The sequence below is a fragment of the Bacillus sp. NTK034 genome, assembly GCF_017303275.1.
Taxonomy (GTDB): Bacteria; Bacillota; Bacilli; order Bacillales; family Cytobacillaceae; genus Cytobacillus.
In genome coordinates this window covers 57,345-171,907 of record NZ_JAFKOJ010000001.1, presented here as the reverse complement: position 1 = coordinate 171,907, position 114,563 = coordinate 57,345, and the positions used below count along the sequence as shown (strand labels likewise).

Here is a 114,563-nt window from a genome sequence, read left to right as displayed (position 1 = left end):
ATTGCCGCTTTGTTCGCCTCTTTATCTATGCCTAAAACAGCAGCACCATTAATTCTCTGATTTTCAAATGTTCCATCAACAGGAACACGAAGAGTCTCTACATCCCTGTTATCCTTAGATAAGAAATCTTTCCCAATATACAGAATATCGCCGGTATTCATATTGGTATTAACAAAAGGAGTTACCACCCCGATGAGTTTTGGAAGCTTTGTAATGGTCTGAAGGCTTGTAAACTGGCTTGCTACTTCTTTCATTACTTTCTGCTGGCGCTCAACCCTTCCAAAATCACCTACCGCATCCTGCCTGAACCTGACATACCCGAGGAGATGCTCACCATCAAGCCGCTGCAGACCCGGTTCCAGAGTAACACCGATATTGGCAGACATTCTTTTTTCCACATCAATTTCTACCCCTCTTGGAAAAGCTTCATCTATTAAATGAACAAAGCCTTCAAAGTCAACAATAGAGTAATATTTTATATCAATATCAAAGTTTTCCTTAAGCGTCTGCCTTAATAACTCAGGACCACCATAAGCAAGTGCTGAATTTATTCTGTTTTGTCCATGGCCCGGTATATCCACGTACATATCTCTCATAAAAGAAATAAGCTTATATGTTCCCTTTTCAGGATGGTATTGGGCAACCATGATGGTATCTGCCCGTGATTTCTCTTTTCCCCTTGCGTCACTTCCAAGAATCAGGATATTCGTTCCTCCATATTTATCTTTTTCACCGTTAAATTCAAACTCTTCTGTCTGTATATTTGCCTCTCCCTCCGTCTGGGAAACACCTTGCTTGAACTGAAAATACGAATAGCCAAGGGTTCCTGCAATCATAAGAAACAAAACCAGGAGAACGGACTTCCATTTTTTTTTCTTTTTCTTCTTTTCATATCTATCTGATCTCATTAGAATAAGTCCTTTCTTTGCAGTTAAATTATATTTCGGCCGCGGGTATGGAAATACCTTCACCTATATTCGACTGCAGTTTCCATAAAAAAGTTTCGATATCACTGCTGGTATATCCTGTATACCCTTATATTCTGCAGATGAATTGGATTCTTTGCAATTTATTTTAAACAGTTTCTTTACGCTATATGAAAACTGATTTCATTGATATATCGGGTTATTTTGATGTTACTTTACAGCTTTAATCAAAAAACCGCAAACCCGGAGGCCTGCGGCAACTTTTTTATAGATATTCATCAAACCAGCCGGCAATGTAATTCAGGCGGCTGATTCTTAAATTCGGTTTTCCGCTTCTGGAAAGCTCATGGTTGGCTTCAGGGAACCGCACAAATTTTGCTGTTTTCTTCCGATGCTTTAAGGCTATGAATAATTGCTCTGCCTGCTCAATTGGACAGCGATAATCTTTTTCGCTGTGCAGAATCAGCAGCGGTGTATTCATATCATTCACATTAGCAAGCGGCGAATGTTTCCAAAGCTTTTCTATATCATTCAAATCACTCTTGATCTGCCAATCAGTAAAATAGTAGCCGATATCACTTACTCCATAGAAACTGATCCAGTTGGAGATGGATCGCTGTGTGACTGCAGCCTTGAAGCGGCTGGTGTGTCCAATAATCCAGTTGGTCATAAACCCGCCATAGCTTCCACCCGTTACGCCAAGCCGGTCTTTATCGATAAAATCGAAGTTTTCCAGAGCATAATCGACTGCATCCATAATATCCTCATAATCCTTGCCCCCATAATCTCCTCTTACAGCGTCTACAAAATGCTGTCCATATCCATGGCTTCCCCGTGGATTGATAAATAAGACCGCATAGCCTTTTGCTGCAAGACATTGGAATTCGTGGAAATATGAATTGGCATACATGGCATGAGGGCCGCCATGGATTTCGAGCACAAGCGGTGCTTTTTCTCCTTCTTTCAGATAGGCTGGTTTCATGATCCAGCCATGCAGGTCCCAATTATCCGAAGATTTAAACTGAATTGGCTCCGCATCTGCCAGCTCAACTTCGTTCAGGAACTCTTCATTCACTTTTGTCAGCTGCTTTAATTCCCCTGATGGGACATCAAGCAAAAATAAATCTCCTGGATATGAAGGCTTGCTAATGGCCACAACAGCTTTATTGATGCTTCCTCCTGTTGTCAATCCATATACATGCTGCTGATCCAGCAGCGCAGGATATAATTCCCCATCTAAAGTGCCATAATAAACAACTGTATTGCCATGATCAGTTGCCAGGAAATAAAAGCTGCTGCTGTCCTTTGCCCAAAGAATTCCCGGTGTAACTGCACCCTGCTGGAAATCTCCGATGGCATAATCACCAGCCAATATATCTGATTCTGCAGTCAGGCACTGCAGATTGCCCAATTCGAGATTATACACCCAGACCTTAGTATGCGTAGCATTTTCGTATTCCCTTTCATGCCCGAACATTCCTATGTATTTTCCATCCGGCGACCATGTGGCGCTTCCAAAATAACCTTTTCCATTTGTAATCCTTTTCATGTCTTTTGTTTCAAGATGGATAATATAGACATCGCTTAGAAAAGAGAAATCTTTGTCTTCACTTAAATCTGCTGTAACAGCAATCCATTTTCCATCAGGTGACCAGTTCTGCAGCTGGTAGTCATGTTCCCCGGATGTCAGCTGCTCCATCCCCCCAGTTTCAATATCTATTAATGCAACCTGGCTGTACCTTCCGCTCCAAAAACCCTGGGCGTCTGATTTGTGCTTCATTTTTTCAATTTCAAGCGGAACGGGCTTGTCTGCCTTTTTTTCCTGATTTTCCTTTGTTTCTGCATCTTCACCAGGTTTTATTGAAAGATTGAAACCAATTTTCTTCCCATCCGGTGACCAAACAGGATTTGAAACGCCATTTGCACAGTGTGTCAGCTGCCTGGCTTCTCCGCCTGCTTTGCTCATCACATAAATTTGTGATTTTCCGTCCCTGTCGGATACAAATGCGATTGACTCCCCGTCTGGAGACCAGCGGGGTGAATGATTACGGTGCTTGCCGTAAGTCCACTGAACCGGGATATTACTTTCAATGGTATTTAAGTAAAAAATATTTGAACTATATGTATTTTCCGCATCAAGCATTCCGGTCTCAACAAAAGCTAAGTCATTTCCATTCAAGGATAGCTGCGGATCAGCTACAGATTTTAACCGATAAAGATCTTCCGGTTTAATTGTTCTTTTTTGCGTCATTTACTCCATCCTTCCTAACTGTGCTGTTCTATTTATTTCGACATCAGAAATAAAATCCCTTCTCAATAAGCTGCTGGCTGAAATTTTTTTTAATTATTGGAAATGATGAAGAATAACAGCGTTTCGACAAATATAGGCTCTTGCAAGAAAAAACATTCCTTTGTAAAATTAAATAAGAACACTTGTTCTGTGTCACTAACAGGATACTATTGATTAAGGGAGCAGAAAAAATATGACCAGAATTCCTGAGGAAGACCGTAATATCATGGAGCAGGCTATATATTTGCCAATGGTGCTAACCATTCTAAATCGGGACTCCATCGTCATTAATAAAAGCCCATTTAAACTAAAACAGCCTTATATTGATTTGGTTGAAGAAACAATGAAGGTCATTCAAAGTGAACTCTCTGAGGTAAAACGCTATATGAATAAACACCAGCTAAAGGTACAGGAAATAAAGAGAGATGAGGCATTTACTATGTTCATGTTCCTTTACAAAGGATATGAGGAGCACCATAATTACTTTAACCCCCGCATCCGAAATAAAGTCCAGGAGCTGATGACCTATTATCTTATTAAAAAACCTAGGCATGGTCCAGGAAAAAATCTGAAGGCAAATTAATATTTGTAATAAGAAAAGCCTGCAGCTAATAAGGTAATACACACACGGAAAACAGAAGCATGAAATTCCGCATGCTTCTTAGTTATCCTTTCCCTTCTCTATTGGTAGGCTCCAGTTCTCTCCGAAGCATTCATTATTTTGGAACCATTCACAAAGTACAGTGCTTTTCTCTCTGAATCTTCTATCCTTCTTATCAATGTTGTTTTTAGTAAAGCTGTTCTGAGCACCTGATTATTAAGAGTAGTATAAGATACTGGAATGATGAAGCTTTGCTTATTCTTAAAAACCACTTGAGTATGTGCGTTTTCCGCTCGCTTGAAATAATTGATGTGATCCAATGCAATCCAGATGCATTCAAGATTGTTAGGAGAGGCCGTCGGGAAAAAATAAATGAAATTTGTGGGGTCGATCGTTATCGGAGCTTTATGGGTAATGCCGGTTAATTGGCGTGTACCCTCTTTTCTGCCTTCATAGCTTGATCCAAAATATCTGCAGCTGCTTTTTATTATATCGACCGGCTTAAAAGGGGAAGTTACCTCATCATCAAGCTCCCAGATTTGCGAATAAACTTTTAGCCCATAAGAGAGGGGTTTGATAATCATTGTATTTGGATTGACTTCATACTCTTCGATCATTTGGGTATTATGGTTCATTATGTTTTCATCTCCTTTTTTATTTCGCTCTCACTTTTCCATATTAACACCAATTTATCTAAAAATTACTAATTTATTCAATAGTTTCTAAATTGTTCACAATTTAGACATTCCGAAAATATTTTCTAAAAATTTAAAAAACTTAGTTGAATATTCAGCGGCAATTCCATATAATATTAAAAAGCTCAGGGGTGATTTCCATGAAGGAAAAATCATACACCGAATTAATGAAAACCAGTGCGATGAAGCGGAAAAACCATAAGGATTCTTTTGTTCTTGACCTTTATATTGATATGCTAATTTCCGAAATTCTGCTGAATACTGAGAAAGAAAAGCTGATGAATAAAATAAACGCAGCAATTGATGAAGGAAATAAACCGTCATTTATGAATTTATCAAAGCAGTACAAAGAACTTTCCAAACGTTTTGGCACTTAGAAAAACAGTTTGCCCCCGCCAATCAGCGGGGTATTTTATTTTAATAAGGCAGGAGAAAATTAATGGACAGCAGGCATTTATTTTTAATGGGCGGAAGCCCTCCATTCGGGCAAAGGCTTGGAAAAAAGTTTGCAGAACTGGCTTCCGGAGCGGCTGGCAAAATAGCTATACTCTTTTTGGAAAGGGAAGGCTGGGAAGGCTATATGAATAAGTATACTGCTGGCTTAATTCAAAATGGGGCCAGGAATTTCTGTTATCTGCCGCTTTCCCCTGCACCTTCAGAATCTTTTCTTCAAGAATTGGCGTCCTGTTCCGGCATCATCATTGGAGGCGGTGAAACGGAAAAATACAGAAGTTTTATTGTGGATACTGAAGTGGGAGAACACATTGGCAAAATGTACATGAACGGTATTCCTGTAGCAGGTTTTTCTGCAGGTGCCCTAATCATCCCGGAGCATTGCATAATTCCCCCTATTGATACGCCTAGAGAACAGCATCTCTTTCTGAAGGGAATCGGGTTAATCAGGGATTGTGTCATAAGTGTCCATTTCACTAAATGGAATGAAGGGGAAAATTTAAAGAGGGCAGTTTGGAAAGCCAATGTCACGACTGGTTATGGAATTGATGATGATGCAGGCATTTATTTTTATAATGAAATTCAGACTGATATTGAAGGCAGCATACATATTTATAAGAATGAAACGTAAAAAAGCAAGCCACATGGCCTGCTTTTTCTCATGTTATTGTCAAATCAGTCTGCCGCCTGCTCCCGTTCTTTTTGCCTCTGTTCCATTTCATATTCTTCAAGCATGGAAATACGCTCAAGCATGGTTGGATGTCCATACCGGAATATTTTTACGAGAAGCGGCGGATTAACCTGGCTTAGACCCGCACGTGTCAGTTCCTGAAATGTTCCTATTGCTGCTTTTGAATCCTTCGTCATTTCGATGGCATAATGGTCTGCCCTTGTTTCCTGATACCGTGAAACAAGATTGGATAGGGGGCTTGAAATAAAGAGCAGCATCGAAAGAATCATCAAAAACAGCGGCAGGGACCGAATATCATTTACCGCAGGAATTTTTAGCGCCCTTCCCCATTTATCGACTGCTTTCTCCATTAATTTGGCTGTCATATAAAGCCCCAGCAGGGAAAGCAGCAAGTAACCGCCAATTCCGATGTATATATGCTTTTCCACGTAGTGGGCCATTTCATGTGCCATTATAAACAGGATCTGATCATCAGTTAATTTATTCAGTGTTGTATCCCATAGAACAATTCTTGAATTTGATCCGATGCCTGTCACATATGCATTCAGCGCATTTGTTTTCTCTGCCATATCGACTTCAAAGACATGTTCCGCCGGTATTTTAGCCTGGCTGGCCAAATCAAGAATTTTTGTTTCAAGTTCCTTGTTTTTCAAAGGATAGAAATCATTATAAAGAGGGTCAATGACAACCGGCTGCAGGAACATCATAAATAAGGTAAATGGAACAGACAAAAGCCAGGCATAAAGCCACCATCTTTTCCTGCTCTTATTAATCAGCCAGTACAGTACAGACACAATAAGAACCATCATTCCATAATTAACCCAAAAATCTATGAGCTCATCCTTCATCCACCCGCTAAAGCTCTGAGTTGAGATATTATACGTTTTTGAAAGTGAAAAGCTGATATAGCTTAATGGCATTGTGGCCATAAACGCGAAAAAAGAAAGCCAAATTAAATATATCGCCGTTTGCAGAAATTTATAAGGCGCAGTCTGCTCAGCCCACTTCTTAAAAGCCTTCGATAATCCAAATAAAAGAATGAATAAATAGAAAATCCATTCAAAAGGTGTAGAAATAAAAAACAGCAGGTTTCTTATTTTAGAATATTCCTCACTGAGCATCAGTTCCCTGCCGTTCAGGAAAGTTGCCGGATCTGCACGTGAGCCTTCATACTCAAACGGCAGACTGCTGTCAGCAAAATAGAATAAATACCAATAAAAAAATAAACCGTATACAAAAAAGGCGAGCGCCCCGTAAAAGCCTAATTTCCGCGCCATCTGATCCCCCCTTATGGTACAACCTTTCTATATTTAGTTTAGTATAAAAATCTGTAATTAGAACTATTTTGATGGGACAATCATTACTTAAAAGATAATAGCCTATTCCAGCAGTTCTATTGAAAAAGCCGGTTCTCGAAGGAACCGGCTAAAGAACATCAATAATAATCTTTTCTAAAATAAGAAAGAATATACAGATAACACAGCAATTGATCCTAATACGACAACAATCACATTTGCACCTAAAAAGGCAGCTAGAAAGGCAGCAGCTGCCCCGAGCAGCCCAAACCAAAGATCTTCATTTATAAACAGAATGCCTGGAAAAATGAGTGCCCCTAAAGTCGCATACGGCACATTCTTTAATATCCCCTGAACAAACCCGGGAAGCTCCTTCCCCTTAAAAAGCACAAAAGGCAGAAGCCTTGGGATATAAGTAACTGCTGCCATTCCAATAATCATCCACACGACTTGGCTACTCATGCCCCTGACCCCTTTGCCTGTTTTTTATACTTTCAATCCATTCTACTATTACAGCCGATAAAAGCGTGGCCAGTACAATTGCCCATCCTGTCGATAACATATTAGTCAAAGTAAAAATCATGTTAAAACATGCTGCCAGCGCCGCAAGAAATACAACTTTTGCACTCTTTTTCATAGACGGAACAAGAAGGCCGACAAACATGGCATAAAGTGCAACAGACATGCTTTCCTGCAAGGTTTGCGGAAGGCTCGCACCAATTAGGTGCCCAAGCCCAGAGCAAATGACCCAGCTTGCATAGGAAACCGAAATAAGCCCAAGCATATAACCGCTTGTTACCTTATCTTCACGTACTGCTGCAACTGAGAAAGTTTCGTCCGTAATCCCAAAAGACAAAATTACCTTGTTAGCATCCTGTTCATCATCCCACTTTTCGTTAAGAGAGGTTGACATTAAGAAGTGCCTGATATTCACAATAAATGTTGTCAAAACAATTTCAAATATACCCGTTCCCAATGAAAGAAGGCTCAGGGATATGTACTGTGCTGCCCCCGCAAATACGAGCAAACTCATTAAAGCTGTTTCACCAATTGAAAGACCAGTTGTTTTGGCGAGCAGCCCAAATGTTAAAGCGATTGGTGCATATCCTATCGCGATGCTGATTCCCGACTGCACCCCTTTCCTATACTCTCCGGAAGGCTTGCCGACTGCAAGTTCTGCCATAATGCTCACCGCCTTAAAAAATATAATACTAAACCTGAAAAATATACTATAATAGACTTAATATTAAAGAATGATGCATTGATATAGTATATTATACATTCGTGCGTTATATTACACAATAAGTTTGGAGGATATAATGGAGAATATTCAAAAAAGTATTGGGGAAAACCTGAGGAATATTCGAAAAACAAGAGGTTACAGCCTGGATGCAACGGCAGAAATAACCGGGGTCAGCAAGGCGATGCTGGGGCAGATTGAGCGGGGGGAATCCAACCCGACTGTCACCACCCTATGGAAAATCGCGAGCGGCCTTCAGGTTTCATTTTCCTCACTTATTCATGAGGAACCATCAGATATCCAACTCATAGAATTGAAAACTCTAACTCCAATAATGGAGAGCATGGGCAGATACAGGGTTTATCCCGTGTTCCCTTTTGATCCCCGCAAGAAATTCGAGATCTTCACAGTCGAAATTGAACCGGGCTGTCAGCATACATCTGATAAACATAATGAGGGTGTTGAAGAATATATCACTGTCATGTCCGGAACGCTTGAAATAGAGATCGGAGACCAGCGAATCACTGTCCGCCCCGGAAATTCAATAAAATTCTCAGCAAATAAAGTGCATACGTATAAAAATATCGGAGACGAACTGATTCGCTACCAGGCAGTCATGTATTATCCATGAAAAAGTAGGCATATCGCTGCGCTCGGTATGCTTTTTACTGGAATATCTCCAAGAACAAACAAGCCGGACAAAGCGAAAAGCCTTTTGTCCGGTCTCCTTTTAGATTAATACAGCCTTGTCGCTGCTCATTTTCTCTCCGCGGATTTTTTGGAATTCTTCAAGCAGTTTTTCGACAGTCAAATCTTTCTTTTGGTCTTCATTTGTTTCAAAAATGATCTGGCCTTTGTCCATCATGATCAGCCTATTTCCCAGGTCAAGTGCCTGCTGCATATTGTGAGTCACCATTAACGTGGTAAGTTTATATGTTTCCACAATCTCTTTCGTAAGGCTGGTAATCAATTCTGCACGAGCAGGGTCCAAGGCAGCGGTATGTTCGTCCAAAAGCAGTATTTTAGGCTCTGTGAAAGTCGCCATCAAAAGGGATAATGCCTGCCTTTCTCCCCCTGACAGCAGTCCGACTTTTGCTGAAAGCCTGTTTTCCAATCCAAGATGCAGCATTTCCAGCTTTTCCTGAAAAAAGTCGCGGCGTTTCTTGGAAACACCTTTGCGAAGGCCTCGCACCATAGTTCTCGAATAAGCAATGGCCAGATTTTCCTCTATCGTCATGGAGGGTGCTGTTCCTGCCATCGGATCCTGGAAAACGCGTCCAATCAGCCTGGATCTTTTATGTTCCTTCACAAGAGTGACATCAGTGCCATCAACCAGCACTTCTCCTATATCAGGAATCAATTTGCCGGAAATCATATTCATAAGAGTAGATTTTCCCGCTCCATTACTGCCGATAACCGTCATGAAGTCGCCTGGCTTTAAATGAAGATCGATTCTGTGAAGCGCTGTTTTTTCGTCTGGAGTTCCCTCATTAAATACTTTATGAATCTGATTTAATTGCAGCAAGATGTTCACCACTTTTCCCGTAAGCATTAGTTTTTTTCGCTTCCGCTAATCTCCGCCGCTTTCTCTGCTTTTCTTTTTGCTGCTGAATAAGCTTTGGCAGAATCAGCGCGCCAATCACGATTACTGCTGTGATTAGCTTCATATCTCCTGTTTCAAGGAATTCAACCCTTAATGCAAGAGTGACTATAATACGATATAAGATGGCTCCTCCGATGACAGCGAGTGTTGCCCGGACAATAGTTTTTGCACCAAAGATTGCTTCTCCAATGATCACGGATGCAAGTCCGATGATAATCATCCCGATTCCCATTCCGACGTCACTGAATCCGTTATACTGTGCCACTAATGCTCCAGAAAAAGCAACCAGTGCATTTGAAATGCCCAAGCCAGCTATCTTCAAAAGATCTGTATCAGCAGAAAAGCTGCGGATCATCGTCTCATTGTCGCCTGTTGCGCGTATGGCCAGGCCAATATCTGTCTTTAAGAAAAGATCAATCAATACTTTCACAGCAAAGGCTAAAATTAGCATTAAAATGAGAATACCCCAGGTCTTTGGGATGAAACTCATTCCCAATGCCCCAAACAGGCTTTGAATAGCCTGATCAATCCCAAGCCCCTGCCAGAATGCTGTAAGCTTTGTGATAGCCGTTTCCTCAGACAGCAGAGGAACATTTGACTTGCCCATAATCCGGAGATTGATAGAGTACAATGCGATCATCATTAATATTCCGGACAAGAGGGCATTAATTTTTCCTTTTGTATGAAGAAGGCCTGTAAGGCAGCCTGCTGCAAAACCCGCAAGCAAAGCTGTCATTGTTGCCAAAAATGGATTGTATCCCCCTACTATCATGACAGCTGCTACAGATGCGCCCGTTACAAAGCTTCCATCCACCGTCAGATCGGGAAAATCCAGTATTCTGAATGATAGGTAAACTCCCAATGCCATTAAGGCATAAATTGCTCCTGCCTCAATGGAACCAAAGATCGCTGTTGGCATAGTAATCTCCCTTTCTATTAGAAAGCGTAAGCGCCTTGCCCACTCCCGACAAGCACAAGACAAGCCTCACGGAAAGGCGTTCGTTGCCTTTTTTGGGAGGATTGGCTTGTGACCTCGAAGGGGTAGGCTGCTTGCGCTAGACAGTTATCGAGGTGAAAAGCGTAAGCGCTGGTGGTTATTGCTGGTATTACTCCACAAACTCAGCAAGTTCGCTCCATTCCTCTTTTAAGTCAATTCCCATTTCTTCTGCAGCCTTTTTATTGATTACCAGCTTTAGATTCTGCGGATATTGGACAGGTAGTTCGGATGGCTTCTTGCCGTCTTTTAAAATTTTTGCAGCCATTTCCCCAGCTTCATATCCGATATCTTCATAGTCAAATCCATAAGCAGCAAAGCCCCCGCGTTTAACAGAATCCAGCTCTCCTACAAATAGCGGGATGTCATTATCGTTTGAAACCTGAATGACAGATTCCAAAGCAGAAACGACAGTATTATCCGTAATAATATAGATGGCATCTGCTTTTCCGACAAGTGATTCTGCAGCCTGTTTCACTTCAGAAGAATTGGATACGGTAGCTTCGGCCAATTTCATATCTGTACCTGAAAGAGCTTCCTTCACCTTTTCAATCTGCACCTCTGAGTTTTGTTCTCCAGAATTGTAAATAACACCCACAGTTCCAGCCTCAAATTGTTCATCTATAAATTTAACCATATTGGGTATCGCATCAGGATGTGTATCTGTTGTACCAGTTATATTTCCTTCAGGTGTATCCATTGATTTTACTAATTGCGCACCCACTGGATCTGTTACTGAAGTAAATACAATTGGTATATCCTTCGTCGCATTAAGTGCACTTAATGCACTTGGGGTAGAGTTGGCAAAGATCAGGTCTACTCCATCTCCGGCAAAATTATTGGCAATGGATTGATTATTATTCTGGTCCCCCTGAGCAATCTGGACATCATAGCTTGCTTCAATACCAGAATCCTCTAAAGCCTTTTTAAATCCCTCCAGTGCCGCATCTAACGAAGGATGCTCGACAATCTGCGTAACTCCTATATTAAATGATTCTTCCTTTTCTTTATCAGAAGACCCTGCATCTCCATTTGTGCTTTCACTGCCGCAGCCGCTTAGCAGCAATGTTCCCATAAGACCTGCTGCAGCTACTGCTTTAAATAATTTTATTCTCTCTAACATACTAGTTGATCCCCCTTTTATCTCTATCTTTCCACTTCATCACTTTTATGCTTTTATGCTTTTATTCACTAAATTATATAGTTAACAGTCTTACTATTCAAGATGTTTTTTAATAATTTTCTAAAAATTATTATTTTAATAGAAAAGACACAGCACAATTCTGCCGTGTCCCATTACTTGCTTATTCATTTTATTTCCCTTTAAATTCTGGTTTTCTTTTTTCAGCAAAGGCTGCAAGAGCTTCAACTCTATCTTCTGTTGGGATAATGACTTCATATGCCTTCCTTTCAATCTGAAGTCCAGTCTGCAAATCGACGCCCATGCCATGCTTTACAGCAAATTTAGCCTGCTGAAGGGCAAGAGGGCCATTATTAAGCATTTGTCCGGCAAATTCAAAACAATCATTTAAGAGATTTTCTTTTTCAGTCACTTTGGTAAGGATGCCGTATTCAAGCGCTTCTTCAGAAGTAAGCCTTTTAGCCGTCAAAATTAATTCCAGGGCTTTGGCCTGGCCAATCAATCTTGGAAGTCTTTGAGTGCCGCCTGCACCTGGTATTATGGCTAAACTTGTTTCTGTAAGTCCCATGGCAGTGCCTGAAACGGCGATGCGGAAATCGCAGGATAGTGCCAGTTCCATCCCGCCTCCGAAGGCAAAACCGTTTATAGCAGCGATAGTAGGCTGCGGGAGCTGATCAACCAGTGAGAATACTTCACCTATTTTATATATATTCCTGCGGACTTGCTCTTCAGATAATGTCCTGCGCTCTTTTAAATCTGCACCGACACTGAATGCCTTTTCTCCAGCCCCTGTAAAAATCACTGCACGAACATCAGGGCTGGTTCGCAGTTTCTCAACTGTTTCCTGAAGCTCCGATAAAGTCTCAAAATTAAATGCATTCAATGCATCAGGACGGTTAATCGTTACGACCGCAATATGACCTTTTGTTTCAACTGCAATAGAACTCATTTGTATCTCTCCTCTTTCCAGTGCTATCTAATAATTCGATGAATTTTGCGAAAACCCTTTCAAGTTTAGTCAATTTGAAGTGGAATAGAAAAGGACAGACACATCCATTGCCTGTCCATAAAAACCTATTTAGTCTGCAGTACCTGATTCTTCAACGCTCTCCGCAAAATTTTACCAGTTGCGTTCTTTGGCAGCTCCTCTAAGAATTCAATCGTTGACGGCACTTTATATTTAGCCAGATGCTCAGCACAGTATGCAAGCAGCAATTCTTCTGTCTGCTGAGGGTTTTTAGATACAACATAGCACCTTACCGCTTCTCCCAGATTTGGATCAGGCACACCCAATACAGCAACTTCAACTACATCCTCATGATTATAGAGCACCTCTTCTACTTCCCGAGGGTACACGTTATATCCGCCGACTAAAATAAGGTCCTTTTTACGGTCAACGATATAAAAATAGCCTTCCTCATCCTTTTTTGCGAGGTCTCCTGTATAAAGCCAGCCATCACGAATAGTGGCCGCTGTTTCTTCAGGCATCTTGTAGTATCCCTTCATCACATTAGGCCCGCGAACAATCAGTTCTCCAACTTCGCCAACGGAAACTTCTTCTCCCAGTTCATTTACAACCTTATTCTCAACGTTCATAATGGATTGCCCGATTGAGCCTGCTTTGCGCGGCTTATCCAGCGGATTAAAGCAGGTAACCGGAGAAGCTTCTGAAAGACCATATCCTTCTGAGACAATGACATTGAACTTTTTTTCAAAGCCATGGAGAAGTGCAACAGGCATGGCAGCACCGCCCGAAATGCAAAGCCTTAACGATTTCAGATCTTCTGGATTGCCATCATCAAACTGAAGAAGGAAATTGTACATGGTCGGAACGCCGGCAAAAACAGTAGGTTCAAATTTTTTTGCGAGTCTAAAAATTTCTTTAGGGCTGAATTTTGGATCTATTAAAATAGTAGCCCCATTCATCAGCGGTGCATTGAGAGCAACCGTTAAACAGAAAACATGAAACATCGGCAAAGTAGTGATAACCCGGTCATTTTCGTTCATGTGCAAATAATCGCTGACATCCTTTGCATTGCTGTAGAGGTTTTTATGTGTCAGCATGGCACCTTTCGGCTTGCCTGTCGTACCGGATGTATATAGGATAACGGCCGTTTCCTCTTCTTCGAGTTCAGGGCCTTTAAAATCCAAATCTCCTGAACCCATCACCTGTGTAAACGATTTCATTTTTTCAAAAGCTGTTAATGCAGACGGGTCCGCTTTTGTAAACTGTCCCTGCGGGGTTTCGCAAATAATAAAGTTCTCCACCTTTGGAAGAGCCTGATGCATCTTCTCAATCAAAGGCACTAAGAGATCGAGCGTAACAACAGCTTTTACATCACCATTATTAACAATGTAGCCAATTTCATCAGGTGTATAAATTGGGTTGATCGGTATAACAGTTGCTCCAAGACGCAGTGCGCCATGCAGGCCAATGACAAATTGCGGTGAATTCCCCAGTAAAAGAGCAATATGATCTCCTTTTTTTACTCCCAGCTTTGAAAGCCCATCCGCAAATTTGGTCACAGCACCATCAAGCTCCGCATATGTACTGGACTGGTCCATAAAATAATAGGCAGTCTTATTGCCCATCTTGATCGCCGTTTCATGCAGCTGCTCTGTTAAATTCATTTACACTCCCCCTATAATGAATGAATAGTCATTCATTTTTATTAAATAAATTTTCTAAATATATTATATTGAAAGAAATTTTTGTATTCAAGTAGGAAAGCGAATTGTTCACAATTTCTTTTTTACAGCGGACTGACTTTCGCAAGACTTTATATAAATATAAGAAAAGCCGGCAATATGCCAGCTTTCCAATAAATGACCGCATTAATAAATCAGGTTGATAAATTCGGTCTTTGTCACATTTCCAAAGTAATGCTTAATGTCCACTCCCCCAAGGGCACTTTCAACCTCTGACTTTTCATAGCGAATTCCTGTAAGCTTGTTTTCAATTTCGCTTACATCGCCAACCCCAAAGAAGTCTCCGTAAATTTTACATTCCACAATTTGCCCTTTTGTGACATTAAGTCTAATATCAATTTGCCCCACTGGGAAACGATGCGAGTGCTGCAGATCAAATTTGGGGGATTTTCCATAATTCCAATCCCAGTTTTGATAGCGCTCCCTGGACAGCTGGTGAATTTTTTCCCAATCATCATTCGTGAGCTTGTACTCTGGAATTTCATCTAAATCACCAAAAATATTCTTAAGCAGCAAAGTGCGAAATTCTTGAATTGTGATTTTTTTATCCAGGAACTCTGATATATTAGCAACCCGGCTCCGAATAGATTTAATGCCTTTCGATTCAATTTTATCCTTCTTTACCTTTAGTGCCGAAACGACACTTTCTATTTCTGAATCAAATAAGAGGGTGCCATGGCTAAACATTCTGCCTTTGGTTGAAAACTGGGCATTCCCGGATATCTTTCTCCCTTCCGCCATCAGATCATTTCGGCCGCTCAATTCAGCATTAACACCAAGCTTCCGCAAAGCCTCTACAACTGGTTCGGTAAACTTTTGGAAGTTATGAAAGCTTTCTCCATCATCTTTTGTGATAAAGCTGAAGTTGAGATTGCCTAAATCATGATAAACGGCCCCGCCGCCAGAAAGCCTTCTGACTACATGGATGCTATTGTTCTCGACATATTCAGTATTGATCTCTTCAACGGTATTCTGATTTTTTCCAATAATAATGGAAGGTTCATTAATATAAAAAAGCAAATAGGTTTCTTCAATATCAAGATTTTTCAGTGCATATTCTTCAATAGCAAGGTTAATTCTGGGATCTGTGATTCCCTGGTTGTCAATAAAAAGCATCTGTTTTCCTCCTCAAAAAGTATGGGACCATTGATAATCCGCAAGCGAAATAGGACCGGGATATTTTGTTGAAGCCTCTTCCTTCAGCTTTCTCAGTTCACCATAATGAGGCAAATGAGTCAGCAGCAAATTCTTCACCTTTGCTTTTCTGGCCAATGTTCCAGCATCCAGGCTTGTCATATGCCCTGCATTCTTTCCATTTTGATGACCATAAAAATTGCATTCGCAAACTAATAAATCAGCATTCTCGCTAAATGCTTCCAGCTCTTCTTTATATGAGGTATCAGCCGTATAAATAAGCGTTTTGCCGTCTGCTTCAATTCTCATTGCATAGCATGGCACTGGGTGATTAGTCTTTAAAAAGCGGATTTGAAACGGTCCTGCAGAGAGAGTGCCATCAGGATCATAGCAGACTCCCTTTGTTATATCCTTGTATGTAAATTTAGCAAATTCAAGCTGATCAAGGGAATGGCCATAAATCGGGAGTGTATCTGTTTTCCTGCCTAAAAAACCCTGAATGAGCCTGGCATGCTGCAGTACCCCTATATCTGCAATGTGATCTGGATGGTAATGCGAGATAATCACTGCATCCAATTCTTCTGGCTGAAAAATGTTCTGCATTTTTGAAAGGACGCCGCTTCCGCAGTCGATCAGCAAATGAAAACCATCATGCTCCAGCAAATACCCTGAACTGGCTCCATCAGCTTTAGGATAACCGCCCCAGCTGCCGATTACAGTTAACTTCATCACGTTTCCTCCTTATTAAAAAGTTCAAGCTCCTACGCTATGACTTGGTAACCAAAATCTCAAGAAAAGACCAAGCTTTGCTATGTTCAATATACTCGATTATGCCTATTTTTTCACTTTTTTAAAATTGTATTGAAACAGAAGTTGACATATGAATTCTGTTATAATACAATTAACTTAAATAATCAAACTATTTAGAACAAAATCACAAATCAGGAGGCTTCAACATGATTCAAAACATTATGGAGTTTTTCAGAAACCTGCCGGCTAAACAATGTTCAGAATGCGGGAAGTCGATCGAAGAGCAGCATGAATGTTACGGAAACAAGTGTGATAATTGCATGGGAATTACAGATTTATAGAATTATATATTTAAAGCCAGCCCTGTGGGCTGGCTTTGTTTTTTGCTAATAATCAATCAGCCTGCCCTGCAGCTGCTGCAAATCTTTTCTTGTGCATTGCAGTAAAGTAAACAAAAGTTCCTGCAATAAATAGGGCGGCGAAACTCAATAGAATTACTGCATTCTCCCACATAAAATCAAAATTTCCGCTTGAAATGACAGCCTTTAGTCCGGAAACAGAATAGGTCATAGGCAAGTATGAACTGATTGGCTGAAGTGCATTAGGAATCAGCTCAAGCGGGAAAGTACCTGCACTTGTTGTCAGCTGGAGAATTAATATAATTATGGCAGCAAACCGGCCAGGATCACCCATGACGGTGACAAAAAATTGAATCAGAGCTATGAAAGTAAGGCTGGTTATGATTGTAAACAGCAGAAACAAAGGTACACTCTGCACTTCCAGGCCAAGTCCCAGCAATAATATCATGGCAGCAATGAGACCCTGAATAATGCCTACTCCAGCAAGAATCCCAAACTTGCTTGCAAACCAGCTAAATCCTGACCGCGGAACGCCAGCCGGCTCCCGAAGCGGAAATACAATTGAAAGAAGCAGAGCACCCACGAAAAGGCCAAGCGACAGAAAATATGGCGCGAACCCTGTACCATAGTTAGGTACTTCTGTAATCTTCTCATTATCTATTTCTACCGGATTTGCCATCATATTATAAGTTTTATCGCTGGCATTTACGGCTGATGCATTTTCAGCGCCATCCGCTAATTTATTTGCTAACTCAGAAGAACCTTCAAAAATTTGTGTATTACCTTCAGCTACTTTGCCTGCGCCATCTTCAAGCTGCTTTGTGCCGTCTGCCAATGCATCTGAACCTTGGGTCAGTTTTCCAAGCCCTCCTGACAAATCTGCTGCACCGCCTGCTAGCCTGTCTGCTCCGGCTTGTGCTTCACCAAATTTCTGAGCAAATGTTTCCATTCCAGCACCGAAATCTTTATGGCCCTGTACTAGCTGCTGAGAACCAATTTCCAGCTCTGATGCCCCCTGGGCAAGCTGATTTATTCCCTGCTGCAGCTGCAGCTGTCCTTCATTTAGCTGTCCCATTTTTTGGGACAATTCGGCTCCTCCCGCTGATAATTTGCCAGCTGACTCAGCAAGCTGGGCTGTTCCAGCCTTCAGCTGGGCAAGCACACTCTGAAGCTCAGCTTTTTCAGGAGATCCTTCAGGAAGCTGCGAAATAAAGCCCTGCAGCTTTTGCTCTAAAAGAGCAGTGCCTCCGCTGAGTTTTTGTGCCTCCGTTTGCCATTGCTCCAGAGATGAAGATAAGGTTTTCGCTCCATTTTCAAGCTGCTCAGTTCCATCAATCATAACAGGCAGCTTTTCCTTTACTGTATCAATCCCTGCCTTTGATTGTGTAACACCTGCAGAAAGCTTTTCACTCCCAGATTTCAGCTGATAGGATGCTTTACTTAATTCTGATTGGCCTTCAGCCAGTTTGCCTAATCCTTCTGAAAGGGTTTTAGCTCCTTCTGCCATTTCCTCTGAACCTTTGCTTGCTGAGCTTACACCGTTATTGAACTCAATGGATTTATCGGCCAAAAGCGCCAGCTTCTCATGCAGCGTTTTAGAACCATCTTTTAAACCTGCAGCTCCTTCACTGATTTGAAGGGCCCCGTCACTTGCCTGTCCAATGCCATCTGCCAGTTCCCCTACTTTATCGAACATCGTTTCAGCATATGTTTCAGTCACTTTTTCTGAGAGAGACATTTTAATTTTTTCTACAGCTGTTCCTCCAATTTGAGCTGATAAAAAATTGTAGCTCTCATTGGGAACGTAAATCAGGTTCATTTTCTGCGGATTGTCCTTAAGGAGTGTGGTTGCATTCTTGGAAAAATCCTTAGGGATTTCAACAAGCATATAGTAATGCTGATCATTTAGATCTTTATATGCCTCCTCTTTATCAACAAATTGAAAATTAAAGTCCTTGCTTTCCTTTAATTTATCAACAAGATCATCGCCAAGATGCAAGTCATTACCTTCAAATGCAGCACCGGCATCCTCATTAACGATAGCAACAGGCAGATCATCTAAATGATCATATGGATCCCAAAATGCCCAAAGAAACATTCCGCTGTATAAAATAGGAATAAACATTACTGCGATAATAGGAATCAGCAATTTTTTGTTTTTTAAGATTGCTGAAAACTCCTTCAAGAAAAGTTTGTTTTTCACCGTAAATCCCTCCACAATAACTTAGTGACTATTTTCCTCATTTGGTCATTTTGCTGAAAAAATAGAGGACTATCTAGTTCGATAATCCTTTCATAATATATTGTTCAAACAGCATAGCTATTTTTTCTTTTTCCAAAGGTTCATGACGCTGCTCCCAATCAAATATAAGAGCAATATAAAGCTTCAGCATCACAAAAGATGTCAGTTCAGGATCGCATTCCCGGATTTCTCCTTTTTCAATCGCTTGTGCAACTTTGTCTTTTACATAATTTAATATCGCATCCTCTACTTTCCCAATTACATCTGTAACAGCAGGAGTTCCCATTTCCTTTGCTTCCTGGAAAAGCTTGATTGTTAACTGATGCTTCATGCGGAATTCAAGTATTTTATACAATCCCCGATGAACATTTTTATGAAAGGGCAAAGAGGGATCAAGCGCTTCATCAGCTGCGCTTTTCATTTCCACGATGAGCGTATGGATAATTTCATCAAACAGCTCTTCTTTATTTTTAAAGAAATTATAAATAGTGCCTTTTCCTACATTTGCAAGCTTCGCAACCTGATCCATAGTGGTTGCTTTATATCCAAACAGAGAAAATGATTTAGTGGCCGCCTCAATAATTTGCTGTTTGCGATCTGCTGACATGAACTCACCTCATATAAAATGACTAAATGAACATTTTGGTCATTAGTACAAAAAGTAATTTATCATACTCCAAATGAAAAAGCAACCTGAAATGATGCCAATATAAAAAGCTGTCACAAACGGACAGCTTTTTGCTTGTTGCTTTGCAAGTATTCAACTGCATTTCGAACTGCCTCTTCTGCCTGATCTATGCAATCAGGAACGCCAAGACCTTCAAATGAACTTCCTGCCAGAAAAATGCCGGGCAGCTTTGCCTGTGCCTGTTTCTTTGCCAGATCGACGCGTTCTTTATGTCCTACAGTATACTGCGGCATAGAATCCTTCCATCTTGTTACATAAACAAAGTCCGGATTCATTTTAATATTCATTGTTTTATTTAAATCATCAAGTACAACTTTAATAATTTGATCATCTGACAGATCCACCACAGTTTCATCACCAGCTTTGCCAACATAACAGCGCAGAAGCACTTTTCCTTTTGGAGTCGAATGGGGCCATTTCTTATGTGTCCACGTGCATGCAGTAATGGTGTAATCACTATGGCGTGAAACAACAAAACCGGTTCCGTCAATATCCCTTTCAATCGCTTCTTCAGGGAATGCCAGCGCTACAGTTGCCACAGAAGTGGACGGCATGTCTTTGAACTGCTCAAATATTCCCCACCCGGAGAAAATGATGCACAGTGCACGATGGGGAACAGCCATGACCATGCAGTCTGCCTGAAGGTTTTCTCCGCCATTCCATTCAACTGTATAGCTTCTGCCAGTCTTCTTGATAGATTCAATTCGATGGCCTTTCAGTACAGTTCCAGGATCAAGCTTGCTCTCCAGGGCATCGACAAGTGATTGAAGCCCCGATTTCAAAGTAAGGAACATCCCTTCTTTGCTCTTGCGGCTTGAGGCTTGTTTCTGCTGAGTGCCTGTAGACTTTTTCATTCCCAGAATTAAACTTCTATACTTCTGCTCAACCTGATAAAACTGCGGGAATGTGGCCATAAGGCTTAATTGATCAATATCGCCAGCATATATGCCAGAGAGAAGCGGTTCAATCAAATTATCGACAACCTCGTCACCAAGCCTTCTTCTAAAAAAGGCACCCAGTGACTGATCATTGGAAGGATTGGAGCGCGGCAGCACAAAATCTGCAGCAGCTCTTGCCTTCCCTGCGGGAGTGAATAATCCGGTTGTAATAAAGGGAGCAATTTGTGTTGGAATCCCCATGATGGATCCGCCCGGCATTGGAAATAGACGCTGCCTTACAAGCACATAGGACTTACCGGATGTATTTCTCACAAGCTCTTTTTCCAGGCCAGCTTCCTTGGCAAGCCGGGACGCACTTTGTTTACGTGCCAAAAAGGAATCTGGCCCTCTTTCGATCACAAAACCGTCTCGTGTTATCGTTTGAATTTTGCCGCCAAGACGATGTGAGGCTTCTATAAGCTTTACATCCAGGGCCATTCCTTTTTCTTTGGCTTCCTTCTGCAGATAGTAAGCTGCAGCAAGACCAGTAATTCCTCCTCCGGCAACCACAACTTTCTGTCGCTCTCCCTGCACGGTAAATCGCCTTCTTTTCTAATTTTTTGCTTATCTATTCAGCAACTTAAAAATGGCATCAGACATCGCATCAATAAACTCTGGCTGTGAATTTGGCATTTCTGGACGGTAATAGCTTGCACCCAGCTCATCAGTGACAACTTTGCATTCATAGTCATTGTCGTACAGCACTTCAAGATGATCTGAAACAAAGCCGACAGGAGTATACACAAATGCCCTGTAGCTCTTGTTTTCATAAAGGTCTCTTGTCAAATCCTGCACATCAGGACCTAGCCAAGGCTCAGGTGTGTTTCCTGCACTTTGCCAGCCAACGGCATAATCTTTGACTCCAGCCTGTTCGGCAATGAGATCAGCTGTTTCCTGCAGCTGATGCGGATATGGATCCCCTGATTGCAGAATCTTTTCCGGCAAACTGTGTGCAGAAACAATTAACACTGCAGAATCTTTTTCTTCAGCAGGCATTTTATCGAATGTTTCCTTTACACGATCGGCCCAATATTTGATAAACTTAGGTTCTTTATACCAGCTTTCAACTGATTTTATTACAGGACCGCCAAGCTTTTCAGCCTCTTCTTTGGCTCTGCCATTATATGATTTTACGCTAAAGGTTGAGAAATGCGGTGCAAGAACAATGCTGACAGCCTCTTCAATCCCATCCTCATGCATTTGTTTAACCGCATCTTCTACAAAAGGTTCAATATGCTTTAACCCTAAATACATTCTGAATTCATAATCGTCCTGAACTTCATTTAAATGCTGTTCAAGTTTTTCAGCCTGAACTTTGGTGATTTCTGCAAGCGGTGATATTCCGCCAATCGCTTCATATCTGCTTCTTAAATCTTCAAGCATTTCCTCAGAAGGCTTTCTTCCTCTGCGGATATGTGTATAGTAACGCTCAATGTCTTCTTCCTTATAGGGAGTTCCATAAGCCATTACAAGTAAACCCATTGTCTTTTTACCCATGTCATCCACCTCAAATTCTATCTGTCTCCAGTTTTTATTGTGCCAAAAAACAAATCGATTACCAAAACTAATGCTCATAGCAATATGCAAATGCTGCATGCTATCGCTTAAAGAAAACCGGAGGCTACTTGCTTAATTTTGAAGCAGAGTATTCATGAATAAAAGTTGTTAATTTTCTTAATGTGTCCGGATTAACCTCAGGAAAAACACCATGCCCAAGATTGAATATATAACCCGGCTGAGCCATTCCCTGATCCAGAATACCTTTTGCTTTTTCCTCAATTACTTCCCAAGGGGCAAGCAGGATAGCTGGATCAAGATTGCCTTGAACCGTTTTTGTAATTCCTTTTGCTCTTGCTTCCTGAATTGGAAGTCTCCAGTCCAGCCCAACTACATCAAGCGGCAGATCATGCCACTCCATAGCCAGGTGGCTAGCACCAACTCCGAACATGATCAGCGGGACATTCTCTTCTTTTAAGGCAGAGAAAATGCGATTCATTACTGGCTTAATAAAATAGCGGTAATCCTCCACATTTAATGCGCCAACCCATGAATCGAAAATCTGGATGGCTTTTGCACCTGCTTTGACCTGGGATTTCACATATGTAATAGTCATTTCACCAAGCTTATCCATTAAAGCGAACCAGGCTTTAGGCTCTGCATACATGAATGCTTTCGTTTTGTTGTAGTTCTTTGATGGTCCGCCTTCAATCATATAACTGGCAAGAGTAAATGGAGCCCCGGCAAAACCGATTAGAGGCACAGTCAATTGCTCTTGAGTAAGAAGCTTAATAGTATCCAGGACATATGGAACATCCTCTTCAGGATTTATTTCCCCAAGCTTCTCTACATCCGCTATGGAACGGATTGGATTTGAAATAACAGGGCCGATTCCTGATTTTATTTCCACATCAACCCCAATGGCTGGAAGCGGTGACATAATATCTTTATAAAGAATGGCAGCATCATTGTTATATTGCTCTACTGGCAGCCTTGTAACATAAGCACAAAGCTCAGGCTGGTGTGTTATTTCGAAAAGGGAGTATTTTTCTTTTATCGCTCTATATTCCGGCTGCGAGCGGCCAGCCTGCCGCATATACCAAACAGGAACATAATCTGTCTGTTCCCCCCTTGCGGCCTTCAGAAATGTATCATTAAATGAGTTTTTCATTAAATTTTACCACCTTTCAAGACTTGTCTGCGTATTATTGTAATATATATATACCAAAATTAGAAATCGCCAGTATCTACCTTTATGACTATATCCTTTTTTCTCTGTTTTTGTATAGATTTGAAGGCTAAATGTCAAAAATTTGACGTTTTTAACTGTCTAAATAAGGGAAAATTAAAGATTGTAAGGATATTAGCACAGTAAAAATTCAAATTTTTTAATGAAGTGTTTTAAATGAAGATTCTATTAATAGCATGATGCATTCACTAATTGACCTTCAAAGAACACTATAAATCTTTTCCAGGTGGAGTGAGAAAAAATGAAGATATATATGGCAAGAGGAACTTACGATTTTTTGAAAAAAATTGAGGAAAAGCACTCCGATGAAACTATGGTTGCAATGCAGAATACTGAGAGTGCCTTATTAATCCATGAAACGGCAGGCGCCTCGATTTTTAAAGAACCCAGATCCTATGAAGTAATTGATTCTTCCGGGGCATTTACGGATGCAGGGTTTGCCGTGCTGAATAATATTCCAGTTACAGATGAAGGCAGGCCGCTTTTTGAACACCGGTTTAAAAACAGGGCAGGACTTATCGAAAATGAACCGGGTTTTGCAGCCATTCGGGTTCTGCGGCCTCTTGAATCAAACACATATATCATTCTAACTCTATGGCGGGATGAAAAATCCTTTAAGAACTGGCAGAATTCCAAAGCATATGATAAAGTACATGAAAAACGCGGGACGGAAAGCGGCATCGATAAGACACCGAATATATTCTCCAGCCCTTCATATGTAACCCAATATTATATCCCTGAAGAAGAGTAATAAGAAAAGCGTAAGCGCCTTGCCCACGAAGGAACGCAGACTAAGAACGCCACGTCCTGTGGCAACGTCTGCATGACCCCCATCCTGGGGGCCCCAAGCACAAGACAAGCCTTACGGAAAGGCGTCCTTTGCCTTTTTGGGAGGATTGGCTTGTGACCTCGAGGGGGTAGACGCTGGAGCTAGACAATTACCTAACTTAAGAATTCAAACATTATTATAATTTAAAAAAGGATGAGCTGCATCAGCTCATCCTTCTCTATGCCTGCTTTTTAATTATGCCATTTCGATTGGCATAAACCGCTGCCTGTGTACGGTCAGTAACGCCCAGTTTACTGAGGATATTGCTTACATGTGTTTTGACTGTTTTGATGCCAATGAACAATTCTTCACTTATTTCCTGATTTGTCATCCCTTCTCCAATGCAGAGCAGGACATCAAACTCCCTTTCAGTTAAATCATCATGAGGCTTTTTTTCTTTTTCTCTGAAACGGCTTACCATTTTCCCCGCAACCTTTGATTCAATAACAGGCTCTCCTTTCGCAGCTTTCTTAATTGCATTCACAACCTCAGCAGCATTTGCCGTCTTAAGCATATAGCTGAACGCCCCCGCTTCAATTGCCGGGAAAACTTGTTCATCATCGTAATAGCTGGTTATGATTATAATTTTGCATCCAGGATAGCTTTTTAAAATCTCCCTAGTCGCTTCAATTCCATTCCCATTCTCCATCAGCAGATCCATCAGAACGATTTCCGGCCGTTCTTTGAGTACAAGCTTTACAGCTTCATTTCCGCTCTCTGCTTCCCCAATCACCTCTATGCCAGCTTCAGTTGCCAAATAAGAAATGATTCCTTTTCTTACCATTTCATGATCATCCACTACAGCAACCCTGATCATTTCAGCCTCTCCCCTTTTGCCGGAATTTTAATATCTATATAGGTTCCTTCGTTTTCCTTAGAACGTATTTTGAATATTCCGCCAACTTCCTCGCAGCGTTCCCTCATTGTCTTCAGCCCATAGGAGGTTATCCTCTCTTTATGAGGATTAAACCCTTTTCCATTATCTGCAATAAAAAGATAAATGTAATCTTCTTCTTCCGTTAAGGTTATTTTTATATTCCCTGCATCAGCATGGCGGAGCACATTGGATAGCGCTTCCTGCACAATTCTAAACAAATGCTCTTCCGCTGCTTTCGAAAGATTTTCGATCTCATCAATGCTTGCGTGAAAATCGATGTTTGTCTTTGCCTTTAACTCCTGTATAAGTTTAATAATTCCATTGCAAAGCCTGTCATCACTCAGCTGCACAGGCCTCAAATGGAGAAGAAGTGCCCTCATTTCCCCCTGTGCTTTTGAAGCGATTTCAGAGATTTCATTTAACTGCTCCCTTGCTTTATCACTATCCAAATCAAAAACTCTTAGGGCAGCTGAAGACATCATACTCAAAGCGAAAAGCTGCTGGCTCACTACATCATGCAGATCCCTTGCCAGACGCTGTCGTTCTTCCATCACGGCAGCTGAATGGGCTGTTTGTGCCAGGATGGACTTTTCATCAGCAAGGCGCTGCATGGAAAAAACCTGCTCCTGGATATTTTCCGCCAGCTGATTCAGTTCATCTGAAATTAACCCTATCTCATCTTTTTCATAAGATTCCATCCGATCAGCATACTTGCCGCTCCTTAATGTTGAAACAAATAATAAAATATCACCGAGTCTGCCTTTAATTAAGTAGCTGCCCTTTAGCCCAAAGTAGGCTCCCGTAAGCAGTAAAATGGTTAAAGCATACAAAAAAAGCCAGAAGGTGCCCTTTATCGTCATTGGCGATTCAGGATTATAAAATAGATACACCTGTAATCCGACAAAAAAGATTAATGAACTTATAACGGCCATCATAATGAAACTCTGTATAAACCAATACCTGATTCCGGTTTTTCTCATCACATACCCCTATACTTTATCGATCCGGATGGATCCAATTTTTACTTGTACAGCAATTTTCAGCTTTCTTGATGCTTCATCGTAACCGGGTGACTTATATTGAAGACTGCGGTTAACGTCACCTGTCTTTTGATCAAAAATGCGGATATCTCCTATATTAATATTTGACTGGATCATCACCGGAATGTTTTCAGGGATGATCATTTTTACATCCCCAATCCAGCCTCTTACAATAACAGGTGTCTCTTTCTCCGGGATGAAAGCCTTGCTGAAATCAATAAAGTAATCACCGATCATTGTATATAAATCCATTGGCTCCAGAGACCAATTTGGCTGTTTAAAATCCACATCGCCAATCGAAAAACCTCTTATATTTTTAAGCGGCTGCGGGCTTTCGTATTTAGAGATATTAATAACCTTCTTCTCAGCTGCACCTTTGTTTTTTTCATATATATCTGCCGGAAAATCCTGTTCAAAATGAATCTTTAAACGATCTCGTTTCAATAAAATACTAATGCCGAAAAAAATAAGAAACAGGGGCCAGAGTTTCCATATTTCCATAAACCTGAATTCAATTACTTCGAAACGATCAAGGATTAATAGAAATGAAAATACCATTAGAAATAACCCGGGAAACACTCCGCTCCGGCTTTTTTTCAACATGTATGACAGCAGATAATGGCATCCTGCAGCCAATAGAATAAATGGGTAAATTACGACAAATACCTCTTTTATTTCCAAGGAAATGACACCTATGTTCATAAGCAGAAGCAAAACTCCAACTGCTGATAAAGTTACCGCGAAGATTATCTGATTAACTGACCTGTATCTCATAGGCGTTCCCATCCTTCTTTTCTCCTAATCTTGTATTCGATAAAATAGAAAACTTTTCCTCCAATATAATCATTTTATCACTCAGCTATTTTATGGAAACATTCCGCAGAGTGGTTCAGCCTCCGCCTCCGGACGGATACAATCCATATCACCATTTATTTCTTTCCGTCATATTCTGTACTACATTCCAATTTGGGTGATTAGCCTAAATCGCTTCTTCACTTATGGAATTATGAAAGGGGGAAACTTTAGATGGGAGTTGAACTGACAGCCATCCATTGGATATATGTTCTATTTATTCTGTTTATCATTGGTTTCATGATTATGAGGAGAGATACAACTCTTGTCTGTATTGCAGGCATCTTTTTAATTGCCATAACGGCTACCGGCTCCTTAAGCAGTTCAGTCAGCAGTATTTTTACCAGTTTTATATTTGCCATTACAGAACTCCTTTCCACAATACTGGTCATTTCGATAATCGTCGCTATGAGCCGGACACTGACCATAACTGGAATTAATGATGTCATGATCTCTCCTTTTACCAAATTAATCAGAACACCAGCACTTGCCTACTGGACAATTGGGATTTTGATGATGGTCATCTCATGGTTTTTTTGGCCATCTCCTGCAGTTGCATTAATGGGGGCAGTACTTCTTCCAGTGGCCATTCGGGTTGGATTGCCTGCTTTGGGCGTGGCAATGGCCATGAACCTATTCGGGCACGGTATTGCACTATCTGGGGATTTTATAATCCAGGCTGCACCGAAGTTAACTGCCGATGCAGCAGGGCTTCCTGTCGGGGAAGTCATATCAGCCAGTATTCCGCTTGTTATTATTATGGGGGCAGTGACAACTATTACAGCTTTTTATCTTATTAAGAGAGACATGAAAAGTGGAAAGCTCACTGCAGCAACAGGACTCACCGTGGATACCCCTGCTGAACTTCAATCTGACGCCAGTCAACAACATCTGCTAACACTTCATCAAAAGCGTTTTTTCGCCGTATTCATTCCTGTTTTATTTGCTGCTGATGTAGCTGCCATGTTTGCACTGGACCTCCAGGGCGGTGATGCAACTGCTTTAGTAGGCGGGACATCGATTTTCATCCTTCTGATGATTACGCTAACTGCCCATCGCAATAAAGGCCTTGAAAAAACAACTGGCTATTTAGTTGAAGGCTTCCAGTTTGGTTTTAGGGTATTTGGACCTGTAATTCCAATTGCAGCTTTCTTTTATCTGGGGGATGCTGGATTTACCCAAATGATAGGAGACTTTCTGCCAAAAGACTCTCACGGAATCGTTAATGATCTTGGAGTTGGCCTTGCTTCAGCTGTACCTTTAAGCAAGGAAGTAGGCGCCATTACATTAACAGTGGTTGGCGCCATTACCGGCCTGGACGGATCTGGTTTTTCCGGCATATCGCTGGCCGGCTCGATTGCAAGCCTTTTCGCAGCTGCCATAGGCACAGGTGCAGCAACCCTAACAGCTCTAGGTCAGGTAGCCGGAATCTGGGTAGGCGGCGGTACGCTTGTTCCTTGGGCCCTCATCCCTGCAGCTGCCATCTGTAATGTAGACGCTTTTGAACTGGCTCGCAGGAATTTGCTTCCGGTGACAATTGGGTTAATTGTGACAACTATTGCAGCCATGTTCCTCATTTAAAAAGCAGCAAAGAGACTATCTGGCGATAGCCTCTTTGCTTTTATGCCGATTCTCTTTTGGGTGAATTTCTACTGAACATTAACTTTAGTGCCGCGTAAAGGGAAATTGAAATGAATACCCAAATATATCCGGCTGCAAATCCGGCTGCAATATCTGACGGATAATGTACACCCATCACAATCCGGCTGATTCCCATTAGGAAAATCCAAATGCCAGCTATAATTGCCGTCAGCCATTTCGCAGACCTGGATTTTAGTTCTATAATTATGAAATAGGCAATAGATGTATACAGAATCATCCCAATCATAGCGTGTCCGCTCGGGAAGCTTAGACTCGCAACATTAACCAGATGTTCCTGTTCAGGGCGCGGCCTTCCAATAGCCTCTTTAAGCCACTTATTTACTTCATTTCCCGCTGCCACAGCAAAAACAACTGCTGCCATCGCTTCATAATTCCTATATTTAAGCCAAAGCCACAATAAGAATGCTAATGTGATGATTCCAACACCGGCTTTATCACCCAAACTGTCCATGACTTCAAAAAATGGATGGGTGTTTTCTGAAAACAAACCTGTAAAATATTTCGAAAAATAACGATCAAAATCCAGTGATGTTCCGTTATTAACAGCAGCCAAAAAATATAGAAAAACTGCTGATGATACAGCCAGGAAAAAGTATGCCCATTTAGATTTATGCATTTCCAACCTTACTAATACCTCCCATATTGCACTTTAATTTATAGTAACATCTCTTCTTCACTTTTATTATGTTAAGTTTGGAAAAAAAAGATTTTTTCCTTTAACCTATTAAAGAATGTTATAATAATGAAAAAATTATGCAGACAGGAGAGGGAATCATGTCCGAAACATTATTTAAAAATCTGGAAGGCTATTACGATGAAATGGTCTCCATCCGCCGCTATCTTCATCAAAACCCTGAAGTATCCTTTAAGGAAGAAAAAACTGCTCACTATATAAAAACCTATTATGAAAATCTGGGTATTGAAGTCCGTGGACATGTAGGAGGAAATGGAGTAGTTGCTACGATCCATGGAAGCAAACCAGGAAAAACCATCGCTTTAAGAGCAGATTTTGATGCACTGCCTATCCAGGATGAAAAGGATGTCCCATATAAATCATTGGTACCGGGTGTTATGCATGCTTGTGGACACGATGGACACACAGCAACTTTGCTTGTGCTGGCAAAGGCACTCAATGAACTTCGCGATGAATTAGAGGGTACATATGTCATGATTCACCAGCACGCTGAGGAATATGCCCCAGGCGGAGCAAAATCGATGATCGAAGATGGCTGCCTTGAGGGAGTCGATGCCATTTTTGGAACTCACCTGTGGGCATCCGAACCAACAGGGAAAATTCAATATAGAGTGGGTCCAATTATGGCAGCAGCAGACAGATTTGAAGTTTCCATCCAAGGAAAAGGCGGGCATGGAGCACAGCCTCACAAAACAAAAGATGCGATTGTAACAGCGTCTCAGCTGGTCGTCAATCTTCAGCAAATCGTCAGCAGAAAAGTAAATCCAATTGATTCTGCAGTTGTAACAGTTGGATCATTTGTAGCTGATAACGCATTTAATGTAATTGCCGATAGAGCAAAATTGATCGGCACCGTCCGCACATTTAACGAAGAAGTCCGCAATAATATCGAAGAGGAAATCGGGCGCATAGTAAAAGGAACATGCTACACAGCAGACAGCGCTTATGAGTATCAATTCCATAGAGGCTACCCTGCTGTTGTGAATCATAAAAAAGAAACCGAATACCTGGCTGATATAGCAGGGAAAATTAATGGAGTCAAATGGGTGGAAGAGACAGACCCTGAGATGGGCGGAGAAGATTTCGCTTATTACCTGCAGCATGTGAAAGGCACCTTCTTCTTTACAGGTGCAAGACCGGAAAGCACAGTTGAAAATTACCCGCACCATCATCCAAAGTTTGATATCGATGAAAAAGCCATGCTGATCGCAGCTAAAACATTGGGAGCAGCAGCTTTAAACTATCATAGCTTTCAGGAAAACAAGGATTCTGTTGAGGTAGGATAGCAAGGAGAAAGTCCGAGAAGACAGCCCCAAGCCTAATCAGGTCTTGGGGCTGTCTTTAATATCCGAAGACGATAAGCATTTTTAGCGGTTTCACCTAAATGATCAAGCAAATTATAGTTTGCATACGCTCCAACAGCAGCACCTATACCGGGCACAAGCTGGAGCATCTTAACGAAGTCGATATAATCACGGTATTCCTGCTGAAATACCTTCCAGTCCATGTCTCCTAATGCTTCCTTACGGTCATCCCATTCTTCAATCAGCTTCAAGGTTTCTTTCCTTTTTTCATCACTGGAAAATGCGAGCTGAAAGACGTGCAGGAGAAACAAGCGCTCTTCATAATCATTTGTATCAAATCCATATACGGCGGCAGCTTCAAAAAGAAATTTCATCTTTATGCTCAGCAGTAAAGGAAAGTCTGCCAGGCCAAGGAGAATTCCCCCTGCCCCAGTCCCGGCACCTTCGACCGCAGCTGTTTTGCGGTAGGTCGAAACCTTCTCTTCAAGCATGTGATCCATCGCATCAAGGCCGCGGCTGGCAGATGGTTTTTTTCTGGTGGTGGCATTTGATCCAATCAGGGTTGCCTTCACCATATTCTTTATGCTGTCTGTAATAATTTGATGAGCTTTTTCAGGTATTATACTATTTACCTTTGTTTGAGCTTTTTTCGAAAGGCGATTCAGCATACTGGAGCGCTTGTTAATTCGTCTCTTCCACTCTTCAATTTCGTGATACGCTTTTAATTCATACTCCCTCATTTTCATACCTGCCTTCATTCAGGATGACTATACATACGTATGCCAGACAGAAATGGTTTCATTTTATACCCGGCTGCCCGCCAGCCGTTTCTGAATATAGAAATGAGTATATACATATGCAAATAAAATCCCTAATGCCAAAGACAGCAGTGATGCCATCCAGCCGCCATTGGCTAGGACAGCCAGCGATAAGAGAAGTGCCTGAACATATAGGATGCCTGTAAGCAGCTGTTTAAAGGAATTCTCCTTTATGTCCCCTTTAACCGGGTATAAATTCACCCACAGCTTATCCTGATGATGATTCCATAGAGGCAGGAGCTGAAAGCCTGTTAAGTACATGAAGAGCGGTACAAGCAGTATTTGTCCCATTCCATACGAAATTAAATAAATCGCTCCAGCACCAATGAACGTTAAACGAATGAATAGACCGAAGTAATCACCAGAACGGAGAAACGTTCGGACAAAAAGGTTTTTAAACGTTGCATCTTGTTTGAAAGGAATGCCAGATAGCAGCCAATCAAGCCATCTCCGCCTTTTTACACGATCTTTAAGCTTTGGAACATCTGTAAACATATTGGCAAGCCTGTAAAAAGACGTCATTCTCCGCTCTTCCTGGTCAATCAAAAACTCCCATTTTAGTCCTTTATCCCTGGATTTCACACTAAAGAACAAATACAGCAGAAGGAGGAGCACGCCTGCCGCCAGCATAAAAATGGGGGAGGCACCGCTAAAAAGAAAATATAGGAACACAGTGTTTATTGCATAACGCACACATGCATCCAGAATAAGCACGCTTGTTTCGATGTAATATTGTATCTTCCAGCGGATCAGCAAATTGACAATTTTTAACGACAGCAAAATAAGCAGAAAAGGTAAAAACGTTTTAAAATTGCCATCATTCACTCTGGCATACAAGGGCATAAAAATCCCCAGCCCCAATACCAGGATGTATGCATGCACTAAAAAGCTGACTGCCAGGGAACGTCTAAAATAACCTGAAAGCCTATCTTCAAGCGGCAGAAGAAAAATTTTGTCCGCCTCAGAAAAAAATGTATAAATCGGGCTGTATGTAACCAGAAGAGCTAAAATAATTGCCATTACCGCTGCAGCAGGAAAATGACTGGGTAGTGCCTTTATCCACTCCTGATAATAAAAAGCGGCAGTGCCCAGAAGGAACACCATGACAATGACAATATGGCCATTAAAAATATAGCGGAGATAGCGGGAAAGCTCTTTGACTGTCCTCCCGAATCTCTCCTTCCATAATTGTTTTTCATCAAACATAATCTTCTTCCTTTGTGAGCTGGATATATAAATCATCAAGGGTTGCTCCCGGCATAGCAAATTGCTGCTGCAGCTCTGCTAAAGTTCCCTTCGCCCTCACTTTTCCTTCATGCAAAATCACAAAACGATCACAATATCTTTCAGCAGTTGCCAGTATATGGGTGGACATAAGGATGCCTGAACCGCTTTCTTTCATTTTTTTCATCAAATCAAGAAGTGATTGAATGCCCAGCGGGTCAAGACCTACAAACGGTTCATCAACAATGTATAATGAAGGCTGCACCAGAAAGGCGCACATAATCATTACCTTTTGTTTCATCCCTTTAGAAAAATGGGCAGGAAACCACTTCAGTCTTTTTTCCATTCTGAATTCCTTTAGGAGTGTCGCCACTCTTGATTTATAGTCTGCTTCAGGCAGGCCGTATGCCATGGCTGTTAGACGCAAATGTTCTTCCAGTGTTAATTCATCATATAAAATCGGCGTTTCCGGAACAAAGGTGAATTGCTTGCGATACCCTTCCTTATCCTTAAGGAATAGCGTGCCATTGATCGTTATTTCGCCTTCCTTTGGTTCCATTAAACCAATTACATGTTTGATGGTCGTACTTTTTCCGGCTCCGTTAAGACCAATCAGGCCGACAATTTCTTTTTCTGCCACATCAAAGGAGACATCCTTCAAAACCGGGTTTCTTGTATAGCCGCCGGTAACGTTTTTAATTTCGAGCAGCGCCATTTTTCAACGTCCTTCCTACTATATATGTAAGACCATTGTAAAAAAAGCCAGAGGATATTGTCCAGTTTGGGGAAAATCCCTGCATATAAATCCCGAATCCGGACATTCTAATCTATGAAGGGGAAACAAATCATTTGAACAACATTCAGATGATCAAAACTTGAAATGAGGTGTCTGTCGCAGACAGTTTCCTTTCAGTATAAGCTTCAAACGTTCCTAATAAGGGGATGGTTGCATTGCACATGAAACCTGATGATCTTAAACACTTGATCGCTTCACCCGAAAGTGGTCACTAAGTCATTTTATAAATGAGGTGTTTGTTAAAGACTATCATCCATGCTTTATACGCCCGTGAATGCATATAAAGAAATAAGGGGATGGTCCGATTGAACAAAGATCGATTTTCTCTAGAGATAAACACAATTCATTCATAAATGAGGTGTTTGTTAAAGAGAATTTACCTGAATCAGAAACGTTCCAATAGAAGCTTCCCCTTCACCGAAGACAGGATTCCAAGTGAATCCTGTCTTTTTATTTTATGAATAGGACAATGCAATAATCCTTTCCCCAGTAATATGTTTCACTTTTTTGTTTTTTGGCGAATATGGTAGAATTGTGTAAAAGAATATTTGGTTAGGAGCTGACATAATGAACGATTGTATTTTCTGTAAAATAATCAATGGCGAGATTCCTTCAGCCAAAGTTTTCGAAAACGAGCATGTGATGGCGTTTCTGGACATAAGCCAGGTCACTAAAGGGCATACGCTCGTCATTCCGAAAGTACATAAAGAAAATTTATATGAAATGGATGCGGAAACAGCCCGAAGCTATTTCGAAGCTGTTCCGGAAATTGCAAGAGCCATCAAAGATGAATTTGATCCCATTGGTTTGAATTTAATTAATAACAACGGTGAACATGCCGGGCAGACCGTTTTCCACTTTCACTCCCACCTTATTCCCCGCTACGGCGAAGGTGATGGCTTAGGAGTTGTATGGAAATCACATCAATCGGAATATTCAGCGTCCGACCTTCTGGAAATTTCTGAAGCTATAAAAAAACATTTATAAATTCCTCTTCCTCCTGTTTCTTCAGGAGGAATTTTTTTGCTTCTTTCATCCCCTAATTTTCAAAATGTTCATTTTTTTCTCTGTACAAATCAGTAAATTTTGTTAACATATTAAATATCTTTATTTCTTTACAGCGTTATAGTACATTGATTTTATATTTTTGGAGGGAGAAAAATGTACCGTGCTCTAAATTTTAATGCAGGTCCCGCGGCCCTGCCGGAAGAGGTATTAAAAAAAGCGGAAAAGAATTTACTGAATTTCAGCAATACCGGGATGGGCATAATGGAACTAAGCCATAGAAGCAAAGAGTATCAGGCAGTACATGATCAGGCAATAGCACTATTGAGAAAACTGCTGGCCATTCCGAATAATTATGAGGTGCTATTTATCCAGGGAGGTGCAAGTCTCCAGTTTTCAATGGTTCCGATGAACCTGCTGGGAAAAGATCAAGAAGCCCATTATATCCTCAGTGGCTCCTGGTCGGAGAAAGCCTTAAAAGAAGCAGATAAAATTGGCGACACCGTTATTTCTGCCTCCAGCAAGGATCAAAAATACCGTTTCATCCCAGCATACAATCAGGATAATATTCCTGACAATGCCGCGTATCTTCATATTACCAGCAACAATACAATTTACGGTACCCAATGGAAAGAATTTCCTTCTAATGAAAAAACACCACTTGTAGCAGATATGTCCAGCGATATTTTAAGCCGTCCATTGGAAGTGGAACAATTTGATATGATCTATGCAGGCGCCCAGAAAAATCTCGGCCCTTCCGGTGTAACAGTAGTCATTATCCGAAAAGAACTATTACAAAGATCATCAGAAAAGCTCCCTGCAATGCTGAATTATAATACGTTTGCCAATAATAACTCTTTATATAACACACCTCCAACTCTGGCTATTTATTTACTGTCCCTGGTGCTTGAATGGGCAGATAAGATAGGCGGCCTGCAGCAGATAGAAAAGACAAATGAAAAGAAGGCAAAAATCCTATATGATGTTATAGATGAAAGCGAAGGCTTTTACATAGGACATGCTCATAAAGACAGCAGATCCCTCATGAATGTCACTTTTAACCTTCATAAAGAGGACCTCTCAAGGGAATTTCTGCACCAGGCAAATGAAGCAGGGTTTGTTGGACTCGGTGGACACCGTTCCATAGGCGGCTGCCGCGCTTCCATTTACAATGCTGTGCCAGAACAGCATGTTGAAAAACTGGCCGCATTTATGAAAGCCTTTAAGAATAAAAATTAAAAATATAACACCTTTTTATCCCGGGTATATGTGTTATAATGAGTTAAAGTTTTTCGCTGCAGGCAAAGAGTGCACTGCAGGAGAGACGAACAGAGCTTAGTCAGAGAATAGCAGAGGAGAGATTAGAAATGAATACAAAAAATTTAGTAGCCTTATCCCTATTAGTCGGGATGGGCGCAGTGCTACATGCCGTTGTTCCAGGCTTCTTTCTTGGGATGAAACCCGACATGATGCTTACCATGATGTTTTTGGGCATAATCCTTTATCCAGACAGCAAAAGCGTTTTGCTTTTAGGTTTGGTTACAGGCGTGATATCCGGGCTTACCACAACTTTTCCTGGAGGATTAATCCCGAATATTATTGATAAGCCTGTTACTGCATTCACCTTTTTCGCAATGTTCCTGATCTTACAGAAATTCCGGAAGAATATCGCCAGTGCAGCTGTCTTAACAGCAGCAGGAACAATTGTATCCGGAATTGTGTTTTTAACTTCCGCATACCTAATTGTCGGACTGCCAGGGCCATTCGCTGCATTATTTGCAGCAGTTGTACTGCCCGCAGCTGCAGTTAACACGGTGGCAATGATTATCCTTTATCCAGTAGCAAAATCAATTGCAAACAGAACGAAGCTGACTCAGCAGACGATCAGCCAGTAATAGACAAAGCCCGCGAAATAAGCGGGCTTTTTATATTTTCATTATTGGAAACTCCCTACAATCATTCCCAGCAGGAACAACAGTGCACCGCCTGCTGCTAGAGCAGCTGCCCTTTTTTTCAGAACATACTTCGGAGGATAGACTCCGGGTTTCTTTATAGAAAGAAAAAAATGAATACCTCCTAAAAACAGCACCACACTCAATGCAAAAATCCCAGCCGCCGCTCCGGACAACCTCTCTCCCCCTTTCGCTTTATATCCCTCTACTGAATTGTATGCCTGTATCCCGGTAGCTATGAGGATATGGTTTACCCTTCTATATTTTGTGATATAGATATAGGAACGGGCACTTTTCATTTTCTGCTTTATAAAAATGAGTAATGCAGTAAAATAGACATATAAACAAGATTTTGAGGTGATCATTATGAAAGCCAAATCGCTATTGCTTGGATTATTAGCAGGCGGCGCTGCAGCCGGCATATCTACCCTATTGACCGCACCTGCTTCAGGAAGGGATACAAGACAGCAGTTAAAAGAAACCACAGACACCCTGAAGGAGCAGCTGAGCGAATTAAAATCCGAATTGCTGGCCATAAAGAACTCAGCATCATTTGCTTCGAAGGAAGGAAAAACCGCATTTAAGGAATTCTCAAACGACATTAAATATTCAATCAGCAACTGGAAAAACGAAATCCTTCCCCATCAGCACAAGCTGCAGAGAGAATTGCAGGAAATTGAAGCAGCCATCCATGAGCTTGAAACAAATTTAAATAAAAAGTAATAAAAAAATCCTTCTTTTTTCTTTAGTTAAAAAGAAGGATTTTTTTATTTTTGAACGAAAACCAATATATTATGAAAATGCTTCAAAATTTTATAGATCTTTGAACAAGCTCTCATCCCTTGTCCTTAAGCCTTTTATAGAAATATATAATTATATTTCTAAAAATTTTGTAAATTTATATCTTTATTAATTTTTGTTTTATTGGCATAATGATACTATGAAAAGAAAAATGAACTTCTGGCTGTTTGACCAGAAATAATTAATTTTACAAAGTAGGTGAATTTTTGAATGTCGGATAAACCAGTTTCTATGAAGGAAGCAATGATCTTCAGCCAGCGAGTGGCACAGCTGAGTAAAGCCCTGTGGAAGTCTATAGAAAAAGATTGGCAGCAATGGATAAAACCCTACGATTTAAATATTAATGAACACCATATTTTATGGATTGCCTATCATTTAAACGGTGCATCGATTTCCGATGTTGCCAAATTTGGTGTAATGCATGTTTCAACTGCATTCAATTTCTCAAAAAAGCTCGAAGAACGAGGTTTTCTTCAGTTTTCAAAGAAAGAAAGCGATAAAAGAAATACCTATATTAAATTGACTGAGGATGGAGAAAAGGTATTGCTAAGTCTTATGGAAACCTATTCACCTGAGAAAAATGCCGTGTTCTCAGGTGCGATGCCATTAAGGGAACTGTATGGGAAATTTCCAGATATCATTGAAATTATGGCGATAGTCCGCAATATATATGGTGATGATTTCATGGAGATTTTTGAAAAGTCCTTTGCTAATCTTGAAAATCAATTTGATGAAGATGAGGGGAAATTAAAGAAAAAACCAACAGCACAAAAGGAACTTGTTTAAATAAGTTAAGTTCCTTTCTTCATTATGTAAACCCTTACAAAGCGAATGCATAATATTCGCTTTGTATTTATAAATTCAGTTGCTCACAGTTTCACATTATATTAAAATTTTATTCGACAAAATGTGTTAGTATTCCCTATTGATTTTTTTATTTATTCATCGTAAAGTATCTTAAGTGAGTTTGAAAGATTACTATTTTACTCCTTTTGGAGGTATTTTTATGATGAATTGCTGGAAGACGATTAACTTCACGAAGCAATACGGATCGCAAAGACTTTTTATACTGTCTTCCTTAACCATGCTGGCTACTTTCATAATTACATATGTTCCTGCAACATATGTATTTGTGCCAGGTTCCTTTTACGATAATTATTTCATTTTCTTGGCAGCCGGTTTATGGCTGATGTATCCTGTGCATAAGCTGATTCACTTTCTGCCTATTGCACACCTTGGAAGTATCGTTAAAAAACAGCTGACAATTAAATATGGCTTTATGCCAATTATATATATTCGAATAACGGAGCCTATTTCAAAACGGCTTTTCCTGACTGCAACTCTGGCCCCTATGCTTATTATAAACAGCATGCTTCTGGCTGCTTGCTTTATTTTTCCGCACTATGTTCATTATTTAATAATCCTGTTTGCTTTCCATGCAGGCTTATCTTTTTCTGACATTGTGTGCGCCAAAAATGTGCTGAATGCCCCAAATCAATCTTATGTTGAAGAAAACGAAGATGGGTTTGAGATATTGCTTCATTCGAACCAGTAGCATAAGCATAAATCCCGGGTATCCTGACAAAGGATACCTTTTACTTACCGGACAGGCAATCTTTATTACTATCTTTTTTTTGTGAACTTTGATATTGTAAATAACAGACAAAACATGTAAAAGCAATAATATGACTGCCCAAGGAGGGAATCTTGGATGATCTCCATCTTTATTATTTTTGCCGTTTTTAATTTATTTTATATCAACAAGATGACAAATTCGCTTTGTCTCCAAAAAGAGATTCCTGAGGAACGGCAGCCCAAAGTATTCAGAACCATTAACATTCTTATTACCATATTGCTAATCTCTTCTTTTGTAGAAATCTTGTATGCTTAGGATATCCTGAGAGCTCTTAAAAATGAGCAAAAGCGGCGGATATATTCCGCCGCTTTTATATATACATCAAAAGCTTAGCAAAAACAAGAAGCTCCAATGATGATTAACAAAATGAACAGCACGACAACTAACGCAAAACCTCCGCCGCATCCATGTCCTCCAGACATATGGTTGCCTCCTCTCAAATTCCGGCACAGGGCCCTTTCAATAGACCCTATGCCCACCATAGATTTACAGCCACGCACAGCCTACAATAATTAATAAAATAAACAATACAACGATTAACGCGAAACCTCCGCCGTATCCAGCACCCATGGATAACACCTCCCCTTCAGGTTGCTACCATATCCTATTCATTTGCCTCTGTGGTCGGATAGGCTTCTATCCCGGCTATCCTAACTTTTTTAGGCTGCTTTGAAACCTCCCATCAGAGGGTTCCATGTATCATATGTACAATTGTCCTGAATGGGATGGGCGAATACCCAAATTTTTTAAAAAACACTGTGTTATAGACCAAGCATTACTTTCTTCTTTTGTTATTTTTTACATTTATGGTATAGTAGGGATTGTGATAAATGCAGGCTCAGTGAAGACAATTGCTGTTATTTATATGTATAAAAATTCCAGCCCCAGCTCTCCAGAGCCGAATTGAAAATTAATATAGGAGTGTTCAACATGAAAAAATGGATGCTATCCCTCTCCATTGCAGCCGGAGTAATTGGATTAAGCGCATGCAGCAGCAACGGCGGCGAATCAGGAGATGTAGTCGTTGAAACAAAGAGCGGAAACATTACGAAGGACGAGCTTTATGAAGCAATGAAGGAAAAATACGGCGAACAGGCGCTCCAGGAGCTCATTTATGAAAAAGTTCTTTCTGATAAATACGAAGTAACAGACCAAGAGCTTAATGAGAAAATCGACGAACTAAAACAGCAGCTTGGCGCAAACTTTGAGATGGCGCTTATGCAATATGGCTATAAGGATGAAGAAGATCTAAAGAAAACTTTCAAAACAGGATTGCTTCAGGAAAAAGCAGCTATTAAAGATATTGAAGCAACAGAAAAAGAAGTTAAAGAATACTATGATAACTACAAGCCGGAAATTAAAGCACGCCATATCCTTGTAGAGGATGAAAAAACTGCAAACGAAGTAAAGAAAAAACTGGACGAAGGCGGAAAATTTGAAGACCTGGCCAAAGAATACTCAAAAGACCCAGGGTCTGCTGCAAATGGCGGAGATTTAGGCTGGTTCGGCCCAGGTAAAATGGTGCCTGAATTCGAGGAGGCTGCTTATGCCCTTGATGTGAACGAAATCAGCGCTCCTGTTAAATCTGAGCATGGTTTCCACATCATCCAAGTAACAGAGAAAAAAGAGAAGAAATCATTTGATGAAATGAAGAAGGAAATGGAATATCAAGTGAAAGTGTCCAAGCTTGACGGCGATAAAATTCAGCAGGCAATGGATCGTGAATTAAAGGCTGCTGATGTTGATATTAAAGATAAGGAACTAAAAGGAGTTCTTGATGAACCGAAAGCAGGCGCAGAAGGTGAAGCTGGAACTGAAGAAAAATAATGAATAACGGGGCTCCATGCTGGAGTCCCGTTATTTATGTGTTTTTTATACTGATTCAAATCAGCCTGCAGATTGCTGAGCGGATTTCCGGTCTTCTTTTTCCCTTTCAAGACGCTTCATATAAATTTCACCCTCGCGTTCAATGCTGTCCTGCTCCACCTTTTTCTCTTCCCTGCCCGTCGTTACCGCCATATATGCACTTACAACGATTCCGGCTGCAACAAAATATACCCAAATTGGAATCATCATTTTCCCCTCTTTCTTTTCATAATGGTTGTCCATTTATTAAAAATGTATGCTAAACCAGGAAAAATATGATAGACAAGAATAAGAAAAGCGCTGGAGCTAGACAGTTACCCCGCTTCAAAATTTATATGAATATCTATAAAAAGGCCATCCGTTCCCATTAGGAAGGATGGCAATAATTATTTATGAAAACTGGGCTTATAGAATGAACGGTTATCCAGAGCAAATACCCGCTCGGAAAATTCTCCCGGTTTCACCCTCTCAAGGGCTCTATCGAGCATATTCATTTTCGCATCAATATTATCAATGTAATGGAGAATTTCTGCTTCCTTAATAAGCGGAGGTTTTGGACTGCCCCATTCCGCTTTGCCGTGATGGGATAAAACCATATGCTGAAGAATCATGATCTCTTCACTGCTGATTCCCAGTTCCTCAGCAGCTTTTCCAATTTCATTGATCATGATGGTAATATGTCCAAGCAAGTTTCCTTCTATTGTGTAAGATGTTGAAATCGGTCCAGACAGTTCTGTAATCTTTCCTAAATCGTGCAAAATGACTCCAGCGTACAATAAGTCCTTATCCAGGCTTGGATACAAACCGGAAATTGCCTTTGCCAAATCCAGCATGGAAACTACATGATAGGCAAGACCTGATACGAACTCATGATGATTCTTCGTAGCTGCCGGATATTCAAGGAAGTCCTTTTGGTGCTTCTTCAATAAATGGCGAGTAATCCTTTGGATATTCGGATTTTTCATTTCAAATATATATTGAGTAATTTTACTCATCATTTCATCTGTACTTAAGGGCGCTGTTTCGAGAAAGTCTGCCAGTTTGACCGGGTCTGTTGGGGACGCCGGCCGAATTTGGCGGATTCTTAGCTGATTGCGTCCACGGTAATTTAAAATATCCCCAGCCACTTTTACAATGGTTTCAGGGCTGTAGTTTTTCGCATCATCATCAGACACATCCCAAAGCTTTGCTTCAATTTCTCCGCTTTGGTCCTGGAAAATTAGGGTCAAGAACGGCTTTCCATTACTTGCAATCCCTTTAGCTGCACTTTTGATTAGCAGAAAAAGCTCGATTTGTTCTCCTACTTCGTAATAAACAATTCCTTTTGACATACGCGCACCGACGCTCCCTTCACGAGGTTGTTTAAAAAGGGCACTAAGAAACCGACAGATCCGTGGCAGCCTCATTAAACATGCAATTCTATTAACCTAGTATACCACACAGGTCCTGCTCTCTCCTAAATTAATCATGTCTTTTGTCCGCCATAAAAACCCATTCACTTTTTCATGAATGGGTTTTTTGATAATTGCGGGTTACAGCAAAAGCAGCAATATTGGAATGAATAACGAAATGATAATTGCAGAAGTTGTCATGGCTATACACCCCATGGCACCTTCTTCCTCTCCCCACATGAGTGAACGGCTGGCTCCCAGCATCTGTGCTGAAGTGCCCATTGCCAATCCTTTGGCAGCTTTACTATTTATTCCAAGCCACTTCAATAGGTTTGGTCCCATTGTAACGGAAAAAAGACCAGAAAATAGCACAAAGAAAACAGTAAAGGCCGTGGTTCCTCCCAGGCCATCCGAGACCGTTAAGGCTACCGGGAGTGTTACCGAACGCGGAATAAGAGATGCCATGACCTCCTGATTAAAGTGAAAAACCTGTGACATAATGTAAACCGAAAATATGCCTAAGGAGGTCCCGGCAAAGACTCCTGAGAATATTTTCTTAAGATGTCTTTTCATTAAGGGCCACTCCTTATATAAAGGAACCGCAAACGAGACAACCGAAAGCTGGAGGAGCAGTTCAAACAGACTGCTTCCTTTCTGATATACTGATAGAGGGATGTTGCCCAATAGAAGAAGGATAATCAAGAGCGCAGTTCCGGTGTATAAAGGATTTAGCCAGCTCTTCTTAAACTTCCTGAAAACTTGCAGGCTTGCGATATAACTGGCAAGAGTCATCAAGATGCACCCTATACTATTGAATAAAACAGAACTCATTTTTGGCGCCTCCTTCTTATGTTCTCATACAATTGAACAGAATACGCTGTGCCCAATAAACAGCAAAAGCTGCTTAGAATCAGCACCAAAAGGAAATGAAAATTTAATAGAGGAATAAAATTGGGAGATAAAAATAATCCAATGACAAAGGGGATAAACAGCAGGGTCATGTGTTTAATTTGAAAAGATGCTGCTTTCTCTATCCATTCTAATTTAATTAAATTAGTTACCAATAAGAGTAATAACATAAGCATCCCCATGACACTTCCAGGAAGCGGAATATGAAAAAACGCTGCCGCAAAATTCCCTGCAATCAGAAAAATAGCGAGTAACAATATTTGAATCAGCCAGGGCAAATGATTTTCTCCTTCCTAACCGCTTTTTATCATCTTACTGGATTAAACAAGAAAAAACTTGATATTTGTAAGGTTTCTTTACACACTTTTTATAATACTTGTGACTTTTTGTAAGATTTGCTTACCATACATATAAAAAAGCTGCCAGTAATATTAGACAGACAGCTTTTCCTTTGCAACCGAATATATTTGTTCTTCCTGAAAATGCGGCAGAAGATGCTTATGACAGGTGAAAAATAAAATTTGCCTCCCTTTAAGTTTCTTTAAAAGGTTAATCATTCTTTCAGTTCGGACTTGATCAAAATTCACGAAGCTGTCATCTATAATAATGGGGAAGGGATACTTGCCATAAATCGTCATGGCGAGTGCCAGCCTAAAGGATACATATATCTGCTCAGCAGTCGCCTGACTCAGTTCTTTTGCTTCAAAAACCGCTCCTGTCTTGCTTTCTATAAGAAACCCGCTTCCTTCTTCTTTAGGAAAAATCCGTACATAGCCGCCATTGGTTAAAAAAGAAAGAAATTGCTCTGCTTTTCCCAGAATTTTGGGCAAACGTTCATTTTTAAAACTGTTTATCGTTCTATCTAATATATCCTTGGCAGCAGCATATTTTGCCCACTCCCTTGCTTCTTCTTCAAACTCAGATTTCAGCAAGGCGAACCTATGAAGGAGTTCTGCATAGGTTCCGCCCTCTTCAAGGATTTGAATTTCATATTTGACCTCTGCAAGTTTGCTCTGTAAGCCAGGAATGCTTTCCTGAAGCAGAACAGCTTCTTCGCTGACAGCCTGGATCTCTGCTTCTGGATTTATCACATTGGAATATTTATTAATTTCTTTCTGTGAAAAAGAGTTAAGATTAATTTGCTTGCGGACCTGTTTAATCTGTTCTTCCAGTTCTGCTAATTTCTGTGCTTCAGCAGCTTTTTCCCTGTACTCTTCGGCTGCATCGGTTCCGGCAAGGGAAATCTGATGTTCGTAGTCTTTTTGAAAGTGGCTAAGTTCTGCCAGCACTGTGCTGTGTTCTAGCTTTAACTCATGAAGAGCGGCTTCCCTTTCACCCTGCTTAATATGTTTTTCCGTTTCTTCCTTTAGTCTTTTTTTCAATTGATAGCCGATTTCCTGTACACTTCCCGGCTCGCTATCCAATAAGACTTCTAGCTTATGAAAAGCATGGAGCTTCTCATTGATTCCCTTTTCTGCTGATGCCTTTCTTTCAGCAATGTATTTCTTTTCCCTGTAGAGGGCTTTTAGCTGTTCAATCAGATTAAAAGCTTCACTCAAAAAGGTTTTGGAGATTTCATGAGGGAGAAATAGCTGTTTACCCAGCTGCAGCAGTTCATTTTCAAGTTCGGCACATTCATTCTCCCATTTTTCAAAAGAAGCAATGACCTTTTCGTATTTTTCATTTGCCTGTTCAAGCTGAAACTGTAATTGGATAAGCTGATTTTGCCGGTCGCTGTCTTTCTTCAGCTGTGCCTCCAGGCTGGCTGCATGCTGAATGTCAGTCTGCTTTAATTTATCAAGCAGTGAGCGTTCCTTTTCACTCAGAGCTTTTATCTCATTTTTAATGAAGCTGTCTTGCCCCTCAGGCTCTTTTTTATTTGCAATGGCAAAACAAAAGGCTGCACCTATAAATCCTGCACCTGCAATCACCCATGATTGGCTAAAAATTCCCCAGACGGACAAAGCGGCAAAAAGAACTCCCAAAAACAAAAGCTGCCTTTTCTCCTGGTATTTTTTCTTCCGTCTTTTTTCCTGCTCCTTTTTTTCTGCTATCTGAAGGAACTGAAGTCTCTCCTGTGTATCCTTCAGTTCTTTTTCGATATTATGCCTATCTGCAGTGTGGTTTAATGTTTCCTTAATGGCTGAACGTTCCTCTTCCTTAAGAAGCTGTTCTTTCAATTCGCCAATTTTTCGTTCCGTGTTTTCCAGCACTGACTTTTCATCGATAAATCGATCATCCAATTCCTGTTTCATTGCTTGAAGACGGTTTCGGCGAATGTGCGCATTATTAACCTTTTCCTTCATAAAAACACTCGTGTCAGCCTGTTCAAGCTGCTGTTCATCAATTCGGAGATGAAGTCTTTCCTGAAGATTTAAAATTTCTTCTGTGATATTATCCAGCTTAATTGATAATTCTTTTTCTTCCTGGTTTAACTTCTCTAAAAACGGCAGCCCTTCAACAGCTGCATTGATGTGATGCTCATGCTTAAGGAGCAAATAATCCGGCTGATTATTCTCCAGCTCCTGTTCCAGGATAATTATTCTGGATTCCAGACTAGCTCTGCGCCCTTCGAGGGGCTGGATCATACTTTCGAGTTTCTCCAAAAGAGCAAGCCCATTTGCGGGGAAGGAAAGGTCTGTAAATTTTTCCCGTTCTTTAAACAGCTCTTGCTCCTCTGCTATTAATGGATATAGGTCCTGCCATTCTTTTAAACGGAGCAGCTCCTGCTGAGCTTGGTCCAGTCTCTGATGCAATCTGTTTAAATCGTTTTCAAGATTTTCTTTTTCACGAAGCAATGCCCAATACTGCTCATTATTTTGCTCCGCTTTTTTCAACTCCTGATGCAGCTGCTTCATTTCTTTTAGCTTTACATTCAGGGATGGCTTTTTTCCGTTTGGCTTAAAGCGGCTTTCCAATTCCTTTTGCAGTATGTTTTCCGCAGAAACCAGATGGTCCGTTCCCAGTGAACCTGCTGAAAACAAATACCTCCCCAAATCTTCACCCTTCATTTGATTTATATTTTGCAGCCCATGGATATTAAAGGAGAAGATAGATTGATACAGCCCTTTATCAATATGGTGAAGGAGATCGTGTAAAAGCTCATCCCCTCCCCTTGTTCCATCCTGAAGCAAGACACTGACATCTCCGGATGCTTTTCCTTTAACACGCTCTATGACCGCCTTCCCTCTATCAGGAAAAATGGCGGTAAGCCTGCCGCCGTATTTTGCTCCTTCCTTGGGCTCATACCTTAATTCCGATTGGATCTTTGCTGGAAAGCCAAAAAGGATACTATGGATAAAAGACATGATGGTAGATTTGCCTGCCTCATTTTCTCCGTAGATCACCTGCAACGATTGAATATCATTTAGTATAAAATCAGTAAGCTTTCCATATCCGTAAATATGTATATCTGTAATTCTCAAAGGTACACCTCCATTCAATATCCTTCAGTTTTGTATAGAAGATCCACAAGCAGTGCTTCGGCTTCCTCCGCGATTCTCTGTTTTTCATCCTTAGTAAGCTCTCCTATAAATCTTCTTGCCAGTGGATGTGCATACAAGATCAGAGGACTTTCGCTGCCCTCTGCAAAATGACCTGCAGTTTTAAAAAGCTCACTGAAAAAATCCGATTCATGTGCCAGCTTTTCTTTATTCCACAATCTTTTTTCGTTCACTTCTATACCGGAAATCCATACAAAGGATTCCTCTTCTGCCTCTTCCTCCTGCAAAGATTCGAGCAGCTCACCGCTCGTTATGCTTCTTAATTCATGATCAGACAAGCCTACATTTTTGAGTGTCAGATTTATGATTGTCCCCATCCTGTTTTGGCGCTTTTCTTCAATCAAACTTAAGCAAAGTTCATAAATCTCCTGATAGCTTTCCGATTTTGAAGCATCTATTTCTGCATTCTCCCATATAACAGGAGCAGCCTCCAGAAACTCCTTCTTTGCACCAGAACTATCCAGCTCAACTAAATAGCATCCTTTGGGACCAGTTTCTTTCCGGTTCCTTCCCTGTATATTACCTGGGTAAATGACGGGTGGCAGGGAGATTAAGATTTCTCGTTTATGTATATGGCCGAGAGCCCAGTAATCAAAGTCCTTTTCAAGCAAATCATTTATTCGGAATGGGGCATATTGAGCGTGATCACTGCTGCCTTCAAAAGAACCGTGAAGGATTCCAATGTGCAGGTCAGCTCCATTTTCCCTGCTATATTGATCGATCATCCGTTCCGCCACATGTCTTTTAGGATAGCTGAAACCATAAAGGTGAACGGATGTACCATTTTTAGCAATATGCTTCGCCACTTCAACTTCATGGGAAAAGATATGGACATTTTCCGGCATAGGCAGGTGAGCCCATCTCCCATCCATATGATCATGATTTCCATGGACTGCATAAACAGCAATCCCTGATTCAGCCATCCGCTCCATCTCTTTCCGAAAACGTGTTTGTGCCCTTATACTTCTGTCTTCACCATCAAACAAATCTCCGGCTAAAATGATAAAGTCCACTGTGTGGAAAATGGCTAAATCAACTATTTTCGTAAATGCTTCAAATGTACTTTCCTGGAGCTTTTTGAAAATGGATGGAGGCAAATGCTTCAAACCGGACATTGGACTATCCAGGTGCAGATCAGCTGCATGAATAAACGTAACCCTTTTCATGTAAACTTCCTTTCATTCCTTTTCTCTCATTTTACCTCATCCAAAAAGCGAATGCACGTTCCTATCATAAATTAATTAACTATATGTGCCCGTCTGAAAATTTTCCTGAAGTTTGTTTTAGACTGGAAAGCTTGTGCATAAAAATGTACAAGTACTCTTTCCTCAAGGGCAAGTTTGCGGCTTCAGGGGAAATTTAAGGGCGGAGTGGTATTTTGGGAATTGGAATTTATTTAAGTTATGTGTTTCTCGGACTATCCCTGGCAGCTCCAATCGGGCCGGTAAATGCTGTAAGGCTTGAAAAGGGGATTAAAAATGGATTTTGGCATGCGTGGATTGTTGGAGTGGGCTCCATGTTTGCTGATGCCTTTTATATGCTGGTTGTATACCTTGGTCTTGTCCATTTTTTGGACACCCCTGTCGTACAGATATTCCTGTGGCTTTTTGGAGGATTTATACTCTTATATACAGGGATTGAGAGCATTGCAAATGCCAATAAAATATCCTTAAGCTATGTGCGAAGCCGCGATTCATTGTTTAAATGTTTTTTTTCCGGATTTATTATGTCCATATCCAGTCCTCTTTCCATTCTGTTCTGGCTGGGCATCTACGGATCAGTTCTTGCAAAAACAGCAGCAGCCTATGGAAAAACAGAGCTCTTTTTATACAGTACAATGATTTTTCTGGGTCTCATGCTCTGGGATTTGTTTGTGGCTGGACTGACCACAGGGTTTCGCCGATTCCTTACTTCAAAAGGGATTATCATCATCTCGATTCTTTCAGGAATATCACTGATTGGATTTGGGCTTTATTTTGCATTCGAAGGGTTAAAGGCATTGTTTATTTAATGAAACCCCATTGAAAAAAGCTCCGTCACAAAAAGACGGAGCTTTTTTCGTATTATTCATTTTTAGTAAGCTGTAAGGCTTTTTTAATATCCTTAAATGAATTCGACTTTCCATACATCAATACTCCGCCCCTGTAAACTCTCGCTCCAAAGACGGCCAGTAATATAATGGCAGCCAGAAGGATTACGATTCCAAGAATTGGCTCCCATACAGGCAGTGACAGCATCCCCACTCTCATGAACATGAGCATTGGAGTGAAGAATGGAATATAAGAGGTGATTGTAACAAAAGATGCTTCCGGCTGGCTTAAGCCAAACATAGCAATCATAAAGCCTGCCACAACCATCATGGTCATTGGAGTAATCATCTGCTGAATATCTTCAATCCTGCTTACCAGCGAACCAAGAAAAGCAGCCAGTGTGGCATAAAGGAAATATCCAAGAATGAAAAAGATGAGTGCATAAGCGATGGTCGAAGCCGGAATGTTTCCAAAGCCAAAGAATTCAAAAAAGCCGCCTTCCATCGTATCAAGGTTTTGTTTGACTGAAAAATAGCCTACTAATAGAATAAGTGCCATCTGTGTCAGGCTAAGCAGCCCGATTCCCAATATTTTTGCGAACATCTGCTTGATTGGAGAAACACTGGATATTAAGATTTCCATGACACGGGAAGATTTTTCAGTTGCTACTTCCATGGCAATCATATTGGCATATAAGATTACTGCAAAATAAATGATGAATAATAGAACATACACAAGCCCTCTTGCCTGATTCAGTTCTTCTTCTGTTTTGGCGTTTTCTTCAAGAGCAGTCTTATCAAAAGGCACCGGCTCATATAGCTTGCTTAATTGCTCTGGACTAAGATTAATTTGGGTGGCAGCCATTTGTGTTTTCAGCTGCTGCAGCCCGCCCTGCAATTCGGATGGGATGGCTGAATCGGCTATGCTTCTGGCTTTATAGGCCGCTTCAGGGAGCTCATCGGTGCTAAAGGATAACAGTAAAAGCCCCTTATAATCTCCATCTTTAACAGCAGTTTCCCCTTCTGCCTCAGACCCTTTGTATGCAATTAAAGTTATCTTGTTATTTAGAGCATCCATTTGCTCCTGAAGAGGAGTTAACAGCACACCAGTCTCATCGATCACTGCAACTCTTTCTACATCATCTTTATTAAAATAATCAATAATGCTTGATAAGTTGGCAAGCCCTGCAACAATCAACACAGTTATGAGAGTTGTTGCAATAAATGACTTGGTCTTCAGCTTGCTTAAATAAGTATGAAGAAGGATAGTCATAAAATTACTCATAGGAAGCACCAGCCTTTTCTATAAAAATATCATTCAGGGATGGCTCTTCCAGTACAAACTTACGGACAAAAACCTTCTCAGCAACCTCCCTGAAAATGCCTTCAGCTGCTTCTTCTCCGGAAATCTGCAGCTGAATCCCCTCAGCTGTCTGTCTGGCTTTCACCACTCCCCTGCTATCTGCCAAAAAGCTTAAATTATAGTCTGCATGGATAACAAGATTCTTCCTGCCAAAGGAGCGTTTAATTTCTTTTAGAGACCCGTGCACAACTGGCCGGCCTTTTTGCATGATGCATAAATGCTCACAAAGTTCTTCTACATGCTCCATCCTATGGGAGGAAAAAACAATCGTTGTGCCGCTATCCTTCAAATCCTGTACAGCATCCTTCAGCTGTTCTACATTCACCGGATCCAGCCCGCTGAATGGTTCATCCAATATCAAAAGCTTAGGCTTATGTATAACTGCAGTAATAAACTGTATTTTTTGCTGGTTGCCTTTTGATAGTTCTTCAATTTTTTTATTGGCATATTCGGGAACCTTAAAGCGCTCAAGCCAATATGTTAATTCCTTTAAACAGTCCTGCTTTGCCATCCCCCTCAGCTTAGCTAAATATACTACCTGATCCTTGACCTTCAGCTTTGGATATAGGCCTCTTTCTTCGGGAAGATAGCCTATCAGCGGACTGGTTGAATAATCGATTGGATTTCCATTCCACGTAATCTTTCCCCCGCTGGGATCCAATAGCCCCAGTATCATCCGGAAGGTAGTCGTTTTACCGGCGCCATTCGCCCCCAGAAACCCAAACATCTCGCTCTCGGGAATAGATAGAGATAAATCATCAACTGCAGTAAACTTACCAAAACGCTTTGTTACATGTTCAAGCTCTAATGCCATATCGAACTCCTCCTTTGCCTAATTGGTAATACGGACATAACATAAAAAAGGTTCACTATTTTTTAAAATTTAGCATTTTAATTTACGGCATTTCTTTTAAAAATATTTTGCACATTTATAAAAACTATGCAAGAATAATAGTAACTATCTGAATTTTATAATAAAGGGGTATCTTATTATGAAAACGTACAAGCTAACTGCATTTGAACAGGACGGAGAAAAGATTTTGGATGAATCCTTCCAGGCAGCTACAGATGACGCTGCAAAGAGTATGGGAGAAAACCTTCTTAAGGAAAAAGGATTGGATGAAAAAACGCACCGCTGCACCTCTCCGGCCGGCAAGCTGATTTTGTTTCATAGATAGCAAAAAAGCAAAGGGCTCAGCTCTTTGCTTTTTCTTCTTGCCGTCATTATTTCCCCTTAAACACAGGCTTTCTTTTTTCAATGAAGGCCCGGATTCCTTCTTTGTGATCCTCTGTTTGCCTCATTTTATGCTGGCCGAGCTTTTCAAGTTCAAGCACTTTCAGCAGGAGCGGCCGGTTTTTATCTGCAAGAATTTTTTTTGTCTTAATCATTGCTTCAGTTGGGCTGTTAAGCCATTTGCTCAATTTTTCATCAACAGCGGTATTTAATTCAGCTTCGGCTATTTCGTGAATCAGCCCCATTCGTAAAGCCTCATTTGCAGTCAGCACTTTTCCTTCCCAGATTAAATGCTTAGCTTTATCCTCGCCAATGCGCTGCTGCAGGAAGAAGTGCGACCCTCCATCAGGAATTAATCCAATTCCAATAAAATTCATGGCAAGCTTGCTGCCCTTATCTGCCAAAACATAATCAGTGGCCAATGCCAGGCTTAAGCCCAGACCAGCAGCTGCCCCTGTTACAGCACTTATTGTCAGCTTCGGCATGCTATAAAGAGTTACAACCAGCTCGTTGATGCAATCCATCACCACCGGGAAATCGCTTTCATTTGTTTCCAAAAGCATTGTTTTAATATCCCCGCCTGAGGAAAATGCGCGGCCCTTTCCTTTTAATACAACGATATCCACATCATCCATTTGGCTTATATCCTTCATAGCAGTCAAGAGCCCCTTAATCATTTCCACATTCAATGCATTCAATGATTCCGGCCTGTTCATCTCAACTGTGGCAACTCGGCCATCAAGCTGTACGCTGACAGTATCAGTTACAAAGTCTGTTGTCAAAATCCTTTCCCTCCTTTTTGTGCTTCTTTTATTATAAAGAGTATTATTATATTTAAAAAGTGTTTTATCTAAAAATTTTTAATTTTGTCACTTATTCAAGTTTTTGCTGTAAATCCAAACTATAGCAGAAATTAAGTAAGTTTTAACGTTCCAAAACCTGCACTAAAAAACAGCATCCGCAGAAGGATGCTGTACTTGGTCCTTATTACTTTGCATTACCTGTATATTCTTTTTGGACCTGATCTCTTAATGCCATTTTCAGGAATTTACCTACAGATGTTTTTGGTATTTCTTCAAAGAAAAGAATTTCATCCGGAAGCCACCATTTTGCAAATTGCGGCTTCAGGAATTCATAAAGTTCTTCTTTTGTTGTCTGCCCTTTAAATGGCTCTTTCAGCACAACGCATGCCACCGGTCGTTCCTGCCATTGCTCATGCGGTACAGCAACAACCGCTGCCTCAAATACCGATTCATGAGCCATCAAGGCATTTTCGATATCAACAGAAGAAATCCATTCCCCTCCGCTCTTAATTAAATCTTTTGTCCGGTCAACAATCTTCATAAATCCTTCTTCATCAATGGTTACGACATCACCCGTGTAGAGCCAGCCATCACGGAACGCCTCATCTGTCCGCTCATCCTTGAAATATTCAGAAGCAATCCACGGACCTCTTATAGCCAGTTCCCCCATTTCCTTTCCGTCCCATGCTGCTTCCCCATCCTTGCCGGCAATCTTCATTTCCAATCCGGGTACAAGTATGCCCTGCCTGGCTTTTATGTCCAGCTTCTCTTCTGCTGACAACTCTTCCTGATAGCTTTTTAAAGTCGAAATAACAACAAGAGGGCTTGTTTCGGTCATTCCGTAAGCATGCATGAATGGAATTTTGTGCTTTTGCTCGAAAGCTTTAATCATGCCTTTTGGTGCCGCCGATCCTCCGCAAAGAACCGATCGGAGTGAACTCATGTCATATTTATTTTCATCAAGTTCTTTTAATAGTCCGAGCCAGATTGTCGGCACTCCGGCCGTTATGGTGACTTTTTCTGATTGGATAAGTTCAGCCAGGAGCTTAGGTGTAAAATATGGTCCCGGCAACACAAGAGTCGTTCCAAACCAGACAGCAGCAAAAGGCAGCCCCCATGCATTTACTTGGGACATCGGCACTACTGGAAGGGCGATATCTTTCTCGCTTACCGCTGCACTATCTGCCATTCCAAGTGCCATACTGTGAAGGACAATGCCCCTGTGGGAATAGACGACACCTTTTGGGTTGCCTGTGGTTGCAGAGGTATAGCACATTCCAGCTGCCGAATTTTCATCCAGATCATCTGGATATTCATATGCACCGCTTGCTTCATTGATAAGCGTCTCATAATGATAAACCGGCGAAAGAGAAGTCTCCGTCAATTCATCTTCATCAGTCATAATAATGAACGCCTTGACCGTCTTCAGTTCATCCTTAACCTTCTCAATTAGGGGTACAATATCAGAATCAATCAGAAGTACCTTATCCTCTGCATGGTTAATTATATAAGTAATATGCTGAGGTGACAGACGTATATTAATCGTATGGAGGACGGCTCCGCTGCATGGAATGGCAAAATAAGCCTCCAGGTGGCGATGATGGTTCCACGCAAGTGTCCCGACCTTGTCCCCTCTTTCCACTCCTATGTTTTGCAGGCTTTCTGCCAGCTTCCTTGTACGTTCTGCAATCTGCTTATATGTAAATCTCTGAATTCCTCCGGCTGTTCTTGAAACAACTGTCTTCCTTGGAAAATACTTTTCAGCACGCTTTATCATTTGCGTCATAGTCAAAGGTGTTTGCATCATCATTACAATTCCCCCTCTTTAGAAAACGCTTACATTTGGATTCAAAGAATTCTATGATCTTTATTACCTATTTCATTCTCTTTATTTTCAGGAATTCCTTTAATATTTTTCTAAATTTTCTAAAATATTTACTTTAAAAAAATCCCCGCCTATTCGGCCAGGGATTCGTGTTTATTAAAAAGTTCTTTTAATATTTTCAATTTCTCGTTTGCATAATGCTCAAAACTGTCATTATACGATTTAGGATCTTTCGGGTTTGCAAAATGAGTGATTTTCCCAGTCTGAGGATCAATGAATTTACTGGAGGCCCCGCATCCAAGCCCGATGATTGTCTGCTGTTCTTCCATAATCATGATATTATAGATGCTTTCCTGATTCGGAAGGGCATAGCCGACATTTTCAAGATTGCCGAGAATATTTTTCTGACGGTAAAGATAATAAGGATGGTAATTATGCCCTCTTGTCCAATCCTCAGCCATGTCCATCATTTTTTCAATTTCTTCCCGCCCGGCAACTTTATATTTTTGCTTGTTCTTCGTCATTTCCGAAGCTCGTTTAAAGGATAAAGTATGAACAGTCAGGGATTCCGGCATTAATTTCTCAGTTTCATCCAAAGTATGCGAAAATTCCGGCACACCTTCTCCAGGAAGTCCGATAATCAGATCCATATTGATGTTATTCATTCCCATATTGCGAGCCAAATGGAACTTATCCACGGTTTCTTCCACTGTATGGTGGCGGCCAATGGCTTTCAGGGTCTCCTGAATATAGGACTGAGGATTGATGCTGATTCGGTCAATATTCCATTTTTTCAGCACCTCAAGCTTTTCAGGTGTGATTGTATCCGGACGGCCAGCTTCCACAGTGACCTCCCGTATGTTTTCTACATCTGGAAAAGAGTCATACATTTCCTCATAAAGCATATCCATCTCTTCCGCCGTAATGCTTGTCGGAGTCCCTCCTCCATAGTAGACAGTAGTAATTTTCACATCATTTTCTTTCAGCCACTCGCCAATTTTGCGCATTTCAAAATGCAGGCCGCCAAGGAACGAGTTGACAGAACCCTGCCTGCCATTAATCGCATATGCAGGAAAAGTGCAGTACGCACATTTTGTCGGGCAGAATGGAATGCCAATATATATACTGACTTCATTTTTTAAGTCATAAAGATCCGGTACGACAGCAAGCTGCCTTTTTACAATATTCTGCATAAGCTGGATTTTTTCATCTGTAATCAAATACTCTTCCTTCAGCTGCTGATGGGCTTCATGGAGAGGTGTCTGATGCTGTATAGCACGGTGAAGCAATTTTGTGGGACGTACCCCAGTCAGAATTCCCCACTTCTGGGTAATGCCTGTCCAGTCCTGCAAAACAGTCAGATATACATGGGATACTGCATTTTTTATTTGTTTGAAATTCTCTTTTTCTGACTCAGCCGGAACGAATTCCTTCTCAAAATTCGCTGAAAGATTCTTTCCATCTTTATCAGAAAGCTCTGCAATGGCCTTAATGTGCTTTCCATGTTCAAGCTGAAAATTAATTGTCAGATCAGCTGCAGCATTCTCACCCAGCAACACTGCACATTCTTCAAAAAAGAGGTTCCCGATCAGCCGGAGCGGCCGATGGAACCGTTCATCCTGTATACCTAAAATTGAAATGTTCAAATCGATCACCTTTTTTAGTAAATATATTAAATGTGCCGATGTCTTTTTTTGACGGCAGCTGTAAAGTGTCTATTTTTCATGTTGACAAACTTCTTTTAGTGTACAGAAATGGGGAAACAAGGTCAATATAGGCGGAATGATTCCTAATGGATTGCTTATATTATTTATGGTTCTTCTTCCTTTCTCCTTTGGCAATTTCACAAAGCAAAAAAAGAGCCGATTACCTAATCGAACTCTCTTTCATTGATTTTATTTTAATAGATTCATTTTCTTCAGAAAATCAATTGGATGCTGCTTCCGGAAATGTTCTTTAACCATGTAGCTTACCCCGTTCTGGTTATTGGATCGGGTCAGCCAGTCGGCTGCTTTTTTTACTTCTGCAGGGGCATTTCCCATAGCCACACCGAGACCGGCGGCTTCAATCATTTCCAGGTCATCTGCCGAATCGCCTATAACGACCATTTGGTTTCGGGATATTCCGAGATGTTCACATAAATAAAGCAAACCATTCAGCTTTGAAACTCCGGCAGGAACGATATCCATCCGCAGATCACCCAGCTTAATGACTTCTACATTTTCAAACATGCCCCTAATGGCTGCCTTGGCATCCTCAAGGTCTCCTTTATCTTCAAAATACACTTCAATTTTTGGCGGCGTGACCGGCTCATCTAGAATGGTGTCACTTAATAAATCCACAAATTGCTGCGAGTAAAAAATGGGATCCCCGGTTGTAAAAACCGTTTTAGCAAGCATATTGGTATTTAGCTTGGTTTTGTTGGCAAGGGAATATTTTTCGTGCACCAGCCTGATTTGACAGGTAAAGCCTTCAAGCAGGCGCACGATTTCATACGTTTCATCTTCCTGTATCCTTTTTACATATATCGGCTTTTCCTGAGAAGCTGCAATATAAGCCCCCCTGTGTGTGACCAGTAAAGAATTGATTTTCAATGCTTTGGCCGCTTTTTTCGCGGATGGAAAACTTCTGGATGTGACAAGTGTTACATAAATTCCTTTTTGCTGCACATATTCAATGGCTTCTTTTGTTGATTTATGAAGTCTTCCATTTGATTGGAGTAGTGTTCCGTCAATATTTAAAGCAAGCATTCTGTATATCATCCAATTTGCCCCCCTCTTCTCGGTGTAAAATTGTCCTATTACACTTTTATGAAGGGAAGGATTGGAATAGAACATGACATGGACAATGCAGAAATTTTTTATAGCTTTTCTGTGTTAGTGAAGGCGTTTGTCTGTTTTCATAGATCAAATGATTTAAAGAATTATAAATTAGTCATTTACAATTTGGATGCTCCGTATTAAGATGGAGTCAATAAAAACTGCATATCTTATTTTGCACTAGGGGAGCTTTTTGGCTGAGAAGAACAATCCGTTCTGACTCTTATCACCCGATCTGGATAATACCAGCGTGGGGAAGTGCAGGTGAACGGCTATCATTTCTAGTGTATTGATATCATTCAACTGCATTTCCTTATGGGAATGCAGTTTTTTATTTTCATTAGGCTCTTTTCGTGTAAATTGTTGTTTTTCGCTTATTAATATTGTCCGTTGATTTCCGCTCCAGGCTGCTCGCTTTCCGCGGGGCGGGCGGTGAGCCTCCTCGACGCTGCGCGTCTGCGGGGTCTCACCTGTCCCGCTACTCCCGCAGGAGTCTCGCACCTTCCGCTACAATCAACTCAGTAAATCATATACAAAAAGCAACAAACCTTGCGAAAATAGCCTTTCATGAAAACTAAACTAGGAGGATGGAAAGATGCAGGAAAATTTTCTATGCGGAACAAGTGAGATTACAGGGTGCAGGTTTTCGATTTATCCAATGACTGACAGGTTTGTGGATGTTATTTTATCTGCTCTAAAAGAAGTGGATACAAGCAAGGTATGGATGGAAACAGATGATGTGAGCACTTGTGTGCGCGGCAGATCCATTCATGTTTTTGATGTGGTCAAAGCTATTTATCTTGAAGCTGCTAAGCATGGTGATCATGTGGTATTTAACGGCACATTTTCAAATGGCTGCCCTGGGGATACTGCCGGAGATGCTTATCTTGCTGAAAATGAAGAGAAGGCGAATGAAAATAAATCTGCTGGAATCAGCCAGGAAGTCGCTGTACAGTTCGCACTGTATCCGATGGGGATTCCTTCATACATGAACGTCATTATGGAACAGGTCGAGCTCGCAAAGGATCAGGGAACATTTACTGAAGGTGTCCATTATGCTTCAAGATTAGATGGAGATGCACATGCTGTTTTTAAAACGCTGGAAGATGCATTCCAAAGCTGTAAGAAAAGCGATTCTACTCATATTGTCATGACAGTGAATATGTCTGCGAACAGTCCTTCCAAGAAGGGGGCTGTGTAATATGCTCGAAAAATGGAAACTTCGTGAGGTCATTGTCCTGTCTGTACTCGCTGTTGTGTTTGCAGTTGTATACCTGGTGTTCATGCAATTTGGGAACGTGTTATATGGGATGTTTGGCTTAATCGGCTATGATCTGATTTTTGGCATTTGGTTTATTGTTTCAATCATCGCAGCGTACATAATCAGAAAACCCGGAGCCGCCTTTTTATCGGAAACCGTCGCTGCAGCCATTGAGGTCATGATTGGCAATGCAGTAGGCCCTCGCCTGATTCTTTCAGGCATGATACAGGGGATTGGAGCAGAGGCGGTGTTTGCGGCAACAAAATGGAACAACTACCGGACATGGGTTTTAATTGCTGCCGGCATGGGCTCTTCTGTTACAAGCTTTATTTGGGGCTATTTCATTTCAGGCTATGCAGCCCTCTCACCCGGTTATGTAGCTGCCATGTTTTTCGTGAGACTGATTAGCGGCGCTTTGCTTGCCGGATTGCTGGGGAAATGGCTCAGTGAGAGTCTTGCAAAAACTGGTGCATTAAACAGCTTTCCTATAGGAAAAGAGCTGAAAAGGGGAAAATCGGAAAATGGCATTACAGTATAGCCAGCCTCTATTAATAACAGAACAGCTGTCCTTCCGTCATGAAGATGAGAAGAATCCTGTTTTTAAGAATTTGAATTTTAGTCTTTATCCAGGGGAAGCTGTTCTATTATTGGGCCCCAGCGGCTGCGGAAAAAGTACGCTTGCTTTCTGCTTAAATAAATTGTATCCGGAAGCCATTGATGGAGAACTGGAAGGCACCATTTCTTTCAAGGGAAAAATGCTGGAGGAATTCCGGCCTGGTGAAATTAATCGGCACATCGGCATTGTGTTTCAGGATCCAGAAAGCCAGTTTTGCATGACAACAGTTGAAGAAGAGCTGGCATTCGGACTTGAGAATATGAAAACACCTCCTGAAGAAATTGAGAACAAGATTGATGAAGCACTGGAACTTGTTCATCTTCTGCCATTTAAGCATGCCTTAATCCACACCCTTTCGGGGGGACAAAAGCAAAAACTTGCACTCGCATGTGTATTGTCATTAAAACCGGATATCCTGATTTTGGATGAACCGACAGCAAACCTTGACCCGGCTTCAAGCTATGAACTTACCCGCATCATCAAAGAGCTTAAAGAGGAGCAATCCTTATCCCTTCTAATAATTGAGCACAAGCTGGATGATTGGATTGATTTGACCGACCGCTGCTTGGTGCTAAACCGGGATGGCGAAATTTTATTTAATGGAAGCACTGCCGACTGCTTTGATAAGTATGCAGAAGAACTTCTGCTTGAGGGTATCTGGCTGCCAAGCCCGGTAAGAGCCGGCCTATTAGGAAAAAAAGCAGGGATTTACAAAGGGGAAAAACTTCCGTTAACTGATCGGGAATTAATTGCTGGATTTGTAAATCCCTATGCTTCACTTCATATTTTAGATAAAAGGAAGACTATTCATCAAGGCTTTGAAGAACAGGTCATCCTAACCGCAGAGAATCTTTCTTTTTATAAAGATGGGAAGGATCTGCTTAAAAATATTAGTTTTTCGGTTAAAAAAGGTGAATTTGTGGCAATAGCCGGTTCAAATGGATCAGGAAAAACAACGCTTTCCAGACTGCTGGCAGGATTATATGCTCCATCCAAAGGCAATATTCTTTTTAATGACCGCTCCCTTTCCCATTGGAAGGAACAAGAGTTAAGGCTAAAATTAGGTTACGTTTTTCAGAATCCCGAGCACCAATTTATTGCAGATTCTGTCTATAATGAAATTGCCTTCAGTTTAAAAATTCAGCGCATACCAGATGCCGATATACAAAAAATGGTTCTAGCTGTTCTGGACCAAGTGAACCTGCTTCAGCATGCTGACATACATCCTTTTTCCTTAAGCCAGGGACAAAAGCGGCGGCTTAGTGTTGCATCAATGCTTGTGAATGAACAGGATTTGCTGCTCCTTGATGAACCGACATTTGGACAGGATGCCAGGACTTCTGCGGAGCTTATGGGGCTTTTGGAAACAAAGATTCAGAGCGGAGGCTCCGTGTTGATGATCACTCATGACATGGAAATCCTGCATTCCTATGCTGATAAAGTGATTATCCTTTCAGATGGAGAGAAAATTTACGAGGGGTTGCCTGATTCATTGTGGAAGGAACATGAGATTATGAAGGTTGCTTCTCTAAAGGCTCCTTACTCAGAAAAACTCAGGAACGAAATAGGGGCTGTGGAAGGGAGGAAAAAGCTTGCTCTTACATGAATTTAACCCAAGCATAAAAGCCCTGACGGTGGTAGTCTGCGTATTGATTTTATCAATTTTCTTTGACCCGGTAACTCCTTTTCTGACCTTAGTGGTGACTGCAGGAGCTACCTTCATTTTCGGTAAGGTTTCTTTCAAAAGATGGATTTTGCTTTTCTCGCCATTTATCTTCATGGCTATAATATATATTTGGTCAGCTCTGATTTTTTCAAAAACTATTGAAGGAGAAACTATCCTATGGACATGGGGAATCTTCACATTGACTGAGGAGGGCTTTCAGCGTGCCCTTTCACTTGGAATGAGGGTTTTAAGTTTTACCTCGCTGTCCCTTCTGTTCATTTTAACCACTAAGCCGACAGAATTCCTGCTCAGTCTCATGCAGCAATGCCGGCTCCCTCCGAAGCTTGCATATGGAATCATGGCAGGCTATCGGTTTCTTCCATTAATGAAAGAAGAGTTTGAAATTATCAGAAGCGCCCACCGGATCAGGGGAGTACCCAAAGCCCGGACACTTTCGGAAAAAATGGCAGAACTTAAGAGGTATTCAGTTCCTCTTCTTGCCGGAGCAATCCGTAAAGCTGAAAGAACGGCAATGGCGATGGAATCTAAAGGGTTTACCGGAGATAGAAACCGGGATTTCTATCATAAAATCACTGTTTCCTGGAAGGATTGGGCATATTTCGCCTTTTTTATAATAGCAGTGCTGGCAAGTGCCTATATTTCGTGGCTATTCGGGTTTCTTCAGCTTTATAATGGCGAACTTTAATAGTTGAGTGTTGTCTATGTGCGCATATTTTTTTTCTGTGCACATAGAGCCAATTTATGTGCGTAAAACTTTTTCAAGCCTATTCACAACGCAAAAAATACCTTAATTTACCATGCACCCCTATGAATAAATCTTATTTTCTCTCCTAAAGCTATGAGTGTAACAATCAAGAAAACTACACCAAAGGAGATGATTTACATGGCAAGAAACAGCAATTCTAATCAGCTTTTAGTATCAGGAGTCAGCCAGGCAATTGATCAAATGAAGTATGAAATCGCAACAGAATTCGGTGTGAACCTTGGCCCGGAAACATCTTCAAGAGCAAATGGATCAGTAGGCGGAGAAATCACAAAGCGCCTGGTGCAAATGGCTGAGCAGCAGCTTGGCGGAGCACGCTAGTCCTTCCAGGCAATCATAGTTAAATAAAATGCCGCTTCCAGCCAATCCCGGAAGCGGTTTTTTACTCTCCTATTTAAGCATTTCCAAAATATCTTCCACTGCCTCAAAAAGTGATGAAGCCTGGATATCTGCACTAGTTGGATCAGAGCCGATAAAAACAGTTTTACAGCCAGCCTTCTTGCCAGCCTCAATATCCCGCTCGTGATCGCCTACCATAATGCTCTCAGACAGATCAAGATTGTGCCTTTCCGCCAAATCCACCAGCATCCCTGCATTTGGCTTGCGGCATTGGCACCCTGCTTTCGGTTTATGAGGACAATAGGCCACCTCTTTAATATTACCGCCTATTTCTGCAACAAGCTCCTGCAGCCTTTCATGGATTCTCCTTAGCTCTCTTTCTTTTAAAAAACCAAGCCCCACGCCTCCCTGATTGGTTACAACAAAGATTTCATATCCTGCTTTGGTCAGCTCTGCCACAGCTTCTGCCGCCCCTTCAAGTAAATATAACTGCTCAGGCTTGTTAACGAATTTTACCCTGTCAGATAAAACCTCGTTCAAAACGCCGTCGCGGTCAAGAAAAATGGCTTTTTTCAAATTGCAGCCCCCTTACTGAAAAATCAACATCTATCATAAAGGTACCCAAACCTCGTCAAGTTTAATATGGATAATGCTTGTTCTTATAAAAAAACCCCCGAATCAATTCCGGGAGTCTTCCAATGCTAATTATTCAATTGCACCATAAAGCTCTTCAAGAGGCTTCATGATAATTTTGTTCATTTCTGCAATCATCATGCTCATGCGCTGCTCTGCTTCCATAAGCTTTGAGATTTGGGCGTGCTGCTGTACAAGTGCGACTGTCTTTTGAGCCTGTTCTACTTCTTCCTGTGTAATATCCTGGCCCATCATTTGTTTTTGCTGAAGTTCCATCTGGATTTTACGGAAGTTATCAAACATTGCTTTTGCAGACGGATCTGCATTTACATCATCGTATGCTTGTTTTAGAGCCTTATATTCATCGCTTTCCCGCACCGCTTTTTCTAATTCATAGGCTGAATCATATAAATTTACCGCCATAAAAAACACTCCTTCCGATTCTCGTTCAAAAGGAAAATCCATCTTCCCCATTTTGAACATCCACTACACTATAACAAACTATGAAAGTAAACGCGAGGCGATACCCTTAATTAATCAATATGGCTATAAATCCCTGAATGAGCCCGATAATCCCCCCAAGGAGGACCCCTAAATTAGTAATCATTTTTAACTCGCTTTTTATTATGGAAAAGACCATTTCTTCCAGTCGTTCCACCGAAAAATTGCTGACCTGTTCACGGACAATTTCAGCGAGACGAAGTCTTTCCATGAACATTTCAGTTTTTCCTGAAAGCCAATCAGAAAGCATCTGTACACTTTTAGGAGCCAGTTCATCTATTAATACAGTCCTATAAGGGGCCATAAAAGATGAAATAGGCTTTTTAAATATATTTTCCAGATTAATGACCTTATGGGTCATATTCTTTATTACTGAAAGAATCTGTTCTTTTTCAAGCTGCTCTTCAATAACTGCAGCTTCCATTTCAAGAACTTTACTCCACTCATTTTTTAAAAGGGTTGTAATCAAATCCGACGTTCCCTCATTATTTAAAAACTTTATGATTTCCGGCTGAATTTTATCTGCAATATTGATGTTCCCCATGAACATCTGCAGCATGTTGCTCAGCATGCCGCTGCGTTCACGGACAAAATCATCTGCCATTCTTTGTATTCTCATTTTTCCTTCAATGCTGGAAAAATAATCAATACCCTTTTGAAGGATCGTTGAACTGATTGCCGGGATTTTTTCATCCACTTTATCCAAAAGAGCCTGAGGGATAACTTCTTTAAGGGGGCGGCTGCGATATTCACTAATGATTTTTTCATATTTCTGCTCAATCAATAAGTTAATGCGGTTTTCTGTTTTCGCTTGCCCATCCGCGATTCCAAACGCTTCAAGAATGTCCTCTGCTGATTTTTCCGACAGCAGGATAGTTTCAAGCTCTTTTTGAACCAGCCCAGTCATATCACGCTGGAATTGAGCATTGATGAACTTTTTCTTGATGCTTTCTGGTGTCAAAAGATGGTTAACAACAAGCTTACCCATCTGATCAGCCATTTCATCCCTTCGTTTAGGAATCAGCCCCGGGGTAAATGGAACCTTCCATTTACCTATGTAAACAGCATTATAAGGTTTAAAGAGCATTTTAATAGCCAGGTAATTAGTAAACCCGCCAATGAGAGCTCCTATTAACATCATCAATATTATTGTTATTGCAATTTCCATTCTCATCTCTACCTTCCTTAAGTTACAAGCGCCTCTCCAGACGCACCATTTTATTGCCCAGAACATACGATATGGTATCAGCTTTTGCCTATTTTTTCATTATACAGTGAAAACTTCATCAATGGGAGTTTTGCACTTTCTGCCGCAGGTAAAATTCAGCATTCATTTTGCACCCTGCATTCGGCTTTCCAGAATAGGCTCAAATAAAGATAAGCAAATGAGGAATGATCATGTCAGTTTCTTTATTGCCTATTACGATTGTTCCGGTAAAGAAGTTTCAGGAAAATCAATTTCGCATTCAAATTAGCCATTCTCTCGTCCATTATTGGAATATTGATCTGCATATGCCACATTTGCTGCGGATCGGCAAGCACACCATTCAGATAACCATTGAAGGAGCAAACATTACGAAAGATGAAGTTATTGTCAGTGATCTGCTTTTTCAGGAATGCTGCTTGCCAATAGAAGAACTCCATTTCGTTGCCAGTTACTCCAGAAAGGACTTTACTATTACTGCCGGACCGATTATAGGGCTGATGACAGATTTCAATGATAGCGGCGAAGAGCCTGACTTCCGCTCTATTCATTCTTTTTGCGATGAATTGCATGAGGTTGTTTCGAATATGGGGGGATTTTTTTATGTGTTTCACTTTCAGGACTTCATTCAAGGCAGTCTGCAAGGGTACTGCCTGCAAAATGGAAAGTGGATAAAACGTCCGGTTCCTTTGCCGAGTGTAATCTATAACCGGATTCACTCCAGAATGCTTGAAGCAAGTTCCGCATTTCAATCATTTAAAAACAGCCTAATAAAATATAACATCCCTGTGTTTAATGACCGTTTTTTATCAAAAAAGGAAGTTCATAACCTTCTCTTTTCTGAGGATCATATGCAGCCTTATCTTCCTGATTCAGCCATAGCAGATGAACAAACCATCAAGGATATGCTGGCCAGACACAGATTAATATTCCTTAAGCCCATACACGGCAGCCAGGGCCGGAATATTATCAGACTGAGTTTATATGGCGAAGAAATCATGACAGAACTATCGACCGGAAAAGGCAGAGAGAATACACTCACTTTCAAAAATTATACCCGCTTTTCACATTGGTTCCAGCAATACCAAAAGAATACAATTTTCCTTACCCAGCAGGCCATCCCTCTGCAAACCTATAATAACAGGCAGCTTGATTTCCGTGTGCTCTGCCACAAAAATTTTCAGGATATCTGGAAAGCCACTTCTGCAGTTGCAAGGGTTTCAGCTGAGCAGCAATTTGTTTCAAACATTGCAAGAGGCGGGGAAATCATGAAACCTCTAAGAATTTTCTCGATGCTGTCTGATCAGAAAACAGCGGTTCAGCAGCTGGCATTATTGAAGGAGCTTGCACTTGAAACAGCAATGATTATCAGCCAGAAATGCGAAGGGCTTGTCGGAGAACTCGGAATTGATATTGGTTTAGATATAAATGGAAAACTATGGATCATCGAAGTGAATTCTAAGCCCTCCAAAAATTTCGAAGACAAAGAAAAAAGAGTAAGGCCCTCAGCCAAGGCACTGATGGAATATGCAACGGCTTTATCATTCATCCAAAGAGGAGGATTACAACATGCTTTCATTCGGAATCATGACATTGAATAAACGGAGTGAACAGTCATATTTTATGGAATTGGCCAAAAGAGCTAATGAATGTAATATTAACTGCTGCCGGTTTGTGCCTTCAGATATCAATCCTATTACAGAAAGAATTACAGGTGATTTCTTTAACCCTGCTTCAAGCGGATGGGAGCCAGCAGAATTTACAGTGCCCGAAATCCTTTATGACCGCTGTTTTTACGGAAATGATTCCCACTCAAAACAATGCATGTCCATCGTGAATTGGCTCAAGGCAAGAAATGACATCCAATTCCTTGGCTACGGCTTGCCTAATAAGCTTGAATTATATGAAATCCTGTCCTGCACAAACATTTCACCCTATTTGCTAAACACAACACCCTTTACTGGCGCCGACAGGTTCATAGGCAGCCTCCTGCCTGATCATCCCCTCATCTTAAAACCCGCAAGCGGCTCACAGGGGCACGGAATCTATTATATTGAGAAAACCGGCAAAAACATTCTTGTTAAAACAGATAAAAAGAATACTCAGGTTACCCACAGCTTTGAAAGCGCTGAAAAGGCAGCGAGCTGGCTTAATAGCCTGACCGCAAAACGGCAGTACCTCTTCCAGCCATATGTGAATCTATCGAACAAGGAAGAACAGCCCTTTGATATAAGAATTTTGCTTCAAAAGGACAGGAATGGCACCTGGAAGGAACTTGGCCGGGGCATTCGGACGGGCAGAAATGGCGGCATCGTCTCCAATTTAAGCACGGGCGGAATCAACATTTCTTTTGAGGACTGGATTACTGAATACCCATCTTCATTGAGGAGTTTTCTTTGCGATGAGCTTAATGACATTATCAATACACTTCCCGCTGCGCTTGAACGAAAGCTTCCTCCGCTATTTGAAATGGGAATCGATATAGGAGTGGAAAACAACGGCTCTATTTGGATTTTGGATATCAACTCAAAACCAGGCAGAAAAACCATCCTAAACAGCCAGCCTGAAAAGAAGGAAGAACTATATACTGCTCCCCTTCACTATGCCAAATTCCTGGCAGCCAATAAGGAATTGGAAAGGAGAACGAATCATGAGAAAACAATATCAAATTGAAATTTCCGATTCAGCCTCCAAAACAGTTTATATTCCGAATGAGCTTAACCTTCATACTCATTTGACGAAACTGGCCTTTGGCACACATTCTGCAGATGCCGCTTTCTTACTTCAGAAAACAAAGAAAAACTCCATCATCATAAGTAAAGGTTTGGCAGATGCACTGCATTTTCCTGACCTTAAGATTCCTCTGCATGCATTTGCCAATAAGGGGACACTGTACCTCGGCCCGCTCGTAGGAATCTTCACATCAGGATTCACCTCTTTTCCTTTGAGGCCAGTCGGGGATCGGACCCTATTTTTTGCCAAACTGCTTTCAGTCAAAAAAACGGTTGGAGCAATTCCGTATTTGTTCGGTGACCAGCATATCAACTGGGAACAAAGAACAATCAGGGGGCTTTTTTATCATGAGGAAGGATGGGAAACCTTTGAAGTGCCTTTTCCGAATGTGGTATACGATCGGCTTCCCAATCGAAAAAGCGAAAGAAGGATTGAACTTAAAGAAGTTCGTGACCGTCTGCAGAGAGACTATTTAATTCCCTGGTATAATCCTGGTTTCTTTAATAAATTGGATGTTTATGAAAGACTGCAGAACGATGATGATATTAATCACTATTTGCCGGAAACCCACCCTTTTTCTTCATTTTCTGTCATTGAAAGAATGCTGGCTGATTATGGCCATGTTTTCCTAAAACCGATTAATGGAAGCCTGGGCCTTGGTATTCATCAAATTATTTATGATAAAAAGGATGGTCATTATTATTGCCGATATAGAGTGCGGGATGACAACCGGCTGAGAAAGTTTAACAGCCTGGAAAATTTGATGGGGAATATTTTTGCAGGGCGGAGTTTAAGCCGAATGCTTGTTCAGCAGGGAATCCATTTGCTCCGTTATGAGCAGAGGACTATTGATTTCAGGATTCATACGAATAAAGATGAGAATGGGGAATGGAAAGTAACAGCTGCAGCTGCAAAAATGGCGGGACCTGGCAGTGTTACAACCCATGTTAAGAGCGGCGGCGAAATAAAAACCCTGGAAGAAGTGTTTGAATCGGATGCTGAAAAAGCAGCAGCAGTGGAAAAGCTGAGTGAGGCGGCACTAAAAATCAGCAAGGCCCTGGAACGAAGCATGGAAGGAATTATCGGTGAAATTGGCTTTGACTTTGGATTGGACCGAAATGGCCACGTGTGGCTTTTCGAAGCAAACTCCAAGCCTGGCAGATCTATATTTAAACACCCTCAGCTCCGTGAGTTCGATTTTCTTACCCGTAAGCTTTCGCTTTCATTTGCAGTCTTCCTTGCCGAAGCATCCATTATGAAACCTCAGGAAATGTACAGATGAAGATTTATTATGACTGGGCCAGCAGGAAGTGGTTCAGCAGCACCAGCTGTACCCTGGGAAGAGATCCGCAACCTTTAAGCACCATAAGTCCGCAGGCGGAACTAAATTCGATTCCCTTTTCATTGACAATGCAAAGCGATAATGCAGGACCGGTGATAGGCATTCTGACCGGAAAAGGAAAGGACCAGTCTATCGCCGGCAATGGCCCCTTATTTAAGGCACTGCAGAAAAACATACTTCAGCAAAATGGCGTTTCCTTTGTATTTACGGCAGAAGACCTGAAGGAGAATTCTGTGAACGGCTATATTTATTCTGTCCGGCAGGATAAGTGGATTGAGGCAAGATGCCCTCTTCCGCATCTTGTCTATAACAGGGTACCTTTCCGGAAAATTGAAAAAACAGAAGCCTTTCATAAAGCGAGCCGTTTTTTTAAGGAGCATAATATTCCATTTTTCAACCCGGGATTTCTGGACAAATTCGAAGTTTTCCAGCTATTAATGGACTATCCTCCCTTGCAGGAGTATATTCCTGAAACCATTCTTGTGTCTTGTCCAAAAGAACTTAAGGACTTTATCCGCAAATATAATAATGTATACTTAAAGCCAGCAAACGGTTCCAAAGGCAAAGGGATATACCATTTAAGCCAGCTGGGAAAAGGAATAAAAATGAAAGGTCTGCACGATTCATTCAGCTACGCAGATTATGATATTTTTTGGAACCAATGGGATATTCTCCTGGCAAATAAACCTTATTTGGCACAGAAAGCGATCAGCCCAGCCAGAATTGATGGCAAGCGATTTGATTTTAGAATTCTGGCTCACTTCAGCGAAGGCAATTATTCTGTAACAGGAATTGGCATCAGGCAGTCTAAGGAACAGGATATTACAACGCACATTCCAAATGGCGGGGTAATTATTCCTTATGAAAATGTCCGTACGAAAGAACATGATGAGTTTATTCATACTGCAGCAGCGGAGGCAGGAAAGCTCCTTGAAAAGACGAAAGGTTTTTATGGTGAATACTCTATTGATGCAGGGTTAACTGACCAGGGCACTTATGTGATTTATGAAATAAATTCCAAACCAATGAGTTTTGATGAAGTTTGGATAGAAGAAAAAAGAATTGATGAGCTGACCCGCTTATTTTTCTCGCTGGCGGGTTTCTAACAGACAAATAAAAATAGCCGTACACCCATAGCGTGCGGCTATTTTTATGCGATTTTTCACAAGTGCCACTCCAAAACCGCAAAAGGATTAATAAGTCGTTACAGGGCTTTTCGCTGTCTTCACTTTCTCTTTTTTTGAGGCACTTCCGGAGAATGATTTAAACTGGTCTTTAATCTTTTGGCGTGCCTCAGGGTTTCTCATTAAATAAGCTGCTCCAAGTGCCATGGCTGACATCATAAATTTATTGTTTCTTTTCATCATCTTTGCCTCCTTTTAATGTTAAAATGTTTCTACATCTATTCCATTCCCCTTATCATGAACATTAAACGGGATATTACAACATCTGGAGGAATCCTAATGCTGTCACACTTTCAGTTCAAACCTTTATATGAAAATAAACAATTGCCGGGATGGACATTTTCTTTTTATTTTAAAAAGCAAAAAATGACTGGCATCTATCATCCTGACGGAAAAATTGAATGGACATCCGGAGACCCTGCTGCCCAGGAGGAAGACTTAAAATCCCAGATACATGAGTTAATGTTATTTCATGTGTATGAATGAGAAAAAGTTGGAGGATTCATGCATGACCCTACAGCTCTTTTGGAAAAATAATCCCGCCAGGATATTTCATATAAAGGAGCGATTCAAACATGGATAAGAAACGCCAGGTTTCAGAGGACATGACCTATGAAGGCAGGGACAAAGCTTATATGGATATAGACAGAATTATAAACGAAGGTCTTTCTGGAGGCTCCGTTCATGGACGCGGTGATGATGTTAATATCGAACAGGCCAGGGAACTGCATAAGGAAGAACCTCCATATGAAGCAGAGTAATATGAAAAGCGGAAGGCATCTGAATCCAGGCGCCTTCCGCTTTTCTATTTATCTGCTTTTCACAATCATATTCACTGCTTCCTGGATTGCACTCTCCGCATTTTTGCCTTCGTCATTAGCTTCCCGAATGCATGTCTCCAGATTTTTAGCAACAATATATCCCATTGCACGGTCAACAGCAGAACGGACAGCAGATAATTGCGTTACAACATCCTTGCAGTGTTTTTCTTCTTCCATCATTCGGATAACACCCCGTACCTGCCCTTCCAGCCTCTTCAAGCGGTTTTTCATCTCCGGTGTATATTCCATGAGTCTCCCCCCTTACACTTTCAATTCACTTTATAGAAACATTCACAGATTAAGTTCATTTTTTCAATTAAATTATAACTGCTATAATATAAGAAACACAAAAATTTATCAAACTAAAGGGTAATGATATGTTAAAAAAATTACATGACCAATATCCGGGTTCTCTGCTTGAAAATAAAACACCTGATTTTAGCTTTAATGCTGATATGTACTGGCTTCATCATGAGGATTCTGGCCAATGGCTTGGCATCCCATCTCAAGAGGTAACTGCGGACAGTCTGATGATCTTAAAAACTTTATTTGAATTCCATGACTGTTCCATTCACCATTCCCCCGCTGCCCAAGCCTGGTTCCAATACCTATTTTCAAACGGGGAATTTCCACCATTAGCAAAAGATGTTCCGTATAGGCTTGTCCAATTTAAAATGTCTGAGGGCGAATGGATCCGCGAGGATATGGAGGCTGCTTTTAAAGGTTTTTTTGAAAGGGAAATAATGATCTTATGGAACGGGGCAGCTAGTGGAGTCATCATTGAGGAAGCTAACGACCCACTTGCCGATGAAGAATTCCTTGCGATCTCCAACGCTTTTGAAAGTGATTTTTTTGTAAAAACATCCTTTTATATCGGCATCCCGAATAGGCTAAAGGCACATTTGCGCAATTATTTTAAAGAAGAACAGCGTTTTTTTGAGCAAGCCTCTTCTCTTCTTCCCGCCGAAAGGGTGCTAAAATTTGAAACGCTATTTCCCTCCCTTGTCACCGGGAGTCTGGATGAGAATTTAAAAATGAGCCTGCTTTCACGCCTTGCTCTACTGGAAGAAGACCCAGAACTCCTGCACACCATAAAGATTTTTTTACAGAACAGCTCCAATGTTTCATTAACTGCAAAAAAATTGTATGTCCACCGCAATACTTTGCAATACAGGCTGGATAGGTTCACAGAGAAAACCGGCATTCAATTAAAAGATTTCAACAATGCGCTGACTGTTTATTTAGCTTGTTTGCTGGTTGAACAAAAATGATTTGAGCACATTGCATAAAAACGCTTTCAGCTTTTTTGTGCAGTTTGGCCATATGGGAAAACCAGAATATCCATTAAACTGTTATTAAATAAAGAATACTGGGAGGTTAACCTGATGGCAGAATTAAAACTCGATAATATTTATAAAATTTATGACAATAAAGTAACAGCAGTAGAAGACTTTAACCTTCATATAAAGGATAAAGAATTTATCGTATTTGTTGGTCCTTCCGGCTGCGGAAAATCCACAACTCTCCGTATGATTGCAGGTCTTGAGGAAATTTCAAAAGGCGACTTCTATATCGATGAAAAGCGTGTCAACGATGTCCCTCCAAAAGATCGTGATATTGCAATGGTTTTCCAGAACTATGCACTTTATCCGCATATGTCTGTGTACGATAACATGGCTTTCGGCCTTAAGCTTCGCAAATTTCCAAAAGACGAAATCGACCGCCGTGTAAAGGAAGCAGCTAAAATTCTTGGTCTGGAGCCTTATCTTGACCGTAAACCGAAAGCATTGTCAGGCGGTCAGCGACAGCGTGTAGCCTTGGGCCGTGCGATTGTCCGTGATGCAAAAGTATTCCTGATGGACGAACCTTTATCAAATCTTGATGCAAAGCTTCGTGTTCAAATGCGTGCAGAAATTGCCAAACTTCATCAGCGTCTTCAAACTACAACCATCTATGTAACCCATGACCAGACAGAGGCCATGACTATGGCTACCCGCCTGGTTGTTATGAAAGATGGAGTGATTCAGCAGGTAGGCGCACCGAAAGAAGTTTATGAGAAGCCTGAAAACGTATTTGTAGGCGGATTTATTGGTTCACCTGCCATGAACTTCTTCAACGGAAAGCTTGAAGACGGCAAATTTGTAATTGGCAAAACTCAGATTGCTGTCCCAGAGGGTAAAATGAAAGTTCTTCGTGAACAAGGGTATACAGGCAAAGACATCGTCCTTGGCATTCGCCCAGAAGACATTCACGATGAGCCAGTATTTATTGATGCTTCTGCGGGTTCAAAAATTAATGCCCGCATTGACGTTTCCGAACTGACTGGTGCTGAAACAATGATTTACTCAAGCATCGAGAGCCAGGATTTTGTTGCACGAGTGGATTCCCGCACAGATATTAAGCCTGGCCAAAACCTTGAGCTGGCTTTCGATATGAACAAAGCCCATTTCTTTGATGCAGACAATGAAAGAAGAATCCGTTCTGAAAAAGAATAATATTGATGCCCCGTCGATGACGGGGTTTTTTAATACTGTCCAGCTTCAGCGTTTCCCCCCTTGAAATTTCGGGGGCGGGCAAGGCTCTTCCTATTTTCTATTTCCATTCTACTCTTTGATAAACTTTACTGAATCCTGACCGCATGATGGACACTTTAGCAAATGCGGACATTCTTCCTTTTGAAAATCCCAGGGATAGCCATCTTCCATTTTCATCTGATCGATCGGCATATAGGCACTGTAATCATCGTAAAAATCCATTAATCTTCCACTGTCCTCCATACTGCTTCCACAGGAGCTGCATGTTGCTTCCAGTTTCTCAAACCCGTTGCAGACAGGGCATATGGCCATTTTCAATCCTCTCCCTTTCGTTAACTTAGGTGATATTTCATATGGTTTGTTTGTTTAAGCAGTGTTATGTAAAACTCCTAATCAGTAAGTCCCTTCAGGAAAAAATTCCCGTTTTCTCAAAAGAATAAACTCTTATAAATCAAACATAATAGAGAGTAAACACAGCGGCATCAAGCACCCGCACTAAAAAAACGATGGGTTACGCCAGGCAGTGGAGCAGGATAAAATCCTTGAGCTGGTGCAATTCCAGCTAACCCAACCAAAAAACCAACACTTATATTACGAGGAGGAAATCACATGAACAACCAATCATCTAGCAGAAGCAATTCCTCAAACCAATTACTAGTACCAGGAGTAGCACAGGCACTTGATCAAATGAAGTACGAAATCGCTACTGAATTTGGTGTAAACCTTGGAGCAGAAACAACTTCCCGCGCTAACGGATCTGTTGGCGGAGAAATCACAAAACGCCTTGTACAAATGGCTGAACAACAGCTTGGCGGCGGTTCTTTTTAATAAAGCAATATAACAATTGAATAAATATGGCTTGGCCCTCCTACTTGAAAGGAGGGCCATTTGTATTAAATCATTTTTTCGGGAACAACCCAATTCTCATATTGTTCTTCAGTAATATACCCTGTTTTTAATGCTGCTTCTTTCAAGGTTGTATTCTCCCTGAAAGCGAGTTTGGCTATTTCCGCTGCTTTTTCATAGCCTATATGCGGATTAAGTGCGGTTACAAGCATTAGTGACCTCTCAACATGGCCATTAATCACTTCTTTATTAGCTTCCAGTCCCATCATGCAATTTTCATTGAAAGAGGCCATGCCATCTGCAAGGATTCTGATGCTTTGAAGAAGATTATAGATAATAACAGGCTTGAACACATTCAATTCGAAATTTCCCTGACTGGCAGCGAATCCAATTGAGGCATCATTTCCAAAAACCTGGCAAACCACCATCGTAAGGGCTTCACTCTGTGTCGGATTTACTTTGCCTGGCATGATTGAACTGCCAGGTTCATTTGCAGGTATCGATAATTCCCCAATTCCGCTGCGTGGCCCGCTTGCGAGCCAGCGGACATCATTGGCAATTTTCATTAAATCTGCCGCAAGACCCTTCAATGTGCCATGAACATGAACAATTTCATTATGGCTGGTCAGGGCTTGAAATTTATTTTCAGATGATCGGAATGAATAGCCAGTAAGTCTGGATATTTCGTTTGCCATTTCAGATCCAAATGACTTATCTGCATTAATGCCAGTACCGACTGCAGTACCGCCAATTGCTAATTCAAGCAGATATTGCTTTGCATCCGTCAGCATTTTTACATTCTTTTCAAGCATGGCACGCCAGCCGCTGATCTCCTGGCCCAATGTAAGGGGAGTTGCATCCTGTAAATGGGTCCTGCCTATTTTCACGATTGTTTTAAAAGCCTCCTCTTTCAATTTGACCGTCTTTATTAATTCCTTCAATGATGGAAGCAGTTTCTTCTCCACCTCTGTATAGGCTGCGATATGCATTGCAGTCGGAAATGTATCATTCGAGCTTTGAGACATATTGACATCATCATTCGGATGAACTTTAATCTCTTGCAGTCCCTTCTCGGTCAGCAAGTCATTTGCCTTTTTAGCGACAACCTCATTTACATTCATATTTGTTTGTGTGCCACTCCCTGTCTGCCAGACAGCCAGAGGAAAATGACTGTCAAACTTATGATCAAGAACTTCATCACAAGCCCTTGTGATGGCATCCTTTTTATCATCAGACAGTTTCCCGAGTTTATTGTTGACTACTGCAGCTGAACGTTTTACCTTAGCAAAAGCATAAATCACTTCCATCGGCATTTTTTCAATACCTATTTTGAAATTATCCTTGCTCCGCTGCGTCTGGGCTCCCCAATATTTATCCGCAGGCACCTTCACTTCGCCAAGTGTATCCTTTTCAATTCTAAAATCAGCCAAATTTCATACCTCCTTAAATAATCACTATGATCCATATTTATTCTTTTCCCTTATTTTTAAAATTTAATGATAAAAAATGGAATAAAAAAACTGCCGGGCGCTAAAGCCGGCAGCTATGCTTTTACAATTGTATATCCTATGAAGTATCCAAGCACCATAATACTTGCAATCACCAAAGTAATAGAAAATTCCTCCATTTGATCTCCTCCAAATGTTTGATAATATCAAAATACCATGAAATGATTGAACAGAAATTCTTTGCCGGGTACTATTTTGTGTCCGAAAAGTGAAAATTAATTGAACAAAATGTTTATATCAATTGCGGGATAAAATGAAGAATCCGAGGATAAATTTAATTTTTTCGTGGATATACTCATCATATATCAATTTAAAAAAACCGAAAAAAGAAAGCGCCATCCGGCGCTTCCCTGCTATCCTGCAAGTGTTGATCCTTGCTGGAGCTGATACATTTTACAATATTTACCTTTTTGATCCATTAATTCATCATGGTTTCCTTTTTCAACTATTTTACCTCTATCCAGAACGAGGATTTGATCAGCATTTCGGATCGTCGACAGCCGATGGGCGATAATAAAAGTGGTTCTCCCTTTTTTCAGCACATCCATGGCTTCCTGGATAATCAATTCTGTCTCCGTATCGATACTTGATGTTGCTTCATCGAGGATCAGGATGGCCGGGTCAAAAGCTAGTGCGCGCGCAAAGGAAATAAGCTGCCTCTGCCCGCTGGAGAGCGTGCTTCCCTTCTCGATAACCGGCTCATCGAAGCCTTTTCCAAGATGCTGAAAAATCTTATCAGCTCCTACATCCTTCAGAGCTTTCTCCACTTTATCACGCGTTATTTCGGGGTCATCAAGACTGACATTGGAAGCAATGGTCCCTGTGAACAAAAAAGGATCCTGCAGGACGATGCCCATATGTTTGCGAAGTTCCTGCCTTGGAATTTGTTTTATATCCCTTCCGTCGACCATAATTTTGCCTTTCTGGCAATCATAAAAACGGAAGAGAAGATTCATGATTGAGCTTTTCCCTGATCCGGTATGGCCAACCAGCGCAACTGTCTCTCCGTGCTTTGCTTCAAAATTTAAATCCTTCAGGACATATTCCTTCTCTTTATAGCCAAAGTGTACATGATCGAATGTCACATCCCCTTTATAGCGGGATATTTTATTATCACTAATATCAATGCCCTTTTCATCAAGCAATTTGAAGACTCTTTCACCTGCAACAAGAGCCTGCTCCAGATTGGCCAACTGATTAACAATACCCTGCACCGGCTGAAACAGTCGGTTAATGTAGTCTACAAATGCATAAAGCATCCCGAGTGAAATGACAGATGATGCATTTAGCGATTCTCCACCGAAATACCAGATAAAGGAAACAAAGACCACGTTTCTCAGTACCCCCACTAAATTATGTGAGGTCAGTGAATTCAGGCTCAAAAGTTTATTCTGGAAGGTAAAATGCTCTGTATTCAGCTTTTCAAAATCCTTTTGTGTATCTTTTTCGCGGCCAAACGCCTGGATGATGTTCATTCCCTGAATCGATTCGTTCACCATGCCATTGATATCACTCACCCTGGAACGGATTACATGATTGTATTTCGATGCATACTTACGGTACACAATCGCCCATACATATAAAATCGGGAGGAGGATTAAACAGATTGCAGCAAGCTTGGCATCTAAAATAAATAAAGCGATATAAATACCTGAAATATATATGGCACTTGTAAAAAAGGTTGCCAGTACTGTCACATAAAGCTCACGTATGGCTTCTGTATCATTAGTTATACGGGCAACCACTTTGCCTGCCGGCAGATTGTCAAAGTAACTGATTGGCAGTCTTTGAATCTGCCCGAAGACATCCTCTCTCATATGCTGAATGATCCTATTTGCCGACTTCTGCAGATAAAACCGCTGGCCGTACTGAAAAAATGCAGCGATAACCAGCAATCCAAAGTAAAAGGCCAAAAGCTTTACGATCTTAGGAATCTCAGGTGAATAAAAAAGCATCAATTCTTCACCAGTCAATTCCTTACCAGCATATGTTTCAGTCTTGCCGCTTTTTTCAATAATCAGTTTGCCATCTTTAAAGGTTCGCTCTCCATCAAAAGCAATGTCACCGCTGATAAAAATGAATTGGCTTCCAGCCTGCAGGATGCGGGCATGATCTATTTTCTGCTCATCCTGATCAAGGTTTTGCTCTTTTTGGTAGAAATGTCCATCATATTTAACAGCATTTTCTCCGCCTTCTGTCTGATACCAAACAGATTCAATCCCAAGGATATGGTCATCGATCATTTTCTTAGCTATGAATGGACCCGCCAGATCTGCTGCTACAGCTATCGTAAGCATCAGCAGTGCGGCAATAATTGTTTTTTTATAATGAAGTGCATACCGAATTAAACGTTTCCCCGTGGTCATGAAAGCACCTCCTCTTCCTCAGAGACTTGAATTTGCTGCCTCAAAAACTGTTCCTTGTACCACCCATCTGCAGCCATTAAGTCTTCATGAGTGCCTTCTTCAGCGATTCTGCCTTCATCAAGGACAATAATATGCTCGGCGTGTTGGACAGCCGACATCCTGTGTGTTGTAATAATTGTCGTTTTACCCTTGCGCTCAGTCCGAATATTATCAATGATCTTTTTTTCCGTTTTTGCATCAACGGCTGAAAGTGAGTCATCAAGTATCAGAATTTCCGGATCCTTCACTAGTGCACGTGCAATGGAAATCCGCTGTTTTTGACCTCCTGATAAGGCCACACCCTTTTCACCGACAAGAGTTTCAAGCCCTTCAGGCAGCAGTTCAAGGTCTTTGCGAAAAGCTGCCAAATCAATTGCTTTTTGCATATCTTCTTCAGTCGCTTCCTCTTTTCCAAAAAGGATGTTTTCCCGGACAGTTCTGGAGAAAAGAACATGATCCTGTGGAACATAACCGATCCATCCCCTCGTTCTTTCAAGCTCCTGTTCTTCAATCGGAACATCTGCAATTGCAAGCTTCCCGGTGCCTGATGGATATTCTCTTAATAGCTGCTTTATAAAAGTGGTCTTCCCGCTTCCTGTTTTTCCTACAATCCCCAGCGTTTCCCCGCGTTCGATATGCAGCTTAATCCCTTGGAGGTTGGCTGTTTTTGAGGAAGGATATTGGAAATGAACATCATTAAAGGTAACACTTGCAGGGGTTTCAACGATAGACGGGTTTTCAGGATTCTTAATATCCTGCTTAGCGGACAATGTTTCCTGTACCCGATCGAGGGACGCATTTCCCCTTTGCATAACATTAATTAATTCTCCGATAGCAAACATCGGCCAAATCAGCATGCCCAAATACACATTAAATGACACGAGCTGGCCCAGAGTGATCGCTTGATGGAAAACAAGATAAGCACCGTATCCCAGTCCTATAAGATAGCTTAAACCCACAATCACTTTTATGGTTGGCTCAAAAAGTGAATCAATTTTGGCCACTTCAATGTTTTTGTTATAAACATCTTCAGTGAGTTCATGGAACCGCTGCTGATCTGCTCTTTCCTGCACATAAGCCCGCACCACCCGAACTCCTGAAACGGATTCAAGAACCCGGTCATTGAGTTCTCCGAAGGCATCCTGAGCGCTCATAAATCGTGTATGAATTTTCTTCCCGTAAATTTTTATCAGATAAGCCATGATAGGCAGTGGCAATATTGCTGCAAAAGTTAGTTTCCAGCTAACCAGAAATCCCATTGTAAATAATATCGTCAGCATAAATACGCTGGAATCCACCAGTGTCAATATTCCGAATCCGGCAGTAACCGAAATAGCCTTTAAATCGTTTGTAGCCCTGGCCATTAAATCACCGGTGCGGTTTTTCTCAAAAAATGTTGGGGTCATTTTCAACAGGTGTCCCATAAACTGTGAACGCAGTTTCCTTTCTACCAAAAATGCCCCTCCGAAGAGCTGATACATCCAGATATAAGTTATTGCATAGGACACGATTGTAATGATTGCCAATAAGCCAAGGTATTCCATTATTTTAGCACTGCTCATTTTACCCAGATGGATATCATCAATTGCCATTCCTACAAGCCTTGGAGGCATTACATCAAAGATTCCGACAATGATCAGCAGAGTAATGGCAAGTGTGTACCTTTTCCAGTTTTCTTTAAAAAACCAGCTTAATTTTCCTAAAATCAAGAACAACGCTCTCTCTCCTTTCCCGCATGAAGCTCAAGTTTTAATCACGAGCCTTCATACATAAACATCAGCAATCCATAACTAGCCTCCATCCAGATCCTCAGGCAGTATTGTCTTTCTTTTCACTCTTAGTGCATTCATAAAATTATCCTCCTTTTTTCGTAATTGCTGCCGAAACAGCCGCTTATAAAAGCGTAAATATATGGAAACAGGCTATGCCTGCAATTCCTATTTCAGCTTTAATCGGACAAAAAAAGACATACCGCGGCATGCGATATGTCTAAATTAGACAAAAGAGCCCACGTCACAATATGTAACCCGGGCTCCTTCAAAATAAAATGTACAGGCAGATCCTGTTTACATTTTTATATGCTTTAAAGGAGAGGTTACAGATTTCCTTTTTTGAGTTGTTTTTTGATGATGATGAACTAAGATCATTTTGTAACCCTCCTTTTCATTTTTTTCCATATTGGTAAGATTATCACCGCTTACAACAAAAGTCAATCCGCTTTTTTCCTATTCTTAAAAATTTTCTGTCATCAGCTCATCTAAAAAAGGATCCTCTGGGATCCTTTATGAAGCCAATCTTCTTTTTTGCCTCCTGATGAAATCGATGGTTATCTGGTTAAAGGCATCAGGTTTATCAATGTTGCATACATGTCCTGCACCTGTAATGACTTTAACTGTAGCTGTTTTTGCCTTCTGGGCAATGATCTTTACAGACTTAATAAACAGATGGTCTTCCTGCCCCATGATAAAAAGGGTAGGAATGTGGGAAATGGTTGACTGGATCTTTCCAAGGTATGGATTGACTGACTTTGTTAAGGACAGCCAGTTGATGAATTCTTTTTGGCACATTTTTGCCGCCTGTCTTACAAAGGCATGTCTTGATTCAAGATGATTTCTTTTTGGCATGATGATCCAGGCAAAAAGCTGATAAAGAAGCATATATGGCAGCATATACTTAGTCAAATTGGCAATGGCTATCAAAAATCTTGTACGACAGTTCAATTCTGTAATGGCTCCGCCCAAAATCATGGAAGCCACTCTTTCCGGGTGATCCTGTGCAATTGTCTGAATCACTATTGTCCCCAGTGAGATTCCTACAAAGTGGGACTCGGTGATATGGAGATGATCGAGCACCTCAACGATTTCATGAGATACTTCTGAAAAATGATCCCCTTCTTCCCAGGTGCCTCTTCCAGATTGACCATGTCCGCGCAAATCTACCAGCAAAACATTGAAATGCTTCTTGTACTCTTTCATTTGTTTATACCAAATTGCAGAGCTGCCTCCTGCACCATGAACAAAAGTAACCCATGGCAATGATTCATCTTTCACATACGTACGGTAATATAGCATATAAACTCCAATCCACATTCATGTGTCATTTTCATTGTGTTGTTTTATAAAGAAGTTTCACTCTATTGTAAAGGATTTCAGCGTAAATTGCTTTTAAAATCACAAAAAATTCACTAGTTTCTTTTCAAGTATTTTCTGCCAAATATCCTCCTGCAAATCTTTCCCTATTAATCACATTGAAAAACCTGTCATATCTATCAAAACACAAAAAAACCAGCTATTCATCAGCTGGTTTCTTTCCTGTTATTCTTCAATAATAGCTGCGGTTCCGTATGCAATAATCTCTGCGGCATTCTGCATAACAGCTGAAGTCTGCAGCCGCATTCCAATAATTGCATTGGCCCCTTTTGCCTTTGCATCTTCAACCATTCTGCCTATGGCCTTCTGTCTTGCTTCATCCATCATTTCAGTATATTCGCCAATTTCTCCGCCTACAATTGTTTTCAACCCTGCTAGAATATCTTTTCCTATATGTTTTGTCTGTACTGTACTTCCTCTTACAAAACCTTTAATTTCTTTAATCTCTTTCCCAGGTACCACATCAGTAGTCACGATAATCATTTTTTTCTTCCTCCTCTTTTTCTTTTTTTCTCTCAGCTAACAGCACAATAAATATCGCAAAAATCATTAAAGCATATAAGATATAAAACATAATCGCTGCCTTAATATTGATGAATAGCATGGCGATTCCAAGCAGCTGGCCTCCTGTGGCTGTAAGCAGCAGCATCTGTTTTAACTTTTTCATCCTTCCATCCCTCAATTATTCTTTTTTCTGCCAAATTTTTCTGACGAAAATCAAGTAAAACAGCGTCGGCATTGGTGCCTGAATTAAACCAATAATTCCCCATAGCCAATAATTGTGGCCGTGCTTTCTAGCATCCAGGAATAGGAAGGTACTCTGTGCAATTAAGATGATCCCCACAGCAATCAGCAAAGGGAGGGAAATTTCTTCGCTGCTCATGTGCCATTCACCTGCTTAACAATGCTGACTGTACTATAAGCCATAATAAAAACAGTAACAATTCCCTGCAGAATAAAAAAAGCAGCTGGAACCTGATACAGCATGAATAATACAGAAGTTACAATGAAGAGTGCTGCAACAGTGAAGATAGCTAAGTCCTTGATCAATTCCCTTTTCATCGACTGTTTTTGCTCTGCAACTAAGTGTTCAAAAAATTGCAGATCAGGTGTATAAACCGGGACATTTTCTTCCAGCGATTCCAATCCGTCTTCTATCTTCTTTACAGCAGCCAGAAAATTCTCATCTAGATGATCTTGTTCGAGCTGCAGTACTTTCCTGTTCGCCATGAAGCTTCAACTCCTCTCTTACAGACATGATTCCATTGTGCACTCTTGACTTGACAGTGCCTGAAGATATCTTCATCATTTCTCCTATTTCCTCATATGAGTAGCCATAATAATGTTTAAGAACGATAGGTATCCTTATCCCGTCTTTTAATTTTCCCAAAGCCGATAAGGCATCATTCCATTCTTCATTTCGGCTTTCAAGATGCCATTTCATTCGTCTGGATACTTCTTCCTCTGCTTTCCAGTTCCTCTCTCTTTTCGATTTTCGCTTCTGATCAATATACAAATTCGTGGCAATGGAAATCAGCCAGGAAGAAAATTTCGATTTGCCATTGAACAGGCCGATTTTTTCAACACATTTGGCCATTGTTTCCTGGGCAAGCTCTTCAGCTGCATCAGGATTCATAGTAATTTTAATTAAGTATTTAACCAGAAAGGGATAGTTATTTTTAAAAAGCATGGCAAAAGCGAGCTGATCTCCTCGTTTAGCGCTTATTAAAAGGTCTTTCTCCTCCATCAGCTTCTTTCCTCTCTTCACTATCATCCCATTGTTAACTATTTATTTCACTCATAAGACGCTCAAGAGATGAAAACGTTCATATTTATTTTTAAATTTTTTTCATACATAAAAAGCCCCTATATTAGGGACTTTTAGTCTTTTATTACATTATACTGCACCAGTTTGTTCCAAAGAATGTGCTTCACTGCTTTTTTCTGACTTTTTCGTCAATCTTGGAAGGACAAGGCTGTAAAAAACACCAACAAGTGCTAAACAGCCGCCTACCATCCAATAAAGCATTTCTACTTTGAGGAGTCCAGGAAAGCTGACAGCAATAAATCCGAGTGTTAAGGATTGGGAAAGCATCATCAGCGGGCTTATCCATCCCTGTACCCTTCCCATCATCTTCGGATCAACAATGCTAGGCATCCAGCCGCCAATGGCAATGTTCACTAAAGGAAGTCCAAATGCTGCAGCAAATAATAAAGAAAGGAAAATGAACGTGTTTTCTGCAAAAGAGGCAGCAATGATGAAACTTCCGGATAACAATAATCCGGCAATGATCAGCTGATATAGTTTGAATTTTTGAGTAAGCAAAGAGGCAGCAAAGCTGCCAATCAGAACGCCAATCCCAAAGGTTATTCCAAGCAGGACTGAATATTCCTCATAGGCGTGCGGCTCCAGCTTATATTTCAGCATAAAAATTGGCATTATGGAAAACCCGCCGTTTACCACTCCGAAAACGAAGAAACCAACAAGCAAGGAAGATAATAACTTGTGCTTTAGAATATATTTCATTCCAAGATTAAAGTCCCTGAGGACAATCGAGATATTTAAGTCTTTAAGATTATGGCCGCCATTCGGCAGGCGGACTTCTTCGGGTATACGGCAGGATCTTATTAATAATGCACTAATGATAAAGGTAAGGGCATCAGTCATAATGGCGCCGTATACTCCCACTGTCCAGTATACAAAAATGCCAAGGCCATTTCCGAACAGCATAAAAAGACTCATCACAACCTGGTTTAGACCCGCTGCAGTGGTATAATCTTCGCTTTGCAATATTCCTTGAATCATTGCATGCTCAGCGGGAAAGAAGAATTTCTGGATTGCACTCCTCAGGAACAATACTGTAAATACCAGCGGCATCCAGCCTATGATAACAATCAGCAAAAGTACAATTGATAATAATGAGCTGATCCAGTCACAATAATAAGCAATTTTCTGGCGATCCATCCTATCGGCAAACACTCCAACAAAAAAAAACACCGCCAGAGTCGGAACAGAGAACATCAATTCAGTTAATGTAGCATAAAAAGGCTGATCCGAGAAACGGTCAAGCAAATAAAACATGAATGCAGTTAAACCAATCGTGCTGCCCATCTGAGAAGTAAAGTTAGCGAAAAACAATTTAACATAGTTGGCATTTTGAAAGATTTCTTTGAATTTTTTCATCCCTTTTACCTCAGTTTCCCGGTTTATATCACCAGTTTAAATAGTGACAAACGATTGATTAAGCGGCTCCTGATGGTTTTTATCTCCTTCTCGAGACTGAAAGTGCCTCAATCCCGATATATTTAACGACTTAAAAAAGGTAATTATTCACACTTTGATTCACGATGGTTTACGGTTCAGATTACATGGGTAAATCTCTAGTACAACCACATCATTAATCGATCAATATATAAAATACTTTTTGAAAGGGAGATTTATAAAATGAAAGAAATTATTTCTACCAATGTTTTAGTCCAAAATAGGTTCACAATGAAGAAAATGCTTGAAATTTATCAAGGAGCAAAACAATTTGAAGGCACTACATACCTCTACAGCAAACACAAAGCTGTGGATGCCTCAAACCTGTCTAAATTAGTGTCTTTCCTATTAACAGTGAAGCCGCAGACGACCCTAAAGATCATTGTTGAAGGAAATGAAGTTCAGAAGCATCTGGAAGACATCAAAGAAATGTGCAGCAACCATGTTTCAGTGCTGCGCATGTCAGAAAAACGCTTAATCAATTCCGCTGAAACTTTTCAGCTATAAATGACCATTTTATTGCAAAGTGATTGGAGTGAAGATAGATGATACGTACAATTTTTATGGTAGTTGGAGCGATTGTGGTAATTGGCGCGATAATCAGCTGGTTATTCTAAATAATTTCTATAAAAAAAGGCCGAATGGCCTTTTTTTATTTATATGCAATGGCAATTGGCTGATAAAAACCAGATTCTTCAGGGTGAAGCCATTTTACCTGCCGGAAACCAGCTTCCAGCAGCAGCTGCTTTAGGTCCTCCCTTTTATAGGCCCTATACTGGGAATTTCTTTCCGACACATCCCAGGTTCCGTCTTTTTCCGCCATTGTGAAATGCCGCAAATCATATACGTCAGAATTTTGATGCCAATCCCACAGCTGAAAGGTTATGGTATTTTTCCTTCTTGCAGGCAAGGTAGACGAAGGCCTTTCTTTATGTATTGCATCGTAATTTCTGGTAGAAAAAAGAAAAATGCCTTCCTGGCTGAGGGAACAGTATACCTCCTTAAGTGCCTCTAGGCAATCCTTATCGGTAATGAGGTGCGGCAAGGCGTTATCCATAGAGATGATTGCTTCAAAAGAATCGCTGCTTACAGATGACAATGCCCTCATATCTGCCTGAAAAAATTGGATGTTCAGGTGTCTCAGTTCCGCTTCCCTTATTGCCCTTTCGATAGACTTTCCGCTAATGTCAGACGCTGTTATTTTATATCCTTTTTTAGCTAGTCCTAAAGCCTGGGTTCCAATGCCGCAGGAACAATCCAAAATAGATGAGGATTTTTTTATGCCCTCTGCCGTTAATAAATTATCCAGCACCTCTCCCTGTCTGGCAATGGAACAATCCCAGTCCTCAAAAATCAAGTGATAATCTCCTGCTAATTCATCATAAAATTTTTCTGCCATGACGGCCCACCTCCTAAAAAAAGAGTACAGATTTTCACTGTACTCCTTACGTGTATATTGTTAATCATCCTCTTTTTCTTTATCTTTCTTTTTATCTTTTTCCTTCTCTTTCTCTTTGCCTTTTTCCTTCCCTTTATTCCATTTATCTTTCCATTTTTCCTTTTCTTTTTCAATTTTTTCTTTTATCTTCGCTGTTTCTTTTCTAATGTTTTCCTCCCATGCTTTTCTTTGCTGCTCCCTTTGCCTCTGTTCCATCAGGCCAGCAATTTGAGGGACATTAAATGATTCTGCTTCCTGGTTTTTCAGGGCTTCTCCCATGATTTCGCGGAATATTGGAGCCGTGCCTTCACTGCTGGAGGTTGTAAGATAGTTTTTTGCATCTGTCTTATCGTGGCCAACCCACACAGCACCTACCAGCTGTGGTGTATAGCCGACAAACCATTGGTCTTTAACGCCATCTATGCCTTCAATGGTCATTTGTGTACTTCCTGTCTTCCCGGCAACTTCTCTGCCGGGTATTTGGGCAGCCTTCCCTGTACCATGCTGAACTACCCCAAGAAGCATGGTTGTCACTTTATCTGCAACATCCTTTGATATGACTCTTGTGTTTTCACCTTTCCATTCTGCAACTGTCTCCCCATCTTTATCAACTATTTTTGTAATGGAGTGGGCTTCCGGCCTTTCACCGCCATTTGCAAACACAGCATATGCTTGAGCCATAGTTAGAGGAGAAACACCTTCATTTGTACCCCCAAGGGCGAGTGCCAGATTTTGATTGATGGCAGCTTCAGGTATGCCAAATCTCTTCGCGGCATCCACTCCTTTTTCCACGCCAATCTCATCCAAAAGCCATACAGCAGGAACATTCAAAGAATCCTTGACTGCTTCATACATCGGCACATTTCCCCGGAACTGGCCATTATAGTTATTTGGCTCATAATCTTTGCCAAATGTCATTCTCTCATCCTTAAGTTCATCCGTAATTTCCCAACCCGATTCCAGTGCCGCTGTGTACGGTACAATCGGCTTCATTGTTGATCCAGGCTGGCCAACTTTGTGAACAGCACGGTTATGGCCCAGAAGGGTATGTTCGCCTCTTCCCCCTGCAAGGGCACGGATTCCGCCATTCTGGGGATCCAGAAGTATCGCTCCGCTTTGCACCGGCTGATCTCCCGTACCTTTAGGGAATAATTGATCATTTTTATACGTTTCTTCTACACTGCCCTGCATATCCTGATCAAGCTCTGTGTAAATTTGATAACCGTTACTAAGAAGATCATCAAGGGAAATATTATACTTATTTATAGCTTCTTCAAGAACAACATCAACATAGTAAGGGTATTTCCCTTTAAGAGGATCTCCCCCGCCGTCTTCAAAAACAAGCTTTTCATTTTTAGCTTTTTCCCATTCTTTTTCTGAAATAAAGCTGTATTCCTTCATGCGATCAAGCACGAGGTTTCTTCTTTCAATTGCTTTCTCTTTATTTTGGTAAGGATTGATCGCTGAAGGGGCTTTAACCAGCCCAGCAAGCAGTGCTGCTTCGCTAATTGAAAGATCCTCCACATCCTTTGCATAGTATTTCATCGCTGCACGCTTTATGCCCCAGGCACCTTCTCCAAAATAAACCTGGTTTAAATACATCTGAAGAATTTCGTCTTTGCTGTATTCTTTTTCTATCTCAAGCGCAAGGAAAAATTCTTCCAGCTTCCTTTTATATGTTTTCTCTGCAGACAATAAGGCGTTTTTAGTCAGCTGCTGGGTAAGCGTACTGCCCCCCTCAACAATTCCGCCTGCCTTCAGATTTGTATAAAAGGCTCTGCCTATACCTTTTAAATCAATTCCTCCATGATCATAAAAACGGTGGTCTTCAATAGCAATAACCGCATTCTTCATATGATCAGGAATTTGATCAATTGAAATGCCTTCATTTTTATTTGCCGAGATCTTGCTGGCTACTTCCCCATCAGCGTCATAAATGACTGTAGATTGTGCCAGCCCTGCTTCAAGTGCACTTATATCCGCATCCTTGTATGAAAAATAAACGAAGCTTAAGAAAGCCAAGACTAATGTAGATGCAAGCAATATGGATACCTGTGTCAGGTGCAGCTTTTTCCAAGTTGACTGAAACTTTTTAATAACTGAAGTTCTCTTTCTCATATTTCCTCCAATACCTCTTGCTGAAATATCATTTTGCTGGTTTAACGGCAGCCTCTAGACTATACCGATATCAGCATACCTGCAAAGAATATGTTTTCATATAGTATTTTGTTCCCAGCTAAAAACTATAATTCTCCCAGACATATACATGTACCCAAAAACTCAAATTATTTATCATCTTTTGTACATTTAATTTTTAGTCTTTATGACCCGGAATTTACTTTCCAGATTAAAAGGTGACAAAACTCCCAATGCGGCATCAATGAAAAAAAGCAATCGTTGACCGAATGCTTTTTGATAAGATGGAATTTTTGCAGACGCTTGGAACTCGGGTGCTTCATAGCATTCCATATGAGCTTGCCTCATTTTTATTAATACTAGAATCTACGAAGCAATATCGTTTTTTGTGGGGGTATGCACAAATTTTTCAGGAACCCTTTGATTTACAATGATTGACTTCTTGCAATAAAGGGTATATGACGAATAAGTTTCCTTACCTTAAGAAGGGGTGAACTATTATGTTCTTTGAAAAAATTGTAGTTGGCTATGATGATACAGATGGAAGCAGACAGGCTTTAAATATGGCAATCGAATTGGTTAAGCAGCATCCTGAAACCCAGCTTCTGATTACACAAGTCTTTGAGGAGACAATTGAAAATGTTCCCATAAGCAATGAGAAAGCAATAGAGCCTGTAAGGACAAATGGCTATCTGCTGGAAGGAATTCAAATACCGCCCCTGCCGGTATATCATGATGAATCCTCAGCAACGACTCACGCAAGAGTGAAACATAGTGTTGACAATACTTTTTTTAATGCAAGGGAAATTCTTGAACCGTATAACATTAATGTAAAGTTCGATGTTATAGAAGGAAGTCTCGCTGACAGCATATCTGAATATGCAGCTGCCGAAAATGCCGATTTAATTATAGTGGGGAGCTCAGGCAAAGGCGGAATTAAAAAGATGTTCCTTGGGAGCACCAGTTCAAAAATTGCCAAAAATGCTCCTTGCCCAGTGCTTATAGCTAAAGATAAGGAAAATCCGCAAATCCCCTAAAACAGGAAAGCAGCCCGCCGGCTGCTTTCTTATAATTAATAGAATACACCTATTACTGAAGGCCTTTATTCTCTGCAGCCAGCTCCTCAAACCGTTCTTTAGAAGATGCTTCATCAAAACTGCTGTAAATTCTAAAATGGTCCTGATCAATAATCCTGTAATGCTGGCTGATGATATTCTGCTGAAGGATCAAACCGTTGCTTCTCTTCAATTCCCGCCACCAGAGCTTTCCGCCAAGAGTCTTTTCCTTCCTATAATCGATTCCCTCTCTTGCAATAGTCTCCAGAACTTCAAGGGGTTCGTTTCCAAACAGAAATCGGACTGTTTCCGTTTCCCTGAATAAGGCACATACAGCCACCACAGTCGACCATCCTGCTTCTGCCCGCCCTTTCTCAATTTGAACCAGTGTCTTCTTTGAAACACCAATAATTTCCGCCATCTTATCCTGTGTGTATCCTGCTTCTGTACGGATAAGACGGATCTTATCTGAAACTTTCAGTATAATTTCATCTCTAGTCAATGCAGCTTCATTCCCTTTTCATTGTTGGTGTAAATTTACACCTGTTACTATATTATAAAAGAAATAGTGACAATTTTACAAATAAAAAACTGCCTTGTTATTTAAATATACCAATTGTCACAAAAAAATGACTGTGCTTTTTGTCACAAGTATGGCCATAATCCATAGGGTAAAATTACTGTTATTTTCCATTAAATTAACAGAGGATTTTGCCGTAATCTATCGAAATCTATGGGATAACTGTTTTAATGTGAAAAAGTGGAGGGTAAAATGACGATTGAAACAAATAATGCCATATTGGAACTTCTGCTAACGGAAAAAGAAGACCTTTTAAGTGAATGGAATGAAAAAATCCTCATTAATAAGGATGATCCTTTTAAAGATAAAATCAAAGATAATGGCAACGCCATGTTCCAATTAATTATTCAATTTTTGATAAAAGACGGCGATGAACTTGAAGAATATATTCAGAAACTTGCCTACTCTGTGGCTGAGCAGCGAGTGAAAGCAGAAATTAATATTGGAGACTTTGTTTATAATGTCAACTTGGGGAGAACAATCGTTCTCGATATATTGAATCGTTCCGAAATACATTTTCATGAACTGCAAAGACAGTACGAACGAATCGGTTATTGCTTCGATAAATTCTTATACCACGCTGTTTCCAGATACACGGATGCAAAAGATCAGATCATAAAGGAAAAGACACAATTTATCGATTCGACCCATAAAGATAGATTGACGCTGCTCGGCCAGATGACTTCCAGCTTTATTCATGAATTCAGAAATCCGCTTACATCTGTACAGGGGTTTATCCAGCTGTTAAAGTCCGAAAATCCCACCATGAAATATTTGGACATCATATCAAATGAACTGGAGCAGCTGAATTTTAGAATTTCACAATTTTTGCTTCTCTCAAAAAAGGAACTGATTGGAAAAGAGAAAATCACTTTCTCTCTAAATGAATTAATAGATGAAGTCCTGATATTTTTATACCCCAGTATTCTGGATGGAAAGGTTAAGATTCTACAGGATATGAACGAAGATATATATTTGAATGGCTATGCTGATGAAATCCGTCAAGTATTTATCAATATTATCTTCAATGCCATTGATGTGCTTACTCAGTACCGCAGTGACCCTGTCATTCATATTAAAAGCAAATGGACTCCAGAAGGACACATAAAGCTTGATATTGCTAACAATGGGCCTAGAATTCCAGAGCATCTCGTCAGTTCCATTTTCGAACCGTTTGTTACAACAAAAACACTTGGAACAGGGCTGGGTTTATTTGTATGCAGAGAGATAATTGAAAAACATCAAGGGACACTGACCTGTGATACAGAGTCGGATTGGACCGTTTTCAGCATAATCCTGCCAACTGAAAAACAGACAAAAGGCAAAGGCTGACTCCAAATTGAGGAGCAGCTTTTTTATATTACTGGCTGAAAAGCTTTCATGATTTTAACCAAAAATATATATTTTTATTTTATTTCAGATTATTATTAATATATTTACTGATTATTGGAGGAGATTGCCCCATGTTTTCCTTAAAAGCAGATGAAGATATAGAATTGCAATTGTTCCAGCTGCATCATTCAGAAGAGCTTTTCAACCTGGTGGACACAAACCGCAGTCATTTAAGAGAATGGCTTCCATGGGTAGATAATATGGCTTCACCTGTACAATATCACTCTATTATTCCAATATGGCTGAAACAGTTTGCAGATAACAACGGCTTTAATGCAGGTATCCGTTATCAGGGAAAACTTGCAGGCTCTATTGGTTTTCACCAGATCGACTGGAATAACAGACAAACCAGCATTGGGTATTACCTTGCAAAGGATTTTGAGGGAAGCGGAATTATGACACGAAGTGTGCAAGCCATGATTAATCATGCTTTCTTTGATTTAAGACTGAACAGAATCGAAATACGGTGCGGGATCAGAAATGGAAAAAGCCGCGCGATACCGGAGAGGCTCGGCTTTCGTCAGGAAGGAATCATCCGGGATGGAGAGTACCTTTATAATCGATATCACGACCTTGCCGTATATGGACTTCTGGCAAGAGAATGGAATTATTGAAAAGAAAAGCCGATGGCGCCTGGAGCTAGACAGTTATCTACCTTCAGAATTTATACGTTTCACTTTCGAAAAAGCCTGCCTTCAGGCTTTTTTATTATTTACTGGTTACCTTCCTCCTAATTAAGGGTACTTTCTTATTAAAGAAATCCTTTATTCCAGGTTTATTTGTAAAATTCATGAATAAGGGAAAAGTACTTATAATAAAGGAGGTGCCGGCTCCTTACATATCGTGTAAGGATTTTATATGATCACCCTTAACCTATTTTTATTATTTCTCTTAATTGCATTAACTGCTTTTTTTGTTGCATCTGAATTTGCCATTGTTAAAGTCCGGACTTCACGTATTGACCAGCTTATTATGGAGGGAAATGCTAAAGCCCGTTCAGCAAAACAAGTTATAAGCAGTCTGGATGAATACTTATCTGCCTGTCAGCTTGGGATTACGATTACAGCACTGGGCCTCGGCTGGCTTGGTGAACCGACTATTGAGAGGCTGCTCCATCCCCTATTTGAAAGCATTAACTTACAGGCTTCCATAACTCATATCCTCTCTTTTGTTATTGCTTTTTCTGTTGTGACATTTCTTCATGTGGTTATTGGAGAACTGGCGCCAAAAACCTTTGCCATACAAAAAGCAGAGGCAATAACGTTATCTTTTTCAAAACCATTAATAGTATTTTACAGGATTATGTATCCATTTATTTGGATTTTAAATGGTTCAGCAAGAATTATCACAGGGTTATTTGGACTGAAGCCTATTTCAGAAAGTGAAATGGCCCATTCAGAGGAAGAGCTGCGGATTATCCTATCTGAAAGCTTAAAGAGCGGAGAAATCAATCCATCAGAATATCAGTATGTAGATCGAATTTTTGAGTTTGACAATAGAATTGCTAAAGAGATAATGGTTCCTCGAACCGAGATCGTTACCATTCCGGAAGATTCATCATTGGCAGAAACCCTGGATCTCATATTGAATGAGCGATACACCAGATATCCTGTTACGGCGGGTGATAAAGATAATATTCTGGGGATTATTAATGTAAAGGAAATCTTAACAGACTGCGTTAGAAAAAAGTGTGAAGGCAAACACCCTTTACGGCAATATATTAAACCTGTCATCAGGGTGATTGAAACCATTCCCATTCACGACTTGCTCCTAAGAATGCAAAAAGAGCGGTCCCATATGGCAATTCTCCTTGATGAGTACGGCGGAACAGCTGGAGTGGTCACAGCTGAAGATATCCTCGAAGAAATTGTAGGCGAAATTCGAGACGAATTTGATGCCGATGAACTTCCGCTTGTTCAAAAGTCCGGAGAAAATCATTATATCCTGGATGCAAAGCTGCTGATTTCAGAAGCAAATGACCTCCTGGGAACTTCATTATCTGATGATGATGTAGACACAATCGGAGGCTGGATAATGACGCAGAAGTATGATGTGATTCAAGGAGACTTTATTGAAGAAGAAGGATTCAGATTTATTATTAAGGACAAGGAAGGGCACCATATTTCCTATATTGAAGTTGTGAAAATATAACCTGCATTTTTAATGACCGGGAGCGATTTTCTTGCTCCTGGTTTTTGTTCGCCTTCGAGCTTCTTATGCTGAAGCAGTCATCTGCCTGTCAGAATCTGCCTTACCTTCTGATTGTGTAAGTCAAAATGATGCAAACCGGGCACCTTAAAAAAATTAATTTTTCCGAATCTTTTTACTTCATATTTTATGCATAATTTCATAAAATAAATGTAACCCTTTTTCAAAACTACAACGTTTGACTGTATGGTTTGTGCTAACGTATAATTGATTCTAACTATATCTCTTGATGGAAAAGCACATTTTCATGAGATATAAGTATTCAAAACAGAGGTGATATGATGGGGCTTACTATCGTATCGGCGAATTAGCCAATATTGCTAATGTTTCTAAAAGAACTATAGATTACTACACTAGCATTGGCCTAATAAAAGCGAAACGCTCAAAATCAAATTATCGCATATACTCAGAAGAAGTATTGTCTGATTTAAGATTCATTGAGGAATGCAAACTGCTGCATTTTCCGCTTGAAGAGATTAAGAGAAAACTAGAAATGAAAACGAAAAGGGAGATTCAGACAGGGGAAGTTGAAAAGCATATTAAAGCAGTCACATTGCAGATTAAACAGCTTCATCAGGAAATAGCAGTTCTCATGCCGCTTATTAATACACTGGATGATGAACAGAAAGATGGATTTTCCAAGAAGCTGACTATTGAAAGCACTGCGTTGCTCCGTTCTCTTTCCGACTTAACCAGCTGATCCCATTTTTCACAAAATCAGGAGGTGACACCCTGCCCGTTTAGGCGGGATAAGGGGAACTTATTTGGACATATTAAACTTGGTTTTTATAGCCATTTTAATTGCTTTAACGGCTTTTTTCGTTACATCGGAATTTGCCATTGTTAAAATACGAAGTTCCAGGATTGATCAGCTAATTGAAGAAGGCAATAATAATGCAATTGCTGCGAAGAAAGTCATTTCGAATTTGGATGAATACCTTTCAGCCTGCCAGCTGGGAATTACCATTACAGCCCTCGGCCTTGGCTGGCTGGGTGAACCGACAATTGAACACCTGCTGCGGCCAGTGATCAACAGTATCGGATTGCCCTCTTCCATTTCGCATATTATCTCATTCAGCATTGCTTTTGCTTTTATCACATTCCTGCACGTAGTTGTGGGGGAATTGGCTCCAAAAACCCTGGCGATACAAAAGGCAGAAGCGGTTACACTCTTAACAACACGTCCTTTAATCTGGTTTTACCGGGTTATGTATCCGATTATCTGGGCGCTGAATGGTTCTGCCCGCCTATTGACCAGCATGTTTGGATTAAAGCCTGCTTCTGAACACGAACTGGCACATTCTGAAGAAGAACTTCGCATTATTTTATCAGAAAGCTATGAAAGCGGCGAAATCAACCAATCTGAGTTTAAGTATGTAAATAAAATCTTTGAGTTTGATAATCGCATCGCGAAAGAAATAATGGTTCCGCGTACAGAAATTGTCTCTCTCTCAAAAGATGATACACTTGAAGACTTCCTGCAAATCGTTCAGGAAGAGAAATTCACACGATATCCCATTATAGATGGAGATAAAGATCATATCATTGGCATGGTCAATATTAAAGAAGTCATGACAGATCTCATTATGAACAGGGAATTATCATCAAGCACCCTTGAATCTTACATTCGTCCCATCATCAGGGTCATTGACAGCATACCTATCCATGAGCTGCTGCTTAAAATGCAGAAAGAACGCATTCACATGGCCATCTTAATGGATGAATACGGCGGAACCTCAGGCTTAGTCACTGTTGAGGATATCATTGAAGAGATTGTTGGTGAAATCCGTGATGAGTTCGATATGGATGAAGTGCCCATGGTCAGAAAGACGGAAGAAGGCCAATATATCATCGATTCCAAAGTTCTTGTCAGCGAAGTTAACGACTTGCTGGGTACCGATATCAATGATGAAGATGTCGATACCATCGGCGGATGGATATTGACTGAAAACTACGAAGCCAAACAAGGCGACATGATTGAACACGAAAAATACCGGTTCAAAATTCTGGATATGGAAGAACACCATATTAAGTATATTGAAGTAACAGCAGTACCAGAAACAGAAGAGCCGGCACCCGCAAATGAAGTGCCTTTTACTGAAACAGAGGTATTGTCATAAATGATTAAAAGGAACAGCCTATCAGAGTGCTGTTCCTTTTTTGCCTTATTGCAAAGATTGTTTTTTCCGGGGAAACCTAATCGTAAATTTAGTCCCTTCCCCTCTATCACTGCTGACAGCAATCTCTCCGCTGTGCAGCTGAACAAGCTGTTTAACAATGGAAAGCCCAATGCCAAATTCACCAAATGAATGATTGGTCCTGGATAGATCAGCTTTATAAAAACGCAGCCAGATAGACTCGATTTCTTGAGGATCGATGCCAATTCCCGTGTCTTCTATTTCGATCACTGTTTGGTCAGGATCTTCCCTTCCCCTTAAAAAGATGGAGCCTTGATCGGTGAATTGTATGCTATTCTTTACAATATTAACTAAGATTTGAATAAGCCGGTCATAATCTGCATGAACTGAAACCCCTTCTTCAGCCTCAAGATAAATCCTGTTGCCTTTTTCCCCTGCCTGAATTTCCAGCTGGTCCTTAACAATTTCAAAGGCTTCCATGAGATCAATATCCATTTTATTCAGCTGCAGCTGATTGGACCGGATCTTTTCATAATCCAGATTTTCGTTTACCAGACGAATAAGTCTCTTTGCTTCCCTGTCAATCAGGACCATCCCTTTTTCTTTTTCCGCCTCCGGGATCAGCCCCCCTTTAATGCCTTCAGCCAAACCGCTGATGGTGGTCAAAGGAGTCCGCAGCTCGTGCGAGACATCAGCAATGAATTTCCTCCTTCTATTCTCCAGTCTTTTAATTTCTTCATTAGATTCCCTCAATCTGGCTGCCATATCGTTAAAGTCTTTAGCCAGTTCGCCGATTTCATCCATATAGGTGTATGGAACATTTACATCATAATTCCCGGATGAAATCATAGAAGCAGCATTCCTGAGGTCCGTTATCCTCTTGATCAGATTTTTAGAGAGAACCAGGCTTAACAGGATGGTCGCAGAGAGCGAAATAAAAATAGTATATAATAAAAATCGATTTAATTGGCTGACAACCTCCATAGCTCCAGTTATAGGAGACAGAAGCAAAACTCCGCCAACCAGAGTGCTCCCCTGCATATAAGGCATTGCAACCAGAGTCACCTCTTGGCCAAAGCGTTCTATATCATGTTTTACAGTTACTTTACTTCCTTTCGAAATTTCTGCCCACTCAGATTTGGTCAGCTGAATCATCGGATCTGATTTAAGCTCCGGATACAAGACCCTCCCTTTATGATCAAAGAGAATATATTTTATATTCCTTGCATCGAGCAGCTGGCTGTATTCTGTTAAAAATTGTTCATCCCCCTCTATCCTGACTGTTAAATCAGTCAGGATCTGTTCCCCATAGGAATCGAGCTCTTCCACTTTATTTTCAAAAATATAATTCTCAACAAACTGGGAGAAAAGAAGGCTTAATAGCAGGAATGCCAGAATGAGGATGCTGACATGGCTAATCAGCAGCTGATAAAAATATTTAACTTTCATTTTCAGCTGCCGTTTCATCAAATTTATAGCCCACGCCCCATACCGTATGGATAAAAGGCTGCTCATCCGTACCTATTTTTTTCCTGAGCCTTTTTATATGTACATCGACCGTTCTTTCATCTCCATAAAACTGATAACCCCATACACTATCAAGCAGCTGCTCTCTTGTAAAAACCTGTTTTGGATGTTTTACAAGATAATACAGCAAGTCAAATTCCTTTGGGGTCAAATTCTTGAGAAGCTGCCCATTGCAATAGGCCTCTCTGGCATCTTTGCTGATTTTGAAGTATTCACTGGCAACATAGTGTGGGTCATCCACTGATCCTGCTTCAGCCTGAAACCTGCGTGTTACCGCTTTGATCCTGGCCATTAGCGTCAGGGGACTGAATGGCTTGGTCACATAATCATCAGCACCCATTTCAAGTCCCAGAACCTGATCGGACTCGCTATCTTTAGCCGTCAGCATAATGATCGGGACCTTGCTCAATTCCCTTATTTTACGGCAGAGAGTCACTCCATCCATGACAGGAAGCATCCAGTCGACGATAATTAAGTCCCATCTTTCTTTATTAAAATGCTCAAACCCCTGCTGTCCATCATGGACAAAGACTCCCTGGTATCCTTCTTTCATAAAGAACATCCCAAGCATTGAACAGACACTTTCATTATCTTCCACAACAAGTATTTTCATTTTCCCATCACCGTCCCCGAACAGTCTTCTTTTCTTAATGTAATCGAAATGAGTGTTTTTTTTCAATGAATATCTCTGTCCTTAATGTTTTCGTGAAAAAGATAGCCAATTTTATTCATGCTTTCGTTATATCTTGGGAAATGCTATATACGAATTATAATTTTGAAAGGAGTGCAGTGCATCATGAATAAAAAATTACTATTAGTATTGTCTTTTTGCATTATTTTAATGGGGGCCGCTATATCCGTTAACGCCGAAACCGCACCAAAGGAACAATCACCGGCACAAGAGCAGAAGCATGAACACCATCACAGAATGATTGATGAATCCCAAATGAAATCCCTTCTGGAGCAAGGATTCACCAAAAAGGAAATCTTCATAGCTGCCCACATTGCAAAGTTTTCAAATAAACAGGTTGCAGACGTATTGGCATTTTATAAAAAAAATAACTCTTCCTGGGAAAAAACAGCACAGCAGTATGGAGTGGATTTAGACAAAATAAAAAAGCATCCTCATCACATGGATAAGTTCCTTGAAACTAATAAGCAAGTTGTTATGCAAAAGGTCTCCGAGTATTCCGGCAAGTCCCCTCAAGTACTGCAGGGGTATCTTGACAAGGGAGTCCCTCTTCGTTTCCTTATTTCCGGTGCAGCCATGGCAAAGGCGGCAAATAAGGATTTAAACGAAATAATTCAAATGAAGGAACAAGGAAAATCAATGCCTGAAATAAAAAAGGAACTGAACCTGGAAAAAGAACAAATCCATGCAGAAATGAAAAAACTGGTTGATGAGATTCACAAGGAAGTCAGAAAGACAAAATAAAATGTTAAAACCGCAGAGGCCACACCTCTGCGGTTTCGTTTTATTTAAAACAGAACTATAATGAAGGGCAGAGGTGAACAAAATGACAGAAGAAAACCCGTCATACCCAGCCGATCTGGATGAAGAAACCTTATTCATGGTTTCCCAGACATTCAAAGCATTATCAGATCCAACCAGGCTTAGAATTCTTCATTTATTATTTCACGGAGAGTATTCGGTAAATGAGATTGCCGAAAACCTATCACTGCTTCAGTCTACGGTTTCTCACCAGCTGCGCTTTTTGAAAAACCTGCGGCTTGTAAAATTCCGCCGTGAAGGAACCACTCTTTACTACAGCCATGATGATGAACACGTCATTAGTTTATTGAACCAGGCAATCGAACATAGCCAGCATTCATAAGAAAAGCGGAAGCGCCTTGCCCACGAAGGAACGCAGACTAAGATCGCCACGTCCTGTGGCAACGTCTGCATGACCCGCATCCTGCGGGCCTCAAGCATAAGACGAGCCTCACGGTAAGGCGTCCTTTGCCTTGCTGGGAGGATTGGCTTATGACCTCGAGGGGGTAGGCGCTAGAGCTAGACAGTTATCGTTGTTAAAGATTAATACTTTCTTATTTCATGAATTAGCTGTCCTTTAGCCCCTATTAATTGCAGCTTTCATTATGGCCGGGGCAGCCCTTTCTTTCTCCTTCCACTTGAATTGTGCTATGCTCAATGCCATATTCATCATGAAGTACCGATTGCGCCGCATGAAGGACTGCATCGTGGCCGCCTTCATGTTCAATCACAAGATGGCAGCTAAGGGAAGGGAACCCAGAAGTAATCGTCCAAATATGAAGATCATGAACATCTTTTACATGTGCAAGGCCAAGGAGTTTCTTTTTTATATCCTCAGGGTTCAGGTGGGAAGGCGTCCCTTCCATTAAAATATGAAAAGACTCTTTTACCACCCTCCATCCGCTTATTAGGATGAGAACTGCTACCATTACACTGGCTATCGGGTCCGCAATGCCCCAGCCGAAGAAATAAATTAGAAGCGCAGCTGTAATAGCTCCAACAGAACCAAGCAAGTCACCAAGCACATGAAGAAAAGCGCTCCTAACATTTAAATTGTGATCCTTATCCCCACTCATTAATATAAATGCTGCTGCGATATTTACGAGAAGTCCGATTGATGAGATTACCAGCATACCCATACTTTGAACAGCCGGCGGTTCAAGAATGCGGTGGTAAGCTTCATAGAAAATATAGAGAGAAATCAAGAGCAGTGTGATTCCATTAATTGAAGCAGCAATAATTTCAAATCGTTTATAGCCAAATGTTTTTGAATTTGTCGCTTTTTTTTCCCCTATTTTGATGGCCAGAAAACTTAAACCAAGCGCAGCTGCATCACTCAGCATGTGTCCGGCATCCGATAGGAGCGCAAGGCTGTTAGTCCATATGCCTCCAATTACTTCTACAATCATAAATGAAGCAATCAAAATAAATGCCCACATTAAAGCCTTTTTATTGCCTGTGTGATGGTGATCATGTGAATGCCCTTGCCCATGGCCATGACTGTGTCCCATTCATTCAACCCCTTTATATGAATATATGCTCATATATATTATGTATGAATTTGGCTTATTGTTCAATGATTTTTTATTGTATTCTTTTTATTTAGACTAAAAGAGTGGAGTCAAACATTTTTTGATGATCTCCAGCAGAAATGCATTTTCTTCAAAGCAACTTTAGGATTCACAAAAAGGCTGCCTGAGTATACAGGCAGCCCTTTTCCTTATGCAAGATAAACAAAATAACCCATAAATGCAATACATAATCCATACATGATCGGATGAATTTCTTTTGGCCTTTTCAATGCCAGCATTGTGATTGGGTATAAGATGAAGCCAAGAGCAATCCCAGTTGCTACACTGAAAGTCAGCGGCATCATTAAGATGGTTACAAATGCCGGAATAGCAATCTCCAGTTTCCCCCAATCTATGTGTTTCACTTCCATAGCCATCAGTGCTCCGACAATGATAAGTGCCGGAGAGGTAACTTCGGCCGTAATGACACCGAGCAATGGAGAAAAGAATAATGCAATAGCGAAGCATGCAGAGATGATAACAGAAGTAAAGCCTGTCCTTCCTCCGGCCGCAATCCCAGAACTGGACTCAATCATGGAGGCAGTTGTAGAAGTTCCTAGCACAGAACCGACTACAGTAGCACTTGAGTCCGCCAGAAGCGCTTTTCCTGCATTAGGGATTTCATTATTCTTCATCAACCCCGCCTGGCTTGCAATGGCTATTAAGGCTCCAGCCGTATCAAAAAAGGCAACAAATAAGAAAGTGAAGATGACTGCCAGCATTTCCGGCGTAAAGATTTGATCAATATTCAGAAAAACTTCACCAAATGTCGGTTCAAGGCTCGGAATGGCCCCAACAATTTTTTCCGGTTTATCAATAAGACCAATTAACATCCCAGCTGCAGCTGAAATGACCATACCATAAAAAATGGCACCTTTAACTCCCCTTACCATTAAAACGATTGTTAAGATAAAACAGAAAACAGCCAGCAGCGTGACTGGGGATTTAAAATCGCCAATCGCAACAAATGTCGCCTCATTACCTACAATCAGGCCTGCATTCTTCAATCCGATAAAAGCAATAAAGAAGCCTATGCCGCCTGCTATAGCATGCTTTAAATCCTTGGGTATAATGTTAATAATTTTTTCCCGTATCTTTAATAAGCTTAAAATCACAAATAAGATCCCTGAAACAAATACACCAGTTAAAGCCGTTTGCCATGGAATGCCCATGCCGATGCAGACAGAAAAAGTGAAAAAAGAATTGAGGCCCATGCTTGGTGCAATCCCAATTGGATAATTGGACAGCAAGCCAATTAATAAAGAGCCAATAATTGCTGACAGCGCCGTAGCCGTAAAGACAGCTCCTTTATCCATTCCAGCCTGGCTAAGTATAATTGGATTTACAATTAATATATATGCCATTGATAAAAATGTCGTTAAACCTGCGATTGTTTCCTGTTTGTACGATGTTTCTCTTTCACGAAACCGGAAAAAAGATGACATGCCATTCCCTCCTTAATTAATAAGACTGTTTTCGCAAGGTTTGTTGCTATTTGTGTATTATTTGCTGAGTTGATTGCAGCGGAAGGTGCGAGACTCCTGCGGGAGTAGCGGGACAGGTGAGACCCCGCAGACGCGGAGCGTCGAGGAGGCTCACCGCCCGCCCCGCGGAAAGCGAGCAGTCTGGAGCGGAAATCAACGGACAACATTGATAGGCGAAAAACAACAATTTATACGAAAAGAGCCATTAGTAAACAATAAAAAAAGCTCCGCAATGTGCGAAGCTGCCATAAGTTAACAGAAGAAAATAGCATGCCGATTCGAACAAGCTATATCCCCTGTAGTCAAGCTATTTACGGCAGCCCGGTAGAAACGCTCAGACCCTATCTCTGAACATATACAGGTTAAAATGTATGGCCTCAGAAAACCAGTCGATCAATGTCCTGTGCCAACAAAATTATATATTGATATAATGAAAACAATTCTAGCAAACTCAAATATGAAGGTCAATTCTTTAATTTATTCTGAGAATTCCCCTTTATCCTGGAGTTGGTTAAAGGGTTTTAATGTTAATTTTTTGTTGTAATGGGTAAACAATAAAAAAACCAGCACAAGGAGGCAGGTCACAATGTTTATTGTATATGCAAGCTTGATTCTTATTGCAGCATCTCTGATCTTTCTGGGCATCTATGCTTTTAAAGCTTACAAGGATGCCAAACCGGCAATTAAGAAACTGACAGCTATAAGCACTGTCATTCAGCTAAAAGCTGATCAATTGAAAAATGGGGTTGACGAACTGACTGCAACTCAGAAAGAAATTCAAAGAGATATCAATTACAAAAAACAAACCTTTAATAATACGGTATCCGCGGTAAAGGAAACACCGAAGAAAATTAAAAAATGGTGGAACATTAAGATACCTTTTATCCACCAGATCAAATAAAACGAGGGCTGAGCCCTCGTTTTATTTTTTCCTATTTTATTGAAAGTGTACGATATGCTTCTGCATCTGTTTGTACCTTGGAACTTTCTTTGTCACCTTTCTTTCCGCTGCCCGGCTTGAATGTATTATTCCTGTGATAGAGGGCACTGATTTCCCCGCCAATAACAAGTGCAAGTCCGGTTAAAAAGAACCATAGCATTAATACAATGACTCCGCCAAGGCTTCCGTATGTGGCGGAATAATTCCCAAAATTGCTTACATAAAAGGACAACCCAAAAGATATAAGCTGCCACATAACAGTTGCGGCTATTGCGCCCGGCAAGACCTGTTTGAAAGGAAAATGTTTATTCGGTGCCACCTTATAAAGAATGGCCAGGACTGTAACCATGATCACAAAAGCAATGGCCCATCTCAATACATTGATAAGTATCTGCATCCCATCAGGTATATTAATAAAATTCTCTACAAAGTTCATGATAATTTTTCCGAACACGGGAAGAACCATAGCAATGATGAATGCTGCCAGCAAACCCAGAGTCAAACCTATGGATATCAGTCTTGATTTTATAAATGACCTCGTTTCCTCCACATCAAAGGCGTCATTCATGGCTCTTATGAAAGCCTGCATTCCATTAGAAGCGGACCATAAAGTACCTATGATACCGAACGTCAGCAGTCCGCCATTCGGCTTCGTAATGATATCCACTACATTATCTTCAATAACATTAAATGAATCTGACGGCATTACACTCTGCAAGAAAGATAATGCTTTTTGAGGATCCAGTGAAAGATATGGAACAATGGAGATGAGCAGAATTAACAAAGGAAAAACGGAGAGCATATAATAATAGGCTTGTTCGGCTGCAAGCCCGGTTGCCCGATCATTCTTAAATTCCTTTCCGAGCTTCTTGCCAAATTGAATAACCTTATGCATTTTACTACTCCTCCCTTAATCAGCTTATAGCTTGTATGTGTTTATTTCCCCGAAGACCTTTGAGCTAATCGTATTTTAATAAAATATTCATTCCATTTTTGATAGATAAATAAAAAAGATCCATTTCCGCCAAAACGGGATTTATCCTTATAAGGACAAACAACTTATCAGTATAAAACTCGATATCCCTCATTTAATATAAGAAATGTTATAATTAGATATAGTCGTCTTATCGAATAATTAATTTGAGCTATAATGGCACAAGCTATCATATTATGTTATTAGCTCATTAAAGATGCTCGTTCAGTCTGACAGTGTTTAATACATATATTAATTTTTCATCACTTAAAATGGGGGTCATTTATGAACGTTTCACTTGAAACTGCTGTTGAAGCAAATGTACATAAAGGGTTGACTAAAGGCAAGCTTGCAAAAAGGATTTTCTTCATCATACTTGGTGCCATACTTATGGGTGTCGGAATCGAAGAGTTCCTGGTCCCCAATAAAATTCTGGATGGCGGAATAGTAGGAATCTCCATTATCCTCTCTCACTTGTCCGGCTGGAAACTCGGCTGGTTTATTTTTATCTTGAATATTCCATTTTTTTACATCGGATATAAACAGATAGGGAAAACCTTTGCTTTGTCTACATTGCTGGGCATAGCGGTATTATCAGCCACCACCCTCCTCTTGCATGACGTTCCCGTGTTTACAGAGGACTTGCTGTTAGCAACAGTATTTGGCGGCATTGTTCTTGGCGTTGGTGTCGGTATGGTAATCAGATATGGGGGATCTTTAGATGGAACTGAGATACTGGCCATTCTCGTAAATAAAAAACTCCCGTTCTCTGTCGGGGAAATCATCATGTTTTTCAATATCTTCATTTTTGCTACTGCAGGCTTTGTTTTCGGCTGGAACCGGGCCATGTACTCAATCCTTGCATATTTCATTGCTTTCAAGACAATTGATGTTGTCATCAGCGGACTGGATGAATCTAAATCTGCCTGGATCATCAGCGACCAGCATAAGGTAATCGGCGAAGCGATTATGGCACGGCTGGGACGAGGCGTTACCTACTTAAATGGGGAAGGCGCATACACTGGGGATGACAAAAAAGTAATTTTTTGTGTCATTACCAGACTTGAGGAAGCAAAGTTAAAATCCATTGTCGAAGAAATAGATCCGAGTGCTTTTTTAGCAGTTGCAGATATTGCTGAAGTGAGAGGAGGCAGATTCAAAAAGAAAGCCATTCACTAAGATAAATATCAAAGTGATTAAACTAAAAGGGAACAGCGTCCGCTGCCCCCTCCCTATTAATTAAAAATATCCATCCAGATTTTGATTGATGTTGCCAGAATTAAAACTGCCAAAATGACTTGAAGAATTTTTGTGTTTACTCTTTTTCCTGCAGCAGCTCCTAATGGAGAAGCCATTAAGCTGGCAATTATCATTATGGCAGCAGGAATATAGTCCACCTGGCCGGTTGCCAATTTTCCAGCTGTAGATCCAATTGATGAAATAAACGTGATGGCCAGTGATGTCGCAATCGTCATCCTGGTAGGGATCCTCAATACAACCAGCATAATAGGAACCAGTAAAAATGCACCTGCTGCACCTACTATTCCAGCTCCGATGCCGACAATCAAAGCATAGAAGGCTGCAAGCCATTTGTTGAACTTTACTTGATCCAAAGGTATATCATCCAAGCCTTTTTTCGGCACGAACATCATGACTGCGGCAATTAAAGCCAATACACCATATACAAGATTGATGCCGCCTTCAGTCATAAACCTTGAACCATAGCTTCCGATTAAACTTCCGATTAGTATTGCTGAACCCATATAAATAATAAGTGTTTTATTCAGGTATCCGCCTTTTCTGTAAGCCCAGACCCCCCCTATTGTTGCAAAAAACACCTGTACTGCACTGATTCCGGATACTTCGTGAGCAGAAAAAGCAGCTAATCCAAATAATGGCGGAATGTATAAAAGCATAGGGTATTTAATGATTGAGCCGCCAATTCCTACCATGCCGGAAATGTAAGACCCGATAAAACCAATTAAAAATATAACGATAAAAAAAGTTAAATCCATGTGGCTATCTCCTCCTTTTAGCGATAAAAGGGAGTAGAAACCCCCTTTTACCTTTCAATAGATTAGCCCTTTTTTATCCAGAACTTTAAAATTCCGTTGTCATCCTCATGTTTTAAAAGTTCATGTCCTGTTGACTCTGTCCAGGCAGCCAAGTCTTTGACTGCGCCTTTGTCGGTTGTATGAACTTCAAGCACCTGGCCTGATTCGATTTCCCCTATCGCTTTCTTTGTTTTTACGATTGGCATTGGACAAGCTAAACCTTTTGCATCCAGTACTTTTGCCGTGTTCATGTTTTCATTCCTCCAGTTTTTTAAATTATCTATGCTAAAGTTTTTGAATTCAGGTAATTATCTTACAGCACAGCGGTTAGGACCGATTTCCATCTCTCTCTGTTTTTCTTCATCGGGGCTGATTTTCCCCATATTTGTTTCGCGGATTTCCTGATAAGCATTTGGCTGAGGTGGAAGATTTTCAGAAACTAATTTTCTGAACTCTCCTTCGTCATCAATATTTAAACCATGATTTTCAGCAAATAATGTGCCAAGTTTCCCAGAAACACTGCCATCTTCATTCAACTCATCAATGATCATGAAGTGTGCAGGCATAACAACTAATTCACTTGATAGCTCCTTATAGCGCTTATAAAGTGTCTCTCTTAAATCGCCAGCCCAGTCACCGGCTTTTCCTGCAAGGTCCGGTCGGCCAATTGAATCGATGAATAGAATATCGCCTGATAGAAGGTACTGATCATCTACCACAAATGATGTTGATCCAATTGTATGGCCTGGTGAATAAACAGCTTGAATGCTGATCTTAGCAGAACCAATCATTACCTCATTTTCATCTTCAAGACGGCTGAATTCAAATGTTACTTCTTCTGCATCCTTAGGAGGAAGCCAGTAAGAAGCACCCGTTTTTTCAGCAATTTTGCGTCCGCCTGAAATATGATCTGCATGCAGGTGTGTATCAAAGACATGCTTGATCTCCGCATTCTTTTCGGCAGCAAAATCAGTAAATACGTCTGTCATTCTTGTTGCATCCACGATTGCAGCTTCACCGTTTGAAATCACCATGTAAGATAGGCAGCCTTTTCCGATGCGGACGAATTGATAGATTTCTCCGCCACCCTTCAAATCGCCCACTTTAACTGGCTCAAGGTGCTCACTCCATGATTTCATCCCGCCTGTCAGATAGGAAGCATCGCGTCCTGCTTCTTCAAGCATTTCTGCGACCATTACGGAAGAACCTTCTTTTGCACACACTACTAAAATCTCTTTATCAGCTGGAATTTTATCAAGAATAGGCTCTACTCCATCAAGAAGATCGAAGTAAGGAATGTTAAGATGTTCGAAATGTTTACCTTCGATTTTCCAATCATTAAAGTCACTTTCATTGCGCACATCTAGTATAAATAGCTCTTCATTTTGAATAACCTTCCTTGTTACTTCTTTAGCAGTCATTGCTTTCATAAACTTATACCCCCTGATGTATATTTTATTATAAAATTTTTTAATTCACTTTAGTTTCTGTCGGTCCATTCCAGCCAGACATTCCCGGCACTACATTAATTATGTTCGAGAAGCCTTTTTTGGTTAATGCCTGTGAAGCCATATCACTGCGGCTGCCTGTACGGCATACTACATATATCTTTTTATCTTTATCCAGCTCGCCTATTCGTTCTTCAAGTTCGCCAAAAGGAATGGAAACAGCGTTTGGAATATGTCCAAATGCATATTCAGCGGGTTCCCTTACATCAAGTACAACAATCTCTGAATTTGATTCAAGTTCTTTTTTAAGATCTTCGTTAGAAGCAATAGTCTCAAAATTTGCTGCTTCTCGCTCTTCATTTTCACTTGCTTTGCGGATATAGTGCATAAGTACATCACCTTCTTCGATTGTCCCAAGATATTGATGTCCCGAACTTTTTGACCAGGCCAGAATATCTGCCTTTGAACCTTTATCCGTTGCAAGTACCTCAAGTACTTCACCAGGGTTTAGATTATTAATTGCCTTTTTTGTTCTTACAATTGGCATTGGGCAAGCAAGGCCTTTTGCATCTACCGTAAAGTTTGCTTTTAATGTTTTCATTTAGATATCCCCCTATTTTAAAAATTTGGTTTAGATGAATAAATTTACATTTCCATCTTCTGCATCTGCCAGGTACGCTGCTACACCAGCATATTCAACGCCATCAATAATTTCATCTGGTTTAAAGCCCAGAAGATCCACTGTCATCTGACAGGCTACCAGCTTAATATCCTGTTCTTTTGCCATATCAATCAAATCTTTTACTGGCATCGTGTTGTGCTTTTTCATTATATCTTTAATCATTTTTGGACCCATGCCTCCCATATTCATTTTTGAAAGACCCATTTTTTCAGGGCCCCTAGGCATCATTTTTCCAAACATTTTTTCCAAAAATGATTTTTTCACTTGAATAGGCTCATCTTTCCTTAGAGCATTCAGTCCCCAAAAAGTGTGAAAAATTGTTACCTCATGGTCATAAGCAGCTGCTCCGTTCGCAATGATATAAGCTGCCATCACCTTGTCATAATCTCCGCTGAATAGAACAATCGTTGTCTTCTTCTTATCCATTCTTCTTCCTCCTTTTACCCTAATGGGTATTCATATAATCAAAAAAAATAAAGTTTATATTGTTATTGGTAACCACGTCTACATACCTTGCGGGGTATATATTAAAGTATGCTTTACTTTCTGTCAATACCCCTTTTCTTTTCGAACATCAAGTTATTCTATGGGACCTTCCCAGTTCATCATACCGCCGCTCATATTGATCACGCTAAAACCCTGGCTTTCAAGAAAACGGGCAGCTAGTCCACTGCGGCTGCCTGATCTGCAAACCATTACATATTCTTTATTATTATCCAGTTCATGCATGCGGAATTCAATTAATCCAAGCGGAATATGAATGGCTGATGGAATCTTCCCTTCCTTAATTTCATCCACCTCACGCACATCGATTAAATTCAAAGGTTTCCCGGCAGCTATTTTCTGCTCAGCATCCTTTGCAGTCATAGTTTTCATATGAAATATCCTCCCTTATCTCCAGGCGCTCAGTCCGCCTCTGATATTTGTTATATTTTTAAAGCCTTCTTTCTTCAGGATTTTGCTCGCTTTGCTGCTTCTCATTCCACTTTGGCACATGACAACTACTTCCTGATCCTTTGATAGCTGGCTCTTTTTCTGGTGAAGCTGATGAAGAGGCATATTGACAAATCCCGGAACATGGAATCGTTTATACTCTGCAGGTGTTCTCACATCAATATATTGCTTGTTATTATCCTTTTGTTCGTTTTGCAGCTGAGCAGGTGTCATCTGCCTGACTCCTTTAACTGGAATCATTTTTCGAACTAAAAAGATAATAAGAAGAGCAATAATAACTCCATTTACAATGGTCATTTGATAACCTCCAATTACAGATTTCATTAATACCCTACAGGGTATATACTAACTAAAAAAAATGAGGAAGTCAACAGTCTTTTATCTGCTTTTAACAAGTAAGTTGACGGCCTCTTCAATAATACTTGAGTTTGCTGTACCCTTTTCAGCATTTTCTATAATGCACTGTTCAAGATTTTGACTGACAATAACCGCGATTGCTTTATCAATCGCAGAACGGGAAGCAGTTAGTTGAGTAGTAACAGATTTGCAATCCTTCTCATCTTCCATCATTTTCAAAATACCCCTAAGCTGCCCCTCAGCTCTTTTGATTCGGTTTTTTGATCCTTCATCGTATACCATATTTTTCACCCCATTTATTTGGTGGAATGACAATCAGGGATTGAGAATGATTACTTATTCAAAACCCTTGCGCAGCAACCTCGTAATATCATCTGCAATATTAATTCATTACAACTCACACTATATACCCCAAAAGGTATATAGTCAATATTTGAATTTTTTCAAAAGAAAAACACCCAAACGGGTGTCTTTTGTTTTTGCCTTAGCAGCAGTCGCTTTCATTGCCTAACAAAACCAGTCTTTCATTTTCCTTATCATGGTCCAGAATCATACTTACTGTATGCGGCTTGATTTCCGGGTCAAATGCAACCTGGATTTCACTGATTGTTTCGATTATATCGTCTGCTTCCGGCTCATCCAGAGCCAGTCCAATTTGTGGGCCTCCTCAGCCAAAGCCCGCGAAGTATACTCTAATGCCGGCCGCATCTTTCTCTTGAAACACTTGCTTCAATAGGTCCCGAGCTGAATCTGTAATTTTCAAGATTATCACCCTTCCTGCAGTTTCTGAATGGATCCAAGCTAAATATCAGTAACTGGGAATTCAACAAATAGCCTATTCCCAATACCCCCGCTTGTACTCGTTAATATTACTGCAATACTCCCCAGGAAGAAAGTATTTAGTTTATATCGTTCCCATTTCTTTATAAACATGTTTATTTTAAATACCCAAAAAAACGAACCACTTCAGATGTGGTTCGTCCTCCATTATTATAAGTATTTTCTATGAATGCTCTTCCCATCGTAAGTGAAAAGCATATTCTTGCCTTCAACAATGGTTTCCATATGGACTCCTCTTCCCCAAAGCTGGTATACGTATGGGAGTACTTTTTCAAGATATTTAAGATCCAGCTCAACTCCTTCAAACCAGTGCTTAAGGTAAAGCTCTCCATTCTTCATATAGTCGCCGTCATTAACCGTTAAATATGGGAATCCTCCATTTACACGCATGCTGACAAGCTGATCGCGAACATGCTCCCACTGTTTATCAACAATTTTATAATCCTTCCCCTGCTTTTGGAAAAGGTACATATCTTCTCTCATGACAAGGTCTTTTGTTAAATAATTTCTCAAAAATGAAATGTCTGATTCGATTTCACGTACCTCAAACATTTTTTCCCTGCCTGAACCTGGCACTACACCGCGTCTCTTCATTTCCTCCGACGGATTGTTATACCTCTCTTCAATATCCTCAAAAATTTTCAGTCCCAGATAATATGGATTGATTCCTGTTCTGGACGGCTGAACCACTCCTGCATTCAATTTGGCAAATTCAAGAGCTTCTGCAGATGTCAAATCCATTTCCCTTAAAATACGCTGATGCCAATAGGAAGCCCAGCCCTCATTCATGATTTTTGTTTCGAGCTGCGGCCAAAAATAGAGCATTTCTTCCCGCATCATAGTTAATATATCCCGCTGCCAGTCGGTGAGCTCCCTGCTGTAGCTTTCAATGAATAACAGTAAATCCTTTTCGGGTTTTGGAGGGAATTTCTTTTTCTTCTTCTTTGGCTCATGCTTTTTGTTCCTTTCATCCAACCCCCATAAATCATCATAAGGGCTAGACGCTGCCGTATCACCGCTGCTTTCATATTCATCTTCCGTACTCCATGAGAGCTTCGGCCTCATAAGAGACGGATCAATATGTTCTTCAATTGCCAGAACTGCATCAAGGAAAGTTTCCACTTCCTTCTTCCCAAACTCAATTTCATATTGCCTGATTCTTTCGGCAGTTGCAGCCATGCTCTCTACCATGTCCCTCTTTGTGTTTTGAAAACGGACATTATTTTTAAAGAAATCGCAGTGTGCTAAAACATGTGCAACAATTAATTTGTTCTGAATAAGGGCATTGGAATCGAGCAAAAACGCGTAGCAAGGATCCGAATTGATTACAAGCTCATAAATTTTTGATAATCCTAAATCATAATGCAGCTTCATCTTATGAAACTGTTTTCCAAAGCTCCAATGCGAAAACCTGGTCGGCATGCCATAAGCCCCGAATGTATAAATGATTTCTGCAGGACAGATTTCATACCTCATCGGGTAATAGTCCAAGCCAAACCCATTTGCAATTTCAGTAATTTCCTGAATGGCATATTCCAATGACTTATTTTCTTCTTCTCGCATTGCCACTCCCCCTTTTAGTCCTTACCATAATCTATGAACCAACAAGAGGATTGATGAGTAGTCTCTTCATAAGCTTGTTACAAATTACAGCAAAAAGCGGAGCATTCCGCCCCGCTTTCCACTTAGAATTAGTCACCCAATTCGACTTTTAATACTTTTCCTGTTTCAGCATCAATATCAACATCTGCTTCGCCTTTTTTTGTTTGCAGTTCAACTTCATATAGGATTTGACCATCGTCTTCATCTATTTCAATTTCTTTCATCGTTCCATTAACCTCTTTTTCAGCTATTTCAATAGCCTTTTGTTCGGAGATTATATTTTCCCCATTTACCTCTTTTTCAGACTGATCATTGTCATCATCATCATCTCGCTCTTTATTAAATGATATAACTTTTCCATCTAAGGCATTAATCTTAATATCGAAATCTTCTGTCCCGTTCTCAATATCAATTTCATAATACTGATTGCCATTTGCTCTTTCCAATTCAATGCTCTCTACTCTTCCCTCTGCTTCAGAAAGAGCAATCTTCTTCGCTTCTTCTACAGTAATCAAATCCTGTACTGCTTCTATTTTACTCCCGGTGCTTCCTTTTCCATTCGTATCTGCTGCACCTGCTGCAACAGCACCACCCAGCAATACAGCTCCTGCCAAAGAAATAACTGCAAATTTTTTGTTCATTTTATTCTTCCTCCTTTTTCTTTTCTACATGTTCAATATAACCGGTGAAAATGAGAGAAAAAGGATAAGAAAATTAAAATTTGATGAGAAAGGGATTAATCATCCCAGGTAACCGACAACACTTTTCCTGTAATAGCATGGATCTGGACAGCTGCTTCCCCGCCATCATCCTTTTCTATCTCAATAAGATAATAAGATCCCTTGTCTGTTTCTCCAAAGCTGATATCATCCACTTCCCCAGGTTCATTTTTTAGAGCAATCTGGACGGCTTCCTCTTCGGTTAGATTTTTGACAGGGACCTTAGTTTTCTCAGCAGCACGAGATAAAATTTCACCATTCAGAGCATCAACAATAATCTTAATCTTCTCTTCATCTTTCTGAACGATTGCCTCAAAGGCTGGCTTTTCTTTCTGAGTCACTTTTTTCAGGGAGAGTAATTCACCAGATTCTTCTGCCTGAATAATTCCCTTTATTTTTTCTTCATCAAGCTGTTTCTGTTCACCATTAGAAGTCTGATCCTTTTTTTCAAATGAAAGAATTTCTCCCCTGTTTTCACTCAGCATTATTTCATAGAACCCTTCTCCTCTTTTCATTTCAATCAAATAAGTGCTATTCACTTTTTTCAAATTCAGAATTTCTCCCTGATATCGGTCTTTTATTAATTCCCTGGCTTCACTTTCAGTGATGGATTCAGAAGCAGAGACATTAATGAATTGTATTACAGCAAATACAAGGAGCGCAGCAAGCAGAAGCCCCGAAGCTGAAATTATTATAAGTTTATGCTTCATTTCCTTACACCTCTTTACTTATCTTATTTCTCCATTATCTGATAATAAAATGAGAAAATGATGAGAATGGTTAAGTTATTTTGATGCTTATGGATGCTGCAGTTCCTAATCCTTCAGTACTTTCGAGTCTGATCTCAACCCCTAGAGCATCAGCGATTTCTTTGGCAAGAGCCAGTCCTAGTCCCGATCCTCCTGTTTTTCTGTTTCTTGCCTCATCTACCCGGTAAAAACGGTCAAACACCCTTGACAGATCCTTCTGGGGAATACCCATACCGCGATCTTCAATCCGGATATAAACTTCACTTTTCTCTATCCCAGCATTAACCCTTATGACATCATCACTGTATTTCCTGGCATTATCCAGAAAAATAAACAGGAGCTGCCTTAACTTATTTTCATCCGTTTGAATAAAGGTATTATCAGCCAATCTGAATTCCAACTGTATAGTCCTTTTAAAAGCATCTCCGTAAGTCCGAATAACTTGGGTTAAAAAACTGTTAAGATCTATCAATTTCAAATCGAGCATCCACTGGTCATCATGCCGTGCAAGCAAAAGAAGCTGTTCTGTCATTTCCTTCATTCTTAATGCCTCTGAATGAATGGCTTCTATTGATTCATTAAATAATTCAGGTTCTTTCAATCCTCTTCTCTTAAGCAGGCTTGAATAACTCTCAATAACAGTTAATGGGGTTTTTAACTCATGGGAAGCATTTGATATAAAAAGTTTTTGCTTTTCATAATTGGATTCAAGAAGATCTATCATATGGTTGAAGGTTTCACCCATTTGATGCAGCTCATCCTGAGATTTTTCCTCCAGTTCAAGACGTTTGAATTGGCCGCTTTTTCTAATTTCTTTCATGGTGGCTGTCATTGTTGCAACAGGCCTTGTAATAAACTTACTAAGGATAGCGCTGGAGATTAGAACGGGAATCATTGCCAGGACTGTGACAATCCCTAGAACGAAGCGTAGAGTCCTTAATATTTTTTCTGCACTTTCCATGCTTCTGGTCAGCTGAAAGCTCCCTATTTCACCATCTGGAAGGATCACTGGTGCAGACGCAAACATATAGGCCTTCTTATCACTTTCCATTGTTTTTATCAATTCATTGCTGATATACTCTGCAGGAATTTCACTGAGCGCCTTTTCATCCGCAGATGTTGAGGTTACTGCCTTTTTATCCGGCTGAACCAGTCTTACCATCCCACTTGAAGGAACAAGGGCCCTAAGCAGTTCAGCTTCCGGAACATTCCCGATTGAACTTTGTGCAATTTTTGTTATATTAGCCATTTCATTTGAAATGGCCGCCTGCTCATTTTCATATATTAATTTGCTGAAAACAGCATACACAGCGATATTCATGACAAGCAGCAATACGGCAAAGAGAACGGTTGTATACAAATAAATTTTCTTCCTAAGATTCATTTCGTCTCCTTTAATACATACCCTACTCCGCGGATTGTATGGATAAGAGAAGGCATCTCAGGCAAGTCTATTTTCTTGCGCAAATATCTGATATAGACATCCACGACATTTGTGTCCCCCAAAAAGTCATATCCCCAGACGGCCTCCAAAATCTGTTCCCTGTTCAGGACCTGTTTTTTATTTGTCATTAAATACACAAGTAAATCAAATTCTCTGGGCGTCAGTTCTATGAACTGATCTCCCCTGCTGACTTCTCTTGTTTTTTCATTGAGCTTTAAATTTGACACTTCCAGACAATCATTAGCTGCCGTTTCTTTGGCAGCCGCTGACTTAACCCTTAATGCCGCCCGAATCCTCGCAAGCAGTTCCTCAATCTGGAAAGGTTTTGTTATGTAATCATTCGCACCCAAATCTAAACCAGATACTTTATCTTCCACTGAGCTTTTAGCCGTCAGCAGCAAAATGGGGGTCTGTTTATCCTTGCTGCGAATTCTTCGCAGAATTTCAATTCCGCTAAATCCCGGCAGCATGATATCCAGAATAATTAAGTCCCAGCTGCCAGTTCGATAAAACTCCATTGCCTGAAAACCATCCATTGCCTTAGTCACTTGATAGCCCTCGAATTCAAGTTCAATTTCCAGAAGCCTGGCGATCTTAGCTTCATCTTCCGCAACAAGAATTGATTCCTTCATAAAACTCACTCTCCATATTTGACGCTTATATTCATAATCCAAGATTATCAGAAAGATTTGTTTTTATCATTATTTTAAATAAGGGGTTTGCTGGCCAAATTCAATGAAAAAAGCCCCCGAAGGAGCTTACTGAGTCTTTCTCTCTACAGATAGGCTAACCGCTTTGTTATCCTTGAGATTATGTGTGACCAAAACCAGCACAGTTACAGGCTTCCCATCTTCTTTTACTGTAAATGTGAAGGTGTCTGTCACATCTGTTTCGGTAACTTTTTTCCTTCCTCCGTACTGATAATCCACTACTTCTTCCCCAGGATAATCTTCCTTTACAACTGCGATGGCAATTCTTCCATACTTTTCATAATCCGGTTTTTGGACAGCTCCTGCTAAGGAGCCTCCCCCGGCTAATAAACAAACCAGCATAAACATCGTTAAATACTTTTTCATATATCCTCCAAAGCATGTGTCGTTAATTATATTTTTGGCCCAGTTTTTAATTTTATGTATGGAATTGTGTTATAAATGCATGTGGCCAATATACAGGTAAATGATGATAACCCTTTGAAATCAACAAGTCCAAGATTTACTTCGAAATAAAATTCTGCATCATCATAAACTATAATCAACTCCTGAAAG

General features: G+C 40.6%; 121 protein-coding genes and 2 riboswitches (1 of these 123 only partly in view). Of the genes, 43 read left to right on the top strand and 78 right to left on the bottom strand.

Annotated elements, in window-relative coordinates; translation table 11 throughout:
- Nucleotides 1-908, bottom strand: the 5' portion of a protein-coding gene (locus tag JI665_RS00960) for an LCP family protein (protein WP_211202415.1). The gene continues 22 nt to the left of window position 1, outside the view; only the first 908 of its 930 coding nucleotides appear in the window; its start codon is at nt 906-908; the stop codon falls past the left edge of the window.
- A gap of 283 nt (nt 909-1,191) precedes the next feature.
- Complete coding sequence (locus JI665_RS00955) at nt 1,192-3,177, bottom strand: S9 family peptidase (RefSeq protein WP_206835139.1); 1,986 nt, start codon at nt 3,175-3,177, stop codon at nt 1,192-1,194.
- A 232-nt stretch (nt 3,178-3,409) separates the two neighbouring features.
- Between JI665_RS00955 and JI665_RS00950 the strand changes: the two genes are divergently transcribed.
- Entirely contained in the window at nt 3,410-3,799 is a 390-nt protein-coding gene (locus JI665_RS00950) for a hypothetical protein (RefSeq protein WP_206835137.1), read from the top strand.
- Nucleotides 3,800-3,897: 98 nt separating this feature from the next.
- On the opposite strand, the gene JI665_RS00945 is transcribed toward JI665_RS00950, so the two are convergent.
- The gene (locus JI665_RS00945; protein WP_206835136.1) at nt 3,898-4,452 is read right to left on the bottom strand and encodes a competence protein ComK; all 555 of its coding nucleotides are present in this window, start codon (nt 4,450-4,452) and stop codon (nt 3,898-3,900) included.
- A 200-nt stretch (nt 4,453-4,652) separates the two neighbouring features.
- Here JI665_RS00945 and JI665_RS00940 point away from each other — a divergent pair, with 200 nt between their 5' ends.
- Nucleotides 4,653-4,889: an IDEAL domain-containing protein gene (locus tag JI665_RS00940; RefSeq protein ID WP_206835134.1), complete on the top strand. Its 237-nt coding sequence runs from the start codon at nt 4,653-4,655 to the stop codon at nt 4,887-4,889.
- A 62-nt stretch (nt 4,890-4,951) separates the two neighbouring features.
- Complete coding sequence (locus JI665_RS00935) at nt 4,952-5,596, top strand: Type 1 glutamine amidotransferase-like domain-containing protein (RefSeq protein ID WP_206835132.1); 645 nt, start codon at nt 4,952-4,954, stop codon at nt 5,594-5,596.
- Between the two features lie 44 nt (nt 5,597-5,640).
- Here JI665_RS00935 and JI665_RS00930 read toward each other — a convergent pair whose 3' ends face one another.
- From JI665_RS00930 to JI665_RS00920, 3 genes are all read right to left on the bottom strand, one after another.
- Complete coding sequence (locus JI665_RS00930; protein ID WP_206835130.1) at nt 5,641-6,933, bottom strand: M48 family metallopeptidase; 1,293 nt, start codon at nt 6,931-6,933, stop codon at nt 5,641-5,643.
- Between the two features lie 174 nt (nt 6,934-7,107).
- Nucleotides 7,108-7,413 (bottom strand): AzlD domain-containing protein, encoded by a 306-nt coding sequence (locus tag JI665_RS00925; protein ID WP_206835129.1) that lies wholly within the window; start codon nt 7,411-7,413, stop codon nt 7,108-7,110.
- Complete coding sequence (locus JI665_RS00920) at nt 7,406-8,134, bottom strand: AzlC family ABC transporter permease (protein ID WP_206835126.1); 729 nt, start codon at nt 8,132-8,134, stop codon at nt 7,406-7,408. Before JI665_RS00920 ends, JI665_RS00925 begins: the two co-directional genes overlap by 8 nt.
- A gap of 136 nt (nt 8,135-8,270) precedes the next feature.
- Between JI665_RS00920 and JI665_RS00915 the strand changes: the two genes are divergently transcribed.
- Complete coding sequence (locus JI665_RS00915) at nt 8,271-8,822, top strand: helix-turn-helix domain-containing protein (RefSeq protein ID WP_206835123.1); 552 nt, start codon at nt 8,271-8,273, stop codon at nt 8,820-8,822.
- A 99-nt stretch (nt 8,823-8,921) separates the two neighbouring features.
- Here the strand turns inward: JI665_RS00915 and JI665_RS00910 are convergent, their stop codons facing one another.
- The 7 genes from JI665_RS00910 to JI665_RS00880 all read right to left on the bottom strand — a co-directional run bounded on the left by JI665_RS00910 (nt 8,922) and on the right by JI665_RS00880 (nt 16,501).
- Nucleotides 8,922-9,716 carry an ABC transporter ATP-binding protein gene (locus JI665_RS00910; RefSeq protein WP_206835120.1) on the bottom strand — a complete coding sequence of 265 codons (795 nt, stop codon included), beginning with the start codon at nt 9,714-9,716 and terminating at the stop codon, nt 8,922-8,924.
- Nucleotides 9,691-10,713, bottom strand: coding sequence for an ABC transporter permease (locus JI665_RS00905; protein ID WP_206835118.1), 1,023 nt, complete (start codon nt 10,711-10,713; stop codon nt 9,691-9,693). Before JI665_RS00905 ends, JI665_RS00910 begins: the two co-directional genes overlap by 26 nt.
- Nucleotides 10,714-10,900: 187 nt before the next feature.
- On the bottom strand, nt 10,901-11,911 hold the full coding sequence (locus JI665_RS00900; protein WP_206835115.1) for an ABC transporter substrate-binding protein: 1,011 nt from the start codon (nt 11,909-11,911) through the stop codon (nt 10,901-10,903).
- Between the two features lie 190 nt (nt 11,912-12,101).
- The gene (locus JI665_RS00895; RefSeq protein WP_206835113.1) at nt 12,102-12,878 is read right to left on the bottom strand and encodes an enoyl-CoA hydratase-related protein; all 777 of its coding nucleotides are present in this window, start codon (nt 12,876-12,878) and stop codon (nt 12,102-12,104) included.
- 125 nt (nt 12,879-13,003) lie between these two features.
- Nucleotides 13,004-14,560, bottom strand: coding sequence for a fatty acid--CoA ligase family protein (locus JI665_RS00890; protein WP_206835110.1), 1,557 nt, complete (start codon nt 14,558-14,560; stop codon nt 13,004-13,006).
- Between the two features lie 204 nt (nt 14,561-14,764).
- Nucleotides 14,765-15,754, bottom strand: coding sequence for a lipoate--protein ligase (locus tag JI665_RS00885; RefSeq protein ID WP_206835107.1), 990 nt, complete (start codon nt 15,752-15,754; stop codon nt 14,765-14,767).
- 12 nt (nt 15,755-15,766) lie between these two features.
- Complete coding sequence (locus JI665_RS00880) at nt 15,767-16,501, bottom strand: MBL fold metallo-hydrolase (RefSeq protein WP_206835103.1); 735 nt, start codon at nt 16,499-16,501, stop codon at nt 15,767-15,769.
- Nucleotides 16,502-16,728: 227 nt separating this feature from the next.
- Between JI665_RS00880 and yhfH the strand changes: the two genes are divergently transcribed.
- Nucleotides 16,729-16,863 (top strand): protein YhfH, encoded by a 135-nt coding sequence (gene yhfH, locus JI665_RS00875; protein WP_206835100.1) that lies wholly within the window; start codon nt 16,729-16,731, stop codon nt 16,861-16,863.
- A gap of 52 nt (nt 16,864-16,915) precedes the next feature.
- Here yhfH and JI665_RS00870 read toward each other — a convergent pair whose 3' ends face one another.
- The 5 genes from JI665_RS00870 to hemE form a co-directional block, all read right to left on the bottom strand.
- Entirely contained in the window at nt 16,916-19,084 is a 2,169-nt protein-coding gene (locus JI665_RS00870) for a YhgE/Pip domain-containing protein (protein ID WP_206835097.1), read from the bottom strand.
- 73 nt (nt 19,085-19,157) lie between these two features.
- Nucleotides 19,158-19,730 (bottom strand): TetR/AcrR family transcriptional regulator, encoded by a 573-nt coding sequence (locus JI665_RS00865; RefSeq protein ID WP_206835092.1) that lies wholly within the window; start codon nt 19,728-19,730, stop codon nt 19,158-19,160.
- Nucleotides 19,731-19,843: 113 nt separating this feature from the next.
- On the bottom strand, nt 19,844-21,283 hold the full coding sequence (gene hemY / locus JI665_RS00860; RefSeq protein ID WP_206835089.1) for a protoporphyrinogen oxidase: 1,440 nt from the start codon (nt 21,281-21,283) through the stop codon (nt 19,844-19,846).
- Between the two features lie 30 nt (nt 21,284-21,313).
- A complete protein-coding gene (hemH, locus tag JI665_RS00855) occupies nt 21,314-22,246 on the bottom strand; it encodes a ferrochelatase (RefSeq protein WP_206835084.1) in 933 nt (310 codons plus the stop codon).
- Between the two features lie 124 nt (nt 22,247-22,370).
- On the bottom strand, nt 22,371-23,417 hold the full coding sequence (gene hemE, locus JI665_RS00850) for a uroporphyrinogen decarboxylase (protein WP_206835081.1): 1,047 nt from the start codon (nt 23,415-23,417) through the stop codon (nt 22,371-22,373).
- 319 nt (nt 23,418-23,736) lie between these two features.
- On the opposite strand from hemE, the gene JI665_RS00845 reads away from it, so the two are divergent.
- Entirely contained in the window at nt 23,737-24,246 is a 510-nt protein-coding gene (locus JI665_RS00845) for an antibiotic biosynthesis monooxygenase family protein (protein WP_206835078.1), read from the top strand.
- A gap of 256 nt (nt 24,247-24,502) precedes the next feature.
- On the opposite strand, the gene JI665_RS00840 is transcribed toward JI665_RS00845, so the two are convergent.
- Genes JI665_RS00840 through liaF form a run of 3 tightly spaced genes read right to left on the bottom strand, consistent with a single transcriptional unit; the run spans nt 24,503 to nt 27,027 of the window.
- Complete coding sequence (locus JI665_RS00840) at nt 24,503-25,141, bottom strand: response regulator transcription factor (protein WP_206835075.1); 639 nt, start codon at nt 25,139-25,141, stop codon at nt 24,503-24,505.
- Nucleotides 25,138-26,181 (bottom strand): sensor histidine kinase, encoded by a 1,044-nt coding sequence (locus JI665_RS00835; protein ID WP_206835072.1) that lies wholly within the window; start codon nt 26,179-26,181, stop codon nt 25,138-25,140. The genes JI665_RS00840 and JI665_RS00835 overlap by 4 nt, the downstream gene beginning before the upstream one ends.
- 9 nt (nt 26,182-26,190) lie before the next feature.
- Nucleotides 26,191-27,027: a cell wall-active antibiotics response protein LiaF gene (gene liaF / locus JI665_RS00830; RefSeq protein ID WP_244671064.1), complete on the bottom strand. Its 837-nt coding sequence runs from the start codon at nt 27,025-27,027 to the stop codon at nt 26,191-26,193.
- 240 nt (nt 27,028-27,267) lie between these two features.
- On the opposite strand from liaF, the gene JI665_RS00825 reads away from it, so the two are divergent.
- Nucleotides 27,268-28,674, top strand: coding sequence for a hypothetical protein (locus tag JI665_RS00825; protein WP_206835069.1), 1,407 nt, complete (start codon nt 27,268-27,270; stop codon nt 28,672-28,674).
- A 40-nt stretch (nt 28,675-28,714) separates the two neighbouring features.
- Here the strand turns inward: JI665_RS00825 and JI665_RS00820 are convergent, their stop codons facing one another.
- Entirely contained in the window at nt 28,715-29,371 is a 657-nt protein-coding gene (locus JI665_RS00820) for a phosphatase PAP2 family protein (RefSeq protein WP_244671091.1), read from the bottom strand.
- 158 nt (nt 29,372-29,529) lie between these two features.
- On the opposite strand from JI665_RS00820, the gene JI665_RS00815 reads away from it, so the two are divergent.
- Nucleotides 29,530-30,735 carry a M20 family metallopeptidase gene (locus JI665_RS00815; RefSeq protein WP_206835062.1) on the top strand — a complete coding sequence of 402 codons (1,206 nt, stop codon included), beginning with the start codon at nt 29,530-29,532 and terminating at the stop codon, nt 30,733-30,735.
- Between the two features lie 32 nt (nt 30,736-30,767).
- Here JI665_RS00815 and JI665_RS00810 read toward each other — a convergent pair whose 3' ends face one another.
- The 3 genes from JI665_RS00810 to JI665_RS00800 all read right to left on the bottom strand — a co-directional run bounded on the left by JI665_RS00810 (nt 30,768) and on the right by JI665_RS00800 (nt 33,510).
- On the bottom strand, nt 30,768-31,493 hold the full coding sequence (locus JI665_RS00810; RefSeq protein WP_206835059.1) for an EcsC family protein: 726 nt from the start codon (nt 31,491-31,493) through the stop codon (nt 30,768-30,770).
- 63 nt (nt 31,494-31,556) lie between these two features.
- Entirely contained in the window at nt 31,557-32,777 is a 1,221-nt protein-coding gene (locus JI665_RS00805; protein ID WP_206835056.1) for an ABC transporter permease, read from the bottom strand.
- Nucleotides 32,770-33,510: an ABC transporter ATP-binding protein gene (locus JI665_RS00800; RefSeq protein ID WP_206835053.1), complete on the bottom strand. Its 741-nt coding sequence runs from the start codon at nt 33,508-33,510 to the stop codon at nt 32,770-32,772. Before JI665_RS00800 ends, JI665_RS00805 begins: the two co-directional genes overlap by 8 nt.
- Before the next feature lie 648 nt (nt 33,511-34,158).
- Between JI665_RS00800 and JI665_RS00795 the strand changes: the two genes are divergently transcribed.
- The 3 genes from JI665_RS00795 to JI665_RS00785 all read left to right on the top strand — a co-directional run bounded on the left by JI665_RS00795 (nt 34,159) and on the right by JI665_RS00785 (nt 36,491).
- Complete coding sequence (locus tag JI665_RS00795) at nt 34,159-34,578, top strand: HIT family protein (RefSeq protein ID WP_206835050.1); 420 nt, start codon at nt 34,159-34,161, stop codon at nt 34,576-34,578.
- 174 nt (nt 34,579-34,752) lie between these two features.
- Entirely contained in the window at nt 34,753-35,835 is a 1,083-nt protein-coding gene (gene serC / locus JI665_RS00790; RefSeq protein ID WP_206835048.1) for a 3-phosphoserine/phosphohydroxythreonine transaminase, read from the top strand.
- Nucleotides 35,836-35,963: 128 nt separating this feature from the next.
- Nucleotides 35,964-36,491 carry a tryptophan transporter gene (locus JI665_RS00785; RefSeq protein WP_206835046.1) on the top strand — a complete coding sequence of 176 codons (528 nt, stop codon included), beginning with the start codon at nt 35,964-35,966 and terminating at the stop codon, nt 36,489-36,491.
- 41 nt (nt 36,492-36,532) lie between these two features.
- Here the strand turns inward: JI665_RS00785 and JI665_RS00780 are convergent, their stop codons facing one another.
- On the bottom strand, nt 36,533-36,724 hold the full coding sequence (locus JI665_RS00780) for a hypothetical protein (RefSeq protein WP_009331428.1): 192 nt from the start codon (nt 36,722-36,724) through the stop codon (nt 36,533-36,535).
- Between the two features lie 190 nt (nt 36,725-36,914).
- Here JI665_RS00780 and JI665_RS00775 point away from each other — a divergent pair, with 190 nt between their 5' ends.
- The 4 genes from JI665_RS00775 (at nt 36,915) to JI665_RS00760 (ending at nt 39,240) form a co-directional block, all read left to right on the top strand.
- The gene (locus tag JI665_RS00775; protein ID WP_206835043.1) at nt 36,915-37,271 is read left to right on the top strand and encodes a YtxH domain-containing protein; all 357 of its coding nucleotides are present in this window, start codon (nt 36,915-36,917) and stop codon (nt 37,269-37,271) included.
- A gap of 288 nt (nt 37,272-37,559) precedes the next feature.
- Complete coding sequence (locus JI665_RS00770) at nt 37,560-38,135, top strand: HTH-type transcriptional regulator Hpr (RefSeq protein ID WP_206835042.1); 576 nt, start codon at nt 37,560-37,562, stop codon at nt 38,133-38,135.
- 220 nt (nt 38,136-38,355) lie between these two features.
- Complete coding sequence (locus JI665_RS00765) at nt 38,356-38,904, top strand: DUF3267 domain-containing protein (protein ID WP_206835040.1); 549 nt, start codon at nt 38,356-38,358, stop codon at nt 38,902-38,904.
- Nucleotides 38,905-39,060: 156 nt separating this feature from the next.
- Nucleotides 39,061-39,240: a hypothetical protein gene (locus tag JI665_RS00760; RefSeq protein WP_206835038.1), complete on the top strand. Its 180-nt coding sequence runs from the start codon at nt 39,061-39,063 to the stop codon at nt 39,238-39,240.
- 74 nt (nt 39,241-39,314) lie between these two features.
- Here the strand turns inward: JI665_RS00760 and JI665_RS00755 are convergent, their stop codons facing one another.
- Both JI665_RS00755 and JI665_RS00750 read right to left on the bottom strand, forming a co-directional pair.
- Nucleotides 39,315-39,407 (bottom strand): YjcZ family sporulation protein, encoded by a 93-nt coding sequence (locus JI665_RS00755; protein ID WP_082139012.1) that lies wholly within the window; start codon nt 39,405-39,407, stop codon nt 39,315-39,317.
- Nucleotides 39,408-39,471: 64 nt separating this feature from the next.
- The gene (locus JI665_RS00750; RefSeq protein WP_019381424.1) at nt 39,472-39,555 is read right to left on the bottom strand and encodes a YjcZ family sporulation protein; all 84 of its coding nucleotides are present in this window, start codon (nt 39,553-39,555) and stop codon (nt 39,472-39,474) included.
- A gap of 360 nt (nt 39,556-39,915) precedes the next feature.
- On the opposite strand from JI665_RS00750, the gene JI665_RS00745 reads away from it, so the two are divergent.
- Nucleotides 39,916-40,812: a peptidylprolyl isomerase gene (locus tag JI665_RS00745; RefSeq protein ID WP_206835035.1), complete on the top strand. Its 897-nt coding sequence runs from the start codon at nt 39,916-39,918 to the stop codon at nt 40,810-40,812.
- A gap of 60 nt (nt 40,813-40,872) precedes the next feature.
- On the opposite strand, the gene JI665_RS00740 is transcribed toward JI665_RS00745, so the two are convergent.
- From JI665_RS00740 to JI665_RS00715, 6 genes are all read right to left on the bottom strand, one after another.
- On the bottom strand, nt 40,873-41,058 hold the full coding sequence (locus tag JI665_RS00740; protein ID WP_206837607.1) for a sporulation YhaL family protein: 186 nt from the start codon (nt 41,056-41,058) through the stop codon (nt 40,873-40,875).
- Nucleotides 41,059-41,237: 179 nt separating this feature from the next.
- Nucleotides 41,238-42,182 carry a 3'-5' exoribonuclease YhaM gene (gene yhaM, locus JI665_RS00735; RefSeq protein ID WP_206835032.1) on the bottom strand — a complete coding sequence of 315 codons (945 nt, stop codon included), beginning with the start codon at nt 42,180-42,182 and terminating at the stop codon, nt 41,238-41,240.
- 201 nt (nt 42,183-42,383) lie between these two features.
- Nucleotides 42,384-43,073, bottom strand: a complete 690-nt coding sequence (locus tag JI665_RS00730; RefSeq protein WP_206835029.1) for an LrgB family protein — start codon at nt 43,071-43,073, stop codon at nt 42,384-42,386.
- Nucleotides 43,070-43,408: a CidA/LrgA family protein gene (locus tag JI665_RS00725; protein ID WP_280516063.1), complete on the bottom strand. Its 339-nt coding sequence runs from the start codon at nt 43,406-43,408 to the stop codon at nt 43,070-43,072. Before JI665_RS00725 ends, JI665_RS00730 begins: the two co-directional genes overlap by 4 nt.
- 174 nt (nt 43,409-43,582) lie before the next feature.
- The gene (locus tag JI665_RS00720) at nt 43,583-46,576 is read right to left on the bottom strand and encodes an ATP-binding protein (RefSeq protein WP_206835024.1); all 2,994 of its coding nucleotides are present in this window, start codon (nt 46,574-46,576) and stop codon (nt 43,583-43,585) included.
- Nucleotides 46,577-46,590: 14 nt separating this feature from the next.
- Nucleotides 46,591-47,820 carry a metallophosphoesterase family protein gene (locus JI665_RS00715; protein ID WP_206835021.1) on the bottom strand — a complete coding sequence of 410 codons (1,230 nt, stop codon included), beginning with the start codon at nt 47,818-47,820 and terminating at the stop codon, nt 46,591-46,593.
- 212 nt (nt 47,821-48,032) lie between these two features.
- On the opposite strand from JI665_RS00715, the gene JI665_RS00710 reads away from it, so the two are divergent.
- Entirely contained in the window at nt 48,033-48,665 is a 633-nt protein-coding gene (locus JI665_RS00710; protein ID WP_206835018.1) for a LysE family transporter, read from the top strand.
- 52 nt (nt 48,666-48,717) lie between these two features.
- Here the strand turns inward: JI665_RS00710 and JI665_RS00705 are convergent, their stop codons facing one another.
- Together JI665_RS00705 and JI665_RS00700 are read right to left on the bottom strand one after the other, a co-directional pair.
- Nucleotides 48,718-49,968 carry an ABC transporter permease gene (locus JI665_RS00705; protein ID WP_206835015.1) on the bottom strand — a complete coding sequence of 417 codons (1,251 nt, stop codon included), beginning with the start codon at nt 49,966-49,968 and terminating at the stop codon, nt 48,718-48,720.
- Entirely contained in the window at nt 49,961-50,860 is a 900-nt protein-coding gene (locus JI665_RS00700) for an ABC transporter ATP-binding protein (RefSeq protein ID WP_206835013.1), read from the bottom strand. Before JI665_RS00700 ends, JI665_RS00705 begins: the two co-directional genes overlap by 8 nt.
- Nucleotides 50,861-51,038: 178 nt before the next feature.
- Between JI665_RS00700 and JI665_RS00695 the strand changes: the two genes are divergently transcribed.
- On the top strand, nt 51,039-51,224 hold the full coding sequence (locus tag JI665_RS00695; RefSeq protein WP_206835011.1) for a YhzD family protein: 186 nt from the start codon (nt 51,039-51,041) through the stop codon (nt 51,222-51,224).
- Between the two features lie 46 nt (nt 51,225-51,270).
- Here the strand turns inward: JI665_RS00695 and JI665_RS00690 are convergent, their stop codons facing one another.
- The 4 genes from JI665_RS00690 to JI665_RS00675 all read right to left on the bottom strand — a co-directional run bounded on the left by JI665_RS00690 (nt 51,271) and on the right by JI665_RS00675 (nt 56,670).
- Nucleotides 51,271-52,062: an enoyl-CoA hydratase gene (locus JI665_RS00690; protein WP_206835009.1), complete on the bottom strand. Its 792-nt coding sequence runs from the start codon at nt 52,060-52,062 to the stop codon at nt 51,271-51,273.
- Nucleotides 52,063-52,267: 205 nt separating this feature from the next.
- The gene (locus tag JI665_RS00685) at nt 52,268-53,890 is read right to left on the bottom strand and encodes a long-chain fatty acid--CoA ligase (RefSeq protein WP_206837605.1); all 1,623 of its coding nucleotides are present in this window, start codon (nt 53,888-53,890) and stop codon (nt 52,268-52,270) included.
- Between the two features lie 149 nt (nt 53,891-54,039).
- Complete coding sequence (locus tag JI665_RS00680) at nt 54,040-55,554, bottom strand: coproporphyrinogen III oxidase (RefSeq protein ID WP_206835007.1); 1,515 nt, start codon at nt 55,552-55,554, stop codon at nt 54,040-54,042.
- A gap of 249 nt (nt 55,555-55,803) precedes the next feature.
- The gene (locus tag JI665_RS00675) at nt 55,804-56,670 is read right to left on the bottom strand and encodes a Cof-type HAD-IIB family hydrolase (RefSeq protein ID WP_206835005.1); all 867 of its coding nucleotides are present in this window, start codon (nt 56,668-56,670) and stop codon (nt 55,804-55,806) included.
- Between the two features lie 229 nt (nt 56,671-56,899).
- A riboswitch (TPP riboswitch) is annotated at nt 56,900-57,001 on the top strand.
- Nucleotides 57,002-57,322: 321 nt separating this feature from the next.
- On the opposite strand from JI665_RS00675, the gene JI665_RS00670 reads away from it, so the two are divergent.
- The 5 genes from JI665_RS00670 (at nt 57,323) to JI665_RS00650 (ending at nt 61,375) form a co-directional block, all read left to right on the top strand.
- Nucleotides 57,323-57,928, top strand: a complete 606-nt coding sequence (locus JI665_RS00670) for a YkoF family thiamine/hydroxymethylpyrimidine-binding protein (protein WP_206835001.1) — start codon at nt 57,323-57,325, stop codon at nt 57,926-57,928.
- 1 nt (nt 57,929) lies between these two features.
- A complete protein-coding gene (locus tag JI665_RS00665; protein ID WP_206835000.1) occupies nt 57,930-58,526 on the top strand; it encodes an ECF transporter S component in 597 nt (198 codons plus the stop codon).
- A complete protein-coding gene (locus JI665_RS00660) occupies nt 58,510-60,210 on the top strand; it encodes an ABC transporter ATP-binding protein (protein WP_206834998.1) in 1,701 nt (566 codons plus the stop codon). Before JI665_RS00665 ends, JI665_RS00660 begins: the two co-directional genes overlap by 17 nt.
- Nucleotides 60,197-60,976 (top strand): energy-coupling factor transporter transmembrane component T family protein, encoded by a 780-nt coding sequence (locus tag JI665_RS00655; RefSeq protein WP_206834996.1) that lies wholly within the window; start codon nt 60,197-60,199, stop codon nt 60,974-60,976. The genes JI665_RS00660 and JI665_RS00655 overlap by 14 nt, the downstream gene beginning before the upstream one ends.
- 198 nt (nt 60,977-61,174) lie before the next feature.
- Nucleotides 61,175-61,375: an alpha/beta-type small acid-soluble spore protein gene (locus tag JI665_RS00650; RefSeq protein WP_009331452.1), complete on the top strand. Its 201-nt coding sequence runs from the start codon at nt 61,175-61,177 to the stop codon at nt 61,373-61,375.
- Between the two features lie 69 nt (nt 61,376-61,444).
- Here the strand turns inward: JI665_RS00650 and JI665_RS00645 are convergent, their stop codons facing one another.
- The 3 genes from JI665_RS00645 to JI665_RS00635 all read right to left on the bottom strand — a co-directional run bounded on the left by JI665_RS00645 (nt 61,445) and on the right by JI665_RS00635 (nt 63,701).
- On the bottom strand, nt 61,445-61,969 hold the full coding sequence (locus JI665_RS00645; protein WP_206834994.1) for a D-glycero-alpha-D-manno-heptose-1,7-bisphosphate 7-phosphatase: 525 nt from the start codon (nt 61,967-61,969) through the stop codon (nt 61,445-61,447).
- A 129-nt stretch (nt 61,970-62,098) separates the two neighbouring features.
- Nucleotides 62,099-62,449, bottom strand: a complete 351-nt coding sequence (locus JI665_RS00640) for a YlbF family regulator (RefSeq protein ID WP_206834992.1) — start codon at nt 62,447-62,449, stop codon at nt 62,099-62,101.
- Nucleotides 62,450-62,555: 106 nt separating this feature from the next.
- Entirely contained in the window at nt 62,556-63,701 is a 1,146-nt protein-coding gene (locus JI665_RS00635; RefSeq protein WP_206834991.1) for a DUF445 domain-containing protein, read from the bottom strand.
- A gap of 224 nt (nt 63,702-63,925) precedes the next feature.
- On the opposite strand from JI665_RS00635, the gene JI665_RS00630 reads away from it, so the two are divergent.
- Genes JI665_RS00630 through JI665_RS00615 form a run of 4 tightly spaced genes read left to right on the top strand, consistent with a single transcriptional unit; the run spans nt 63,926 to nt 68,912 of the window.
- Entirely contained in the window at nt 63,926-65,332 is a 1,407-nt protein-coding gene (locus JI665_RS00630) for a YheC/YheD family protein (RefSeq protein WP_206834990.1), read from the top strand.
- Nucleotides 65,301-66,404, top strand: a complete 1,104-nt coding sequence (locus JI665_RS00625; protein WP_206834987.1) for a YheC/YheD family protein — start codon at nt 65,301-65,303, stop codon at nt 66,402-66,404. The genes JI665_RS00630 and JI665_RS00625 overlap by 32 nt, the downstream gene beginning before the upstream one ends.
- Nucleotides 66,382-67,746, top strand: a complete 1,365-nt coding sequence (locus tag JI665_RS00620) for a YheC/YheD family protein (RefSeq protein WP_206834985.1) — start codon at nt 66,382-66,384, stop codon at nt 67,744-67,746. The genes JI665_RS00625 and JI665_RS00620 overlap by 23 nt, the downstream gene beginning before the upstream one ends.
- Complete coding sequence (locus tag JI665_RS00615) at nt 67,743-68,912, top strand: YheC/YheD family protein (RefSeq protein WP_206834982.1); 1,170 nt, start codon at nt 67,743-67,745, stop codon at nt 68,910-68,912. The genes JI665_RS00620 and JI665_RS00615 overlap by 4 nt, the downstream gene beginning before the upstream one ends.
- A gap of 87 nt (nt 68,913-68,999) precedes the next feature.
- On the opposite strand, the gene JI665_RS00610 is transcribed toward JI665_RS00615, so the two are convergent.
- Nucleotides 69,000-69,173 (bottom strand): hypothetical protein, encoded by a 174-nt coding sequence (locus JI665_RS00610; protein ID WP_206834979.1) that lies wholly within the window; start codon nt 69,171-69,173, stop codon nt 69,000-69,002.
- Between the two features lie 96 nt (nt 69,174-69,269).
- Between JI665_RS00610 and JI665_RS00605 the strand changes: the two genes are divergently transcribed.
- Together JI665_RS00605 and JI665_RS00600 are read left to right on the top strand one after the other, a co-directional pair.
- Nucleotides 69,270-69,476 (top strand): YheE family protein, encoded by a 207-nt coding sequence (locus tag JI665_RS00605; protein ID WP_206834975.1) that lies wholly within the window; start codon nt 69,270-69,272, stop codon nt 69,474-69,476.
- Between the two features lie 89 nt (nt 69,477-69,565).
- Nucleotides 69,566-69,751, top strand: coding sequence for a hypothetical protein (locus JI665_RS00600; RefSeq protein WP_206834972.1), 186 nt, complete (start codon nt 69,566-69,568; stop codon nt 69,749-69,751).
- A 48-nt stretch (nt 69,752-69,799) separates the two neighbouring features.
- Here JI665_RS00600 and JI665_RS00595 read toward each other — a convergent pair whose 3' ends face one another.
- The gene (locus tag JI665_RS00595; RefSeq protein WP_206834969.1) at nt 69,800-70,060 is read right to left on the bottom strand and encodes a metal-sensitive transcriptional regulator; all 261 of its coding nucleotides are present in this window, start codon (nt 70,058-70,060) and stop codon (nt 69,800-69,802) included.
- 128 nt (nt 70,061-70,188) lie between these two features.
- Between JI665_RS00595 and JI665_RS00590 the strand changes: the two genes are divergently transcribed.
- Both JI665_RS00590 and JI665_RS00585 read left to right on the top strand, forming a co-directional pair.
- Nucleotides 70,189-71,082 (top strand): PucR family transcriptional regulator, encoded by an 894-nt coding sequence (locus tag JI665_RS00590; RefSeq protein WP_206834965.1) that lies wholly within the window; start codon nt 70,189-70,191, stop codon nt 71,080-71,082.
- Nucleotides 71,083-71,196: 114 nt separating this feature from the next.
- Complete coding sequence (locus JI665_RS00585) at nt 71,197-72,306, top strand: ABC transporter ATP-binding protein (RefSeq protein WP_206834962.1); 1,110 nt, start codon at nt 71,197-71,199, stop codon at nt 72,304-72,306.
- 108 nt (nt 72,307-72,414) lie between these two features.
- Here JI665_RS00585 and JI665_RS00580 read toward each other — a convergent pair whose 3' ends face one another.
- A complete protein-coding gene (locus tag JI665_RS00580) occupies nt 72,415-72,657 on the bottom strand; it encodes a hypothetical protein (RefSeq protein WP_206834959.1) in 243 nt (80 codons plus the stop codon).
- A 297-nt stretch (nt 72,658-72,954) separates the two neighbouring features.
- Here JI665_RS00580 and JI665_RS00575 point away from each other — a divergent pair, with 297 nt between their 5' ends.
- The gene (locus JI665_RS00575) at nt 72,955-73,173 is read left to right on the top strand and encodes an alpha/beta-type small acid-soluble spore protein (protein ID WP_035326833.1); all 219 of its coding nucleotides are present in this window, start codon (nt 72,955-72,957) and stop codon (nt 73,171-73,173) included.
- Nucleotides 73,174-73,238: 65 nt separating this feature from the next.
- Here the strand turns inward: JI665_RS00575 and fumC are convergent, their stop codons facing one another.
- The 10 genes from fumC to JI665_RS00525 form a co-directional block, all read right to left on the bottom strand.
- Nucleotides 73,239-74,621: a class II fumarate hydratase gene (gene fumC / locus JI665_RS00570; protein WP_206834956.1), complete on the bottom strand. Its 1,383-nt coding sequence runs from the start codon at nt 74,619-74,621 to the stop codon at nt 73,239-73,241.
- A gap of 431 nt (nt 74,622-75,052) precedes the next feature.
- Complete coding sequence (locus JI665_RS00565; protein ID WP_206834953.1) at nt 75,053-77,065, bottom strand: ABC transporter ATP-binding protein; 2,013 nt, start codon at nt 77,063-77,065, stop codon at nt 75,053-75,055.
- On the bottom strand, nt 77,062-78,819 hold the full coding sequence (locus JI665_RS00560; RefSeq protein ID WP_206834950.1) for an ABC transporter ATP-binding protein: 1,758 nt from the start codon (nt 78,817-78,819) through the stop codon (nt 77,062-77,064). Before JI665_RS00560 ends, JI665_RS00565 begins: the two co-directional genes overlap by 4 nt.
- A gap of 567 nt (nt 78,820-79,386) precedes the next feature.
- Entirely contained in the window at nt 79,387-80,175 is a 789-nt protein-coding gene (locus JI665_RS00555) for an alpha/beta fold hydrolase (RefSeq protein WP_206834947.1), read from the bottom strand.
- 243 nt (nt 80,176-80,418) lie between these two features.
- The gene (locus JI665_RS00550) at nt 80,419-80,736 is read right to left on the bottom strand and encodes a YbjQ family protein (protein ID WP_206834944.1); all 318 of its coding nucleotides are present in this window, start codon (nt 80,734-80,736) and stop codon (nt 80,419-80,421) included.
- A complete protein-coding gene (locus tag JI665_RS00545; RefSeq protein WP_206834941.1) occupies nt 80,717-80,920 on the bottom strand; it encodes a hypothetical protein in 204 nt (67 codons plus the stop codon). The genes JI665_RS00550 and JI665_RS00545 overlap by 20 nt, the downstream gene beginning before the upstream one ends.
- A 15-nt stretch (nt 80,921-80,935) precedes the next feature.
- A complete protein-coding gene (locus JI665_RS00540) occupies nt 80,936-81,136 on the bottom strand; it encodes a sigma-Y antisigma factor component (RefSeq protein ID WP_206834940.1) in 201 nt (66 codons plus the stop codon).
- Nucleotides 81,133-81,483, bottom strand: coding sequence for a YxlC family protein (locus JI665_RS00535; RefSeq protein WP_206834937.1), 351 nt, complete (start codon nt 81,481-81,483; stop codon nt 81,133-81,135). The genes JI665_RS00540 and JI665_RS00535 overlap by 4 nt, the downstream gene beginning before the upstream one ends.
- Nucleotides 81,437-82,000: an RNA polymerase sigma factor SigY gene (sigY, locus tag JI665_RS00530; protein WP_244671063.1), complete on the bottom strand. Its 564-nt coding sequence runs from the start codon at nt 81,998-82,000 to the stop codon at nt 81,437-81,439. The genes JI665_RS00535 and sigY overlap by 47 nt, the downstream gene beginning before the upstream one ends.
- A 150-nt stretch (nt 82,001-82,150) precedes the next feature.
- Nucleotides 82,151-83,437 carry an MFS transporter gene (locus JI665_RS00525; protein WP_206834932.1) on the bottom strand — a complete coding sequence of 429 codons (1,287 nt, stop codon included), beginning with the start codon at nt 83,435-83,437 and terminating at the stop codon, nt 82,151-82,153.
- 261 nt (nt 83,438-83,698) lie between these two features.
- Between JI665_RS00525 and JI665_RS00520 the strand changes: the two genes are divergently transcribed.
- Nucleotides 83,699-84,022, top strand: coding sequence for an HPr family phosphocarrier protein (locus JI665_RS00520; RefSeq protein ID WP_206834930.1), 324 nt, complete (start codon nt 83,699-83,701; stop codon nt 84,020-84,022).
- A 145-nt stretch (nt 84,023-84,167) separates the two neighbouring features.
- On the opposite strand, the gene JI665_RS00515 is transcribed toward JI665_RS00520, so the two are convergent.
- Nucleotides 84,168-84,914, bottom strand: coding sequence for a class I SAM-dependent methyltransferase (locus JI665_RS00515; protein WP_206834928.1), 747 nt, complete (start codon nt 84,912-84,914; stop codon nt 84,168-84,170).
- A 60-nt stretch (nt 84,915-84,974) separates the two neighbouring features.
- On the bottom strand, nt 84,975-87,071 hold the full coding sequence (locus JI665_RS00510) for a transglycosylase domain-containing protein (protein ID WP_206834924.1): 2,097 nt from the start codon (nt 87,069-87,071) through the stop codon (nt 84,975-84,977).
- 518 nt (nt 87,072-87,589) lie between these two features.
- Between JI665_RS00510 and JI665_RS00505 the strand changes: the two genes are divergently transcribed.
- The gene (locus JI665_RS00505; protein ID WP_206834920.1) at nt 87,590-88,126 is read left to right on the top strand and encodes a universal stress protein; all 537 of its coding nucleotides are present in this window, start codon (nt 87,590-87,592) and stop codon (nt 88,124-88,126) included.
- A gap of 52 nt (nt 88,127-88,178) precedes the next feature.
- Here the strand turns inward: JI665_RS00505 and JI665_RS00500 are convergent, their stop codons facing one another.
- Nucleotides 88,179-88,646, bottom strand: a complete 468-nt coding sequence (locus JI665_RS00500; RefSeq protein WP_009331481.1) for a helix-turn-helix transcriptional regulator — start codon at nt 88,644-88,646, stop codon at nt 88,179-88,181.
- Between the two features lie 270 nt (nt 88,647-88,916).
- On the opposite strand from JI665_RS00500, the gene JI665_RS00495 reads away from it, so the two are divergent.
- The 5 genes from JI665_RS00495 (at nt 88,917) to JI665_RS00475 (ending at nt 94,444) form a co-directional block, all read left to right on the top strand.
- The gene (locus tag JI665_RS00495; protein WP_206834917.1) at nt 88,917-90,056 is read left to right on the top strand and encodes a histidine kinase N-terminal domain-containing protein; all 1,140 of its coding nucleotides are present in this window, start codon (nt 88,917-88,919) and stop codon (nt 90,054-90,056) included.
- Nucleotides 90,057-90,187: 131 nt separating this feature from the next.
- On the top strand, nt 90,188-90,730 hold the full coding sequence (locus tag JI665_RS00490; protein WP_206834913.1) for a GNAT family N-acetyltransferase: 543 nt from the start codon (nt 90,188-90,190) through the stop codon (nt 90,728-90,730).
- Nucleotides 90,731-90,974: 244 nt separating this feature from the next.
- On the top strand, nt 90,975-92,267 hold the full coding sequence (locus JI665_RS00485; protein WP_206834911.1) for a hemolysin family protein: 1,293 nt from the start codon (nt 90,975-90,977) through the stop codon (nt 92,265-92,267).
- Nucleotides 92,268-92,622: 355 nt separating this feature from the next.
- Complete coding sequence (locus tag JI665_RS00480) at nt 92,623-93,024, top strand: MerR family transcriptional regulator (RefSeq protein WP_206837603.1); 402 nt, start codon at nt 92,623-92,625, stop codon at nt 93,022-93,024.
- Nucleotides 93,025-93,088: 64 nt separating this feature from the next.
- Entirely contained in the window at nt 93,089-94,444 is a 1,356-nt protein-coding gene (locus JI665_RS00475) for a hemolysin family protein (RefSeq protein ID WP_206834908.1), read from the top strand.
- Between the two features lie 45 nt (nt 94,445-94,489).
- Here the strand turns inward: JI665_RS00475 and JI665_RS00470 are convergent, their stop codons facing one another.
- Both JI665_RS00470 and JI665_RS00465 read right to left on the bottom strand, forming a co-directional pair.
- Nucleotides 94,490-95,911, bottom strand: coding sequence for a sensor histidine kinase (locus tag JI665_RS00470; protein WP_206834905.1), 1,422 nt, complete (start codon nt 95,909-95,911; stop codon nt 94,490-94,492).
- Complete coding sequence (locus tag JI665_RS00465; RefSeq protein WP_206834903.1) at nt 95,901-96,602, bottom strand: response regulator transcription factor; 702 nt, start codon at nt 96,600-96,602, stop codon at nt 95,901-95,903. Before JI665_RS00465 ends, JI665_RS00470 begins: the two co-directional genes overlap by 11 nt.
- Nucleotides 96,603-96,785: 183 nt before the next feature.
- Here JI665_RS00465 and JI665_RS00460 point away from each other — a divergent pair, with 183 nt between their 5' ends.
- A complete protein-coding gene (locus tag JI665_RS00460; RefSeq protein WP_206834901.1) occupies nt 96,786-97,424 on the top strand; it encodes a hypothetical protein in 639 nt (212 codons plus the stop codon).
- Nucleotides 97,425-97,506: 82 nt separating this feature from the next.
- Entirely contained in the window at nt 97,507-97,824 is a 318-nt protein-coding gene (locus tag JI665_RS00455) for an ArsR/SmtB family transcription factor (protein ID WP_206834900.1), read from the top strand.
- Nucleotides 97,825-98,068: 244 nt separating this feature from the next.
- Here JI665_RS00455 and JI665_RS00450 read toward each other — a convergent pair whose 3' ends face one another.
- Nucleotides 98,069-98,992, bottom strand: coding sequence for a cation diffusion facilitator family transporter (locus JI665_RS00450; RefSeq protein WP_206834899.1), 924 nt, complete (start codon nt 98,990-98,992; stop codon nt 98,069-98,071).
- Between the two features lie 209 nt (nt 98,993-99,201).
- Entirely contained in the window at nt 99,202-100,497 is a 1,296-nt protein-coding gene (locus JI665_RS00445; protein WP_206834898.1) for an NCS2 family permease, read from the bottom strand.
- Nucleotides 100,498-100,815: 318 nt separating this feature from the next.
- Nucleotides 100,816-100,917: riboswitch (purine riboswitch) on the bottom strand.
- A gap of 205 nt (nt 100,918-101,122) precedes the next feature.
- Between JI665_RS00445 and JI665_RS00440 the strand changes: the two genes are divergently transcribed.
- Nucleotides 101,123-101,437: a DUF948 domain-containing protein gene (locus JI665_RS00440; RefSeq protein ID WP_206834897.1), complete on the top strand. Its 315-nt coding sequence runs from the start codon at nt 101,123-101,125 to the stop codon at nt 101,435-101,437.
- A gap of 31 nt (nt 101,438-101,468) precedes the next feature.
- Here the strand turns inward: JI665_RS00440 and JI665_RS00435 are convergent, their stop codons facing one another.
- Complete coding sequence (locus JI665_RS00435) at nt 101,469-102,371, bottom strand: YihY/virulence factor BrkB family protein (RefSeq protein ID WP_206834896.1); 903 nt, start codon at nt 102,369-102,371, stop codon at nt 101,469-101,471.
- Nucleotides 102,372-102,734: 363 nt separating this feature from the next.
- Between JI665_RS00435 and JI665_RS00430 the strand changes: the two genes are divergently transcribed.
- Entirely contained in the window at nt 102,735-103,628 is an 894-nt protein-coding gene (locus JI665_RS00430) for a YitT family protein (RefSeq protein ID WP_206834895.1), read from the top strand.
- Nucleotides 103,629-103,684: 56 nt separating this feature from the next.
- On the opposite strand, the gene JI665_RS00425 is transcribed toward JI665_RS00430, so the two are convergent.
- The 14 genes from JI665_RS00425 to JI665_RS00360 form a co-directional block, all read right to left on the bottom strand.
- Nucleotides 103,685-104,464, bottom strand: coding sequence for a sulfite exporter TauE/SafE family protein (locus tag JI665_RS00425; RefSeq protein WP_206834893.1), 780 nt, complete (start codon nt 104,462-104,464; stop codon nt 103,685-103,687).
- A 62-nt stretch (nt 104,465-104,526) separates the two neighbouring features.
- Complete coding sequence (locus tag JI665_RS00420; protein WP_206834891.1) at nt 104,527-104,754, bottom strand: sulfurtransferase TusA family protein; 228 nt, start codon at nt 104,752-104,754, stop codon at nt 104,527-104,529.
- Nucleotides 104,755-104,811: 57 nt separating this feature from the next.
- Nucleotides 104,812-105,933, bottom strand: coding sequence for an MBL fold metallo-hydrolase (locus JI665_RS00415; RefSeq protein ID WP_206834887.1), 1,122 nt, complete (start codon nt 105,931-105,933; stop codon nt 104,812-104,814).
- Nucleotides 105,934-105,973: 40 nt separating this feature from the next.
- A complete protein-coding gene (locus JI665_RS00410) occupies nt 105,974-106,552 on the bottom strand; it encodes a sulfurtransferase TusA family protein (protein ID WP_206834884.1) in 579 nt (192 codons plus the stop codon).
- A gap of 30 nt (nt 106,553-106,582) precedes the next feature.
- Nucleotides 106,583-107,059: a DsrE/DsrF/DrsH-like family protein gene (locus JI665_RS00405; protein WP_206834881.1), complete on the bottom strand. Its 477-nt coding sequence runs from the start codon at nt 107,057-107,059 to the stop codon at nt 106,583-106,585.
- Nucleotides 107,060-107,212: 153 nt separating this feature from the next.
- On the bottom strand, nt 107,213-107,509 hold the full coding sequence (locus tag JI665_RS00400) for a rhodanese-like domain-containing protein (protein ID WP_206834878.1): 297 nt from the start codon (nt 107,507-107,509) through the stop codon (nt 107,213-107,215).
- 15 nt (nt 107,510-107,524) lie between these two features.
- Nucleotides 107,525-107,884 (bottom strand): rhodanese-like domain-containing protein, encoded by a 360-nt coding sequence (locus tag JI665_RS00395; protein WP_206834876.1) that lies wholly within the window; start codon nt 107,882-107,884, stop codon nt 107,525-107,527.
- 81 nt (nt 107,885-107,965) lie between these two features.
- Complete coding sequence (locus JI665_RS00390; RefSeq protein ID WP_206834874.1) at nt 107,966-108,226, bottom strand: metal-sensitive transcriptional regulator; 261 nt, start codon at nt 108,224-108,226, stop codon at nt 107,966-107,968.
- A gap of 708 nt (nt 108,227-108,934) precedes the next feature.
- Nucleotides 108,935-110,347 (bottom strand): SpoVR family protein, encoded by a 1,413-nt coding sequence (locus tag JI665_RS00385; protein WP_206834872.1) that lies wholly within the window; start codon nt 110,345-110,347, stop codon nt 108,935-108,937.
- A gap of 128 nt (nt 110,348-110,475) precedes the next feature.
- Nucleotides 110,476-111,027, bottom strand: a complete 552-nt coding sequence (locus JI665_RS00380) for a PepSY domain-containing protein (protein ID WP_206834870.1) — start codon at nt 111,025-111,027, stop codon at nt 110,476-110,478.
- A gap of 95 nt (nt 111,028-111,122) precedes the next feature.
- Entirely contained in the window at nt 111,123-111,815 is a 693-nt protein-coding gene (locus JI665_RS00375) for a PepSY domain-containing protein (RefSeq protein WP_206834868.1), read from the bottom strand.
- Between the two features lie 70 nt (nt 111,816-111,885).
- Nucleotides 111,886-113,238 (bottom strand): HAMP domain-containing sensor histidine kinase, encoded by a 1,353-nt coding sequence (locus tag JI665_RS00370; RefSeq protein ID WP_206834865.1) that lies wholly within the window; start codon nt 113,236-113,238, stop codon nt 111,886-111,888.
- Nucleotides 113,235-113,930: a response regulator transcription factor gene (locus JI665_RS00365; RefSeq protein WP_206834862.1), complete on the bottom strand. Its 696-nt coding sequence runs from the start codon at nt 113,928-113,930 to the stop codon at nt 113,235-113,237. Before JI665_RS00365 ends, JI665_RS00370 begins: the two co-directional genes overlap by 4 nt.
- A 126-nt stretch (nt 113,931-114,056) precedes the next feature.
- Nucleotides 114,057-114,374 carry a DUF3889 domain-containing protein gene (locus tag JI665_RS00360; RefSeq protein WP_206834861.1) on the bottom strand — a complete coding sequence of 106 codons (318 nt, stop codon included), beginning with the start codon at nt 114,372-114,374 and terminating at the stop codon, nt 114,057-114,059.
- Between the last annotated feature and the right edge of the window lie 189 nt (nt 114,375-114,563).

Excerpts from the sequence above, each read along its gene's own strand:
- JI665_RS00535 (WP_206834937.1), bottom strand. The coding sequence starts at position 81,483 with ATGGCGAACAGGAAAGTACTGCAGCTCGAACAAGATCATCTAGATGAG.
- JI665_RS00945 (WP_206835136.1), bottom strand. The coding sequence starts at position 4,452 with ATGAACCATAATACCCAAATGATCGAAGAGTATGAAGTCAATCCAAAT.
- JI665_RS00940 (WP_206835134.1), top strand. The coding sequence starts at position 4,653 with ATGAAGGAAAAATCATACACCGAATTAATGAAAACCAGTGCGATGAAG.
- JI665_RS00510 (WP_206834924.1), bottom strand. The coding sequence starts at position 87,071 with ATGAGAAAGAGAACTTCAGTTATTAAAAAGTTTCAGTCAACTTGGAAA.
- JI665_RS00465 (WP_206834903.1), bottom strand. The coding sequence starts at position 96,602 with ATGAAAATACTTGTTGTGGAAGATAATGAAAGTGTCTGTTCAATGCTT.
- JI665_RS00915 (WP_206835123.1), top strand. The coding sequence starts at position 8,271 with ATGGAGAATATTCAAAAAAGTATTGGGGAAAACCTGAGGAATATTCGA.
- yhfH (WP_206835100.1), top strand. The coding sequence starts at position 16,729 with ATGATTCAAAACATTATGGAGTTTTTCAGAAACCTGCCGGCTAAACAA.
- JI665_RS00815 (WP_206835062.1), top strand. The coding sequence starts at position 29,530 with ATGTCCGAAACATTATTTAAAAATCTGGAAGGCTATTACGATGAAATG.
- JI665_RS00390 (WP_206834874.1), bottom strand. The coding sequence starts at position 108,226 with ATGGTATACGATGAAGGATCAAAAAACCGAATCAAAAGAGCTGAGGGG.
- JI665_RS00505 (WP_206834920.1), top strand. The coding sequence starts at position 87,590 with ATGTTCTTTGAAAAAATTGTAGTTGGCTATGATGATACAGATGGAAGC.
- JI665_RS00365 (WP_206834862.1), bottom strand. The coding sequence starts at position 113,930 with ATGAAGGAATCAATTCTTGTTGCGGAAGATGAAGCTAAGATCGCCAGG.
- JI665_RS00600 (WP_206834972.1), top strand. The coding sequence starts at position 69,566 with ATGGATAAGAAACGCCAGGTTTCAGAGGACATGACCTATGAAGGCAGG.
- JI665_RS00400 (WP_206834878.1), bottom strand. The coding sequence starts at position 107,509 with ATGAAAACTATGACTGCAAAGGATGCTGAGCAGAAAATAGCTGCCGGG.
- JI665_RS00635 (WP_206834991.1), bottom strand. The coding sequence starts at position 63,701 with ATGAGAATGGAAATTGCAATAACAATAATATTGATGATGTTAATAGGA.
- JI665_RS00440 (WP_206834897.1), top strand. The coding sequence starts at position 101,123 with ATGTTTATTGTATATGCAAGCTTGATTCTTATTGCAGCATCTCTGATC.
- JI665_RS00585 (WP_206834962.1), top strand. The coding sequence starts at position 71,197 with ATGGCAGAATTAAAACTCGATAATATTTATAAAATTTATGACAATAAA.
- JI665_RS00955 (WP_206835139.1), bottom strand. The coding sequence starts at position 3,177 with ATGACGCAAAAAAGAACAATTAAACCGGAAGATCTTTATCGGTTAAAA.
- JI665_RS00435 (WP_206834896.1), bottom strand. The coding sequence starts at position 102,371 with ATGCATAAGGTTATTCAATTTGGCAAGAAGCTCGGAAAGGAATTTAAG.
- JI665_RS00920 (WP_206835126.1), bottom strand. The coding sequence starts at position 8,134 with ATGGCAGAACTTGCAGTCGGCAAGCCTTCCGGAGAGTATAGGAAAGGG.
- JI665_RS00755 (WP_082139012.1), bottom strand. The coding sequence starts at position 39,407 with ATGTCTGGAGGACATGGATGCGGCGGAGGTTTTGCGTTAGTTGTCGTG.
- JI665_RS00665 (WP_206835000.1), top strand. The coding sequence starts at position 57,930 with ATGCTCGAAAAATGGAAACTTCGTGAGGTCATTGTCCTGTCTGTACTC.
- JI665_RS00445 (WP_206834898.1), bottom strand. The coding sequence starts at position 100,497 with ATGTCATCTTTTTTCCGGTTTCGTGAAAGAGAAACATCGTACAAACAG.
- JI665_RS00385 (WP_206834872.1), bottom strand. The coding sequence starts at position 110,347 with ATGCGAGAAGAAGAAAATAAGTCATTGGAATATGCCATTCAGGAAATT.
- JI665_RS00460 (WP_206834901.1), top strand. The coding sequence starts at position 96,786 with ATGAATAAAAAATTACTATTAGTATTGTCTTTTTGCATTATTTTAATG.
- JI665_RS00420 (WP_206834891.1), bottom strand. The coding sequence starts at position 104,754 with ATGAACACGGCAAAAGTACTGGATGCAAAAGGTTTAGCTTGTCCAATG.
- JI665_RS00795 (WP_206835050.1), top strand. The coding sequence starts at position 34,159 with ATGAACGATTGTATTTTCTGTAAAATAATCAATGGCGAGATTCCTTCA.
- JI665_RS00715 (WP_206835021.1), bottom strand. The coding sequence starts at position 47,820 with ATGAAAAGGGTTACGTTTATTCATGCAGCTGATCTGCACCTGGATAGT.
- hemE (WP_206835081.1), bottom strand. The coding sequence starts at position 23,417 with ATGAAAAACTCATTTAATGATACATTTCTGAAGGCCGCAAGGGGGGAA.
- JI665_RS00555 (WP_206834947.1), bottom strand. The coding sequence starts at position 80,175 with ATGCTATATTACCGTACGTATGTGAAAGATGAATCATTGCCATGGGTT.
- JI665_RS00620 (WP_206834985.1), top strand. The coding sequence starts at position 66,382 with ATGAGAAAACAATATCAAATTGAAATTTCCGATTCAGCCTCCAAAACA.
- JI665_RS00520 (WP_206834930.1), top strand. The coding sequence starts at position 83,699 with ATGAAAGAAATTATTTCTACCAATGTTTTAGTCCAAAATAGGTTCACA.
- liaF (WP_244671064.1), bottom strand. The coding sequence starts at position 27,027 with ATGGGAACGCCTATGAGATACAGGTCAGTTAATCAGATAATCTTCGCG.
- JI665_RS00630 (WP_206834990.1), top strand. The coding sequence starts at position 63,926 with ATGTCAGTTTCTTTATTGCCTATTACGATTGTTCCGGTAAAGAAGTTT.
- JI665_RS00880 (WP_206835103.1), bottom strand. The coding sequence starts at position 16,501 with ATGAAGTTAACTGTAATCGGCAGCTGGGGCGGTTATCCTAAAGCTGAT.
- JI665_RS00745 (WP_206835035.1), top strand. The coding sequence starts at position 39,916 with ATGAAAAAATGGATGCTATCCCTCTCCATTGCAGCCGGAGTAATTGGA.
- JI665_RS00900 (WP_206835115.1), bottom strand. The coding sequence starts at position 11,911 with ATGTTAGAGAGAATAAAATTATTTAAAGCAGTAGCTGCAGCAGGTCTT.
- JI665_RS00785 (WP_206835046.1), top strand. The coding sequence starts at position 35,964 with ATGAATACAAAAAATTTAGTAGCCTTATCCCTATTAGTCGGGATGGGC.
- JI665_RS00765 (WP_206835040.1), top strand. The coding sequence starts at position 38,356 with ATGATGAATTGCTGGAAGACGATTAACTTCACGAAGCAATACGGATCG.
- JI665_RS00625 (WP_206834987.1), top strand. The coding sequence starts at position 65,301 with ATGCTTTCATTCGGAATCATGACATTGAATAAACGGAGTGAACAGTCA.
- JI665_RS00695 (WP_206835011.1), top strand. The coding sequence starts at position 51,039 with ATGAAAACGTACAAGCTAACTGCATTTGAACAGGACGGAGAAAAGATT.
- JI665_RS00565 (WP_206834953.1), bottom strand. The coding sequence starts at position 77,065 with ATGACCACGGGGAAACGTTTAATTCGGTATGCACTTCATTATAAAAAA.
- JI665_RS00770 (WP_206835042.1), top strand. The coding sequence starts at position 37,560 with ATGTCGGATAAACCAGTTTCTATGAAGGAAGCAATGATCTTCAGCCAG.
- sigY (WP_244671063.1), bottom strand. The coding sequence starts at position 82,000 with ATGGAGGAGAAAGACCTTTTAATAAGCGCTAAACGAGGAGATCAGCTC.
- JI665_RS00540 (WP_206834940.1), bottom strand. The coding sequence starts at position 81,136 with ATGAGCAGCGAAGAAATTTCCCTCCCTTTGCTGATTGCTGTGGGGATC.
- JI665_RS00495 (WP_206834917.1), top strand. The coding sequence starts at position 88,917 with ATGACGATTGAAACAAATAATGCCATATTGGAACTTCTGCTAACGGAA.
- JI665_RS00610 (WP_206834979.1), bottom strand. The coding sequence starts at position 69,173 with ATGATGAAAAGAAACAATAAATTTATGATGTCAGCCATGGCACTTGGA.
- JI665_RS00575 (WP_035326833.1), top strand. The coding sequence starts at position 72,955 with ATGAACAACCAATCATCTAGCAGAAGCAATTCCTCAAACCAATTACTA.
- JI665_RS00470 (WP_206834905.1), bottom strand. The coding sequence starts at position 95,911 with ATGAAAGTTAAATATTTTTATCAGCTGCTGATTAGCCATGTCAGCATC.
- JI665_RS00845 (WP_206835078.1), top strand. The coding sequence starts at position 23,737 with ATGAAGATATATATGGCAAGAGGAACTTACGATTTTTTGAAAAAAATT.
- JI665_RS00835 (WP_206835072.1), bottom strand. The coding sequence starts at position 26,181 with ATGAGAAAAACCGGAATCAGGTATTGGTTTATACAGAGTTTCATTATG.
- serC (WP_206835048.1), top strand. The coding sequence starts at position 34,753 with ATGTACCGTGCTCTAAATTTTAATGCAGGTCCCGCGGCCCTGCCGGAA.
- JI665_RS00490 (WP_206834913.1), top strand. The coding sequence starts at position 90,188 with ATGTTTTCCTTAAAAGCAGATGAAGATATAGAATTGCAATTGTTCCAG.
- JI665_RS00890 (WP_206835110.1), bottom strand. The coding sequence starts at position 14,560 with ATGAATTTAACAGAGCAGCTGCATGAAACGGCGATCAAGATGGGCAAT.
- JI665_RS00865 (WP_206835092.1), bottom strand. The coding sequence starts at position 19,730 with ATGTCAGCAGATCGCAAACAGCAAATTATTGAGGCGGCCACTAAATCA.
- JI665_RS00375 (WP_206834868.1), bottom strand. The coding sequence starts at position 111,815 with ATGAAGCATAAACTTATAATAATTTCAGCTTCGGGGCTTCTGCTTGCT.
- JI665_RS00760 (WP_206835038.1), top strand. The coding sequence starts at position 39,061 with ATGATCTCCATCTTTATTATTTTTGCCGTTTTTAATTTATTTTATATC.
- JI665_RS00930 (WP_206835130.1), bottom strand. The coding sequence starts at position 6,933 with ATGGCGCGGAAATTAGGCTTTTACGGGGCGCTCGCCTTTTTTGTATAC.
- JI665_RS00430 (WP_206834895.1), top strand. The coding sequence starts at position 102,735 with ATGAACGTTTCACTTGAAACTGCTGTTGAAGCAAATGTACATAAAGGG.
- JI665_RS00550 (WP_206834944.1), bottom strand. The coding sequence starts at position 80,736 with ATGATTATCGTGACTACTGATGTGGTACCTGGGAAAGAGATTAAAGAA.
- JI665_RS00580 (WP_206834959.1), bottom strand. The coding sequence starts at position 72,657 with ATGGCCATATGCCCTGTCTGCAACGGGTTTGAGAAACTGGAAGCAACA.
- JI665_RS00485 (WP_206834911.1), top strand. The coding sequence starts at position 90,975 with ATGATCACCCTTAACCTATTTTTATTATTTCTCTTAATTGCATTAACT.
- JI665_RS00775 (WP_206835043.1), top strand. The coding sequence starts at position 36,915 with ATGAAAGCCAAATCGCTATTGCTTGGATTATTAGCAGGCGGCGCTGCA.
- JI665_RS00805 (WP_206835056.1), bottom strand. The coding sequence starts at position 32,777 with ATGTTTGATGAAAAACAATTATGGAAGGAGAGATTCGGGAGGACAGTC.
- JI665_RS00455 (WP_206834900.1), top strand. The coding sequence starts at position 97,507 with ATGACAGAAGAAAACCCGTCATACCCAGCCGATCTGGATGAAGAAACC.
- JI665_RS00895 (WP_206835113.1), bottom strand. The coding sequence starts at position 12,878 with ATGAGTTCTATTGCAGTTGAAACAAAAGGTCATATTGCGGTCGTAACG.
- JI665_RS00705 (WP_206835015.1), bottom strand. The coding sequence starts at position 49,968 with ATGAGTAATTTTATGACTATCCTTCTTCATACTTATTTAAGCAAGCTG.
- JI665_RS00950 (WP_206835137.1), top strand. The coding sequence starts at position 3,410 with ATGACCAGAATTCCTGAGGAAGACCGTAATATCATGGAGCAGGCTATA.
- hemH (WP_206835084.1), bottom strand. The coding sequence starts at position 22,246 with ATGGGTAAAAAGACAATGGGTTTACTTGTAATGGCTTATGGAACTCCC.
- JI665_RS00380 (WP_206834870.1), bottom strand. The coding sequence starts at position 111,027 with ATGAACAAAAAATTTGCAGTTATTTCTTTGGCAGGAGCTGTATTGCTG.
- JI665_RS00360 (WP_206834861.1), bottom strand. The coding sequence starts at position 114,374 with ATGAAAAAGTATTTAACGATGTTTATGCTGGTTTGTTTATTAGCCGGG.
- JI665_RS00935 (WP_206835132.1), top strand. The coding sequence starts at position 4,952 with ATGGACAGCAGGCATTTATTTTTAATGGGCGGAAGCCCTCCATTCGGG.
- yhaM (WP_206835032.1), bottom strand. The coding sequence starts at position 42,182 with ATGTCAAAAGGAATTGTTTATTACGAAGTAGGAGAACAAATCGAGCTT.
- JI665_RS00515 (WP_206834928.1), bottom strand. The coding sequence starts at position 84,914 with ATGGCAGAAAAATTTTATGATGAATTAGCAGGAGATTATCACTTGATT.
- JI665_RS00810 (WP_206835059.1), bottom strand. The coding sequence starts at position 31,493 with ATGAGGGAGTATGAATTAAAAGCGTATCACGAAATTGAAGAGTGGAAG.
- JI665_RS00675 (WP_206835005.1), bottom strand. The coding sequence starts at position 56,670 with ATGATATACAGAATGCTTGCTTTAAATATTGACGGAACACTACTCCAA.
- JI665_RS00685 (WP_206837605.1), bottom strand. The coding sequence starts at position 53,890 with ATGATGCAAACACCTTTGACTATGACGCAAATGATAAAGCGTGCTGAA.
- JI665_RS00590 (WP_206834965.1), top strand. The coding sequence starts at position 70,189 with ATGTTAAAAAAATTACATGACCAATATCCGGGTTCTCTGCTTGAAAAT.
- JI665_RS00750 (WP_019381424.1), bottom strand. The coding sequence starts at position 39,555 with ATGGGTGCTGGATACGGCGGAGGTTTCGCGTTAATCGTTGTATTGTTT.
- JI665_RS00605 (WP_206834975.1), top strand. The coding sequence starts at position 69,270 with ATGCTGTCACACTTTCAGTTCAAACCTTTATATGAAAATAAACAATTG.
- JI665_RS00925 (WP_206835129.1), bottom strand. The coding sequence starts at position 7,413 with ATGAGTAGCCAAGTCGTGTGGATGATTATTGGAATGGCAGCAGTTACT.
- JI665_RS00825 (WP_206835069.1), top strand. The coding sequence starts at position 27,268 with ATGGGAGTTGAACTGACAGCCATCCATTGGATATATGTTCTATTTATT.
- JI665_RS00395 (WP_206834876.1), bottom strand. The coding sequence starts at position 107,884 with ATGACCATTGTAAATGGAGTTATTATTGCTCTTCTTATTATCTTTTTA.
- JI665_RS00730 (WP_206835029.1), bottom strand. The coding sequence starts at position 43,073 with ATGAGTTCTGTTTTATTCAATAGTATAGGGTGCATCTTGATGACTCTT.
- JI665_RS00670 (WP_206835001.1), top strand. The coding sequence starts at position 57,323 with ATGCAGGAAAATTTTCTATGCGGAACAAGTGAGATTACAGGGTGCAGG.
- JI665_RS00800 (WP_206835053.1), bottom strand. The coding sequence starts at position 33,510 with ATGGCGCTGCTCGAAATTAAAAACGTTACCGGCGGCTATACAAGAAAC.
- JI665_RS00425 (WP_206834893.1), bottom strand. The coding sequence starts at position 104,464 with ATGGATTTAACTTTTTTTATCGTTATATTTTTAATTGGTTTTATCGGG.
- JI665_RS00450 (WP_206834899.1), bottom strand. The coding sequence starts at position 98,992 with ATGGGACACAGTCATGGCCATGGGCAAGGGCATTCACATGATCACCAT.
- JI665_RS00700 (WP_206835013.1), bottom strand. The coding sequence starts at position 50,860 with ATGGCATTAGAGCTTGAACATGTAACAAAGCGTTTTGGTAAGTTTACT.
- JI665_RS00650 (WP_009331452.1), top strand. The coding sequence starts at position 61,175 with ATGGCAAGAAACAGCAATTCTAATCAGCTTTTAGTATCAGGAGTCAGC.
- JI665_RS00525 (WP_206834932.1), bottom strand. The coding sequence starts at position 83,437 with ATGAAAAAATTCAAAGAAATCTTTCAAAATGCCAACTATGTTAAATTG.
- JI665_RS00905 (WP_206835118.1), bottom strand. The coding sequence starts at position 10,713 with ATGCCAACAGCGATCTTTGGTTCCATTGAGGCAGGAGCAATTTATGCC.
- JI665_RS00840 (WP_206835075.1), bottom strand. The coding sequence starts at position 25,141 with ATGATCAGGGTTGCTGTAGTGGATGATCATGAAATGGTAAGAAAAGGA.
- JI665_RS00370 (WP_206834865.1), bottom strand. The coding sequence starts at position 113,238 with ATGAATCTTAGGAAGAAAATTTATTTGTATACAACCGTTCTCTTTGCC.
- JI665_RS00405 (WP_206834881.1), bottom strand. The coding sequence starts at position 107,059 with ATGGATAAGAAGAAGACAACGATTGTTCTATTCAGCGGAGATTATGAC.
- JI665_RS00415 (WP_206834887.1), bottom strand. The coding sequence starts at position 105,933 with ATGAAAGCAATGACTGCTAAAGAAGTAACAAGGAAGGTTATTCAAAAT.
- JI665_RS00660 (WP_206834998.1), top strand. The coding sequence starts at position 58,510 with ATGGCATTACAGTATAGCCAGCCTCTATTAATAACAGAACAGCTGTCC.
- JI665_RS00410 (WP_206834884.1), bottom strand. The coding sequence starts at position 106,552 with ATGAAAACATTAAAAGCAAACTTTACGGTAGATGCAAAAGGCCTTGCT.
- JI665_RS00615 (WP_206834982.1), top strand. The coding sequence starts at position 67,743 with ATGAAGATTTATTATGACTGGGCCAGCAGGAAGTGGTTCAGCAGCACC.
- JI665_RS00885 (WP_206835107.1), bottom strand. The coding sequence starts at position 15,754 with ATGCTTTTTATTGACAACCAGGGAATCACAGATCCCAGAATTAACCTT.
- JI665_RS00595 (WP_206834969.1), bottom strand. The coding sequence starts at position 70,060 with ATGGAATATACACCGGAGATGAAAAACCGCTTGAAGAGGCTGGAAGGG.
- JI665_RS00545 (WP_206834941.1), bottom strand. The coding sequence starts at position 80,920 with ATGAAAAAGTTAAAACAGATGCTGCTGCTTACAGCCACAGGAGGCCAG.
- JI665_RS00740 (WP_206837607.1), bottom strand. The coding sequence starts at position 41,058 with ATGATTCCAATTTGGGTATATTTTGTTGCAGCCGGAATCGTTGTAAGT.
- JI665_RS00820 (WP_244671091.1), bottom strand. The coding sequence starts at position 29,371 with ATGCATAAATCTAAATGGGCATACTTTTTCCTGGCTGTATCATCAGCA.
- JI665_RS00640 (WP_206834992.1), bottom strand. The coding sequence starts at position 62,449 with ATGGCGGTAAATTTATATGATTCAGCCTATGAATTAGAAAAAGCGGTG.